Here is a 113061-nt window from a genome sequence, read left to right on the forward strand (position 1 = left end):
CTGCACTTCTGGCTGGCGACCATCGGCACCGTGCTCTACATCGCCTCGATGTGGGTCAACGGCATCACCCAGGGCCTGATGTGGCGCGCGATCAACGACGACGGCACGCTGACCTACTCCTTCGTCGAAGCCTTGCAGGCCAGCCATCCGGGGTTCGTGGTGCGGTTTGCCGGCGGCGTGTTCTTCCTCAGCGGCATGCTGCTGATGGCCTACAACACCTGGCGCACCGTGCGGGTATCCGACGTGGCGATGGCTGAACGTGAAGCGCAGATTGCCTGAGGTTCGAGATGATCGAGATAGCGTTGAATCTGTTCGGGATCGTGGGGTTCTGGCTGGCGATCGAGTATTGCCTGAAGCATCAGACGGCCGAGAGCCTGGAGGATGCGAGTTTGATGCCGTTTGCTGATGACCCGGAGGTGGCACGGCGGGTGGAGTTGGCGACGGGCAAAACTGTGAAGGCAGTGGCGCCGGAAGAGGCGAAGCCGGGGTGGGGGAATTTGGAGGTTTGAATGCTTGGCTTCTGGTGATGATCGACGCATTCGTTGACAAGGTGTTGAAAGACGTTCTTTCCTGAACAAGTGATTAGTCTAGAATCTGCCCACTAAAAACAGGGAAGTCTCAATATGAGCGCAAAACCAGCGACCCGAGTAACGGATCCGACCACATGCCCCTCCCCGGGCACGGAAGCAATCCCATTGTTAGCGGTTCGACCGATGTCTTTTTCGACGGTCTGGCCGCTGCAAGACAGAGCGATCTGTCTGCCTGCGGTGCTGCGATCGTCAGTGCTGTATCACAGACCGTTTTCATAAACGGGCTGAATGCGGCGGTCGTCGGCAGTACGGGCGACCACGGCAGTGTTGTTGTGGGTGGCTCCGGGACAGTCATCATCGGTGACACAGTGGTGAGCGCTCCGATAAGCGCCGTCAAGGCAATGGCGGCGACGGCCATCACTGCCACGTCTGCCCAGGTTTCGCCTGCTGCAACGCAGCCAAGCGCATTGGCATCTTCACCGGCCTCGTTGGTAGTGCCCACCTCTGCAGTGGCGCCGGCGAATCCAATCAAAGCATCGGTAGAAATCCTGGCCGCCTTCGGCAACAGCACTGACACCAAGCGCGTGTTCAATGACCCGGCCCATCCCATCGGGACTCGGCAAGACCCGTTCGAAAAAAACAAGATCTATGAACAGCTTAAATCGCGTGTTGCCAAGGCGCATGGCTACACAGTTCAGAGCACCTCTACCCCGCCCAGCTACCCCGATCAAAGGGAAACCAGTCTGTGTGGCCCTGCAACTTTTTTCTACGCGTTGCTGATGGATCGCCCCGACCTGTACACCAAAGCCATTATCGACTTATGGGAAACGGGAGAAGCCACTATCGGGCAATTGCATATCAAGCCGAGCCACAGTGCTTGTAATCCGAAAAACCTTAGCCGCAAGAACGAAAACGACCGTATCTGGGGCATAGACTGGATATCACTGGCCAGCCTGCGCGACAGTGAAAACCTTTTCATGGACTACGAGTCGCCGGACGATCAGGTCGCGGGCATCACGCTACCAGGCAAAATCGCGGTCTGGTTCAAACAAGCAGGCGCGAGTGTGGTCTTCGACAATGTTCAATTCACGTCCCATCTCAATCAGCAGCAGTTGATTGAATTGTTCGGGCATATCAGCCCTGGACACCACGTCGCAACGCTAATAGGTGCTGGCATGCTGGCCGGTGGCGAAGGATTGATGAAAGTCATTGGATTACCTGGGAGCAAGCGCCTGCGACCGCAGCGGGCACCATCACGCAGACGACAGCGCCGGACGACAAAATTACTGAGTCGAAGTTGTTCACGTGGGGCCGGGTTGGCCATCTGACGGCACCCGATTCAACCGTACAAAGCTTACTCAAGCACCTTTATGGCGGCCTTGTATTCAGCAAAATTCCTTGATTCCCAATAGAAGAGCCCACCATGAAACGTGCATTTTTTTCAATAATCGCGCTCTCGCTGCTGCTTGGCGGCTGTGAGCTGAGCACCTTGGCGAGCTCTGTTGGGCGCGCACCGCTGACGATCCAACCCGACAATCTAGCGAGTGCTACAACCGGCAAGCCATATCGCGTCAGTGTCGAGGTAGAAAGACCGAACGTCGCCGTCGCCGGGTTTTATGTCGATCCTGCGCTACCACTGCCTGAAGGGTTGAAACTGGTTTATGAAGAGGGCCAGAACCATGCCGTTATCGTCGGCACACCGACAAAGCCCGGACGCTATGAAGTCTCGATTTACCTCAACACTTACGGCACCCAGTGCACCGGCCAGGCGGCGCAACGGACCTACACGCTAAGCGTCGAGAGTCATTGAGGCCACACAGCGCCCGGTGCTCGATCAGCCGCGCTCGCGGGGAATCAGGCTCTGCAATTGCACCGCCAGGAAATCCGCATCAAACGCGAAGGTATCCGGGTCTTTCAGGCCATTGGTCTTGCGCCATTGCCAGCTGGTCGACGGCGGCAGGCTGACCAGCGAGATGCTGCCGTAACGCGCGGCGGTCAGGCCCATCACAGCCAGGGAGATCAGGCCACCGGCGCCCATCACGTCCGGTACGAACTCCACCGGTTTGCCGGCAATCACAATCGTCAGCTTCTCGGTCTTGAAGGTCGAAGTCTCGACCGGCACGCTCGGCCCGGACGCGACGTACAGCTCGCGGCTGACTTCCAGCAGGTTCGGGGCCTGGACCGGTTCCAGCCATTGCTGGATATGATCGAACAGTTCACCAATACGCGTCGCCCACACGGCCGATTGCGTTTCAAACAATTGCTTCTTGTGCGCTTCGCTTTCTGCGTAGTGGCGAAGCATCTCGCCCAGTTGCCGTACGTCGTCCATTGCGGTGTTCCTTTGAGTGAAGCGGTGCTGCGGACTTTGAGCATGGCAGAAGCCAGCGGCCGGCGTACGACTAAAAGCGCGAGCGGTATTGGCTGGGGGTCATGGCCAGGTGCTTGCGAAAGGCGCTGCCCATGTGCGACTGATGGGCGAAGCCGGCGTCCAGGGCGATGCTGGCCAGGGGAGAGTCGCTCTGCTCGATCATCCGCCGCGCCGCTTGCAGGCGCACTTCCACCAGATACGCGTGGGGCGTGAGGCCGATGGCCCGGGTGAAGTCGCGCAGAAACCGCAATTCGTTGTGCCCGTAAGTGACGGCCAACTGCTCCAGGCTCAGGGGTTGATGAAACTGTTCGGCGATCTGGTCCATGACTCGGGTCAGGGCCTTGGGTGCGGTCCGGGAATCTGTTTTTGCCCCCGCTTGCCCCACCAGTTGCAGTGCCGTTTGCTCTAGCGCCAGTGCGTCGGGTTGCGGATCGAGCAGCAGGCGGCGCAGCGTCCGGGCCAGTCCCAATGCCTGGCTTTGGCCCGCGAACTGTATGCGGTGATTGATCGATGGCAGATGCTGACGGGCAAACGCTTCGTCCACCCGCAGCAGCAAGTATTCGCCACCACTGGCCGATTCGGAAAACACCTCAACACCCACCGGCGTGTGCGCCAGGACGCCGGGCAAGGTGTCGAAGTCCACTCGACGGTCGGAATCGATGGCATGCACGCCTTGCTGACGCTCCAGGGTTACGCCAAGCGTGTGCCATTGCGCCGGATCCCGCGCGCTGTACGCCGCGCGCGGCAGCAGTTGCAGGCAGAGTTGATCGTCCAGCAGGCGTTGGCTCAGCATGTGAAATTTCCTGATAGATCGAAGCGCGGATCCACGGGAGACTCTCTGACAAAGGGTTGTCATTAAACAGGAGCACAGCATGCGCACCATCGGCCTTATCGGCGGCATGAGCTGGGAGTCCAGCGCCGAATACTATCGCCTGATCAACCAGCAGGTCCGCGACCGCCTCGGACCGTTGCGTTCGGCGCAGTTGTTAATGTACAGCGTCGACTTCGGGCCTGTCGAACAGGCCCAGCATGCCGGGCGCTGGGACGATGCGGCGGCGATCCTGGTGGATGCCGCGCGCAGGCTGGAAGCGGGCGGCGCCGAGTGCGTGGTGCTGTGTACCAACACCATGCACAAGGTGGCCGGGCAGATTCAGGCCGCGATCAGCATTCCGTTCCTGCACATCGCCGACCCGACCGGCCAGGCGGCAGTCGAGGCCGGTGCGCTCAAGGTGGGCTTGCTGGGGACCGCGTTCACCATGGAACAGGACTTCCTCAAGGATCGCCTGAGCGCCATGGGCCTGACGGTGCTGGTGCCGGAAGCCGAGGAACGCCAAGCCGTGCACCGGATCATCTACGACGAGTTGTGCGTCGGGGTGATCAGTGATGCTTCGCGCAAGGTCTATCAGCAAGTCATCAAATCGCTCACCGCCCGGGGCGCCCAGGCGATCATCCTCGGGTGCACGGAAATCGGCCTGCTGATCAAACCCGAGCACAGCGCCCTGCCCCTGCTCGACACCACCGAACTGCATGCCCGGGCGGCAGTGGCGTTTACCTTGGGCGATTGACTCAACCGGCCTTGGGCGTGGAACGCAGGCGCGCCATGCTCAAGGCATCCACCAGCACGCCGTCACGCACGGCGTAGTCGCGGAACAGGCCTTCGTCTTCAAAGCCGAATTTGCGGTAGAGCCCGATGGCGGCTTCGTTGTCGGCGTACACCGAGAGCTCGACCCGGCGCAGGTTCATCCAGTTGTCGGCGATGTCCAATGCCGTCGCCAGCAGCTTCGAGCCGACGCCCTTGCCCTGCCACTCCACCGCGACGCCCATGCCGATACTGCCGGCGTGGTTGCGGCGGATCCGCGAAAACTGCTCCAGGCCGATATTGCCAATGATCACACCCTGATGCAGCGCCACCAGTTGCACCACTCGCTCGTTTTCCGGCATCAGGCGTTTGCGCCAGACTTCGGTGGATTGAAACGGCATTTGCAGCACCTGGCGGGTGATCGCCGGGTCGTTGTAGAGCGCGGTGATGCCGTCGATGTGGGATTCGCTGAAGCGCTGGATCGTGATGATGGCGTCGGTGGTGGGCATGGTGATTCTTCCTTGAATGGCCCCTGACTCTAACCCGCGATCCACCTGAATGGCGAGCCACTCTTGTAGGAGCGAGGCTTGCCCGCGAAGGCGTCGTCCCAGTCGACATCTCTGTTGTCTGACACGCCGCCTTCGCGGGCAAGTCGGGTCGCCGCATCGCTCGCTCCTACAGGGGATCTGCGCGCTCAGGTGTAGACCGGCCAGGTGTCGACGATTTTGCCACCGCGCACCGCCAGCAAATCCCCAAACTGCAACAACACCGATTCCGTCTGCGTCGGGCGCAAGAACACCTGATCTTCCACCGCCAGCCCCACGGCGCTGGAGCCATTGACCATTTCCTGGTTGGAACTGCGGCCGTACACGCCGTTGCTCTGTAACCCCAAGGGCGATTCGAACTCGGCCATCCAGTTGCCGCCGTATATAAAGAACGTCTCGCGCTGATTGGCGTCCCACCACGAGAACAGTTTCGACTTGTCATCCAGCGCCGGAATGTTCACCGCCCCGGTCCTTTTCAACACCGGCGTGGCGATGTACGCCGCCGGCACATGGTCCACCAGCGACGGCAAATCGTAGTGCGTCGGCTTGAGCATCGCCGTGCCCACGGACACTTCAGTGCTCACGCGTTCCTGTTCGTGCATGCGATAACTCGGGCTACCGGCGGTGTTAAGCGTCAGCCCTTCGCGCCACAGACCGGGGTACTGCTGGCGGGTGAAATCGACGCAGCGGTTGTAGATCACCATCACTTTTTCAAACAGTGCCTCGGGTGAACCGAGAATCCCCGGCACACCCATGCCCACGAACGGGTCGTAGCCCATGAAGCCGGCGAATTCCAGGTGCTGCGGGCGTGCGCTGATCAGCGCCAGCATCTGCCCGAGCACGTCCAAATCGCTGACGCCGCCACGGTGCAGGCCAACGTCCAGTTCGATATTGACCCGCAACCGCGTGCCCAACCCTTGCGCCAGCGCCAGGTATTGCTGAAGCCTTTGCGGGGTATCGAGCAGCCACTGCAATTGCTTCGCCGGGTTGAACGGCCCCTTGTGGGTTTCGTAAAACAGCTGCGCCGAACGCACCGGCAGCGGCTTGCCCAGCAGGAGGTCGGCGTCGGGAAACAGCACGGCGTCATGGTTGAGAAACGGCTGGTGAAACGACATCAAACGCTTCGTAGCGGCGCGCCGAGCGATGTAACTCAGCAGCCCCGGTGCCGGCAGGGATTTCTCCACCAGACGCAGGTGTTTGCCGGCGCGCTGGACCGACTTCATTACCACGTCGATGTTGTGATCGAGGCGATCCAGATCGATCAGCATCACCGGACGCATCGGGCCGTGAGCGTTCAGTTCACGGTTCAAGGCGCGGAAATAGTCGCTGTACGGCCCTCCTCGATCCCCCGGCCGTAGCCAGGCGCCTACACCCACCAGCAAGGCGCCCACGCCCAAGGTGCCGAGCAGGAAACTGCGGCGATTGATGGCCATCAGTTCACCCCCAGAATCGACGACAAATGCGCGTTGAGAAACTTGCCGCTGGGGTCCAGCGCCTGGCGAACGTCAATGAATGCCCGCCAGTGCGGGTACAGCGGCTGCAGGTTTTTGGCGTTCAACGTGTGCAACTTGCCCCAGTGCGGCCGGCCGTTGTATTTCCAGAAGATCGGCTCCACGGCGGCGAAGAAATTGTGATGATCCATCTGGTAATGCTGGTGCACCGAGATCGAGCAACTGTCGCGGCCTTCGAACATGCTCAGGGGAATGTCATCGGCTTTCACATAGCGATACTCGATGGGAAACCAGGTGCGCAGGTCTTTGTCCTGAATCAGTTTGAGGATTTCCCGCAGGCAGGCCGGGCCGTGTTCCGCCGGCACTGAATACTCCATCTCGTTGAACCGCACGGTGCGCACGTTGGCGTAGATGTCGAACGAGTCGCCCACCCGGTCGTCGAAACTGGCGAGGTGGCGCAGGTTGTTGAGCAGCGTGCGGCGCAGGTCGGGGAAGTCGCTGGCGTACTTGTCGATTTTTTCGATCAGGGTCACGAACTCGTTGCCGCCCTCCTCATCCGCCGGGATCGGTGGCGTGGCCGGGTCGGTGGTTTCGTTCAGGGCAATCGACAAGGCGTAGTCGGAATGAGTCACCACGAGCATTTCCCAGTGCTGGTTTTCCCGGGTGTTCTTGTCGAGGTCTTCCAGCAGCTCTTCGGTCTTGGCGATCCACTGGCGCTCCCGCAGCCGATACGCCGGGCGATTTTGCAGACGGATTTTGGTGGCCACGCCCAACGCGCCGAGGGAGACCCGGGCGGCGCTGAACACCTCGGGATGGCGGGTGCTGTCGCAGTCCAATACGTCGCCGCTGGCAGTCACCAGTTGCAAGCCGCAGACGTGGGCCGAATAGGACTGAAAGGTTTTGCCGGTGCCATGGGTCGAGGTGGAGATGGCGCCGGCGAGGGTCTGATAGTCGATGTCGGCCATGTTGGGCAGGGCCTGGCCGATGTCCTTGAGCGGTGTGCCCATGCGTGACATCGGCGTGCCGGCGGCGAACTCGGCCTGCAAGGTCTGGGGGTCGTGATCGAGCAGGCCGGTGAAGTAGCTCAGGGACACCAGCGTGCCGTCGGTGGGCACCAGGGCGCTGAAGGAGTGAGCCGAGCCGACCGGGCGGATTTTGCCGGGGGCCTGACGGATGACTTGGGTCAGTTCATCGAGGTTCTTCGGCGCCAGTCGCGCCGCTGGCAGGCAATTCTGGCCGCCGGACCAGTTGCGCCAGGGAATCAGTCGCGGCGCGCGCAACAACTCGGCCAGCGCCGGGCTTGCGCCGAGCGCGGTGAAGGCGCCGATAACGCTCGCCCGTTGCAGTAACTGACGTCGTGTCAGGTCCATCGTCATGGGTGCACCTGCCGTTCTTATTGTGGGATGGACTGGCCGGACATGAAGGCAATCAGTGCGAGGAACTCGTCCTCCGAACACTGCATGCACAGGCCCATCGGCGGCATGCCGTTGTAGCCGTTGATCGCGTGATCGAGCAGCGTGTCAGCGCCTTGCTGCACCCGCGGTTGCCAGGCTTTTTGATCGCCGGTCAGCGGTGCGCCGGCGGCGGGGTTGGCGTGGCAGAGCTTGCAACTGTTGGCGTAGACCTGGGCCAGTGCGGTGTCTGTGGGCATGGCGTTGGCCACTTCGCTGCGGGTGACCGGGGGCTTTGGCTCATCACCGCAACCGCTCAGCAGCGCGGCGAAGACGCAGCCCACCAACGCCAAACAACGGCTAGGCTTTTCAGTGAATCGACGTGCCCGCATGGCGGTCCTCTCTTGTGGCGCCCCGCAGCGGGAGACACCTTTTTATTGTGATCAAGGCGAGGTCAACACTAAGGCACCAGCGCGCCCGGGTTGAGGGCATTGCGGGCCAACTAGGGGGGCATCTGAGGCCATGACCCGTTCCGCCCTTCAAAAGACCGAGCGGCACAAACGCTGAGATGAGTCATGACAAGCAAGGGTCAGGTCTGCTAAAACGATTCATCAGCGCATCACAGAATCCAGACGGGGTAGCGACATGACCACAGCACACATCCTTGGCAATCTGTTTCCCGACAGCAGCGACATCCCGGAAAAATACCGCCTCGACGGCCAGACCGAGCAGCGCGAATACCTGGTCGACGGCGAACTGCGCACCTGGAACGGCCCCCTCGCCCAAGTCCGCAGCCCGGTGTACCTGACCGGCGAGAATGGCGACGAGCAAGTGATCCTCGGCAGCACGCCGTTGCTGGACGCCGAAACCGCCCTGACCGCCCTCGACGCCGCCGTCCGCGCCTACGACCGTGGCCAGGGCCTGTGGCCGACCATGCGCGTGGCCGAGCGCATCCAGCACGTCGAAGCCTTCCTCGGACGCATGCGCCAACAGCGTGAGGCGGTGGTGAAGTTGCTGATGTGGGAAATCGGCAAGAACCTCAAGGACTCGGAAAAAGAGTTCGACCGCACCTGTGATTACATCGTCGACACCATCAACGCCCTCAAGGAACTCGACCGCCGCTCCAGCCGTTTCGAACTGGAGCAGGACACCCTCGGCCAAATCCGCCGCGTACCGCTGGGCGTCGCCTTGTGCATGGGGCCTTACAACTATCCGCTGAACGAAACCTTTACCACGCTGATCCCGGCGCTGATCATGGGCAACACCGTGGTGTTCAAACCGGCCAAGCTCGGCGTGCTGTTGATCCGGCCGTTGCTGGAAGCGTTCCGCGACAGTTTCCCGACTGGCGTGATCAACGTGATCTACGGCAGCGGCCGGGAAACCGTCAGCGCGCTGATGGCCAGCGGCAAGATCGATATCTTTGCGTTTATCGGCACTAACAAAGCGGCCAGTGACCTGAAGAAACTGCACCCGAAACCACACCGCTTGCGCGCGGCATTGGGCCTGGATGCGAAGAACCCCGGCATCGTCCTTCCCGAAGTCGATCTGGACAACGCCGTCAGCGAAGCGCTCACCGGTTCCCTGTCGTTCAATGGCCAGCGCTGCACCGCGCTGAAAATCCTCTTCGTCCACGAAGACGTGGTCGAGTCGTTCATCGAAAAATTCAACGCCAGACTCGCCACCCTCAAACCCGGCATGCCGTGGGACAGCGGCGTGGCCCTGACCCCGCTGCCGGAAGCGAGCAAGGTCGATTACCTGCATTCGCTGGTGGCGGATGCGGTGAGCAAAGGCGCTGCCGTGGTCAACCCCAACGGAGGCCAGGCCCGGGCGTCGTTCTTCTACCCGGCGGTGCTGTTCCCGGTGAACCCGCAGATGCGCGTCTATCAGGAAGAACAGTTCGGCCCCGTGGTGCCGATCGTGCCCTACCGGCATCTGGACACGGTGATCGACTACGTCTTGGAATCGGATTTCGGCCAACAGTTGAGCATCTTCGGTACGAACCCGGTGGCGGTCGGCCGACTGGTCGACACCTTTGCCAATCAGGTCGGGCGCATTAACATCAACGCCCAGTGCCAGCGCGGCCCGGACACCTTCCCGTTCAACGGTCGCAAGAACTCCGCCGAAGGCACTTTGTCGGTCCATGATGCGCTGCGGGTGTTTTCGATCCGCACGCTGGTGGCGACCAAGTTCCAGGACAGCAATAAAGCGCTGATCAGCGAGATCATTCGCGGGCGGGATTCGAGCTTCCTGACCACCGATTACATTTTCTGAGGAGACGCTATCTGAGCGCCTATCGCCTGCCACCGCTGATGCGTCGATTGCTGCGTCCATTGCTGGACCCGTATCGGCGCTATCGCAACGCGCGAGTGATCCACGCGGTGCGGGTGTCGCTAGGCTTGCTGGCGACGATCCTGCTGACCACCGGCATTCACCTGCCCCACGGCGAGTGGGCGTCGGTGACCATGCTGGTGGTGATCGGCGGCTTGCAGCATCACGGCAACATCGGCAAGAAAGCCGCCGAGCGGGCGATCGGCACCTTGATCGGCGCCGGTGTCGGCTTGCTACTGGTGGCGCAACAGGCCTGGCTCGGGATGCCGTGGCTGACGTATTTCGCGATGTCGGTGGTGTGCGGGTTCTTCTCGTATCACGCCATCGGCAAGGGCGGCTACACGGCGCTGCTGTCGGCGATTACCGTGTTTATCGTCGCCGGGCATGGCGATAACCCGGTCACAGACGGGTTGTGGCGCGGCGTGGACATTCTGATCGGCATTGCCCTGGCCCTGGCGTTTTCCTTCGCCCTGCCGCTGTACGCGGTGTTCTCCTGGCGCTACAACCTGGCCGACGCCTTGCGCGATTGCGCGACCCTTTATGGGCGCATCATCAATGGCCAACCGGTCACCGCGGACGAACACCTGAAGATCATGGGTCGCCTGAATACGGTGCTGGTGCAACTGCGCTCGCTGATGCCGTCGGTGTCCAAGGAAGTGCGGATTTCCATGACTGAACTGGATGCCATTCAACGTAATCTGCGGATGTGCGTCAGCACCCTGGAAATCCTTGGCAACACGCGTCCGGATGCCAGTGATCCGGTGGCCATGGCGCATCTTCAAACCGCGTTGAAAGCCGAGCACCGGCAGATCCGCGTGCAGTTGATCGGCATGGCCCGGGCCTTGAAATCCGGGGCCGCCCAGCGGCTGAACCGGCCGGTGGAGCTGCCGGAAATCGGTCTCGACGCGCCGGTCTACAGTCCGCTGGATGGTTATCGTCTGTTGACCCGGCAACTGGCCGCGAACATCAGCGAAATGCGCCAGCGCCTGGCCAAGACTGCGCCGCGCTGGAACCTCTGAGGCTTACGGCGTGGCCGCCCGGCGCAGCTTCAGGCCCCAACCTTGCTGCATACCGGCAGCGGCCAGCAGGATAGCGGCCACACCGAGCCATTGCAGCGGCTCCAGGCGATGGCCGAACGCGAACCAGTCAACGAAAATCGCCGCAATCGGGTAGATGAACGACAGTGCGCCGGTCAGTGCCGTCGGCAGTTTCTGGATGGCGCCGTAGAGCAATACGTACATCAAACCAGTGTGCACGATGCCCAAGGTAACCAGGCTGGCCCAGGCACTCGGCGCTTGGGGCAATGCCGAAAAGTGCGCGAAAGGCGCGAGCAACAGTACGCCGGTGCAGACCTGAATCAAGGCGATCAGGTGCGGCGGCGTGCCGGTCAGGCGCTTGATGATCAACGCAGCCACCGCATAAAGAAACGCCGCCCCCAGCGCCAGGCCGATCCCCATCAAGTAATCATTGCCGCCCGCCCCCTGCTCGCCATGGGCGCTGACAATCGCCAGCATTCCGAGAAAGGAAATGCCCAGCCAGAACAGCTTCTGCAAGGTGATTTTCTCCCCGAGAAACAGCGCGGCCAAGCCGACCAACATGAACGGTTGAACGTTGTACACCGCCGTGCCAATGGCAATTGATGCACGGGAATAGGAGGCGAACAGCAGCACCCAGTTGCCGACAATCGTCATCCCGCTGAGCACGGCCAACAGAAACGTGGTGCGGGTCAGAATACCGGGGCGCAGGAAGCCGAAAGCCACGCAAATCAGCAACAAGGTGCCGGCACCAAATACGCAACGCCAGAACACCACGTCCAGCACCGGCTGGCCCGACACCAGCACGAACCAGCCGATGGTTCCGGAAATAAGCATGGCGGCGGTCATTTCGAATGACCCGCGCCGTAGTGTTTTGTCCATCATCAGACTCCTGTGTTTGAGCGCAAATTATGCCAATCCGTCGAACGTCTCCTCCAGCGCAAAAATCAGGCTAAACTCGATTTCTGCCTTTTTTATCGAGGCCGTTTTGTTTAATTGCCTAATCGAGGTTTCGCCATGACCGACGATATTGATCAAGTGCTGATCAGCGCCTTGATGGAAGACTCACGGCGCTCGCTCAAAGCCTTGGCGCAGATCAGCGGGTTGTCATCGCCCAGCGTGGCCGAGCGCCTGCGCCGACTCGAAGAACGCGGCGTGCTCAAAGGCTACACCGTAGAAATCGACCCCAGATGCTTTGGCTATCAGCTGCAAGCCATCGTGCGAATTCGCCCATTGCCTGGGCAATTGCAGGAAGTCGAGCGGCAGATCCAGGCCATTCCCGAATTCACCGAGTGCGATAAGGTCACCGGCGACGACTGCTTCATTGCACGCCTGCATGTGCGCTCGATGGAACAACTGGACACCTTGCTCGACCGCCTCAACACCCACGCCGAGACCAACACAGCGATAGTGAAAAAAACCCCGGTCAAGCGCCGGTTGCCACCGATGGCGTGAGTGTGGTTTGGGGCTGAATGGGATAGATTGATGGTTTACCGGCGAAGGATTGGCGGCATGAAAACTCAGGCAATATTACTCGCCGCATTGATGCTGGTGGGTTGCGGCACTGTTCAAACGGTGGTGCGCAGTGACGAAGCGGCGGCAAAGAGTCTCAAGGAAAAAAGAAGCTACTGCGGTGCGGTTCCACGGATCTACAGTGGTGTGACCTATGATTTCTGCACCCTGCATGCGCCGCTGGAGGCAGGCGTCGATCCGGAGAAATACAACAACGGAACAATTATTGTGTTGATCGATGCGGTCATTTCCGGCGCACTTGACACCATGCTCCTGCCCTACACCATCTATCGCCAACAAGCCGATGGCAGCATTGTCGTGGCGGAGTAAGGAAGGCCCCTTTCCTGATCGTAATAGGGTTTTCGCTTTCACCACTCTTCATACACCGCTAGAGTGCGCACCCCGTTTGCCGACCGGCAACACTACAAGGAAGTATTTATGCGCCCGTTACTACGGCATCTCTGTCCCAGCGCCGTACCTCGTCTCGTGCGCAACCTGCTGCTGGGAAGCCTGATTATTCAAGCAACAGGCTGCGCGATGTTTTCCAATCATGTGACCCTCAAGACTGAGATGCCCGCCCAGTTTGTCGTGGACGTAACCGCCTCCTATCGTCCGTTGTTCACCAGTGTATGCATCTTGCCCGACGATTACGCCGGGGATCCCAATCCTGACAAAGCGATGTTTTACAGTCAGCTGTCCCCTACACCTTATACGTCTGAATTCGAGGTGGAGCTGGGCAAAAGAGTCGGCGATTGCACACTGGCGCTCAACAGTTTCGACTTCACGATCCGGGATCGGTCACAGGCCGGTCGCAATACGTTTGAAACCTCCACCGTTGGACTTGAAGTCGAAACATTCCTGAAGGAGGACGAGCAGCTCGCGACCAGGCTGGACGAGCAATTGCTTGAAGTACGCTGCCACTGGGAAGACGCGGACACCAAGAGTCGCCCTGAACGAAGACTCGAATGTCACGGCTTGGATGCCAATAAGCACGAGCGAAAGGGCGGGCAGTTGGGCATGTTGAAAATGAGACAGCTGCAGGGTCTGACGTTGCGGCTGAAAGTAAGCGCGGCCGATATGGTTGAAATATCCCGGCCTCTGAAATAAAGCGTACCTGTCCGATAGTGAAAGAGACGTCCATAAAAAACCCGCCGAAGCGGGTTTTTTATTACTCAAGGCTTGCGATCAGTCATCGCGGCTCATGATGCCGAAGAGCTGCAACAGGCTGATGAACAGATTGTAGATCGATACATACAGGCTGATGGTCGCCATGATGTAGTTACGCTCGCCGCCATGAATGATGGCGCTGGTCTGGAACAGAATGCAGACCGAGGAAAACAGCACGAAACCTGCGCTGATCGCCAGTTGCAGACCGCTGATCTGGAAGAAGATGCTTGCCAGCGTCGCGCCCAGCAACACGAAGAACCCGGCGGTGATGAAACCACCGAGGAAGCTCATGTCCTTGCGAGTGATCAGCACATAGGCCGACAGACCACCGAACACCAGCGCAGTCATCGCGAAAGCGGAACTGACCACTTCAGCCCCGCCCTGCATGCCCAGGTAACGATTGAGGATTGGGCCAAGCAGGAAACCCATGAAACCGGTCAACGCAAAAGCCGACACCAGGCCCCAGGCCGAGTCACGAAGCTTGTTGGTAAGGAAGAAAAGGCCATAGAAGCCGATCAGCACCACGAAAATATTCGGGTAGCCGACACGCATCTGCTGTGCAACGAACGCCATCACACCGCTGAATGCGAGGGTGAGAGCGAGCAAGCCGTACGTGTTGCGCAGGACGCGGCTAACCTCTAGCTGCTCAGCCTGCACGCTGTTATTAACTGCGTAATCCTGTTCGCGCATGGCGACACTCCTGTTGGTTTGAAACGTTCAGTCGCAAAGATCATAACAGACGCTCTGTAACAAGCCATGCAGAGAGTTTGACAGCGTGTTTCATTCAGGTATTATGGCGCCCGCAACGCAAACGGAGGTGTGGCCGAGTGGTTTAAGGCAACGGTCTTGAAAACCGTCGACTGTAACAGGTCCATGAGTTCTTATCTAAGGTTCTGTTCAGTTGCATCTTGTAAGCTGCACAATCGGAAACACCGGGGAATTGGCAGAGTGGTTGAATGCACCGGTCTTGAAAACCGGCGAACGTTAATAGCGTTCCCAGGGTTCGAATCCCTGGTTCCCCGCCGCGAATTCAGTAAAATCAAGGGCTTAGGCTAAAACCTAAGCCCTTTTTTTGTCTGCTAAGCCATGGGTAGGCTGCTTTTTCTGCGTGTAATCCCGTGACAAGCACTCTTGATAAATAAGGCGCATCAAATTAGTTGCATTATGTTGCTCATTATTGCGCTATGTTGGGTGCAATCCACTATCTCGGCCTCATGCAGCCGTGAGGTACACCCTAGATTCCGTACTCGGTTTCCGCATTCATGTTCAGCGTCACTCTTCCTATTCCATCAGTCCAAAATCGATTGGGCAGTGTGTTACTAGACGCCCTACGCTCTGCTTTACGCCCCCGCAGCTTTTGCTAGCTCTATTTACTACGAAGCGATTGAACTCATTCACACCGGGTGTGAGCTGACATGCCTATCCATCCCCCCCTTCGAAAACCTTGAACTGCATCTCCTTCCCCGCTTCGGCAGCCAAAACAGGGCAGCCTCATGTACTAGGTATGTACATAGCTACTGGAGATTAATAGGGATCAACCAACCACAGGCAGGGGCTGCTGCGCACAGACCTCGTCATCTTGGATGAGCTGGGCTATCTGCCCTTCAGCCAAAGCGGTGGCGCGCTGCTGTTTCATCTTCTGTCCAAGCTCTACGAGCACACCAGCGTGATCATCACGACCAACCTCAGCTTCTCGGAATGGTCGAGTGTGTTTGGCGACGCCAAAATGACCACAGCGCTGCTGGATCGACTGACGCATCACTGCCACATCGTTGAAACAGGTAATGAGTCCTATCGGCTGCAACACAGCACTCTGGCTGACCAGACAAAGATCAAGACACGTGAGCGAAAGCGCAAGGAAGGTGATGTTGCTGAGGACGATGAGCCATTTTGATCCCCATCGGAAAAATGCCCTGTCACATGCGCACATGTGGTGGGGCTTTCGATCTTTTGAGATCGGACAGGACTGCTACGCTAATCCACAATTGCTGATGACAAATCGGCAATCTGCCCTGGGTCAATTTTCAATCGGCAGGGTGGGTCAGTTTTCAATCAGCGCCGACAACAACGACTCAGAGGCCATTTGGAGTTACGTTTGAGCTTGAGGGCAAAGCCGAAGTGGGCCGGTTGAAGCCCGATGTAACTTGTCCCTGATCAGGAGCCTGGCCACTGTGGTGCGACGATAGCTCAGTGCTACCAACTCGTCTACGAGGGTTACGATCCTACAAGCACCCCATCATGCAGACCTGCCATAAGGCTCTCGATTCGGGACATTAACCCACCAAATCGAACTGAATGATCTAATTTCGGGACATTAGAATGCTTTGCGCAGGCAGTTCTCGGCGGTACGCCATAGGCAGCCCCACGGCACGACGTCATGAAGAGGAACGTCCCAGTAATGGGCCGTAATTCATCATTCGTTTTCTACTGGTTCTTGCTGATTAATGTAAGGGATGCACGGCCTCTGAGGGAACTCTTTCGGGATATTCAGAGGTTGAAGCCATGTCGCCTTGGGGCTTTGCATCGACGACCACTCCGGGATCTTCGGAGCACTGAGTACCCTAGTCTTGGCTGGATCGACAAACACGACACTTAGCTTCCCTTCATCCATTCCTAAACAACGATATGAAGAGTTGAAGTCGGCGAAGTGTGCGATCCGGTAGATAGTAGATTTTCGCTGGCCAGCTGTATCGACCCATCCCCAGACCAATGCTGCAAAAAAACCCTGCGCGACAGCGCTTATTGCAAGAGTTATCACTATCGCGAAACCTTCGTGCGACCCCACAAACTCGTGTCGCCATAGATAAGCGACAATCGCGATGAGGATCGACATCACAATCACAGGCCAGAACAGCATGCTCATAACCTGCAATACGGTGGCCGCGAAGAGCGTCATGGGCAACAATGAAGCATCGATATGAAATAATGAGTTTATGTCATTTACAGCCTGCGCTTTTGCAACATATGCAAAGTATGCAAACAACACAACCCAAGCAATCAGCGAAGCCTTCAGATCTATGAGATTCCGAAAGATAGTTGTTTCCATTGTACCGATAAAAACATACAGCCCCAAAAAGACAAAAATCACCATGAAAAACAGCGCCATATTTGCGTGATTTTCCGCACTTACGAAAGACGCTATCAAGAAGAGGACTGCAACGAACGAAGTATTTAGCAAGGAGGTTCGGACTGCACTCAGCTTTGCTTTTTCCATAGAGGCACTCACGCGCAGACTAGCAAGATCATTATCTACATCAGCAGAACCACACTTACATTCTTTCAGGTCACTCACACCCAAGGCCTCATATCATCACTTTAATAAAATATCGAGCAAACTATTGTAAATCTCGCCACCTGCGAGCAATAAACCACATCGACAAACCACTTAAACATTATGAGCCGAGAGTGCCGGCCAAACAGACCGACACATGCATCAAATAGTTAAAGCGTGTATTCAGTTTCCACCTCTAGAGATCCAATGTATCCAGGAAAAGCATTCTTGCCATGATCCTCTAGATAATCCCGGTGATAATTTTCACTGGCGACATAGACGTCTAGCTTATCATCGACGCAGTCCATGGTTATATGTCCCGCCTTATTCTGGGTGAGAACATTATATCCAGTGTAATAATGAAGATGGCGCGACGGTGCTTCTCCAATTACGATGATTTGGGGGTCGAGTTTCTCTAGCCAAGAATCGGGTATCTTGCCTGACGCTCTCCCGTGATGTGATGCGAAAACCACAGTTGTTTTTGTCAGTTCGATCTCATCAACGATGCTTTCCATGAACTCAGTCTCGAGATCTCCCAACCATAGGAAGCTCGCGCCACCTTTTACAGAATATCTTAATACGCATGATACGTTATTGAAGCTGTCTCCCTCGTCACATTTTCGGAGGGCCTCCTTAAAATTTGCGTTGGAAGTGTCTGGCCATAGGATCTGTAAACCGGAGGAGCTTCGGTCTTCATCACCTTGGTTTAACCACTTTCGCTTAGACCCTTTTTCAAGGTAAAAAGCCTTATCTCCATCTCTCAATACACAGTAGTGAAGAAACGAATCCGTTAGGTCCGGTTTTTGCGCTTTATTTTTTACGCAATAGAAGTTCGCAATAGGAAACTTCTTATCCAGCTTCTCTATACCTTTGAAATGATCTTCATCAGGGTGTGTGCAAATGAAACGTCGCATTCCTTTCGTCTTCGATACATCCTTCAGCTCTGCGATGATTTCATCAGCATTATCTGCAGTTAAATTACAATCAATCATAGTGAAATTGTCTCCACCATGAAGAATATAAAACATATCACCATTACCGACTGACAAACTCTTAATTGTAGGCATCTCGCCCCCCCGCACAAATTTTTAGGATTAACTTGTTAACTTTACGCGCAGCAAAAAACCATGTAAAAACTAGGAATCCGTAGGAGCCTTTACAACTTTTTTTCGCGACCTTGGAGTAGGCATCGATGTTAGGCATTCGAATAAACGTTCAGCGTAAACAAACCCCATACGCTTTACCGCATCTTTGTCAAAATAAAATAGCCAGGCAGTTAGCAAAGAGCTTGATATCAGGATGGTCAGTCCTGCAGCAAGACCTGGATCCGCAAGATGAACCAATTCGAAATGAGGCGGTTGGACGCGGATTACCCCAGCGATCAATCCTCCATACACTAAACCACAAAGACAGGAAAGAATTCCAACTAGCTTCATCGCGACCATATTGCGATGAAAACCATATGCAATGTTCTCCTTCAAAAGCAGCTTTTTGTTATCACGAGTCAATTCTCTTAAGCGCTTAGTCGCACCAATATAAACGTCATCTGCCTTAACAGGATCCAAAGCCTCGTCCTGCTCACTAGGCATCTCAATCCCTAGCTTGGAAGAAATCTCGCGGTGGTACCTTTGTTTACTGATGCTATCCAAGAATTTATCTCGGTGCCGTAAAGCCAAGGTTGTTGGCATTCCACCCCATTGCTTTAGTAGTTTCTCCTCAAGTTTTTTGCCTCGTCCCCGCGCCACACTGGCCAGTGCGTAGATCGCACCACACCCCCCTAGCAGCCCAATAACACTTGTGAGTACAGGATGCTTCGCCCCATAAACACACAATAAAGGTACGAGCAGAGGCAGTGACACTAAAAGCCCTGGAATCACCCTAGCCTTTCGTTCATAAGGATCTTTGACCAACTCAAATATTGCAACCATAATCAATCCATTATTTAGATTCATCAAATTTAGCTACAACGTAACTCTTAACTCACCCAGCTTCTTTTTGTACTACTAACTTCTGCGCCTTGGGATCGACGCCTTGGCTTCTTAGCCCGAGCTTTTGCAGCTGATACTAAAATTGCGATACCGAGCAGTTACTACGGCCCAAGCTTTTTAATGAGCTGAGACAGGGCCGCTTTATCGAACAACAATGTTTATCTGATCGACCGAGACAATAAGCATCACTGCTGGTAAACCTTCGGCACTCATCTTCCGATGTAAAGAGCTGAGCAGCTTTTCGTCTTCCGCACTGGCCCGTGCCGAACAACCAGGCGGATGGGAGTGCCACTCACCCACGTAATCCACCACACGAGCGGTTCGTCGATGAACTACTTCCAGAGCCTCTTCCTGTCCTTGCTTTCCGCGAATGAAATGACTGGGGCTTGTTTCGCTGTCTGGCGGCGCAGGCAGCACGTCGACCAAGATAATTGTTCTAGTTTTGAAATCTGTAACACCCAGAATGGCTCCCCCAGTTTCATTGGGAAGGGCAAGCTCGCGGGTTTCTTTCAATTTCTGAACCAAGCCTTGGTCATATTTAACAGCCCATCCCCCGGTCTGCACTGACGTCACCGCGAATAGTTGAACCTCATGGACAGAGACAGCACCCGATAGATCATCGGATGTCCAGATGCACAGCCGAGCGTCATCTTTAACAACTGATTGGCGTAGCTGACGTGACAAGATCCCCGCGTGCAGGTGAATACACTCATTAGACATCCGCACAGAGATATCCCTACAGCCACCGCCCACCCAGCGGTCGCCGTAGTGATTGGCAAGGTGTGAGGCGCCCCACTCGTTATTTAGAATTGCGCGGTAGTATTGACCTTCCAGCGCATCGACGCGTTGCAGCCTGTGAGCGTCCTCCATGATCATCACGCTGGAGAGACCCGATGGCGTCATGAACAAGCTTACGGTGCGAGGCACGTTATCTCTCAAAGCCAAGCCTCGGGGGGCTTCGAAGGTCGTGGTCACATCCACCACCAACTGGGCAGCACTCAGCGCTTTAGAGATATCTTCCCCTTCACCGACAATGCTTTTGACTATCGCCCCGGGTGGCGATTCGTGTGGATAAATAGCCTTCGCTATATCTTGAACGACGAGAGCCTTTCGGTAACCAACGTAGCTGTCGACGGCAATGTGTCGGGACAGATTGTGGGGTAAGACTTGGTCAGGATCGATGAATGTCCAATGACCCCAGCACTCACGTACCCAGATATCAGCAAGGGTACCGCCGAGAGCACCTACTCCCGCGAGGACACCTTGAAAAGATGCTCCTTGGGGATCGATCGCCGACAAGTCTCGCGCAGCATTAGCATCCATCGAAGGCCGGATCTCCACCGGAAAGACCGGAAAGGACTTCCACGCAGCACCGAATCGACCATCTAGGAGTTGGACACGGAAGTGAACCCCGTTAGCGTTTTTCGGCCCAAGCATATCCATTGCACTAGCGAGCTCAAACAGCGATGCATTGACCATGTACCCCATGACATCTGGGCGCTCGACCTCCCCGTTTCGAATCCGGGGAACCCAAACGAGAATCAGCAGCCCCTCCACCTGCCCTTTCGACAAAGCTATGCCATCTGGGATCGCGTCAAATACCGAGTCGAACAGCTGAGTCGAGAGATTGCTCCCCCAAGACACCAGCTGTTCGTGCAGGGCACCCAGCGTTTCCGGGAACGTGGCCACAGCGTTCGTGTCGACCGCAGGCACACCAATTGCGATCATCCTGACTGACTTCGAACCGCAAGCCTCGTCTGCAGGCACGGCCTTCAAAGTAACAGTTTGGCCCTCGTCGACCCGCTGGATGGACAGCTTTCCAAAGGCAGGCTTGGCATACTCCGCGTGGTTGGCCGGGAGAATGAGTTGATAGGGACTCATATAGAACAGTTGCTCAAGCGGCTGATCCTCCCGGTGTAGACGCAGTTGCGCAGACTCCCTCAGCCACCAGAACATTCGGCTGAGAAACCGCTCCGCAGTCCAGCTTCGTTCCACGGCACTCCACACCATCTCGTACAGGCAAAGCGTGCGCGGCATTCCGGGCGCCCTTGCATGTTGGTGTGAAAGGCTTGGGAAATCTTTGCGCAACGTGAGAACTACGATGGGCACTCGGTGCGTCGGATTGACACTAATCGCCAAACGTTCCCTGCGACGAATGCCGCCTGGATTGCCCTCCGCCACCGTGCCGTCTCCTGCAGTGATGACGACGAACTCGGTACGGCTACCGCCCTGCTGCTCAAAGCGTAACTCCTGAAAGTCGATATCAGGATGTTCTTGGCACGCGTTAACTAGAGCAGCAGTGGCAGGATACAACTCGCCTCTGTCCGACCAGTCGAGATGCTCGCCGAGTTCGAAATAGTCAATCATTGGCGACAGGCGCCCGCACGTGGCGCCGCCGCAGCTGCAGTAGCCGACGCAGCGGATGCAAGGCCGATCCCAGCGCGTATAAGCTTCCCGTTCGACGCCACTTCAAACTCAAGAACAGCCTTGTCCTTCAAATCACCCGTGCAGCCGAACCACCCATCTACTGCGTCAAGAATATCGTCATATTCTCGCTTGGCGCGGATGCATGGTGGGTCACTCGCATCGCCTAGAATTTTTTTGCTGCTGGAGACGATAGTGGCCCCACTACGAGCTTGCCCCAAAGCATTACGAGCGTCCTCACAGACTTTTGCATTCTCTCCCTTCTTCGACCAGCTGTCGTAAGACAACGAGTGCCAAGAACAGTGATGCGGAGCGAGCAAAAGATCGTATTCCAGTGCTTGCGGATCGTCTTTGAAACGATTCCACATCCGCTCCCAAATCAACACCTCAGCATCGCCCCCAACCAGAAACCGCGTCGGTTTTGTGGAAAACACCGATGGAGAAATTTCCATGTTCATGATGACACTGGACTCATTCTTCGACAGTTCTTCCTCGAGTTCTTCATCATCTTCGTGTGGCGCTGGCGCCAGGAGGTGCGCCGAAAAGACTGTCGACCATTGGCCATCGATCCGACTGAATTTTTCGCCCGATTTAACCAGAATGGAAGTCAGATCATCTGTCTTGCCGTTGATGTCCTCCCCCATGATGAGGATTCTATTGCCACTGTCGGCATAGCCATGGTCGCGCCAGTAGCTAACCCGACGACGTGCTTCCTTATTGAAAGCACAGGCATCGTCGCAAAGCGTGTGGTGCTTTGAGCGGCGGCGAAAAATCAAAGGGGACGACCAGAGCTCCCGAATGATGATGCGTTTTTCCCACCGGTCGAGATGGTCGTCCGGATAGTCGTCCGGGTGCCCCAGCCAGAAATGTTTGCGCAATCCACCACAGTGATCTTGGTCAGGGTGGCTTAGCAGGAACGCATCGACAAATGGACGATCATCTTTGTCGTAGATTAGTCGCTGTCGAAGCGCTGTCGCGACGTCCGGCGTTTCGTCCTCGAGATTGTCAGCTGCGGCACGGATGTGAGTGTCAATCAAGATAGTGGTCACTCGAGTGTCTGCGAGACGCACGAGAGTCATATCACCATTGCCTACCTGAAAAAACGTGAACTTTGCTGCCATCGACGCCTCCTAGGCGGGGACGCATGATTGAGTCCGGCCTCTTGAGGGGTTAAGATACGTATAGAAAAACGACCCGTCTACAAATTATGCGAATATTTTTTATACTGATATGAGAATTCAAGGTAAATCAAAGACATGAATCAGACAGCTCGAACTGGACGCTGGGGCCAAGACAGACGGCTTGAGTTCATTGATTTTCGGCTGCTGTGGGAGGGTCGTCTCAATCGCTCCGATCTCACCTCGTTTTTCAGAATTTCTGTCCCCCAGGCATCCCTGGACATGGCCAAGTATCAGGAGATTGCGCCTGATAACATGACTTATGACCGCACTCTGAAAACTTATGTGGCGTCGCCAGACTTCAAGCCAGTTCTGGCTAATATGGACAGCGGTCATTACCTAAATGAGCTACTTTGGCGGGAGCTCGGAACAGTTGCAGCTAGCGATAGTTTCATAGGGTGGGCACCACCAGTCGCAAGCCTTCCATCACCTACCCGCAAAATAGAGCCGGGCATACTGATTAGTCTGATAAGAGCACTTCAAAAAGAACAAGCGCTTGTAGTTGACTATCGTTCAATGACTAATTTTGATGAGCCAACGATTCGCACAATATATCCAACCTCATTTGCACATGATGGATTCAGGTGGCACATACGTGCATTTTGCTTTAAATCTAATACATATAAAGATTATGTACTTGGACGCATCAGCCAAGTTATAGAATCAATAACACCTCCGGCCCTTGTCCCGCCAGACATCGAGTGGGATACGTTTGTAGATGTCGTGATTGGCCCCAACCCCAACTACTCAGCCAAAAAGCGGTTGGCCATTGAACATGACTATCAAATGATCAATGGCGAAACGAAACTTCGAACACGCAAGGCGCAGCTGTACTACCTAAAACGACGACTGAATCTCAATGCAAGCCACGATGAAACGATAGATGACGCGCAGCAGATCATCATGCTTCGAATTGAGGAACCCCTTGCGTCACCGGAGCTGAACATCCATGAGTGATACCGACCGGAGCGTTGAGGACAAAAGCAACAACGAATGGATGATCATCGTTATCATCATCTACCTTCTTGCATTATTGATCTTCGCAACGTACTCAATTGGTGCAATGGCGCTCGAATGGTTACCTGCCCCGTATGCGCCTCTCAGAGTGCCGCTAATGTGCGGTGCCATTGCATATGTAGGGGGTTGCCTTTACTGCTTCCGAGCGATATATCTAAACAAATGCGTTAGGAAGCAGTGGGATCCTGACTGGCATATCTGGTATTTCATTCGTCCTATTACAAGCACTATTTCAGGCGCCGTCAGTTATCTTTTTCTCAAAGCGGGGATGCTGGTTCTGGAGTCAAGCTCCAACGCTGGCGCAAGTGAAATTGGCTTTTTTGCTCTGGCTTTCATTGCAGGCTTCAATGTCGACAAGTTTGTCGCCAAGATAGAGGAAGTCGCCAAAGCTGTTTGGGGGATCGACAAAACCCGGAGTGCAGAGGCTCGCGACAAAAGCACCGAGAAAGGGTCATAGCAGAAACCCGTAAAGTAATAAAATCTCCAGGCTCGGACAGTCCTCCGAGCCTACCCCTGACTAATAAAACTTGCACGTAAAGCCTATCTTTGGTGCCAATAAGTACCCTCCCGTTCAGTGCATAAAAATTGAGAGTTATTCTATAGACTTCTTCAGATGAGGCCGTCTGCTAGGCGCATCGTTATTCGTATCGTTATTATGGGGCGAGGCTGGCGGCAAGCAGCAAACCGTCTCAGCCTGTCCAAGGGCACAAAGGCAGGCCGCGCGACACAATCGATAAGGAAGCGGGTATGTCTGATTATCGTGAAGACCTAAAAAAGCACAAGAAACAGCTCACCCAGCTGGGCATCAAGGGCATGGCGTTATTCAAAGTTCTGGAGGACTACATCCCAGGACTTGAGGGCCTCCAAGGCCTCCTGGAGACCCAACATCAGGAGAAGGTGGATCGATTTTGTAAGGCATTACTGAATGAAACTCCGGACGGAGATCCCGAGTCCAGGCAAGTGCTCGAAAAAGCGGTGGCGTTTGATTTCTTTGACCTGTTCCGAGCGTTCCTGCAAGACAGCGATGGAGAAAAAGCCGAATACTACGCTCGCCTGACAGCCGTCATAGGAGGCCGGTATTTCGACCCCGAACGGCGTAAGCATTTTGTGTCTGCCCTCAAGAGTTTGACGGCCAAGGATCTATCGCTGCTCAGGCAATGCTACCTGGTCAAGCATTTTGACCTCATTGCGCCAGAGCCTCTTACCAGTAACCGCATTCTAACTGCCGCCGAAATCACCAGTCAGCGCGCTCAAGCGATCTTGTATCGCTGTCCTTGAGCCGTCTTCTGAGTTTCCAACTTATCAATGACGAAGGGGTCACTAGGCTGGGCGTTGATTTTACTCAGGCTACCCACCAACGGGATACGCTTGCGCCGGACATTTTGAAAGGCGAGAGGGTTTGGCAAGACGGCCATGTAATGCTAAACACGAGCAAAAGGCCGAGCAGCCCTCGAGAGCCTCTCATCCAGGCGTTGCCCTGCAAAGAGCTGACCTATGGTCAGCAGCAAAGCATTGCTCGCTATTCTTCTAAATTCCACTCTCACCTACAAATGATGCAGCTGCAGCGGCACACTTTATCGCAAGTCAGTATGATTTTATGAGCGAGTAACTGTGTGGCGGGAGCAACGCTGGACGACGCGGCAGCCTCTGGCTAAAAGGTCACCATAGATCGGCAAACTCGAAGGACGGCTCGTGCAGCTCGTCAAAGACAGCGCACTCAGCCAGCTGCAAGCTGATGCGTTTTGGCAGCGTGCGTATGACCTGGTGAACGCTCCGTAATAAAAGCTCTCGACCAGGACACGCTGGAGGCGCTGCGAGAAATGCACGCGGTGCGTACCGATGGGGGTTGGTCGTGCAGGGCCGCCTGAGCGCTGCCAGGCTGCCTGCACGGTCGAGGCGTGAACCGATGCTGACGGCGATAGGGATGTTTTGCGATACGCTAGGTAACGGGGCCAACCGGTTCCAATGCTCCCTCGTCGAATAAAGTCTAAGCAATGCCCACCGAAAACTCACTCCCAAGGCGGTCGAAGGTGCAGCCATGAAACGGAGCCTGATTGGCGGCATCGAGCACATGAATAGAGGCCAATTGCTAGCAACCTGACCTACGTTTAGGATGTGACATGGAAAGTCAAAAGAAAACTCAATTAAGGTTTTGCTCACTATGCCAAGCTCTAAGCCATCGTTCTTTTTTTCCGCAACCCAGAGTGTCGATGATCGCTTAGGAGATGTTTTTAGTTTTATCTGGGCAAGCTATGCCGGCCTGCGTGAATTTTGGTGGCAAGTGCGGGGCTTCAAAAACCAATTTCCAAGCATGCAAATTAAAGATATTGAAAAAAAGTTCCTTTCAGGCCTAACGCTCCCAGGAGGCATCGATATAAAACAGATATGCCTTGATACTGAGTGGTCAGCTCACGAGCAAGAGTTTGCGAAATTAGTTATCTTTGAAACTTGTACTTTGTATGAGGGCTGGGCAGAAAAAGTATGCAAGGATATTTTTACTTCTCAAGCCTATGAGCGACATGCAAAGGCCTTGCAGTTTCCTACAGGCAAAAACAAAGCGGGCAATCTCACTGGATACCAACTTGCGGTTAGCGCGGCAAATGGAACTAAGTCTTCCCTGATGACTTCGGAGTTTTTACCATCACTCAAGAACTCCAAGCTGAACTGCTGGGCGGACATAGAATCATATCTGACGGCATATAGGTTTTTTAAGGAGTGTCGAAATTCATATATTCATTCTGACGGTTCGGTAACCCAAGAGGTGATTGACTGGCATGCAAAACTCGCTGTCGCTCAAGCAGCAGCGGTATCGCCGTTCAGAAATAATTTTTCACTCCACGCGCAAGTTTTAGACGGAAAAATTGAATTAGATCTCAAAGATTGCGTGCTATTCGCAACGATCGCACGCAAGATAATTTGTACATTTGATGCTGCACTTTGCGTTGCAGGAAATAGTGAGCTGATACTAGAACAGCGGCTCCGCCGCTTGATTAAGACAACACCTAAGTGGGCAAACCTGCCAGTTGATCCTAAAAGGCGTCAACAACGAATTCATAGAATGCTGGCTGCATCGAGAATCCCTGAGCCTGTAAACTTTTCTAATGTAATGGCATGGATGCAAGCAAAACGCATAATATAAGGCACACCTAACCGCTATAGGCAATTCTATAAAAACTTAACGTTCAAGGATAGAAGACATGAGCAACATGTATGAAATTGCTTACGCCGCAGCGAGCAATCGCCTTTGCTTATTCACCGGAACAGGCTTCTCTAAAGCAATATCTGATGGTGAAGCTCCTGGCTGGCAAAATCTCCTGGAAGACTTGTGTGATCTGTTGCCCGCAAATAACAACCCAAAGTCCACGCTATTTCCAGATCGGGAAAATTCTCCACTGAGTTTGGAAGAAGCAGCACAAGTAGTTTCGCTAAAACTTACGCAAATAAGCCGTGATATAAATCTTGAAATAGCAAAAATCATCGAGCCATTGGATGTTGACGGAGACGTTGAAGAGATTAAAAAATTTTTTGAAGAGAATCCTTTCAGAGTCATTACCACAAACTACGATAAATTAGCTGAGCTATTGGCAGGAGAGGCAAGGGTTCAAAGTATTACCCCAGGACTCCCAATACCTAGATCATCTGCAGAAGTCAAAGTCTACCATGTACACGGATCCGTAGATTCACCACAGAACATGGTTGTAACCTCCGATGACTATTTTAAGTTCATGAATGGTGATTCTTATTTCTCTAGAAAGCTAAGCACTATCCTTCATGAAAACACTGTCGTAATTCTTGGCTATTCATTAGCTGACACCAATCTAAAACGCATCATAAGCGACTATAAAAGTTTCTCAAAAAACCACGTTATTGGTTCAAACCTATTTTTCGTATCTAGGAGCGCCGTCGACCAAAACATAAAGGATTTTTACTTCCACTGTTTTGGCATTAGAGTTATCGCCGGGATCGAAATTGAGCATTTTTTTGGAAAACTCAACCGAAGCATACCAACCGTCAAAAGTATAGTTATGCGCTCGTACAGATCAATTGATAAAGTTATACATGAGGGACATTCATTTAAAGACTCTTTCGTCAAATTAGAAGACTCCTTCTTCCGCTTTATATCATCGCTATCTGCTAAAGGATTGAGCCTCGATAATGAACGTGTAGTAGAGGTTATTGGTGAAATATTAAAACAAAAAAAAGAAATGACTTCGGAAAGCGGAGCATGGGAACAGTATGAACACCTTGCAAGTTGGCTGATATACCTTGGTTCGTTTTTTGAGATCCGAGAAACGTCCATTAAGGCGATATATCTAAAATCTGTTAAACGTTCCATGGAAACCATGAGCAAAGATAAATACTTTGGCTACTCATGGAAAGCTTACGAGCTTTGGCAAGCAGGATGGTCGTCAATCAATGCGAGCAACAGAGCTTTGATCAAGACGTATGTAGAAGAACAAAGGCTGGATGCAGATGCGCAGAGCGTTGTTAATTCTGTAAGCTGATCGCCACGCTCTGGCGAGGCCAACTACTAAGTATCAACCCTTGGGCATCGACGTCACCCCTGCTCATAGGAAACCCTCGGGTTATACCCGGGGTATAGTCGAAGTCCATATCACCCATCGCCCCAACAAAAAAGGGCCTTCGAAGAGCCCTTTTGTACTCAAACCAAACTCACTTGGTCAGCCAGGATTCCACGGTGTCAGAACCGTATTCGGCTTTCCATTCCTTCAGCGTTTTGTGGTTACCGCCTTTGGTCTCGACGACTTCACCCGAATGAGGATTTTTATAGATCTTCACTTGGCGTGGCTTACGAGTGCCGGCTTTGGACTCGGTTGCTGGTGCGCGACGACCTGCGTGTGGGTCAAGCAAGTTGATCACGTTCTGCAAGCTGTAACCGTACTGAGCAAGCAGCTCACGCAGCTTGGTTTCGAATTCAATTTCCTTCTTGAGGCCAGCGTCACCTTTCAGTGCTTCGAGCGCTTGGAGCTGTTCTGCTAGGTGTTTTTCGAGCTGGCGGAATTCAGCGAGTTTCGACATAGGGGTCTCCGATAGATTAATTTCGATGTATTGAGGCCAAAATAAAATGAAAGTGTCTTGGGGAAAACGACACGAATCGAATTTCTATTACTTTACCGTAAAGCTTGAAAAACTATTGAACACATTTGCATAAATGTCAGCATCTGCGAGCGAAAAAAGCAGCATTTCAACTTCATGGATGTGGTTAGAGTCCCCCCAGAGATCCTGACTCACTTTGCTGACCAACGACAGATAGGCAGCGTAGGTGTCGCGCTCAGGAATAAAATGATATTTTCGGATCGTCTTTGGGTCGCTGGCACCATGCGCTTGAGGTTGCGAATGCCCCAACCTTTCGCTTAAAAGCAGCGTAGAAATATCCAACATTTTCAGACGTGAATTACGTCCTTCAGGCATAGGAAAAATAGGGTGCTTGGCGCCACCTAGATAATTGATGGCGTTCAGGGAGTAGGCAACTCTCGCATCATAAATGCACGCCCAACTAGGGCAAACGATGGACGCCCATTTCGACCAGCTACTGATCATTTGAAAGGGGGGTCTATAGACTCCAGGAGGTGCCTGAGTGCCTTTCAATTCGCCGAAGAGACTAAGAGTCTCATCTATTTTTGAAAAACGGGTAATCCCTCCCCAAACCTTGATGAAGTAGGTCGCAACCCGACCATGCTCGATATGGCAGTCGCTTTCGCTTACCCGGTGACGCAAACCAGATTTTAGTTCCAGCGTTTTGTCGTATGAAGTGATGCCTTCAAAGCTCAACCCAAATTCCCGCGCTGCACGCTCGTGGTCAAAGCTCCAGTCGTACAGGTTCGGCAGCTCGTCTTTCCAAGGGCGCAGATACTCAGCTACAAGCTTATCCATTTGATACCTCATGTCAGGATGCATGCGCAACGATAACGCCTGCCTGTCATATCGTGGCAGACTGTCGACCATCCATTTGAAGCTCTAACTTTTTGGTAGTGCTGTCGATCTATTGCGTTACTAATTACGCAACAATCTCATTTATAAACGAATGAGTAAGAACCGACAATAGGCACCTGAGTTACGGCAGGTGCTTTCTCCCCGCGCCTCTAGCGATTCCTAGGTGCGCTAGCGTAAATCCTCTTTGATACCGGTGAAACGATTTGACCAGCCTTATTGAAATTTCGAACAAAAACGGTGAATTTGACTTCACTTCAAACATGATCGAGATAAAAAAATACAAAGCCTTTGCACGGCCCCTTCTCGAACGAGCGATTTCTGGTGCTGTGGAGGAAGTCGAGTTACCAGAATCGAAAACCTTGCGCTCCATGAAATCGCTAGTTACTCATGAAATTGTGCATTTTTTAGATTTGACGACAACTCTATGGGGCATTGAATACCTGACTCGCAAAAACTTGTTAGCGAATGCCATTACTTCCGGAAACGAAATTGACACCGCAAGGGACGTATTTTTAATCAACGTCTGCGAACTTCACGCACACAAACAACTCATTGAGTCGAGCGGTACCAGGCTTCTTAAAACTACGATCATGAACCACTCCGTCAGCATTGACGATAGATTCGGGCCAATCATATTTATCTACTATTATGAGGGCAGTAAAAAAATCCAGACAGTGCCACTGAGCATGCTGGCCGTGCTAGAGGCTAATGCATATTCCTGCGAAGTGTTGTCACGAATTTATGATGCCGAGCAACTAAATGACCCAGTAGCCAAAGCTGTAGCTCAATCGGAAGCAGAGGATGATCTAAAACATATCCTCGACGATCCGACTCAATCTGAATATACAGTTTTGATTACACTAGCGAAATTACATTATCCAGAGCTAAACACCAAAGAGCTGATGCTGTTTATGTCAGCAATTGTCAGATTCTCGCTAGATTTGAACTCTTTTGAAATGTCGGAAATGGCAAACTACATACAGCGATCAATCGATAATAAATATCCCGGCACTGCAATTTCGGATGACATGAGAAGAGGCGCATCCAGAGCTTTAATCGCGTTCAAAACAATTTTGCTAATGCATAATTGGCAAAAAACCCTAAGCAGCCAAGCGAAAACGAACCACGATCAATTAATCAAACAAGATGCCCGAAGTGCCATACAATCATACTGGGAATCTCTGGGCATGACTTTCTATTCGACAATTACAGAAATGGAGTTTGATCACGGCATCAAGCGTATCGTCTCGCTTTGCGAACTGGAAGAAGAAATCCTGCTCTATGGCCACTCTAAAGCTAACCGAATCGCGCTGAACGGCAAAAATGTTGCCTTTGTAGGTGTGGACAAAATTAATCTCATGGATTTCTTTCTTGATGATGGAAGCATCGTCTGCCCACCGAACCGAATAGAAATCGATATTGAAGAGTATCTATCAGAGTATGCCTCAACATCTATCACGATTGATCAACTCTGCCATGAAGAAAAGGCATCTAAATTTTTCAGGCTGCCGGATGCCCCAATTATCTACTTATGACCAGCCGAATTGATGCCTTCAAACTCAAATTTTCGCACTCAGTGCATCCGGAGCTTTGGTCTCACTCTGTGCGACAGTAGCCCGGTGTTTGGAACGATCACAGCCCGGACATCAATAGGTCTTCACCTAACTCCGACACTAAGGCCAACGAGATCAGATTGGAGTGCGCATTCCTTTGAGGCGGTTAGCCATTATTGCCCATACCTAGCCTGGAAGGCACCCGTCGGTGGCAGCAGGCCAAGATCTCTTTCAATATTTATATGAGAGGCATAACGGATGGACAGGCTGTAGAATTGTTCAAGGATTTTTAATAAATGGGGATTTTATGAAATACGTTTTTACTGCTGAACAAAATGCATCGGAAGATCAAACCTTTTTTGATGATACTGACACTGCGTATTTGAGCGCCTTGAATTGTGCGCGTGGGTCTATCGAGTCTATTTTTTATGATTACCCGGTCATGGTCGTTTGCACCCCTCCAAACATTGAAGTATCAAGTGATGATCTGGTAATGCCTTTCACTCTGTCGGAATGCAAGGCTTTAATCATTCAGTCTTTTCAAGATGCCAATGGTGATTTTTACCCCGAGTTCAAAGGTGTTGAGGGAAAAATTGTTTAGTCAGAAACCGTATCAAATTCGTTTCGATACAGCCTGTAGAGAGCATCAAATTTCTCCCAATTCGTTGCACCACTTGACTCATAAAGCTTCAGGGTGGTGCCTTCCATTGCCTTGGGTTTGGTCAATACCTCATTGGCAAGCTTCCAATATCCTTTCAGCTTTTGGTCATCCGACTTCTTGGGTATAGGGTAACGGCCAGCCCAAACGACTGAAGTTTCGTAAAATCGCAGTAGTCTCTTGTCATTCACATTGCGTTTGAGACCTACCAGATCTGCAAGTGTTGAGGCCGATGCCGAATTGACCCACGTGCCGACGCAAGACTGCCCCGCCTCCAAATCGACACAAACACTGCCCAGGCAATGTTTTCGAGGAATCAGACTGGGTCAGCGACATCTTGGCCACTGGGTCAATTCGGCGTCAGCGCCAAAAAGCTGAACAGAGATTGCCGTCATGATCGCTGCGCCCAATGCAAAAATCGTCATGAGGAGCCAGTAAACCCGTCGATCGATCGACAGACTTTCATCGTACAACCCGTCATTTTTTCTGAGTGAAACCGAACCTCTCGGTAGCACCCACATGTAAAGCGGTGCCACAGTCAGCACTAACAACGCTCCATAGGCCAAACACGTTGAGCGCCAACCAATGTAATCGATGACTAACGCAACCGCCGGCCAGGAAAGCGTCTTGAAGAAGACGTAACCACCGAACTTCAGCGCCTGCGTGACCTTCGCCGCCCAGCGTGCGGGCGAGGATGGCGAGGTCTTTCCCAGAAGCAGTCATCACTTTTTCGCCAGGCAAAAAAAAGCCCGCACTGGGCGCGATTCAATGATTAAGCTGTGTGCTCCACGCATGGAGGCATTTATGAAGTACACAACGATTCTTTTGATTGCGGCGTTACTCGGTGGTTGCTCCTCATACAGTGAGCGCGGTACCGGCGAAGGCGCAAGGGAGTTCAACAACAAGGGCTACACCGTCCGCTGCGATGCGACCCCGGCCAACCAGCAAGGCTGCTATACCCCCGCGCCGTCGTGGTCTTGGTGGCCGTCCAACCACATAAAATTGAAATTAGGGGCGAACTGAATAAGTTCCTTGTCTGGGCTTCTTGGTGAAGGGGATGCTGGAGATCGGGCAGGTTTCTCCAGGCAAAAAAATACCCACTCAATGGCGGGCGTGGGGTTTGATCATTCAGTTTTTGACTCTAGAGCGACAATCCGCTCGTCAAGAAGGACATTCCTCGCTGAAAGCTCTTAGATGGCGCCGACCAAAGGCGCCACTCTATCAATAGTTTGCGCCTGTACTAACCGTATACGGGCTGGATTGCTTAGCGACGCAGCACCCGCCATTGCTCGTTCCGCAGTTATCAAAGCGTTGTTGGGTAACAGCTGAACTTGCGCAATTCAAGCCTGGAAAGATGAACATACATTCATCCAGCCAAAGCCGTAGGTGTCTACCCTCAAGGTTCCGACATAGTGAATACAGGAGTAACCCACCATGTTCTCGCACGAAAGCATCCCGCTTATTTCGCTCTTCATCATCATGCTGCTTTGCGTGCTTGGAGCCGTTCTTCACCCCATACACGCATTCTGTAGCTGGGTTAAAAGGCGCAGGAGTAAACCCATTCTCGATCGCACGGAGCAAGTGAGGAGGTTTTATTCTCGCTGAGTGACGTCCAATGAGGCCCGGCACAGTCCGGGCTTTTTGTTGCCTGTACGAATCCGGGATGAGCCTGAATGGTAAGCGTCTGGCCAAGTCACCTTCAAAACTCCAGCATTAAGGGCGATGGTGTCCGCGTATTTTTAAGCGGACGCGATCGCCCTTAATCGCCAGGATTTTCATGCGCCAACGAAGCTCTTATCCCAAACCGTTCAAAGCCCAGGTCGTTCAGGAATGCCTTCAGCCCGGCGCCACCGTTTCAAGCGTCGCCATCGCTCACGGCATCAACGCCAACGTCATTCGTAAATGGCTGCCGCTTTACCGGCACAGCTCAGTGCCCGCGTTGCCTGCGTTTGTCCCGTTGAAGGCTCCTCCTAAGCGGCCGTCAGAGGCATTGGCGATCATCGAGATACCCGTTGGCGAACAAGCCATCGCCGTGAAGTGGCCAGTGTCCGATCCTGATGGGTGCGCTCGATTTATCCGAGAGCTTGCCAAGTGATCCGCATTGACGCCATCTGGCTCGCCACCGAACCCATGGATATGCGTGCCGGCACCGAAACTGCGCTGGCCAGAGTGATCGCAGTATTCGGTGCGGCGAAGCCGCACTGCGCTTATCTGTTTGCCAATCGCCGGGCCAATCGTATGAAAGTTCTCGTGCATGACGGGATCGGCGTTTGGCTGGCGGCACGGCGGTTGAACCAAGGAAAATTCCACTGGCCAGGCATACGACAAGGCAGCGAGTTGGAACTGGATAGTGAGCAACTTCAGGCCTTGGTACTTGGTTTGCCTTGGCAGCGCGTTGGCGCTGGCTGTGCAATCACGATCCTTTAAAAAGCTGTAATTAAACCCAGAACACGCTGTCGCACGCGGTCGGCTTTGGTAAAATCCACGGCATGACTTCTATGCCAAACCTCGACCACATGACCCCCGACCAACTGCGTGCACTCGCTGCGCAGTTGATGTCGAAGGTCGACACGATGGGCAGAAAGAACCACCGCGATCAAACCATCATCGAACAGTTGACCCACGAGATCGCGATCCTCAAGCGGCACCGGTTTGCCAAGCGCAGCGAGCAGATCAGTCCTGAGCAAGGCAGCTTGCTCGACGATCTTCTTAACACCGATCTTGAGGCTATCGACGCCGAGCTGACGGCACTGCTTCCGACTCCTGCTCCAGAAGTAGCGCGCCAAAAGCCAAAGCGCGCGCCGCTGCCGTCGCAGTTTCCACGTACCGTCATTCATCACGAACCAGAAAACACTCAGTGCACTTGCGGTTGCCAACTTCAGCGCATCGGCGAGGACGTCAGCGAGAAACTGGATTACACGCCAGGCGTGTTCACCGTCGAACAGCATGTGCGTGGGAAATGGGCCTGCCGTCAGTGCGAAACACTGATCCAGGCACCAGTACCGGCCCAAGTGATCGACAAAGGCATCCCAACCGCAGGTCTGCTGGCCCATGTGATGGTGGCGAAGTTCGCTGACCACTTGCCGTTGTATCGGCAGGAGAAAATCTTCGGACGTGCCGGTTTAGCGATCCCGCGCTCCACACTGGCTCAATGGGTTGGACAGACCGGTGTGCAGCTTCAGGCGCTGGTTGATGCCTTGCGAGAAGCCGTTTTGGCCCAACGAGTCGTCCATGCCGACGAGACGCCGGTGCAGATGCTTGCGCCCGGACAGAAGAAAACTCACCGTTCTTATGTATGGGCTTACTGCACCACGCCGTTTTCGGTGCTCAAGGCCGTGGTCTATGACTTCAGCCCGAGCCGGGCAGGTGAGCATGCACGTAACTTCCTCGGCTCATGGAACGGCAAGCTGGTGTGCGACGACTTTGCTGGCTACAAAGCTGGCTTCGAGAAAGGCATGATCGAAATCGGCTGCATGGCCCACGCCCGCCGCAAGTTTTTCGATCTGCACGTGGCGAATAAAAGTCAGCTGGCCGAACAGGCGCTGCACTCGATTGGTGGCCTGTACGAAGTTGAACGCCAAGCGCGGGACATGAGCGATGAGGATCGCCGCCGAATACGGCAAGAAAAAGCAGCGCCGTTGGCAAAAACACTGCACGACTGGATGTTGACCCAGCGCGATCTTGTGCCCAACGGATCAGCGACGGCCAAAGCCTTGGATTACAGCCTTAAACGCTGGATCGCGCTGACGCGCTACCTGGATGATGGCGCTGTCCCCATAGACAACAATCCAGTCGAAAACCAGATCAGACCGTGGGCGCTTGGCCGTTCGAATTGGTTGTTTGCCGGATCGCTTCGCAGCGGCAAACGGGCGGCGGCGATCATGAGCTTGATCCAGTCGGCGCGCATGAATGGGCACGATCCGTATGCCTATCTCAAAGATGTGCTGACGCGGTTGCCGACGCAACGGGCGAGTGAGATCGACCAACTGCTGCCGCATCAGTGGGTATCTGTCTGACTTACGCAACGTGAGTTGGGCAGACGCTTACGACGATTTCCAGCGTAGCCATCCATCACGGCATCAACGCCAACGTGATCCGCAAGTGGCTACCGATTTACCGGGATCAATCACCCGCAACTCTGCCGGCCTTCATCCCCGTACAAGCTGCACCCAAGCGCGCAACAGAAGAGAGGGTGATCATCTCACTGGCTCTGGGCGATAAATCCGTCACCGTAAAATGGCCAGCCTCAGATCCGGACGGCTGCGCGTGTTTTATTCGTGGCCTGGCCCAATGATTCGTATCGACTCCATCTGGCTCGCCACCCAGCCCATGGACATGCGGGCCGGCACTGACACTGCACTGGCCCGGGTGGTTGCCGTGTTCGGTGCGGCTAAGCCGCACTGCGCTTACCTCTTTGCCAACCGCCGGGCAAACCGCATGAAGGTGCTGGTGCATGACGGCGTTGGTATTTGGCTAGCGGCGCGACGCTTGAATCAGGGCAAGTTTCATTGGCCGGGCATCCATCGTGGCGCGGAGGTCGAACTCGACCCCGAACAACTTCAGGCGCTGGTACTTGGATTGCCTTGGCGGCGAGTAGGTGCAGGCGGCGCAATTACATTGCTCTAATACCTGGCTTTTAGCTGTGACCGGAGGACTGCTTTGGTAAAATCCACGGCATGACTTCCTTGCCCGATCTCGACCAAATGCCCCCTGAACAACTGCGCGCGCTGGCTGCGCAGTTGATGTCCAAGGTCGACACCATGGGCAGAAAGATCCATCGTGATGAGACGATCATAGAGCAGCTCACTCACGAAATCGCCATTCTCAAGCGGCACAAGTTCGCTAAGCGCAGTGAGCAGATCAGCCCGGCGCAAGGCAGCTTTCTCGATGACCTGCTCAATACCGACCTCGAAGCCATTGAGGCCGAGTTAAAAGCACTTCATCCCGCATCCGCGCAGGCAGAGCCACGCCAGCAACCCAAGCGTGCGCCGTTGCCACCGCAGTTCCCACGCACTGTGATCCATCACGAGCCGGACAACACTCAGTGCGCGTGCGGCTGCCAGCTTCAGCGCATCGGTGAAGACGTCAGCGAGAAACTGGACTACACGCCGGGCGTGTTCACGGTTGAGCAGCACGTTCGTGGGAAATGGGCCTGTCGGCAGTGCGAAACACTGATCCAGGCCCCGGTGCCGCCGCAGGTGATCGACAAGGGCATCCCCACTGCCGGGCTACTGGCGCATGTGATGGTGGCGAAGTTCGCCGACCACCTGCCGCTGTATCGACAGGAAAAGATCTTCGGCCGTGCCGGCCTGGCTATCCCGCGCTCGACACTGGCGCAGTGGGTGGGCCAAACCGGCGTACAGCTTCAGCCGCTGGTCGATGCGCTGCGCGAAACAGTGCTGGCACAGCGAGTAGTCCACGCCGATGAAACGCCGGTACAAATGCTGGCGCCAGGTGAGAAGAAAACCCACCGCGCTTACGTCTGGGCCTACAGCAGCACGCCATTCTCGGCACTCAAGGCAGTGGTCTACGATTTCAGCCCCAGCCGTGCTGGCGAACATGCGCGTAACTTCCTGGGCACGTGGAACGGCAAGCTGGTCTGCGATGACTTCGCCGGCTATAAGGCCAGCTTCGAGTTGGGCATCACCGAAATCGGCTGCATGGCCCATGCGCGACGCAAGTTCTTCGACCTGCACGTAGCGAATAACAGCCAATTGGCAGAGCAGGCGTTGCACTCAATCGGCGGGCTGTACGAAGTCGAACGACACGCCAAGGAAATGAGCGATGAAGATCGCTGGCGACTGCGCCAGGAAACAGCGATGCCCATTGCTGAAAAACTGCATGAGTGGATGCTGGCCCAACGCGAACTTGTGCCCGAGGGCTCGGCCACGGCCAAGGCCCTGGATTACAGCCTCAAACGCTGGGTAGCGCTGACCCGCTATCTGGAGGACGGTGCTGTGCCCATCGACAACAACCAGATCGAAAACTTGATCCGGCCATGGGCGCTTGGGCGGTCGAACTGGTTGTTTGCTGGATCACTGCGCAGCGGCAAACGGGCGGCGGCGATCATGAGCTTGATCCAGTCTGCGCGGGTCAATGGTCATGATCCGTATGCATATCTGAAAGACGTTCTCACGCGCCTGCCGACGCAGCGGGCGAGTGAAATCGATCAATTGCTTCCACATAAATGGTCGCCGATTTAATTACGCGAGGCGTGATAGCCGGACATATAAAAGGGAATGCCGATGCCAAATGGATTACAAGGTGGGAGCCCGCAGCAATGAGCTTTGACATTATTATTTTGAAGCCTACTGACCTCAGTGAAAACGATCTGTCCAACGTCGAGGACGTGCTAGATATTGGATGCCCTGAGGCCGTAATCACATTTCTGGAGTTGGTGTTCCCTGGATGTGCCCAAGGTGCATTTTCGGATGGTGAACGCTACTCGCTCGAGTCTGCTCAGAATGGAGACCCAGTGACCACCATACACCTTACTCTCAGATACGGGCGAGCCTGGTCTGAGGCAACCAATGCTGAGTTCCTGACTCTGCTCTTGAGGCTCTGCCAATTGCTCCAGTCAGTAGCTTTTGCGGTCTCCGATAACTCAAGGATCACACCTCCCTGCTAAAGACGGCCCATCTTGCTCGCCATAGAGCGGCTCACCTAGCGAATTGGTGCGTGTACTTGATCACATGGGCAGGAAAAAACTCTTCATAAAAATCAGTGGGAATGCCGAGGATACTTATCTCGATGCAATCGGGCAGAAGCTCTTCAGCGTAATCCAGAATGGCGACTCCCATAGATGGAATAACCAAGCCTGCTTCGGTTTTAACTGAAAGGGCCAAACCGGACTGGTCGAAGTGATTTGTGCGGCACTCGTTTTGAATAGCAGGATACCCAGTGGTTGGCTCGAACTGGCCGAAAGCAACGCCCATGGGAGGATCTCCACTCTCCAGCGACGAGTAGCCAACCAAAATCAATCCGCTATAAATCGAAAATCGCGCCATCTGATCGCCTATTGCTTGCCGTGGCATTGGATATATATGGTGTTTATCACTTGATTAGCTTGGATGCGAGAGCGCCGTGGAGGTTCGGAAGATGACTTGGCCGGACGCTTACCCTGAATGTGCTCGCCTGCAACCTGAAAAGGGTCATGAAAATCATAGGCACCACGGGCTCCTTCATCCCTTGTTTTGTGCCATGCCCCCCCGTTCCCTTTCCTGAATGTTCAGGACTAAAGTTCGCGCACTTTACCCACAAAAGACCTGACGACAGCAGAACCGACTATCCTTTCGGACAGTGAACGCTGCACTCTTGGCAAAAAGGGACGCCATGCCAGTCTATGATCGCGCCATCGGCTCCAGACCCGCCATCCTATGGGGAGATCGAACCTGTCTGATCAAGCCCTGGCGAATGCGGATGGCCTCAATTGCGGTTTTCTGTCTTTTCACGGCAACTCCCGGGTATGGTCAGAACCTGCCAACCGCAGCGGGTGCCGAAAAAGCCACGGTTACGGTGATTCAAGCGCAGGAAATCGTTTCCAGGGCCACCCTCGGAGCCGTTCGCTGGAGCGGCCCTGAATCCGGCCCGCAAGCACAGCGGGGCAAGAGCATCGCCTTTGTCGCAGAAGATTTGCGTAACGGAGGCATTGTCGGTGTCGCCCAGGGCGCTCGGGAGGCAGCCAAAGCGATGGGCTGGACGCTGAAGATCTTCGATGGTGCCGGATCATCGACCGGGCGCGCAAAGGCCTTTGCCGATGCCCTGGCAGCGAAACCCGACGGCCTCATCCTGTGCGGCTCCGATGCCCTGGAGAACAATGCGGCGCTGAACCTCTTCGCCAACAGGGATGTGCCGGTGGTTGCCTGGCACGCCGGAGCACGCCCCGGGCCGATTGACGGCACGCCGGTGGCCATGAACGTCACGACCGACCCGCTCGAAGTGGCGCGACTCACGGCAATGGCAGCAGTGGCGCAGTCAAACGGACACGCCGGCGTGGTGATCCTGACCGACTCCAAGTACAGCATCGCCATGGCGAAAGCCAAGGCCATGGAAGACGTCATTCGGGCCTGTCGCGAATGTACATTGCTGGAAGTGCGCGATGTCGCGATCTCCGAAAGTGGCGAGAAGATGCCGGCGATCACCAAGGAACTGCTTCAGCGCTATGGAAAGCGCTGGACCCACACACTGGCCATCAACGATATCTATTTCGACTACTCGATTGCCTCATTGACCAACGCCGCAATACCCAGTGACGGCATCAGTCTGTTGTCTGCTGGCGATGGCAGCGCTTCGGCTTTCTTGCGTATACAGGCAAAAACCTACCAGACCGTCACCGTGGCCGAGCCGCTCAACCTGCATGGCTGGCAGGTGATGGATGAATTGAACCGGCTGTTTGCAGGTCAGCCGGTGAGTGGCTTCGTAGCGCCGATTCACCTGGTCAACGCCGACAATATTGCCTTCGACGGCGGGAAGAAATTCCAGTACGACCCTGACAATGGCTATCGGGACATTTACCGCCACCAATGGAATCCCTGAGATTGGACGTTACTTCCCGACTCGGACGCTGGCTATTGCCGCAATCGCTGCGCGCGCAGTTCACATTGGCGTTTCTGACGCTGGCGCTGTTGATCCTGGCGGGTGGTGCAACGGCGGTCTACGCGTTGCGCACGTCAAACAGCGCCACCCGCCAGCTGACAGATGAACGACTGGTCCGTATGCAAGATGGGCAAGACATGCTGCAGCGTACCCTGCTGATCGAACGCCAGACCGATCAGCTTTTGACAACCCGCTCTCCCGACGCCCTGCGTTCAAGCTATGCGGCGACCGTCGAACAGCTTGAAGCCCTTGATCAACTGGTGCAGCAACTGACTGCCGCGAACAGTGGCGTGGCGATACTGGACATGTACCAGTCGAGCCAGATGTTCCGCAATACCGCCAACATCGTTGCGCAGCTACGCGAAAGCCTGCTGCAATCGGAGGTCACCTTCGAGCAAACCCTGACGGATCTCACCACCCGGTTAACCGCGACCCAGACCCGGGCCAGCCTGGAACTGGCGGTGTTACTTTTCGATCTGCCCCAGGCTGTTGACAGTGATGCCGTGCAGCGGCTTCAGGTCCGCTATGAACTCCTGCCCCGAACGGCGGGCAAGTTACCCGACGCTGGTGTGGAGACGCCCGATCTCTTCGCCCTGCGCCTGCGGCTCATCAATCAGCAAAAGGTGATACAGCGCTTCAATGAGGAACTGAAGAATGAGGCCGGGGTGCTGGTCGCGGTAGCCCGTGCGCAATCCAGTGCCTACACCGAAGACTATCGCGAAGCCGTGCAGCGCCTGGTTGAGGCCTCAAATCGCAGCCAGCAATGGGTGCTGATCATGTTGGGCGCCAGCCTGGTGTTCGCCTGGTTCGTGACCCGGGTTTTCATGGGGCGTCATGTGCTCGTGCGCCTGAATGAAATAAGCCGGCAGTTGCGTCAGGAGCACACGGACAAAACGCATTTGATGATGGCCGAACACGGGAAAGACGAGATCGGCAACATGGCTCGCGCGGTGAATCAATTCCTTAAAGACCGACTTCAACTGGAAAAAAGAACGGTCCAATTGAGTATCGCTACGGAGCGGCTCGCCGTGCAAAACGGCCGATTAGAGCAAGAAGCCATCATCCGCACCGGACAGGGTCATGTCCTGGAGCTGATCGCCAGGAGTACCGAGCTTGCAGTAGTCCTCGACAGCCTGGCTCACTTGGTCGAATCCCAACTGGAGGGGATGATGGTGTCCATCCTGGTGCTGGATGAGGATGGCACGCACCTGCTGCACGGGGCGGCCCCCAGTTTGCCGAAAGCCTATAACCAGCTCATTGACGGGATAGCGATCGGTCCGAACGTCGGTTCCTGCGGCACCGCGGTGTATCGACGAGAACCGGTCATCGTCACGGATATAGCGCTGGACCCGCTGTGGGAGGCGTACCGTTCAATCGTTGCACCCTATGGATTTCGCTCCTGCTGGTCGACGCCGATTCTGTCCCATGAGCGAAAGGTATTGGGTACGTTTGCTTTGTATTCCAACACCGTACGCAGCCCTCGCGCGACCGAGACGCGACTGATCGATCTGGCGACACCCCTTGCTGGCATTGCGATAGAACGCCAACTGACCGAAAAACGCATTCGCTATATGGGCGACCATGACGCACTGACCGGGCTGCCGAATCGCACACTGCTCGAAGACCGCCTCAAGCAGGCAATACTTTACGCTCAGCGCTACAACCGCCTGGTGACGGTGGTGTTTCTCGATCTGGATAAATTCAAACTGGTGAATGACAGCCTCGGGCACAGTGCTGGAGATGAGCTGCTCAAAACCGTCGCCCGGCGCATGCTGGAGTGTGTACGTCGCACCGACACCGTCGTGCGACTGGGTGGCGACGAGTTTGTGATCATCCTGTTCGACCAGCCTTCAGACGTGGACGGCGTTACTCCAGCCCTGCACAAAATCCAGGAAGCCATCCTGCGGCCGATTCAGCTCAGCGGACATACACTGCACGTCACCTGCAGCATGGGGCTGGCCACCTACCCTGCCGACGGCAGCGATACCGACACGTTACTCAGCAACGCGGACGCCGCCATGTACCGGGCCAAGGAGCTGGGTCGCAACAGTTACCAGTTCTATACGAGCGAGATGAATAACAAGGTTCAGGGCAAGCTCGCCATGCAAGACGGGCTTCGAAACGCACTCAACCATGACGAGTTCCTGCTGCTGTACCAGCCCCAGGTGGATTTGCACTCAGGACAGATTATCGGCGTAGAGGCACTGATCCGCTGGCAGCATCCCGAGCTTGGCATGGTGCCGCCAATCAAATTCATTCCGCAGGCCGAAGAGACCGGATTGATTGTGCCCATCGGCGACTGGGTGATTCATACCGCGTGCAGACAAAACAAGGACTGGCAGGAAGCGGGCTATCCGCCGATCACCATGTCGGTGAATATTTCAGCACGCCAGTTCATCGAAAGGGACCTGATCGACCGGGTGAGGCATGCTTTGCAAGAAACCGGACTGGACCCGATGTACCTTGAGCTGGAACTGACCGAAAGTCTGATCATGCAAGACCTTCAGCAAGCCATCAGCAAAATGAAAGAACTGCAATCAATGGGGATCAGTCTCTCGATCGACGACTTCGGCACCGGCTACTCCAGCCTCGCCGCATTGAAAAGCTTCCCGATCGCAAGACTCAAGATCGACCAGTCTTTCGTGCGCGATCTACCCGACAACGAGAACGACAAAGCCATCGCCACCGCCGTGATTTCGTTGGGGCACAAACTGAACCTCAAGGTCATTGCCGAAGGTGTCGAAACCGAAGCGCAGCAAACCTTCCTGCGTGAAAACGGCTGCGATGAAATTCAGGGTCACGTTTTCAGCAGAGCGGTCAGCGCAGAGGAAATCAGTCTGTTACTGCTTACCCCCCGGTTACCACAACCGGGGCGTATTGCGAGCCCTGGCTCGGTCAGGCGAAAACGCGATGTAAAACGCCCAGGCAGTCCAATGCCCGGACATTAATCAACGTCGGCCAGGGATGCGTGCTGAAATCGAAGTGCACACCGAGGCGTTAGGCGTGGTCGCTGATGCGCTGCGTTATCGACAGTGCAAGTTGCAACGGACTGCAAGTCGGATAAATTCATGCCTTCGCAGAGGACTCTGCTGTCACACTCTCGGACAGGTCATGGCCGGCTATTGTCTTGAACGATGTGCTCGCGTGAGGTCCTGAGAGCCAAGCGATGCCCAGCAGAGGGGTTACTGAATGCCGAAGAAACAGCCGGAAAATATAACAGCGACGACCGCTGCGGACATTGAACGCTCTATCCAGGCCCTGAACAAAATGGCTGAACGCCTTTGGGGGGATGGCCGGGAATCCGAGGCAAAAGCGCTCCTTGATGCGCTGGATGCTCTGAACAGAGCGCTGGATCGAATCAGAATTGGCGAGAGTCGCAGAGTTGCGACACTCCACTAAGAAATGCATGAATTAGCCTGCCACCGTGTCGCAGGCTGGATAAATCGACGGAGCGAAGGCTTACATCCATGGGGTTTCTTGAGTTTTTATCCGACGTTCTCACCCTTTTCGGCAATATTCCGTCTTATGAAAAACCTCGTAGGGCCTTCACACGAGGATTTGTCGCGTTTTGTGTGCTGGTGGCCGTGCTTGAGCTGATGATTCTGAACCATATCTATAGCGGGCTATAGACACAAATGGGTCGCTACATCTGGCCTGACTTAATGGTCCAGCTGTTAGTTCATGTGCTCCCACAGCCCACCCATCGCTCATAACTTTGCAAGACTCAAGAATTTCACAAAGATCAGCTCTGGATCGTCCGGATCAAGATTCTCTACTCGGCCACTGTCTTGATAGCCGAGTTGTCTGAGTCATTGCTGCATCGAAACGTTGAATGTGCTCCTGGCGGCCCTTCTCTGTTTTGGCGAGAGGGTCGATATCCATCAGAAACTCAACGTCACTCGAGACGGCCTGTCTGATTTGCCAACTCATTATTTGCCCTCGGCTTCGTGTCATCCGAGTGTACTTTTGCCGCTACGGTCAGGGCTAAAGCGATGTTGCACGCTTGAGCCGCGAAGCCCCTGCGGGCTCGCGGTGTATTCGTCTGACCTCAGGTCTCAGGAAGCATTCTGCTGATAGCTGCAACCCACGTAGAGATCAATGTCCTTGTCCTCCGTGGAGACCACTCGCAAGGTTGCGCCATTGTCGAGGCTGCGCTGGAAGTCAACATAACCGTCGGTATCCAGCACCTTTTGCAGTTTCAGGGTGCTGGCAAGCTTCTCTGCGTCGGCCTTAGGGCTGCTGCTTTTGGCTTGGAGAAAGAAGCTGGCGCGGTCGGTCATCACGGCGGTGGTGGACGACACACCGTGCACCGTCAACGCCGGCGTGACCTGCCAGGCGCCGCCGCCCCACGGGCTGTGTGGGACATCCTTGGGCAACGACAATTGTCCAGCGTCCACCAGACCGTTGAAGTCGGCTACCTGCTGCGCACTGGCCTTGCACTCCGCCAAAGCCTTGAACAGATCGCTTTGGTTCGGGCCAGCGGCCGAGACAGAAAAAGTGGACAGGCACCCAGCCAGGGCGAGAAGACCAAGAGAGATTTTCATGACGACATCCTTGTTCAGTGGAACCAACAGGTGATGAACACCCGAGGTGAATGGCAGCAGTTATTGAGGAGTGAGCGTCCTGCCCGGCTGCACACGGGTCGGCGCTGCAGGTCAGAAGCTTGCCATCGCTGAATTCAATATGCCATCAGGATTTCCCTGAGGGGGGCTGACTTGGAAACGCCAATCCAGACGTAGCCCGCTCTGCACCGGGCCTTGCAGGCCGGCGTCAATTGCTGCAGGATCCGCGCTCGAATTTTCCACGGATGGAATCGCACATGATCGCAGACCTGCGTCCCCCGCAGCCGCTAGAGACCTCCCAGGCCTCGACTCCTCAAAAATCCACCGCTTCGACGAACGCGCTCAGCCACTGATGACCGCGCGCACCTCTGTGCCCTCCCCGCGTCCACCCTGCTCACCAAAGGTTATGAATACCCGATGAAGTCCTTGATCAAACCCCTGTTGGTCGCCGTCCTGATAGCTGCCCTGTGCCATCTGCTGGGGCGATTTGTCGTGCCCTACACGCTCATGTTCCTGATCCCCGAGGGCTGGGGCGGCAGTTGGGCTTTCTGGGCCAACTCATGGGTCTCGGGCTTCATTGCCGGACTGGTGGTGGTGCGCTTACTGCCTGCACAGCGCTACTACGTGGTGCCGATGCTGATCTCGGTATTTGCCGTGATTGCCATCGGTGGCTATGTGCTCAATCGTTGCAACGCCGGGCAACTGGCGGCGATCAATCAGCTGTCGGAGCAAAGCTGGAGTAGCCTGAGCTACATCGGCAAGCCCGATGCTGCGACGCCGCCCCAGGAACCCCTGCCACCCGTTGACCTGACCGACGCGCCGGGCGTCACCCAGGAAGGTCAAAGCTACGGCTACAGCTGTGTGCGTCCCGGCGAAACCGTGGATTACTTCCTGGCGCTGCAAATGTCCTACGGTGCCCACCTTCTGGGGCTGATGCTGGCCTTGCTGCTGACCCACCGCTACCGTAGAACGCCGGCATCTCGCCAGGGCTGAGGTAGAACAGGCCATCCTCAGCGGCTGCCAAGAAAGACGGGGATGGCATTGTTCAACGAGACCCCCACCAGAAAGACAGCCAGCCCGACGTCGATCTGGCGCGTGTATTCGAATTGAATGATGAAAAACGGCTGACAATAATTAAGTTCGGACCCGGACTGATGACCGCCATGATGTAAATCAGTGCAGCTGTAACCATGAATACTCCAAATTGCAAACAAGCAGCCGCGCAGCGGCAGTCCTTTCGTGACAGCAATAATGAAAAGCGATGATGTTACCCACCCGGATTATTGACGGATGAACGTTATCGAAGCCCTCACCGCATAGCGCTAGTCAGGCCAGGGCAACTGCACGCTATATCTCAGGCCGCGAGGTGAAAGTATCGGGTTCATAGGTGTCGTTAGTGGTAGAAGGCATGCTGTTTGTAATCGGGAGCGTTGCTGTTGTGCATTGACAACCTAGCAGTAAAACCGACCGGTATCGCAGACCATTAAAGAACAGGCTTATAACTTTTATTAGATCCAATCATTAAGCAGCACATGGGATTAATACTCGCGCAGCCAAGAAAGTGAGCTGTCGAAATATGCAATCCAAGGCGCTTATGTTAGCTTTGCCGCGCTTTACCTCATCGACTCACAAATTGATGCCCATCGGGCACACCAAGGAATCCTTGCGCATGGCTGCGTCCAACAAATGGCTGATGTCATCGGCTGCGTATTACCTCGACTTCTTCACCGTTCCGCTGTTTGTCGTCCTTGCCCTGTGCATCGCTCCCTTTCATCTCGGTCAGGCACTCGCCGGTCTGCTGGCCTGGTCGTTGGTTGAGTATCTGGTGCACCGTTTCCTGTTTCATTCGCTGTATCGCCGGGAGCACTGGACCCATCATCTCGATGTGCTGGCTTTCATCGGCATTTCCAGCTGGAAGACCAGTTCAGCCTATGCCGGTCTTTTGGTACTCGCTTGGTTGACTGGCCTGACGTCGGTTTTCATCGGTGTGATCGTCGGCTACTTCTTCTACATTTCGCTGCACTACGTGATGCACCGTCCGGAACACTGGGCCTACCGTTTTGTTTCCGGGTTGGCGACCAATCATGACCTGCATCACCGCAAGGGCATCGAGAAGAATTTCGGCGTGTCCTCGCCGCTCTGGGATCACGTGTTCGGCACCTATGTCCGGGCCCAGGCGCTCAACACGGTCGAGGAGAACACCTGAAACAAGTCACGGCGGGCAAGCCTCCCCCCCCACCTGACCACCACTCGTCAGCTCCTCAGCACCTTTGCGATTCCCATTCTTCCAATATTGTGTCAATCACTTTTACGGAAGACTGGGACCATGAAAAACACATTTGCAGTGCTCACCCTCGCCGGCCTGTTATCCACCTGCTCGCTTTATGGCCTGGCTGCCGAGAAGACGACCGAAGGCTCTGCCCTTCCGCCGGGTACCGCGCAGCCGCAAGGTAATGAAACGAACAGCGTCGGGACGGGCACGGACGGTGGCAAGTCGGCCACGGGCATTGATGGCACGACGGGCTCCATGTCCAATGGCGCCGACGCAGGCACCACCGATAACGGCCCTACTCCTGCTGGAGGTTCAAAAGGGGGTGGTGAGGGTAAAGGGGGTAGCGGTTCTTGAAGCTGAACCCGGTCTAGTGCCCGATGCAGTCATCAGGCCTGACACCAAACCTGTGGCGAGAGAGCGTGCTCCTTCGCCACACGTTAATCATCGCTCACTCATCTCTTGACTAACTGGCATCGGCCGGATCGGCGCCGTCACGATTGTTGATAAACGTATTCCAATGTACATAGGCATCGTGCTGGCGCTTGACGGCCTCCTCCCACGCCGGTCCTGATACCGAGCGGGATGAAACCAGCTGCATCATTTGCGCGGTGGCTGCATCGAGATCCATCAGCAGTGCGTGGGACTTGATTCTGAAATCGTCGACTGACGTCATTGCATTCACCTTCATTGACCCGGCCAAAAAAAAGAAGCAACGGCTTCAGGATCATTGAGCCGGCATTCGGCGAATGATTCACGCCAGCCGATCACCGGTATCTCGTGCCAATGAAAAGCCCAGCGCGATGGCTGGGCTCTGGTTATTTGCGGTGTTCGAGCATTTTGTCGGCGAGTGCCTTGGCCCGTTCAACCAGCAGGTTCTGCCGGTCTTCGTGGGTGGTCTCTCCCACAAACGGTGCTGTCAGATGGCTCTCTGCAATCAACGCAGCGCAGAAGTACCGATCCCAGGCGCTTTGCTCCGACGTTTGCTTGCTCACTTGGTCGACGTCCATGTGCGGCTCCTCTTTAAGAAGTGCATGGGCAATTTACGCCCCCATTTCACACGCTAGCCGGGGATATTAAGGAAGGCGTTCCAGCGTTCGTACGCGTCGTGGTGTCTTTTCGTGGCCGCGTCCCATTCCGGCCCTGAAACGCGTTTTGATGTCACCAACGTCATCATCCCCATCGTAGCGGCATCCAGCTCGATCAAGAGCGCGTGTGATTGGGTTCTGAAATCTTCGAACGATGTCATTAAGTTGCCTCAGCGCGGAGTTCACCACCATCGAGGAACAATTGCCCCTCGATCAATGGAGTCCGGGCATGGCCGATAATTCAAGCTGGCTGACGGTCGGTGTGCTTCCAGCAGGCCCCAGGGTTCACCATTCGTCGCCTATAAAAACTGGCGCGTAATGCCCGAGTCTGTCTGGCGTGAGGATTGCAAAGGCCCGTCTAGCAGCCCCAGAACGACGTAATTCTGACGCGGCAGCAATCACAATCAGCTTGGTCAGTCACCCCGGAGATGTAACGTGTCAACTCTCAATGAAATCGCAGCGAACCACGCGAGAATGGCTATGGCAAAGGCAGAAGAGTCGACCGGACTGAGTGAGCGACATCTCCAGATAGTGGGGCATTTCGAAGTCTCCTGCGTCAAGGTACTGCCAAACGTGCCGGCGCACCTGCTCACCGCCGCGCAAGACAATCAGCTCGGCCAGGCCTGCGTCTGACCCACCCCACTTGCCGCCCGCTGGATGACTCGACATTCAGCATGCGGCAAGCCTCGCCTCAAACAGTGCTTGCACGACCCACTCCAAATTTCGCGCCCTTGCGCAGCGCGTGACGGAGTTTCAACGCCGGTCGTTCGACAAAGTAGTACGACACGCCGCTCAGCAAAAACGAGAGCAACAGCATCGTCGTGACCGTGAAGGTAAACGGCCAGAATCCCCGCAGGAAATAGATCACCGCAAAGTGGTTCAGAAACACGCCATAGCTGATATTGCCCAGCAACTCATCGATGCGGTGGTATTTCAGCCGGCTCAGCAGGAAGACGGCCGGCACGCCCAGGGCAATGCCGGCGGTCACCTCGGCGTTGAAGGGCCGTCGAGGAATCATCCCCACGGCAATGGCCACGAACATCAGCCCGGCAAAGATCGCGGTGGCGGCAATCACCATCGCGGCCCTGGCCCGCATCCGGTACATGTAGCTGCCGCACAGAAAGATAAACAGCACGCCCGGCAGCAGTCGGTAACCGTAGACGTCAGTGTTGATGTAGCCCAGGGAAGCGACCATGAACACCGCCACCGACAGCACAAATGCCAGGCCCCGCAGCTTGTACACGATCAGGAATGGAATCAGCAGGTAGAAACACATTTCGAGCCCCAGCGACCAGGCGGCCGGCAGGACCTCGGGAATGGTGAAGCCGAACATGTAGAGATCCAGCGGAACGATCGTCAGGCTCAGGGCGATGTTCTTGACCGTCAGCGCCGCCGCTTGCGGCGTACCGGGCAACAGGCAGTAAATCACCACGCAGGAGGCGGTGAAGTAGAGCAGAAACTGCGGGTAGAGCCTCAACAGCCGATCCACGTAAAACAATGGAAATTGCTCCGGGGCGTTGTAGTTCCTTTCGATCAGGGACGTCATCACAAAGCCGCTGATGAGCAAAAAGGAAATCACCGCAACCACGCCGGGATTGAGCCCCGCAAACGTCACGCCCATATGTGAAATCGCCACCAGCACCGCCAGCAGCAGTCGAAAAGCCCCCACGCGCATCTTCCTTAAACGTCTAATTATTTTGCGCGCTAAGTTACGTGGCTTTTGGCTAGCAGGACAGTGCTTTCAGATTGTAGCCAGGAATCAGCCGGATCGATGCTGGCAACAACCCGTTTCCTCAACTAGTGTTTCTACCTCATCGAACAGCGCCCACCTCACGGCGGGTGCCTAATCAAGGAGAGATAGATGACCCCCGTTCGTATAACCGAGCAAACCTATCGCGCCTGGTCCAGCCCAATTCTGCTTGAACTCAAGGAGCGTGAGCATCAACTGGATCCGACGGCACGCCAGGCGCTTCAGAATGTTCTGCTGGAAAGAAGGCTTGTGAACCTCGGCAACCCCGATGGCCCGGATCGGCGCAACGCGGATCCGGCGAAAGGCGACAAACTCTGGTAACGGGGGGAGCGATGGATTGCCGCGATTGCCGGATGTGGCCTATCACCTGTTGTGTAGAAGCAAGGCTTGCCCGCGATGGCGTCCGAAAGATCGCCATCGCGGGCAAGCCATGCTCCTACAAGTTCAACAACACTTCGGCCCAGCCTTACTCCCGTAACGCGCTTCCTGACGCTCCCGGAAGAACATCTCGTAATCCATCACCGGTTTGTCCGGGTGCTTGGTTTGCATATGCTCGACGTAGTTGTCGTAGTCGGGCATGCCGACCATCAGGCGCGCGGCCTGACCGAGGTATTTACCGAGGCGACTCAGGTCATTGAACATTGGGCACAGCCTGGAACGGCGATTCTTTATCCGTACGCTCTTTTGTACCCCAGGCGGCGATGCCGACCTTGAGCGCATAGAACAGGATGCTGAACACCACGAACAGGAACAGCCCGGTCAACGTAGCGTTGGTGTACGCGTTCCAGATCACGTGCTGCATCTGGTCGATGCTCTTGGCCGGGGCAAGAATCTGGCCGTTGGCCAACGCGTCGCTGTATTTCTTGGCCAGGGACAGGAAGCCGATCGCCGGGTTCGCGTCGAACAGCTTGATGAAGCCCGCCGTCGTGGTGCAGATCAGCAACCACACAGCTGGCAGCATGGTCACCCAGATGTAGCGTTGGCGTTTCATTTTGATCAGCACGACGGTGGCGAGCATCAGCGCGATACCGGCGAGCATCTGGTTGGAGATGCCGAACAGCGGCCACAAGGTATTGATCCCGCCCAACGGATCGATCACCCCTTGATAGAGCAAGTAACCCCACATCGCCACGCAACCGGCGGTGGCGATCAGGTTGGCGGTCCAGGATTCCGTGCGTTTGAGCGCCGGGACGAAAGAGCCGAGCAAGTCCTGCAGCATGAAGCGTCCGGCTCGGGTGCCGGCGTCGACGGCGGTCAGGATGAACAGCGCTTCGAACAGGATCGCGAAGTGGTACCAGAACGCCATGGTGTTTTCACCTGGCAGGACACTGTGCAAGATCTGCGCAATGCCGACCGCCAACGTCGGTGCACCGCCGGCGCGAGCCAGCACGGTGGTTTCACCGATGTCATGGGCCACCGCTTGCAGGGCTTCCGGAGTAATCGCAAACCCCCAGCTGCTGACGGTTTGTGCCACTTGAATCACGTCACCACCGACCACGGCGGCCGGGCTGTTCATGGCGAAGTAGACGCCTGGCTCGATCACCGAAGCGGCAACCATCGCCATGATCGCGACGAAGGATTCCATCAGCATGCCGCCATAACCGATGTAACGGGCATGGCCTTCACTGGCGAGCAGTTTCGGCGTGGTGCCGGAAGCGATCAGCGCGTGGAAACCCGAAACCGCGCCACAGGCAATGGTAATGAAGAGGAACGGGAACAAGCCGCCCTTCCACACCGGCCCGGTGCCGTCGATGAACTGGGTCAGCGCCGGCATTTTCAGCTCGGGCATGGTGATCAGGATGCCGACCGCCAACGCCAGGATGGTGCCGATTTTCAGGAAGGTGGAGAGGTAATCGCGCGGCGCCAGGATCAGCCACACCGGCAATACCGCCGCGACAAAACCGTAGCCGATCAGCATCCAGGTGATTTGCACACCGGTAAAGCTGAAGACCTTTGCCCAGGCCGGATCAGCCGCAATCTGCCCGCCGACGAAGATCGAACCGAGCAGCAACGCCACGCCGATCACCGAGATTTCGCCAATGCGGCCCGGGCGGATGTAGCGCATGTACACGCCCATGAACATCGCGATCGGAATGGTCGCCATCACGGTGAACATGCCCCACGGGCTATCGGCCAGGGCTTTGACCACGATCAGCGCCAGCACCGCGAGGATGATGATCATGATCAGGAAGCAGCCGAACAGCGCGATGGTGCCCGGGATGCGGCCCATTTCTTCACGGACCATGTCGCCCAGGGAGCGGCCATTACGGCGGGTGGACATGAACAGGACCATGAAGTCCTGCACCGCGCCGGCGAACACGACGCCGGCAATCAGCCACAGCGTACCGGGCAGGTAGCCCATCTGCGCCGCCAGCACCGGACCGACCAGAGGCCCCGCGCCAGCAATGGCCGCGAAGTGGTGACCGAAGAGGATGTGTTTGTTGGTCGGCACATAGTCCAGACCATCATTGTTGAGTACGGCGGGAGTGGCTCGGTTGGGATCGAGTTGCATCACCCTGTTGGCGATGAACAGGCTGTAATAGCGGTAGGCAACGAGGTAGATGGCGATGGCGGCGACGACGATCCAGAGGGCGTTGATCGCTTCGCCGCGGCGCAGGGCCACGACACTCAGCGCAATCGCTCCAATGACAGCCACGACAAACCAGGCGAGGTGTTTAACCAGACGGGTCATTGCGTGTCTCCTGCCGGCAGTCCGATAGGCCGCGGCGATAATTTTTATAATGGTGCCCGTTATGCGAGCCCGCCTAATATCCGCGCATGTCGCCGGCAGCGGAATCCGCAGTACTACGTAAGGCCCGTCTACGTAGTACTACGCAGACCGCTTTCATCCATTAGTCCGACGGCACTTTGCGCTGGCGAAGTGCAGGTCTTTTTGGCCTATCATGCCCCCACCACGACACCCGCCAACGGCCCTGCCGCACCGTCGCCCGGTCTGGACAGGAGTAGAACATGCAGCTCAAACACAAAATCGTTGCCCTGGGCATCCTGCCGCTAATCCTGGCGATTGCAGTGATTTGCGCCCTGGTGATGTTCCAGAACCGACAACTGGGCGAGCAGCAGGCGCAGTTGATTGAAGACAGCATTCTCGCCAGCAAACGCGCGGAGCTGAAAAACTACGTGGAAATGGCCAAGAGCCTGATCGAGCCGTTGTATGACGATGGCCACGGCGACGCCGTGGCCCAGCAGCGGGTGCTCGAAGAACTGCGAAAACTCAGCTTTGGCGTCGACGGCTATTTCTTCGTCTACGACCGCCAGGGCCGCAGCCTGATGCATGCACGGCAATCCGAACTGGTGGGCAAATACCTGTGGGACATGACCGACCCTCATGGCTTGCCGGTGATTCAGGCTTTGCTGAAAAGCGCCGAATCCGGCGCCGGGTTCCAACGCTATGCCTGGAAAAAACCTTCCACCGGCGCGATCACCGACAAGCTCGCCTACGTGGTGATGCTGGATCGCTGGGGCTGGATGCTCGGCACCGGCATCTACCTCGAAGACGTTGAACAGGCCACGCAACAAGCCCGGGATGAAGTCGCCCATGGCATCCACGGCACCATGCTCGCGATTGCGGCGGTGGCGCTGATTGCCGTGCTGCTGGTGTTTATCAGCGGCATGACCCTGAACGTCAGCGAACATCGCCTGGCGGACAAAAAACTTCAGCGCCTGAACCAGCGCATTGTCAGCTTGCAGGAAGAGGAGCGCTCACGGGTCTCCCGGGAATTGCATGACGGCATCAGTCAGTTGCTGGTGTCGATCAAGTTTCAGTTCGAACTGGCCAGCCATTTGATCGAGGCCGGGCGCGACAATGGCCTGAACATTTTGCGCGAAGCCACCGAGCGCCTCGGCAGTGCCATCGGCGAGGTACGGAGCATTTCCCATGACTTGCGTTCCTCGCTGCTCGACACCCTGGGCCTGCCCGCCGCCATCGGCCAGTTGGCTGCCGAGTTCCAGCAGCGCAGTGGTTTGCAGGTCAATTATCAAAGCAACCTGACCGACTGCGATCTGGTGGACGGGGCGGCGGTGGCGGTGTTCCGTATCGCCCAGGAAGGGTTGACCAATATTGAACGTCACGCCCAGGCCAGCACGGTGTCGATCACCTTGCAGGGTTCGCCGCTGGCATTGCGCCTGATCGTCGTCGATGATGGCATCGGCTTTAACGTCAATCGGGTCGACCGCCTGAACGCCGGTATCGGCTTGCGCAATATCCGTGAACGAGTCGAGCATTTCGGTGGCCGACTCGAACTGCATTCAACGCCGGGTCGCAGCGAGCTGAATGTGCTGCTGCCCTTGAGCGAGACAGCCCACACAATAAGAGAAATGACTTGATGAGCCTGCCCGTCCCGATCCGTGTCGCCCTGGTCGACGATCATTCCCTGGTGCGCGACGGCATTCGCGCCTTGCTGGCGGTGGTGGATTTTCTTGCCATCGTCGGCGAGGCGGACAGCGGTGCGAGCGCGATTGAAATGGTCGCCCGGACCCAGCCCGATTTGCTGCTGGTGGACATTGGCCTCAAGGACATGAACGGCCTGGAACTGACCCGCGTGCTGCGGCGTGACCACCCGGCGATCAAAATCCTGATCCTCAGCATGTACGACAACAACGAGTACGTCAGCGAGTCAGTACGCTCGGGCGCCAGCGGCTACGTGCTGAAGAACTCCCCCTCCCGTGAAATCATCGCGGCCATCGAGGCGATTGCCAGTGGCGGGACGTTCTACAGCGCCGAAATCGCCCGCAAGCTAGCGGCTGACCGGCCGACCGACAACGAGCTCACCCCGCGTGAGAGCGAGGTGCTGTGCAAAATGGTGCTGGGACTGAACAACAAGGAAATGGCGCGCGAACTGGACATCAGCGTGCGCACGGTGGAAACCCATCGGCTGAGCATTCGCCGCAAGTTGAATATTGATAAGCCAGCGGCGTTGCTCAACTACGCGATTGAACGTGGGTTGATCTCACGCTGATCTCGGGAAATCTTGCGAGAAACCTGTGGCAAGCCCCCTCGCCACAGGGAACGGCGACCCCATTCAGAGCTTGGCAATCGACACTTCAGTCGACTTCACGAACGCAATCACTTCACTGCCAATCTTCAATTCCAGATCGCGCACGGAACGGGTAGTGATCACCGATGTGACGATGCCGGACGCGGTTTGCACGTCGATTTCCGAAACCACTTCGCCTTCCAGGATTTCCTTGATAACGCCTTTGAACTGGTTACGAACGTTGATCGCTTTGATGGTCATGTTGAGGCTTCCTGTCTGATGTGAGGCAAAACCGCACTGAGGTGCAGGCCTTCAAAATGCACCGGCGCAAGCGATAACAAAAGGAATAAATAACGATTTATATATTCCTTAAATGCATACACAAACACCTTAAGCTAAGACCTAAACATTATTTAAAGAATAATTCTTAGAACTCTATGCTCATGACAGATAGCCACCTTCTCCTTCGCTTACTGTCGAGTTCGCCATGTCAAAACCCATCAAAAACGCGGTCGTTACCAGCCTGGTTGTCGCACTGGCCCTGTCCTTCACACTGACGGCGCAGGCCCGGGAGACCGTACGTATCGGCTACCAGAAGTCATCGACCCTCATCACCCTGCTGAAAACCCAAGGCACCCTGGAAAAGACCCTCGCGCAGAACAACATCGACGTCACCTGGCATAAGTTCTCCAGTGGCCTGCCGCTGCTGGAGGCGTTAAATGTCGGCAACGTCGATATCAGCGCCGATGTGGCCGATACCGTGCCGATCTTCGCCCAGGCCGCGCAAGCCAAACTGACCTACTTTGCCGAAGAAGCGCCCTCGCCTTCGGCCCAGGCGATTGTCGTGCGCAAGGATTCGCCGTTGCAGCAACTGGCGGATCTGAAAGGCAAGAAAGTCGCGGTGACCAAAGCCGCCGGTTCGCACTACCTGCTGATTGCCGCGCTGAACAAGGCCGGCTTGAAGTTTTCCGACATTGAGCCGGCCTACCTGTCACCGGCCGATGGCCGCGCCGCCTTCGAGAACAACAAGGTCGACGCCTGGGTCACCTGGGAACCCTTCCTCAGCGGCGTGCAACGCCAACTGCCGACCCGCACCCTGGCGGACGGCACCGGCCTGGCCAGTTACAAGCGCTACTACCTGACCAGCGACACCTACGCCAAAGAGCATCCGCAAGTCCTGAAACTGGTTTACGAGCAACTGCACAAGGCCGGCGCCTGGGTAAAGCACAACCCGCGTGACGCCGCACAAGTACTCGGCCCGTTGTGGGGCAACCTGGATGTGGAAACCGTCGAGACGGCCAATGCTCATCGCAGTTACCAGGTGCAACCGGTGAAAGCCGATCAGTTGGGCGAACAGCAAAAAATCGCCGATGCGTTTTTTGCCGAGGGTTTGTTGCCCAAAGCGGTGGATGCCAAAGACGTCGAGATCTGGAAACCCTAGTGCCGGCTGCCTTTCTTTCAGCCAGCCACCAAAGAACCAAAACGAATTACAAAATACAAAATCAGTATTTATCGTTATAAAAAATTCCGAGTATTGTCAGCTCATCCCGTCATTCATTACACAGTGAAGTGCCCCATGAATCCGACTGATAACGTCATCGACTTCGCCAGCTACTGCAAACGCAAACAGGCTCAGCAACGGGCACGGGCCATGTGGGAAATGTACGCACGCAATGCCGGCTTGCAGGCCTACCAATGGGTGCAAGCGGCCAAGTCTTCCGAGACGCGTCACGCGTGAACGTGCAGCAACCCTCGCGCTTTCTGGCGAGCGCCGACGAACCTGGGCTGGATTTGAATAACCTGGAATCTCTGGAGGAAGACCCGATCTGCGAGCGTGTCGCGCAGAACCTGCAACGCCTGCGTGGCAAGCGGCATCTGTCCCTCGATGCCCTCGCCCGTCAGTGCGGTGTGAGCCGGGCGATGCTGGCGCAGATCGAATCCGGGCGTAGCGTGCCGTCGATCAAAGTGCTGTGCAAAATCGCCAAGGGTTTGAAGGTCTCGGTGGCCGCGTTTCTTGAGCATCGGGCCTTCGAAGGCGTGGCGGTGCTGTCGGCAAGCCAGAGCAAACGCCTGGTCAGTGCCAGCGGTGCGTTTGTCAGCCGTGCACTGTTTCCATTCGACGTGGCGCGCCAATCGGAGTTTTACGAACTGCGCCTGAGCCCATTGGGCGAGGACATTTCCGAGGGTCATGGTCCCGGCGTGCAGGAGAACCTGGTGGTGTCGCAAGGGGTGCTGGAAATCAGCGTCAATGACGAGCGTTATCTGTTGTCGACCGGCGATTCGATCCTGTTCTATGCCGACCAGCCGCACCGCTATCGCAACCCCGCCGACAGCGAGGCGGTGGCGTATCTGGTGGTCACTTACCCCGAACGCCTGGACTGACAAATACCGAACCTGGTCTGACAAACACCGAATCTGGTTTGACAAACACCGAACCTGTAGGAGCCAGGCTTGCCGGCGAAGGGGCCCTCAAGTACGCCTTCGCCGGCAAGCCTGGCTCCTACGAAAGGCAAAGGCAAAGGCAAAGGCAAAGGCAAAGGCAAAGGCAAAGGCAAAGGCAAAGGCAAAGGCACAGCAAAAGCACATGAAAAAGCCCGGCCAATTCGCATTAGCCGGGCTTTTTCAATGGCAATGGATCAGCAGGTGCAGCACATCAACGGCATGCCGTTGCAGCTCATCATCATTGGCATGCTGCAGTCGTTCATCATTTTCATCATCAGGTTGCAGCAGTTTTTCATCATGTCCATGTTCATACCGGCCATCGGCATGATTTTGCACATCATGCTGTCGTCCATCATCGTGCATTCCATCACGCACTTCATCGATGGCATCGGCATGCCCATCATCGGCATTGGCATCATCATGTTCATCATCGGCATGGCCATGGCCGACTGGGACATGCACATCATGCTCATGTTGCCGCAATCCATCATCATCGGCATGCCGCAGTTCATCATCATCTGCATCATTTCAGCGCTGTTCTTGAACATCGCCATGTCCATGCCAGCGGCCGGCATCATCTTGCACATCATGCCGTCGTCCATCATGTCGCAGGTCATGGTCGCCATCATCATCGGCATGCCCATCATCGGCATCATTGGCATATTGGCGTTCATCGGCATTTGCATCTGCATGGCGTTCATCATGGTGGTGTTCCCTGAAGGTTCGATAGGTGGACGAAGCTGATGGGGAGGATTCTAAGGATTGACCAACACGCAGCAAGATGGCGATCAAACAGCCGGAATGCATGCTCAAGCGACTTTAAACAGGTGGATGGAACGGAATTATCTGCTGCTGCGAACCTTCAGCTTTCATTGCAGATGCGATGCAGACTGGAGCGCGTTTCTGTCGGTTATCGATATGCGATGCGAGACTATATAAATAACCGAAAGAAATAATCGATCTAACGCTGGCGCAGATTCTTACTGACTGGAAAACACCTGCGCATCGGTGAACTTCTCCACGTCGACGCGATGGGGAAAGATCTTCTTCTCCACGAATAAATCATCAACCTGCTGCAACGCCTGAACGTCACGCACCTCGATCGGCAATAGCGACTCATCAGCCCAGCTGCGCAGCCGCTGCGAGACGTCCAGCGACACATCGTTGGCCTTGGCGAACACCCGCGCGTATTCATCGGGATTCTGCCGCGCCAAATCGGCGACGCTGTGAATCGGTGAGTCGTGTGGGACGAGAATCGCGATCCCCCGGGATTGGCTGCGCCGCACCGCGACAATGCGCAACGGCGTGCCACCGGTTGCTGCAGCGAGCACCGGCGTATCCCCCGTCGGCCCCAAATCCACAGCCCCGGCGCGCAAGGCTTCGAACAGCGGCGCGGCGCCCTGAAAGTTGGCCCACTGCACCTTGTACGCAATGCCCTCCAGCGCATTGGCGGCCTCGACCACCGTGCGCAGGCCCTTGGCTTGATCACCGAGGATCAGCGTGACACTGGACAGATCCGCCTGGGCTTTTGACTCGATGGCATCACCGCAGCCGCTGAGCAACAGCGCAGCACCTGAAAGCAACACCATCGCCGATTGCCATAGACGTCGATCACGCATGGGCAAACCGCCGGATCGCAGACTGACGCTCAACCACCGCCGCCGTTTCCACTTCGACACCCAACAGGCTCAGCAGCCGTGCGCGAATCGCCTGGAAACCGTCCTGCCCGGTGTCGCGGCTGCGGGGCAAGTCGATGGTCAGTTGCTCGGCAATCTTGCCGTTGGCCAGCACGATCACCCGGTCGGCGAGCAGGATCGCTTCGTCCACGTAGTGGGTCACCAGCAGCACCGCCGGCGTGTGTTTGCGCCACAACTCGATGATCAGCCGATGCATCTTGATTCGGGTCAGGGCATCGAGGGCGGCGAAGGGTTCGTCGAGCAGCAACAGCTTGGGTTCGCGCACCAGGCCACGGGCCAGAGCTACCCGCTGGGCTTCGCCGCCGGAGAGGGTCGCCGGGTAGGCTTCCAGCCGATGGGCCAGTCCGACTTCGGTCAGGGCTTGCACGGCGCGGGCCTTGGCGTCGGGGATGTGCAGGCCGAGGACCACGTTTTTCCAGGCGCGTTTCCACGGCATCAGGCGCGGCTCCTGAAACACCGCCGCCCGGGCCTTGGGTACGCGCAACTGGCCGCTGTCGATGCTGTCGAGCCCGGCCAGGCTACGCAACAACGTGGTCTTGCCGGAACCGCTGGCCCCGAGCAGCGCGACGAATTCGCCGGGTGCGATGTCCAGGTCCAGGCCATCGATGACCCGTTGCTGACCGAACTGGCGCACCACGTTTCGCAGTTGCACCGGTGCTTCTGATTGCAGGTTTTTTGCCGTGAGCGTCGACATGTCAATTCCTCACAAAAGATGGGCGCCAGGCCAGGGCGAAACGCTCCAGCGTGCGGATCAGTCCGTCGATCAACAAACCGAGGACGCTGTAAATCAACAGGCAGATCACGATCACGTCAGTGCGCATAAAGTCCCGGGCATCACTGGCCAGAAAGCCGATGCCGGCGGTGGTGTTGATCTGCTCGACGAACACCAGGGCCAGCCAGGAAATGCCCAGGGAATAGCGCAAGCCGACGAAGAATGAAGGCAAGGAGCCCGGCAGGATCACGTGCCAGATCAGCTCGCGACGATTCAGGCCCAGGGTGTTGGCGGCCTCGATCAGCTTGGGGTCGATGTTGCGGATACCAGAGAACAGATTGAGGTACACCGGGAAGGTGGTGCCGGTGACGATCAGCGCGATCTTGGTGAACTCGCCGATGCCGAACCAGAGGATGAACAGCGGCACCAGCGCCAGGGAAGGAATGGTGCGCAGCATCTGCATCGGTGAGTCGAGGATCACCTCGCCGCGCTTCGACAGCCCGGTGATCAGCGCCGCTACGACACCGATACTGACGCCGATGCTCAAGCCCAGCAGCGCGCGCTGCAGGGAAACCAACAGATGTTTGCCCAACTCGCCAGAGATGATCATCGCCCAGAGCGTGCCGCCAATCTGCGACGGTGCGGCGATGATGCGTTGCGGGATCAAGCCAAATTGTGAGGCCAGTTCCCACAACAACAGCAAGGCGATCGGGCTGAGCAGGCGCAGCAAAACTTCGGGGGTTCGCCAGTTGCGCAGCCAGTTGGGGAGCAGCCTTGAAGCCTCGGGGCGATCAACCGCCTTACTGACTGAAAACGAGCTGCTGGCGCTCTGTGTATCGAAGGTCTTTTCGGTCATCAGGCTTCCTTCCTCATCAAGAACATGGCTTCGGATTTATGCTATTCGTATAAGAAACGCCAGTGAAAGGCTTTTTAGGAATAACATAATATGATTAAAAATCAGATAGAAGATCATCCAGATAAATTATTTGCATAATTAAAGGGCTCAGGCCGCAGCCTCTGCGGCGCCTGCCTATTCCCCCGCTATAAAATGCGCATTACTGATATCTACAATTTCATATGATTCATTAAATTAATAATTAACTTAGAACAAATCGGCATTTCACAGCCCTGCCCTGCTGCGCCTACTTTCGACACCACGGACCGACCCCCTGCCCGGTGGAGGCTTGAATCACGCCTATCCAAAGACAAGGAACTCAGCATGAGCATCGAATTTATCGGCTACATCGGCGGCCATCATTCTTCGGAAATCCACCCGCGCAGCGGCCCGGTGTTGCAACCCGACTATGTAGAAACCGTCGCCCGCGCCCATGACGAGGCCGGGTTCGACCGCGCCCTGGTGGCGTTCCACTCCAACAGTCCAGACAGCACGCTGATTGCTTCCCACGCCGCCAGCGTGACGAAAAACCTGAAGTTCCTGATTGCCCATCGCCCGGGTTTCGCCGCACCGACGCTCGCCGCGCGGCAATTCACCACCCTGGATGTATTCAATGGCGGGCGCACCGCCGTGCACATCATCACCGGCGGCGATGACCGCGAACTGCGCGCCGATGGCAGCTACATCGACAAGGACGAGCGCTATGCCCGCACCGATGAATACCTCGACGTGCTGCGCCAGGAATGGACCCGCGAAAAGCCCTTCGACTATCAGGGCAAGTACTATCAGGTCGAGGGTGCGCACTCGTCGGTGAAGTCACCGCAGCAGCCGCACATCCCGATGTATTTTGGCGGCTCATCGGCGGCGGCCATTGAGGTGGCGGGCAAGCATGCGGACGTCTACGCGCTGTGGGGTGAAACCTATGAACAGGTGCGCGAAGTGGTGAACCAGGTGCGCGCCGAGGCCGCCAAGCATGGGCGCAGCATTCGCTTCAGCTTGTCGTTGCGCCCGATTCTGGCGGAGACCGAAGCGCAAGCCTGGGAGCGTGCCGAACGGATTCTGCAACAGGCCACGGCGCTGGCGGAACAAAATGGCTTTGTGCGGCGCGAACCACCGAATGAAGGTTCACGACGTCTGCTGGCGGCGGCGGCCCAAGGCACGCGGCTGGATAAGCGACTGTGGACCGGCATCGCCGGGCTGCTGGGTGCACAGGGCAATTCGACCTCGCTGGTGGGCACGCCGGAACAGGTGGCGGAAGCGTTGCTCGACTACTACGACCTGGGTATTACCACGTTCCTGATTCGTGGTTTTGATCCGCTGAATGACGCCATCGATTACGGCAAGCGCCTGATCCCGCTGACCCGGCAACTGGTGGCCGAGCGGGAGCGGCAGGCGGCGGAAAAAGTCGCCTGATGCCGGCGCACACGACAAAGGGGCTTACCTTACGGCAAGCCCCTGTTTTTTTTGTCGTGACACTCAACCTGTGGCGAGGGGGACCTTTGCTGACGCAATCCCAGGACCCCGCCGCAATGATGGACGCCTACACGGCCGCCTTCCGCGCGGCACTGGAAAACGACAATCGCATGTGCCTGTGCGGGATCCTCGCCGCCGAGCATCACGATCTTCCGGCCGAAGTGCGGGTCGGGGTGGACGGGTTCACCGACGCCAATGTGCGGTGGCTGGGCAAGGTGCTGGCGCTGAAACAACCCGAGGCTCAACCAGAGTCGCTGCAACGCCAGGCGCTATCGGTGTTTGCCGCCATTCAAGGGGCGCAACTGGTGTCCCGTGGGCGCAACGACATCACGATCCATGACCAAATGATCGAGTCCTACCGAGCGGCGGGCTTGATCCCCTGAGGGCGGAATCTGCTACTGTCTTGGCACTTTTTATCAATGACGATCTACGCCCATGACCCAGCCAACGCCTGATCCTCAAGCCGTCTGCGCCCCGATCACCAAAAGCGCGATTTTCATTGTCGCCACCGTGGCGCCCGGCAGCGATGCCGCAGAAAAAGTCCGCGGCTGGTGCGGTGACATCGCCGCCCTCACCCGCTCCGTCGGCAAGCGTGTGCCGACCGGTTACCTGTCCTGCGTCTGCGGTTTTGGCTCCAGTGCCTGGGACACGCTGTTCGGCGGCCCGCGCCCGGCGTCACTGCACGCCTTCCGCGAATTCGGCGATGAAGGTCGCCGAGCGCCGGCAACACCGGGGGACATTCTGCTGCACATTCGTGCGGACCAGATGGACCTGTGTTTCGAACTGGCCACACAGTTGCTCTCGGCCCTGGGCGATGCGGTAGCGGTAGTCGATGAGGTCCAGGGTTTCCGTTATTTCGACATGCGCAGCATCATCGGTTTTGTCGACGGCACGGAGAATCCGGATGATCGGCACATGGCCAGGTTCACGCTCATTGGTGATGAAGACCCGGCGTTTGCCGGCGGCAGCTACGTGCTGGTCCAGAAGTATCTGCACAAGATGGACGCGTGGAACGGGCTGTCCGTCGAGGCTCAGGAACGCGTTATCGGCCGTACGAAACTGTCCGATATCGAACTGGGTGACGCGGTGAAACCGACCAATTCCCACAGTTCTTTGACCACCATCACCAAAGACGGCGAGGAGGTAAAAATCCTCCGCGACAACATGCCGTTCGGGCGGCCAGGCGCGGGCGAGTTTGGCACCTACTTCATCGGCTATGCCCGCTCGCCGGAACCGATTGAACTGATGTTGGAGAACATGTTTGTCGGCCGGCCGGCGGGCAACTATGACCGCTTGCTGGATTTCAGCACGGCGGTCACGGGTGGGTTGTTCTTTGTGCCTTCGGCGGATTTGCTTGAAGAATTGGCGGATCGCGCGCCTTAAGCAAGGCCTTAAAAAGGGGACACCCATTAGCCTTGACTGGAGACCGGCTAATGGGTGTCCCCTTTTTTCATTCTTTGTACGCCGTATCCGTGCGCTCCAACTGCCGGATCAACGCATTCCAATGCCGCGCCACACCCGGCCCGTCGCCACTTTTGAACACTTCGGCCTGTTTCTCGACCTTGGCCACCACCTCGGCCGGCGGGAAGATCAGCTCGGCATTGCCGCCGGCCTGAGCGGCGATCTGGATATTGCACGCCCGCTCCAGGCCATGCAGTTGCTGGAATGCGTGCTCAACGCTGACGCCGGCGGTCAGCAGACCGTGGTTACGCAGGATCAGTACACTCTTGTCCCCGAGGTCCGCCACCAACCGTTCCCGCTCGTCCAGGTCCAGGGCGACGCCTTCGTAACCGTGGTAAGCCACGCGCCCGGAGAAACCAATGGAATGCTGGGAGATCGGCAGCAACCCGTCACGCTGGGCCGACACCGCGATGCCGTCGCGAGTATGGGTATGCAGCACCGCTTGCAGATCCGGCCGCGCGCCGTGGATGGCGCTATGGATGACGTAGCCTGCGTAGTTGATGCCCAGGCCTGTCGGGTCGTCGACGATTGTGCCGTCGAGGTCGACCTTGACCAGGTTGGAGGCGCTGATTTCATCAAACAACAGGCCGAAGGCATTGATCAGGAAATGCTCATCGGGCCCCGGCACCCGGGCGGAAAAGTGCGTGTAGATGTGGTCGGTCCACTTGAACAGCGCTGCCAACCGATAGGCCGCCGCCAGCTTGACCCGCACTTCCCATTCTTCGGGGGTGACGCGCTGGCGAACATTTTTCGAGACGCTGGATAACGGGCTGACGCTGCTCATGGCAAAACTTCCTGGATGGCCTTAAGAATTGCAGCCAGCCTAGGGGAAGCGAAAAAATAATAAAAAGCACATTTTAATCTAAGCTAATTATCATTTTTTTTTATGTCTTGAGACGTTCCTCATGCCGCACTCTTGATCTTCTGCAGCGACCCGGCGACCAGTTTGCCAAAGGCATCCACCGGCCCTTGCAGGTTGCCGAGAAAGTGCGGGTAGATCAGCCACAGGTCCATCACCGGTTTGAAGTCCTTGAGCGGCACCACCGCCAACTGCTCGAAATGCGCGCTGCGCTCCAACAACGGGCGCGGCACCAGTCCGAGGCCCAAACCATCGGCGACCAGCCCCAGTTGCAACTCGGTGCCGAAGGTTTCCAGATTGACCCGCAGCGCCAGTCCTTGATCCGACAAGGTGCGTTGCAACCCGGCGCGGAAACCACAACCGTCGGGATTGAGAATCCAGCCACTCTGGTAGACGTCGGCGAGTTTGCACGGGCGCTTGGGCACTTGTGCCTTGGCACAGACCACCACCAATTCCATTTTGCCGATGGACTGGCCGACGATGTTGTCCGGGAAAATCTTCCCCGCCGGGAATAGTGCGGCGGCCGCATCCAGTTCACCGCGCTCGATCTTGCCCACCAATTGACTGCCCCAACCCGTTGCCACCTGGGCGCGCAACTCGGGGTATTCAACGCGCAGATGCTTGAGGGCATCGAGCAACACCACATCGCCGATGGTTTGCGGCACGCCCAGGCGCAGCAGGCCGGTGGGCGGCGCGTCGGTCGCCACCAGCTCGCGCAACGCGTCCATTTCCCGAAGGATCAAACGGCACTGTTCATACACCCGGGTTCCGATCAAAGTAGGCTTGAGCGGTTTGGTATTGCGGTCGAACAATTCCACGCCCAGGGCTTGCTCAAAGTTCTGCACGCGCCGGGTAATGGCGGGTTGGGTCAGCTGCAACGACTCGGCTGCGTGACTGATGGACTGGCAACGAATCACTTCGACGAAGGCATCGATATCATCAATTTTCATTTGGCCCGCACATAGAGAACAGTCAATAAGATGTCTGAAAAGCATAGTTCTATTGCTGAAATCTGGATAGCCCGAAGCTTCAGGCGTCCAGATCGATAACGATTAACGCTATTCAATCGAGTTATAAATTCCCTTCAGCTATAAGCTAATCATTTAAAAATTGCATATTAAGCAAAATCATTATGCTTAGATAACCCACATCAACCTTCGAAACCAACGATGGAATCGCCATGACCCAGGCCCGACACCCGGAGAGACTCAGAGCATTCATAGGCGCCCTGGCGGAATTGATCGACAGCAACCCGCGCGAGGGAGACCTGCTGCATCGCGGCGGCAAGCTGCTCGGGCAGTTGGTCAGCCATGACGACTGGCTGCCGGAAGACTTCGCCCGCCCCGACCCGGAGCGTTATCAGCAATTCCTGCTGCATGCCGATTCGCGACAGCGCTTCAGCGTGGTCAGTTTTGTCTGGGGGCCGGGGCAACGCACGCCGATCCACGATCACCGGGTCTGGGGCCTGATCGGCATGTTGCGCGGTGCGGAATATTCCCAGGGGTTCGCCCGCCACACCGATGGCACGCTGGTGCCCGAGGGCAACCGGATTCAACTGCAACCCGGCCAGGTCGAGGCCGTGTCGCCGAAGATTGGCGACATCCATCAAGTCAGCAACGCGTTTGACGACCAAGTGTCCATCAGCATTCATGTCTACGGCGCCAACATCGGTGCCGTGCGCCGCGCGGTGTATCAGCCCGACGGCAGCGAGAAACTGTTTATCTCCGGTTATTCCAACGCCTTTCTCCCCAACATCTGGGATCTGTCCAAAGAGAGCCAAGCCCTATGAGTATCGAACTGACCCGTTCCTTCGCTGATATTCGAAAGGCCCTGCTGAACAAGGAAGAACTGGCCCTGGTGGATGTGCGTGAAGAAGCGCCATTCGCTGAGGCGCATCCTTTGTTCGCGGCCAACATCCCCTTGTCGAAACTGGAACTGGAGGTGTATTCGCGGATTCCACGGCTCGATACCCCCCTGACCGTCTACGACAACGGCGAAGGCCTGGCACAGATTGCTGCGCAGCGCTTGCAGGGCCTGGGCTATGTGAATGTGGCCCTGTTGGAAGGTGGCCTGGACGGTTGGCGCCGCGCCGGTGGCGAGTTGTTTATCGACGTCAATGTGCCGAGCAAGGCCTTTGGCGAACTGGTGGAAAGCCAGCGCCACACGCCATCCCTGGCGGCGGAAGAAGTCCAGGCGTTGCTCGACAGCGAGGCCGACGTGGTGGTGCTCGATGCCCGGCGTTTCGATGAATACCAGACCATGAGCATTCCCACCGGGATCAGCGTTCCGGGCGCCGAGCTGGTCTTGCGCGCCCGGGAACTGGCGCCGGACCCGACGACGCGGATCATCGTCAACTGCGCCGGGCGCACCCGCAGCATCATCGGCACGCAGTCGCTGATCAACTCCGGCATTCCGAACCCGGTTGCCGCCTTGCGCAACGGCACCATCGGCTGGACCCTCGCCGGTCAGAAACTGCAACATGGCCAGTCGCGCCGATTTGCGCCGACCAGCGAAGAGCATCGGCACATCGCGGCCAAGGATGCCCGTCGGGTCGCCGATAAGGCACTGGTAGGCCGCGCCACCCTGGCTGATCTTCAGCGCTGGCAGCAGGAATCGACGCGCAGCACTTATCTGTTCGATGTGCGTACGCCGGAAGAATTTGAACAAGGTCACCTGCCCACCGCCCGCTCGACCCCCGGCGGCCAACTGGTGCAGGAAACCGATCACTTCGCCAGTGTGCGCGGTGCACGTTTGGTGCTGGTGGATGACGACGGCGTGCGCGCCAATATGTCGGCGTCCTGGCTCTCGCAACTCGGTTGGGAGGTGCATGTGCTGGATGACGTGCAGCCTGCGCATTTCAGCGAAACGGGGACTTGGCAGGCGCCGGTGCCTGCGTCGCAGCAAGCCGAGGAAATCAGCCCCGAAACCCTGGCCGAATGGCTGGCTCATGGCGACAGTGTGGTGCTGGATTTCACCAGCAGCGCCAACTACGTCAAACGCCACATCCCCGGTGCCTGGTGGACGCTGCGCGGGCAATTAAGCGAAGCGCTGAACAACGTACCGACCGCGCAACGCTATGTGCTGGCCTGCGGCAGCAGCCAATTGGCGCGGCTGGCGGTCGCCGAAGTCGAGGCCTTGACCGGCAAACCGGTGTTCCTGCTCAAGGGCGGCACGGCCAGTTGGGTCGCCGCGCAACTGCCGCTGGAGGATGGCGAAACACACCTCGCGTCGCCGCGCATCGACCGCTATCGCCGCCCCTATGAAGGCACCGACAGCCCGCGTGAAGCCATGCAGGCGTATCTGGATTGGGAATATGGTTTGGTCGCGCAACTGGCCCGCGATGCTACCCATGGCTTCTTCGTGATCTGAATAATCCGCGCTCCTGGCCTTGCAGGCATAGGGGCAAACCCACCGACATCCGACCCCTCTCCGGGTGGAGGCTGCATCCACCTGGAGAGGATTTACCCATGCCCGCCGCCTTGCGCACCGACGCCTATTACGCCGCAGCAGCCCTGAGCCTGCTCGCCATCAGCCTCCACGCCCACGCCGAAAACACTGAGCCGGATAAAACACTCAGCACCGTGGTCGTCACCGGCAACCGTGGCAATCAACCGCGCACCATCACCGACAGCCCCTCGCCCATCGATGTGATCAGCGCCGAGCAATTGCAGGCCAGTGGCAAGGTCGGGCTCAAGGAATTGCTCTCGCGCCTGCTGCCTTCCTTCAACCTGCCGGCGATCAACGGCGGCGGGACGTCCTGGTCGGTGCGCGGCGTGACCATGCGCGGGCTGTCCGGGGATCAGGTGCTGGTGCTGGTCAACGGCAAGCGCTCGAACTGCCGATTCAGGATGACCTGACGTTCTATTCCTTTTCCACCGCCAGCTACATGGAAACCACCAAGGTCACCGGCAACTATCGACCCAACGACATCACCTCCCTGGCTGGCGACCCGGACACGCCCTACCCCGACGGCGTACACGCCCAGCGCCGCAACCGCACCATCGACTTCCAGTTCGCCGGTGGTTTCAAGGGCGAGGTCGGTGGCTACAAATACGGGCAGTTTTCGCCGTTCGGCTTTGGCGGGGCGTATTACTACACGCGGTTGGCGTACAACTTCTGATCCCCGCATGATCGTTCCCACGCGGAGCATGGGAACGACCATGCACACCACCAACCTGTAGGAGCGAGGCTTGCCCGCGAAGAACGATGACACGGCATACCTGAAAAATCGCGTCGTCTGCTTCGCGGGCAAGCCTCGCTCCTACAGGTTATCGATCGTTCCCACGCTCTGCGTGGGAATGCCTCAACGGACGCTCCGCGTTCGGCTCTGAATGGAACGCGGAGCGTCCCGGGCTGCATTCCCACGCGGAGCATGGGAACGATCATGCACACCACCGACCTGTAGGAGCGAGGCTTGCCCGCGAACAACGATGACACGGCATACCTGAAAAATCGCGCCGTCTGCTTCGCGGGCAAGCCTCGTTCCTACAGGTTATCGCTCGTTCCCACGCTCTGCGTGGGAATGCCTCAACGGACGCTCCGCGTTCGGCTCTGAATGGGACGCGGAGCGTCCCGGGCTGCATTCGCACGCGGAGCGTGGGAACGATCATGCACACCACCGACCTGTAGGAGCGAGGCTTGCCCGCGAACAACGATGACGCGGCATACCTGAAAAATCGCGTCGTCTGCTTCGCGGGCAAGCCTCGCTCCTACAGGTTATTGATCGTTCCTACGCTCTGCGTGGGAATGCCTCAACGGACGCTCCGCGTTCGGCTCTGAATGGGACGCGGAGCGTCCCGGGCTGCATTCGCACGCGGAGCGTGGGAACGATCAGCGCACGACTTAAATGCATTTATTTCATATTGAACATCGTGATAATCAGCTTACTTAATAATTAGCATATAACCATAAAGACTTTCCCAACGGCTTTTTATAGAGATAACGTCAACCCCAGACCGACCCCTTCTCCAGGCGGAGGCCACACGAACCCGCCTGGAGCTTGTCATGTCACTCAAACCGCTGTTGTTGAGCCTCTTCTGCACCCTGGGCTTCACCGCCATCAGCCATGCCGCCGACCTGCAACCCTTGCTGGTAGCCAATCAAAAATCCTCGATCAAGGTGCTGCTGGACGTCTCCGGCGAATTGAAGGATGTGCCCTACGACATCCAGTTCTCCGAATTCCCCGCCGCCGCGCCGCTGGGCGAAGCGCTGAATGCTGGGGCGGTGGACATCGGCGCCCTCGGTGATGCGCCTTATGTGTTCGCCCTCGGCGCCGGTGCACCGCTCAAAGTGGTCAGCATCATCCACGCCGAAGGTCGCTACACCACGGCCATTCTCGCGCTCAAGGATTCGCCGCTGAACAACGCCAGCGACCTCAAGGGCAAGCGCATCGTCACCACTCGCGGCTCCATCGGCCACTTCCTGGCGATCAAGGCCCTGCGCAGCGTCGGCCTGAGCACCCACGACGTGCAGTTCATCTACCTGATGCCCAGCGAATCGAGAATCCTGCTGGACAACGGCAGCGCCGACGCCTGGTCGACCTGGGACCCTTACACCACGATTTCCACCACCCAAAGCCAGGTCAAGGTCCTGGCCAGCGGCGACACCCTGCTGACCAACCATTTGTATCTGGCCGCCACCAGCCAGGCGATCGCAGGCAAGCGCCAGCAACTGGACGATTTCGTCGCCCGGGTCGACCGCGCCTACCGCTGGACCAACGCCCACCCCGAGGAATACGCCGCCGCCCAGGCCAAGGTCACCGGCCTGTCGCTGGCCGTGCATGTCGCGGTGAATAAAGGCACGCACATGCAACCGGTGACGATTGACGACACGGTGATCAGCGGCCTGCAAACCACCGCCGACATCTATCAGGAAGAAGGCATTCTCACTAAACACATCGACGTCTCCCAAGGCTTCGACAAGCGCTTCAACGCCCAGCGTGCCCCGATCAGCCAGGCATCGCGCTAATTCAGGAGTAAGAACCATGAGCAAACAACGTCAACTGAAACTCGGTGCGATGGTCCATGGCGTCGGCCACGGCTGGGGCGAATGGCGCCACCCGCAGGCCCAGCCCAACGCCAGCGTGAATTTCGACTTCTACAAGCAGCAGACGCAACTGGCCGAAGGGGCGAAGTTTGACTTCGTGTTTATCGCCGACAGCCTGCACATCCACGAAAAGTCCAGCCCGCATTACCTCAATCGCTTCGAGCCGCTGACCATCCTTTCGGCGCTGGCGGCGACCACGAAACATATCGGCCTCGTGGCGACCGTCACCGTCAGCTACACCGAACCGTTCCAGGTCGCGCGTCAATTTGCATCCCTGGACCACATCAGCGGCGGTCGCGCCGGTTGGAACGTGGTGACCTCCTGGCTCAGCGGCACCGCCGATAACTTCGGCAAGGCCGAACACCCGCCCCACGCCGTGCGCTACCGCATCGCCAAGGAACACGTAGAAGTGGTCAAGGGTTTGTGGGATTCCTGGGAAGACGACGCCTTCGCCTACAACAAGCAAAGCGGTGAATTTTTCACCCCCGGCAAACTGCATGCGCTGGAGCACAAGGGTGAGTTTTTCTCAGTCAAAGGGCCGCTGAATATCGCTCGTTCACAGCAAGGCCAACCGGTGATTTTCCAGGCTGGCACCTCGGAGGCCGGGCGCAATTTCGCGGCCGAGAACTCCGATGCGATTTTCGTCAGCCCCGAAACCTTCGATGAAGCCAAAGCCTACTACCAAGACCTGAAACAACGGGCCAGCGGCTTCGGCCGGGATGCGCAGAAGCTGTCGATCCTGCCGGGCATCCGCCCCATCGTGGGCCGCGACGAAGCGGAAGTGGAAAGTCGTTATCAGCAAGCGGTGGAACTGGTCAGCATCGAAGACGCGATCGTCGCCCTCGGCCGGCCATTCAATGACCATGACTTCAGCCAGTACCCGCTGGATGCGCCGTTCCCCGAATTGGGTGATTTGGGCGCCAACAGCCAGAAAGGCGGGTCCGACCGGATCAAGCAACTGGCCAAGGACGAAGGCCTGACCTTGCGTCAGGTGGCCCTGCGTTTCTCCCGGCCACGCCGGGATTTCGTCGGCACGCCCGAGCAGGTTGCCGACGCCCTGCAAACCTGGTTCGAGGCCGGTGCCGCCGACGGTTTCATCATCAATTCCTTGCTGCCCGATGGCTTGCAGTACTTCACCGAATGGGTGGTGCCGCTGTTGCAACAACGGGGCCTGTTTCGCGAGGAGTACAGCGGTAACACCCTGCGCGACAACCTGGGTCTGGACGTCCCTGCCAACCGTCACGCCGCCCTTCAAACCGAAGAGAAAAGCGAGGCCGTGGCATGAGCGAATCCCTCAATCAATTGCTCGCGGATCTGCACGCCGAACGCCTGGCGACCTGGGAGCCGGCGGCCCTGCAAGTCAATATCGATCAGCGTCAACGCCTGGTCGATGAGGCTCGGACCGAGGACTTCGTCAAGGTCGGCGACACCCTTGAGCCTTTCACGCTGTTGAAGGTTGAAGGCGGCGAACTGAGCCGCGACGAATTACTCGCCAACGGTCCGGCGGTGCTGATTTTCTTCCGCTTCGCCGGTTGCCCGGCCTGCAACATCGCCCTGCCCTGGTACCAGCGGCGGCTCTATCCGCAACTGCACGCGCTAGGGGTTCCGTTGGTGGCGGTCAGCCCGCAGGTGCCGGAACGCCTGGTCGAAATCAAGACCCGGCACAGCCTGGAACTGCAAGTGGCCAGCGACCCGGACAACCAGCTCGGCCGGCGCCTGGGCATTCTCTACAGCTTCGATGAAGCCTCGCGCAAAGCCTCGCTGGCCAAGGGCGCCGGCATCGGTGAAATCACTGGCACCGGCACCTGGGAATTACCGCAACCGACTGTGGTGGTGATCACACAGGACGGCACCGTGGCCTTCGCCGAAGTCAGCCCGGACTGGCTGGTACGCACCGAAGCCGACCCGGTGTTGCGCGCCGTTGAACAACTGCTCGGGCAACTCCCCGCGCGAATCGCTATCTGACCAGAGCCTGACCATGACGAAAAACATTCAACAGGGACAGTTCAATCGTCGCGGCTTCCTGACGGCCAGTTCGATTGCCGTAGGTGCGTTGGGGCTGTCCTCCCTGGGCCTGGGCGCCCGCGCCTTCGCGCAAAACACCTCGCTGTCGGACCTGACGCTGGGCGTCGCCACCTACCGTGGCCAGGAGTCGTACTTCACCGAAGACGCCGGTACCGCCAACCGCCCGTATAAGGTCGATTACGCGGAGTTCGCCGGCGGCAACCTGATCGTCGAAGCGCTGGCCTCGGGCAGTCTGGACATCGGTTCCATGAGCGAGATCCCGCCGATCTTCTCGATCCAGAGCCATCGCCAGCCGAAGCTGATCGCGGTGATTCAAGGCGATGTGAACAACCAGGTGTTCCTGATCCCCAAGGACTCGACCCTCGAATCCGTCGGGCAATTGAAGGGCAAACGGGTCGGCTATGTGCGTTCCACCACCTCGCACTACTTTCTGATCAAGGCCTTGAAGGAACAGGGCCTGACCATGAAGGACATCACCGCTGTGGCCCTCACACCGCAGGACGGCTTCAGCGCTTTCCAGAGCGGCCAGCTCGATGCCTGGGTGATTTATGGCGTGTTTATCCAGTTGGCGAAGTTTCGCAGCGGCGCCCGGGTCCTGAAGACGGCCCAGGGCTATTTGTCCGGCAACTATTTGATGGCGGCACGCCCCGCCGCCCTGGAAGACCCGCTGCGCAAACAGGCGATTCAGGATTACTTGCAGCGCACCGCGCGCACCCTGGAATGGATCAACAACAACCCCGAGCCTTGGGCCGCCAAATCGGCGCAGTTGCTGGGCGTTGATAAAGCCGTGTTCCTCGACATGTACAACAGCCGCAGCCAGTCGTGGAAAGTCCTCGAAGTCGACGACCAGGCGATTGCCTCACAGCAGGAAGTGGCGGATCTGTTCTTTGATGCGGGGGTGTTGAGTGAGCGGCTGGATGTGGGGCCGTTGTGGGACAGGCAGTTCAGGTTGTTGCCGTTGTGAATTTCATGGCCGAACACCCAACCCCTGTGGCGAGGGAGCTTGCTTGTGGCGAGGGAGCTTGCTCCCGATGGGTCGCGAAGCGGCCCCCGCTTATCCCTGAAAAGCAGGGGACTGCTGCGCAGTCCGGCGGGAGCAAGCTCCCTCGCCACAGGCAAGCCCCCTCACCACATTTGACCTCATTGAAGCAGCTACCGGCTCTCACCTTTTGATCGAGTGAACCCACCATGAGTCTTTCCTCTCAACACGCTTCACCCCTGCGCTCCATCGAAGCAGCCAATGTCGAAGCGCTGCTGGAAACCCTCGGCGCACAACTGGCCGCCACGGCCCACGTCTATGACGAAAGCGGTGCGTTCCCTCAGGACAATTTCAACGTGCTGCACGAGCACGGCCTGGTCGCGCTCACCGTGCCCAAAGCCCTTGGCGGTGGCGGCGCGAACCTGAGCCAGGCGCGCAAGGCGATCAGCGCGATTGCCAAGGGCGAACCCTCGACGGCGTTGATCCTGGTGATGCAATACCTCCAGCACGCACGTCTGCAAGACAGTAAATCCTGGCCCGAGGCCCTGCGTCTGCAAGTGGCCCGGGACGCGGTCGAGCGCGGCGCATTGATCAACGCCCTGCGGGTCGAGCCCGACCTCGGCACTCCGGCCCGTGGCGGTTTGCCGGCCACCGTTGCCCGACGCACTGCCGCCGGTTGGCGCATCAGCGGGCGCAAGATCTATTCCACCGGCAGCCATGGCCTGACCTGGTTCAGCGTCTGGGCGCGCAGCACCGATGAAGATCCGCTGGTCGGTGCCTGGCTGGTGCACAAGGACACGCCGGGCATCAGCATCATTGAGGACTGGGATCACCTGGGCATGCGCGCCACGTGCAGCCATGAAGTGGTGTTCGACAATGTGCTGGTGCCGCTGGATCACGCGGTCAGCGTCAGCCCTTGGAGCGCACCGCAACCCGAGCTGGATGGCGATGGGTTCCTGTGGATGTCGGTGTTGTTGTCATCGGTCTACGACGGCGTTGCCCAAGCGGCCCGCGACTGGTTGGTCGGTTGGCTGGAACAACGCAAGCCGTCCAACCTCGGCGCGGCACTGTCGACCCTGCCGAGGTTTCAGGAAACGGTCGGCCACATCGACACGCTGTTGTTCGCCAACCGCAGCCTGCTGGATGCCGCCGCCGAAGGGCGCACGCCATCGAGCAACGCCGCGCAACTGAAATACCTGGTGACCGGCAACGCCATCCGCGCCGTCGAGCTGGCCATTGAAGCCTCCGGCAACCCCGGCCTGTCACGCCACAATCCGCTGCAGCGGCACTACCGAGATGTGCTCTGCAGTCGCGTCCATACACCGCAAAACGACGCCGTGCTGCAAGGCGTCGGCAAAGCCGTTTTCGCCCAGCGCCAACCGAAGGAACGCCCATGAGCCAGCTCGTGATTGCCAGTCAACTGGATGAAGACTTCAACGATGTGATCCGCCAGCGCCTCGCGCACACCCACCCCGGCGCTGAGGTCCTGGACGTGCCAATTGGCGTGCCCAGCGACCTGCCCGCCGAAGTCAGTATTTTGCTGGCGCGTCCGATCAATGTGCGCGGCTACCTGGCGCCGGACACGCCGCCACCGGGCTGGCCTTATGGCTTGAAGTGGATTCAAGTGGTGTCGTCCGGTATCGACTTCTACCCCACATGGCTGTTCGACGGCCCTCCGGTGAGCACGTCCCGAGGCAGCGCCGCCGAGAACATCGCCGAGTTTGCCTTGGCCGCGATCTTCGCCGCCGCCAAGCATCTGCCGGATATCTGGGTGCATGACTCACACTGGAATTTCACCGCGCTGACACCGCTCAAGGGCACGACGTTGGGGATTCTCGGCTTCGGTGCGATTGGCCGCAGCCTGGCGGCGAAGGCCCACGCCCTGGACATACATGTCATGGCGCTACGACAGAGCCAGGCGCCCTTCGAGGTTGAAGGCGTCGAGGCCGCGCGGGATATCCACGAGTTGTTTACCCGGTCCGATCATTTGGTGCTGGCCGCACCGTTGACCGCTGCGACCCGACACATCGTCAATAGCGCGGTGCTGGCCAGCGCCAAACCCGGTCTGCACCTGATCAACATTGCCCGGGGTGGTTTGCTCGATCACGGGGCGTTGCTGGAAGCGCTGGACAGCGGCGCGATTGGCCTGGCTTCGCTGGACGTGACCGAGCCCGAGCCGCTACCTGACGGGCATCCACTCTACGCCCATCCAAGGGTGCGTCTGTCGCCGCATACCTCGGCGATTTCCAGTAACAGCCGGCATGAGATTGCCGACAGTTTCCTGGCCAATCTTGAGCGTTTCCTGAATGGCTTGGCGCCGGAGAACCTGGCGAACGTACAGCGCGGGTATTGATCTAGGCTGTCTTGAACCCATTCAAGAACAGCCGGAGGTTGTCATGCAGCTCGAAGGTTCCTGCCATTGCGGCGCGGTGTCGTTCAGTCTGACCAGCGCCCACCCCTACCCTTATCAGCGCTGCTACTGCTCGATCTGCCGCAAGACCCAGGGCGGGGGCGGTTACGCCATCAACCTCAGTGGCGATGCGGACAGCCTGAAGGTCAACGGGCGCAAGCACATCGCGATCTACCATGCGCGGCTCAAGGAGGAAGGCGACAAACGCGCCCACCGCAGCACCGCCGAACGGCATTTCTGTTCGGTGTGCGGCTCGGGGTTATGGCTGTTCAGTCCTGAATGGCCGGAGCTGATTCACCCGTTTGCCTCGGTTATCGACACGCCGTTGCCGGTGCCGCCGCAGAACACGCATTTGATGCTGGGTTCGAAAGCGTCGTGGGTGGAGGTCGAGCTGAAGCCTAAGGATCAGGAGTTCGAGGTCTATCCCGAAGAGTCCATCGCTGATTGGCATAAACGCCTCGGTTTGGAAAAGTGAACAGATCTGCAGTGGTGAGGAAACTCAATTGTGGCGAGAGGGCTTGTCGGAATGCCGCATCACCCCGTTCGGTTGCGCAGCAGTCGTAATTCCTGCTCGCGTGGTGTGACAGGAGGAATGCCGGGGCCGCTTCGCGACCCAACGGGGGCAAGCCCCCTCGCCACAACGAACGCCTTGCCACCGGTTATTCGCCGCACCACAGAACCCCTTCACAGTCTTTGACAGTTTCCCGACAAAGCTCTCAAAGATCGCTGGCCACCCGCCGCCTAGCATGGGCGCATCCAAATTCCCTCGGGTGCTCCCATGTTTCGTTCCATGTGTTTATCGCTGACTTCGCTGTGCCTGCTCGTGTACATCGGCGCGAGTGATGTGCGCAAGGACCGCAAGACCGTTGCCGATTGATGAGCGCTGGCGTTTGACCACGGTGCTGGCGGTGCAGTATCTGGCGAGCGAGGCGGCGGACAGCCCGATTGTCGAGCGACGGTTGCAGACGTCGTTGGCTGGGCAGGTGGTTTATGCCTTCTAAGATTGTTCCCACGCTCTGCGTGGGAATGCAGCCCGGGACGCTCTGCGTCCCATGGGAACGCGGAGCGTCCCTTGAAGCATTTCCCACGCTCTGCGTGGGAACGATCATCCGTAGGAGCGAGGCTTGCCCGCGAAGGCGTCCTCAAGAACGACACTAATCCAAATGCGCCCACGTCATGCGAAACGACGCCCCACCCCACGGCGAATCCACCACTTCCACCTGCCCACCGTGGGACTGCGAAACCCGCCGCACCAACGCCAGGCCCAAGCCAAAACCGCCGGTACGCCGATCCCGACTGGCGTCCAGCCGCGAGAACGGTTCGAAGATCTTTTCCCGCCCGTCCAGCGGCACGCCCGGCCCGTCATCGTTGACCTGCACTTCGTAGCGATCATCGTTGCGCACCAGCGACACCTCGACGCGCCTGTCGGCATAACGAATGGCATTGCGCAGCAGGTTGATCACCGCCCGGGCCATGAAGCGCGGCTCGATCCGCACCTCATCAATCTGGCACTCGACAATCAGCAACTGCACCCCCGCCGCTTCCGCCTCCAGCGCCACACTGCCGACCACGCTGTCGAGCCAACTGCTGGCCTGGATATTCTCGCGGTTGATCACCGTGGCGCCACGCTCAAGGCTGGCGTAAGTCAGCAGTTCAGAGACCATTTCTTCCAGTTCGCCCAGGTCGGCGTACATGTCGGCGATCAGCTCGCGGTTCTGGGTCGGATCGGGTTGTTGCTTGAGCTGATCGAGTTCGAACGACAACCGCGCAATCGGTGTACGCAGTTCATGGGACACCGCGTTGGTCAGCTCGCGCTGATTGGCGATCAGGCCTTCAATGCGCGCCGCCATCAGGTTGAAGTGTTCGGCCAGGTCGCGGATGTTCGAGCGCTTGGACAGCTGGATCCGCGACGACAGATCGTTATCGCCAAAGCGCTCGGCGGCCAGGCGCAGTTTCTCCAGATCCCGCCAGTGCGGCCGCACCCAGAAAAACAGCACGATACCGATCAAAACCGCCAGCATCAGGTAGGCCGCCGCGATATAGAACGGCATCAGGCTGGGTTCCGCCGGGAGCTTGATGCTCAGCAGTTGCGAGCCGCCATCAATGGTGGAAATGAACTGCGTGTATTTCTCCCGAATCACCAGCATGCCGTTGGCCAACAGGGCTTTTTCCTGGTCATCGAGGGCCAGTTGATCAGCCTCGACCAGCGTCAGCCCCAAGCCATAATGCGGACGCAAGGCCTCCAATTGCTGCTCGCGCCCCGGCCCTTCCAGGCCGCGCAACTGCTCCACCAGCGTATACGCCTGACCGCGCACGGCTTCGCGATTGTAGGCCTGCATCTGGTTGTCGAGCAGTGCGTTGAAGGTGTGTTCGACCGTCTGCAACGCCAGCACCAGCCCCACGGCCAGCATCAGGTACAAACCCAGAAATAACCGCAGCATCTAAAGCTCCCACGCGAACGGATTGAACAGGTAACCCTTGCCCCAGACGGTCTTGATGCACACCGGCTCCCGGGGATTGTCCTTGAGTTTGGCCCGCAGTTTGCTGATGTAGACGTCGACGCTGCGGTTGAGGCCGTCGAAGGCGATGCCGCGCATGCGGTTGAGGATGTCGTCGCGGGACAGGATCTTGCCGGCGGCGCTGGCCAGCAGCCACAGCAGCTCGAATTCCATGGTGGTCAGCTCGATGCCCTCGCCCGCCAGGCGCACTTCGCGGCAGCTGCGGTCGATGCTCAAGTGGCCGAATTCCAGGGCGCTGCACACGCTGGTGTCCGGCGTCTGCCGACGTTGCAAGGCGCGCAAACGGGCGAGCAGCACCGGGGGCTTGATCGGTTTGATCACGTAGTCGTCGGCGCCGGACTCCAGGCCGAGGATATGATCGAGGTCGTCTTCCTTGGCGGTGAGGATCACGATCGGCGTGTCGGACACGCTGCGAATCTCGCGGCACACGTGCAGGCCGCTCTGACCCGGCAACATCAGGTCGAGCACGACGATTTTCGGTTTGAATTCCAGAAATGCGGCCAACGCCAGGTCGCCGCGGTGCACCGCCCGGACCTCGAAGCCATGTTGGGACAGGAAATGCGCAATCAGCCCGGCGAGCTTTTCGTCGTCTTCCACCAGCAAAACTTTGCCAAAACCCAGGTTATCCATAACGACCGCGTGCCAACCCTTGTTTGAAGTGGGCGGCATTATGGCGGCAATCAGTGACGAGACGGAGATAGCAGGCAGCAAAAACCGGCCATGGGGGCCGATGTTTCATACTCTTAAGAGTTTTTAACAATATCGAATCAAAACATCACGACCGGCGGATGACGTCGCTTTTGTAGGAGCGAGGCTTGCCCGCGAAGGCGGTGTGTCATTCGACATTGATGTTGGATGATACGACGCCTTCGCGGGCAAGCCTCGCTCCTACAAGGGGATATGCGGCGGTTGATTGGGTTATGCGGCCGTCGGGATACCGCTGTGGAAACGGAATTCCACGTCCGGCGATTCGATCAGCTCTTGCTCGGCAGCGCGAACCCGGTCGATGACCTGAGCGATGTCCTTGGCGTCGCCGTACTGATAAGCCAGTTTCAGGTAACCCTGAAAATGCCGCGCCTCGCTTTTGAGCAAGCCAAAGTAGAACTTGCCCAGTTCTTCATCCAGATGTGGCACCAGCGCCTCGAAACGCTCGCAACTGCGGGCTTCGATGAAGGCGCCGACCACCAGGGTATCCACCAGTTTCACCGGCTCGTGGCTGCGCACCACTTTGCGCAGGCCCGAGGCATAGCGCCCGGCGGAGAGCTGGCGCAGCTCGATCTTGCGCTTTTTCATCAGGCGCATGACTTGTTCGTGGTGCACCAGCTCTTCCCGGGCCAGGCGCGACATCAGGTTGATCAGATCCACGTGGGAGTGGTACTTGGCGATCAGGCTCAACGCCGTGCTGGCGGCCTTGAATTCGCAGTTCTTGTGGTCGATCAGCAAGGTTTCCTGATCGGCCAGCGCGGCCTGGACCCAGCCGTCAGGGGTGCGGCAGCCGAGGAACTCGTGAATTTCGGGAAGGATCATGGGGCTCACGGATAAAAGGTTCAAAACGAAGTGCGCCGATTATACGGGCTTGTCGGCAGACCACCAGTCGCCGCCATTGATATGCATCAAGTCCCGTATTCCCGAGCAGCAACTATAGTTGTCCAACGCAGTGTTCTTTACTTCCTGGAGATCCCGACCATGCAAGCCATCCGCAGCATCCTGGTGGTCATCGAACCCGAACACTCGGAAAGCCTGGCGCTCAAGCGCGCAAAGTTGATCGCGGGCGTAACCCAGGCGCATTTGCACCTACTGGTGTGTGATCGAAAGCATGACCACAGCGGCATGCTCGGCGTGCTCAAGGCTGCGCTGGTGGAGGACGGCTACAGCGTGACCACCGAGCAGGCCTGGAACGAGAGCCTGCATGAAACCATCGTTGACGTGCAGCAAGCCGAAGGCTGTGGGCTGGTGGTCAAGCAGCATTACCCCGACAGCCCACTGAAAAAGGCCCTGCTGACCCCGGCGGACTGGAAATTGCTGCGCTACTGCCCGACGCCGGTGCTGCTGGTGAAAACTTCGAAACCCTGGGCCGGCGGGGTGATTCTGGCGGCCATCGACGTCGGCAACACCGACGGCGAACATCGCACGTTGCACGCCTGCATCGTCGATCACGGCTACGACATCGCCAGCCTGGCCAAGGCGCAGTTGCACGTGATCAGTGCGCATCCGTCACCGATGCTGTCGTCGGCGGACCCGGTGTTTCAGTTGCGCGAGACCATCGAGGCCAAGTATCGCGAGCAGTGCAAGGCATTCCAGGCCGAATTCGATATTGACGACGAGCACCTGCATATCGAGGAAGGCCCGGCGGATGTGCTGATTCCGCATATGGTGCACAAGCTGAACGCGGCAGTGATCGTGATTGGCACCGTAGCGCGGTCCGGGCTGTCCGGGGCGTTGATCGGCAATACGGCGGAAGTGGTGCTGGATGCGGTGGAGAGCGATGTGCTGGTGCTCAAGCCGGATGAGATCATGGATCATCTGGAAGAGGTTGTGACGCGGCATTGAGGGGTGTGGTGTCAGTAATGACGCCTTCGCGGGCAAGCCTCGCTCCTACAGGGATCGTGTTGATCACAAATGTTGTGTACGACACATACCCTGTAGGAGCGAGGCTTGCCCGCGAAGCTTTTAAGCTTTAGTTGCCAAAGGCATCCTTGAGAAACCCCGGCGCGATATAGCGCTGGTAATGCGCCTCCGACAGCAGGAAAAACTCCCGATCAATGGCATCGCGCAATTGCGGCAGGTTCCAGTCGCGAAACTCCGGCATCAACACCATCCCGTAGGCTTCCAGATTGTTGATCACCCGCGCCCCGCGAGCGATCAACTGGTAGGCCCAGCAATATTCCGACTGGTGCGGTACAAAGCGGATTTTGCGCTGTTCAAGCTGCAACCGCAGGCGCTGCGGGTCGAAAATCTCCAGCTTGCTGGCCATCACCTGGGACAGCAGTTGCTCAAGACGCAGCCATACCGCGCGTTTTTCTTCCTCGTTGTAACCGTTCCAGTTGATCACTTCGTGGTGGAAACGCTTGCAGCCACGGCACACCAGGTCACCGTAAACGGTGGAACAGAGGCCGACGCAGGGAGTCTTGATGGTTTGATTGGGCATAGGTAGGCAAAACACGGGAAAGCAGAACAGGTCGGCATGTTAGCCCTTTGTCTAACATTGATCACCCCTCAAAGTTAAAGGGCTAACTTACGTTTATATTTTTTTTGCCGTAGAATCAGCCAGCCTTTTAAGGCGCCAATGTCCGTTTGAAGCTGTTTTCAAAGCGTCACGAGCACAGTCGTTCCTTCAGAGCGGAGTTGGCGAAGGGTTTTTCCAGCGGGGAAAAGCTCTACGCCAACCCTCATCAGCTCCCCGTTCTGCAGGCGTAAAACTTTGAAAGCAGCTTCTGTAAGGAATGGTCGGTAATTCTGGCTAAGTGGCCCACAACGCCACGCAGCGCATGAGTACGGCCATTTCGGGATGAGCGTCCCGGACACCCATTTGGGACCACTGATGAGGGTAATAACTGTGCTTGAAGCCTACCGCAAACATATCGAAGAGCGTGCAGCACTGGGTATCGTTCCCCAGCCGCTTAACGCCGAACAAACTGCAGGCCTGGTCGAGCTGCTGAAGAATCCCCCGGCTGGCGAAGAAGCTTTCCTCGTTGACCTGATCACCAATCGCATTCCACCTGGCGTGGACGAAGCAGCCTATGTAAAGGCTGGTTTCCTGTCTGCCCTGGCCAAAGGCGAAGCAACCTCCCCCCTGATCGACAAGAAGCGCGCGGTTGAACTGCTCGGCACCATGCAGGGCGGCTACAACATAGTGACCCTGGTTGACCTGCTCGACAGCGCCGAACTGGCCCCGGTCGCTGCCGCTCAACTCAAGCACACCCTGCTGATGTTCGATGCGTTCCACGATGTCGCGGAAAAAGCCAAGAACGGCAACGAACACGCCAAAGGCGTGCTCCAATCCTGGGCTGACGGCGAGTGGTTCAAGAACCGCCCTGTCCTGGCCGACAAGATTAGCCTGCGCGTGTTCAAGGTCACCGGCGAAACCAACACCGACGACCTGTCCCCTGCCCCGGACGCCTGGTCCCGCCCGGACATCCCGCTGCACGCCCTGGCCATGCTGAAAATGGCCCGTGAAGGCATCGTGCCTGACGCCCAAGGCGTGACTGGCCCGATGAAGCAGATCGAAGAAATGCGCGGTCAAGGCTTCCCTATCGCTTACGTCGGTGACGTGGTCGGTACCGGTTCGTCGCGTAAATCGGCAACCAACTCGGTCCTGTGGTTCTTCGGCGACGACGTGCCTAACGTGCCGAACAAGCGCGCTGGCGGTTTCTGCTTCGGCAGCAAAATCGCTCCAATCTTCTACAACACCATGGAAGATGCCGGCGCACTGCCAATCGAGTTCGACGTGACCAACATGAACATGGGCGACGTGATCGACCTGTACCCGCATGCTGGCAAAGTCTGCAAACACGGCACTGACGAAGTCCTGACCACCTTCGAAATGAAGACTCCGGTACTGTTGGACGAAGTGCGTGCCGGCGGTCGTATTCCGCTGATCATCGGCCGTGGCCTGACTGACAAGGCGCGCGCCGAACTGGGCCTGGGTCCTACCGATCTGTTCAAACTGCCTGAAGCACCTGTCGACACCGGCAAGGGCTACACCCTGGCACAGAAAATGGTCGGCAAGGCGTGCGGTTTGCCAGAAGGCAAAGGCGTTCGTCCTGGCACCTACTGTGAACCGAAGATGACCACCGTCGGTTCCCAGGACACCACCGGTCCTATGACCCGTGATGAACTGAAAGACCTGGCGTGCCTGGGCTTCTCGACCGATCTGGTGATGCAGTCCTTCTGCCACACCGCGGCTTACCCTAAGCCGATCGACGTGACCACCCACCACACCCTGCCAGACTTCATCATGACCCGCGGCGGTGTTTCCCTGCGTCCGGGCGACGGCATCATCCACTCGTGGTTGAACCGTATGCTGCTGCCGGACACCGTCGGTACCGGTGGTGACTCCCACACCCGTTTCCCGATGGGCATTTCGTTCCCGGCCGGTTCCGGTCTGGTGGCGTTTGCTGCTGCTACCGGCGTTATGCCGCTGGACATGCCGGAATCGATCCTGGTTCGTTTCAAAGGCAAGATGCAACCGGGCGTTACCCTGCGTGACCTGGTTCATGCCATTCCTTACTTCGCGATCCAGGCTGGCCTGCTGACCGTCGAGAAGAAAGGCAAGAAGAACGCGTTCTCCGGCCGCATCCTGGAAATCGAAGGCCTGGACAACCTGAGCATCGAACAAGCTTTCGAGCTGTCCGACGCCTCGGCTGAACGTTCGGCTGCCGGTTGCACCATCAAGCTGTCGAAAGACTCCATCACCGAGTACCTGAACTCCAACATCACCCTGCTGCGCTGGATGATCGGCGAAGGCTACGGCGATGCACGTACGCTGGAACGTCGCGCTCAAGCGATGGAAGCCTGGGTTGCCAACCCTGAGCTGATGGTGGCCGATGCTGACGCCGAATACGCTGAAATCATCGAAATCGACCTGGCTGACATCAAAGAGCCTGTGCTCTGCGCGCCAAACGATCCGGACGACGCCCGTCTGCTGTCCAGCGTTGCTGGCGAGAAGATCGACGAAGTGTTCATCGGTTCATGCATGACCAACATCGGTCACTTCCGCGCTGCCGGTAAGCTGCTGGATCAGGTCAAGGGTCAGCTGCCAACCCGTCTGTGGCTGTCGCCGCCGACCAAAATGGACGCTCACCAACTGACCGAAGAAGGCTACTACGGCATCTACGGCAAGGCCGGCGCACGCATGGAAATGCCGGGTTGCTCGCTGTGCATGGGTAACCAGGCACGTGTAGAGCCGAACTCGACTGTTGTGTCGACGTCGACCCGTAACTTCCCGAACCGTCTGGGTGACGGCGCGAACGTTTACCTGGCTTCGGCTGAGTTGGCGTCTGTTGCTTCCATCCTGGGTCGCCTGCCGACCGTCGAGGAGTACATGGAATACGCTGGCAAGATCGACAGCATGGCGGCTGATGTTTACCGCTACCTGTCCTTCGACCAGATCGCCGAGTTCCGTGAAGCTGCTGCGAACGCCAACATTCCGGTCGTTCAAGCCTAACGCTGCAACGCAATAGAAAACGCCGCCCATCGCGAGATGAGCGGCGTTTTTTTATGCCTCTATGGCGAGGGAGCTTGCGGCTCGGGCGGATTCAGGGCTTGCTGCACCGCGCCGTCGACACTCAACCCGCTGAGAATCACCTGCTCCAGTTCCTGCGCCGGCAACGTCGAGAGCACCGCTTTGGCCTCGTGCTTGAGCCGCGCCAGAATCAGCAATTTATCCTCGGCCCGCACCTGCAAAAAGAACCCTTCCAGCACTTCGATGCTGGTGCCGTCCAGATCCGGGGATTCTTCCAGACTGAGAATAATCGTATGCACCGGCGGCTCCGCATGGCGGGCCAGTCGCAGCGCGCCACCCAGGATGCGTTCCACATTGGCGAAAAACAGTGCCTCGCTGGGCCGTACGATCAGCACCCCGGAGATTTGCCGGGCGTCCGGATGACGTTGCACATCGACGTAATCGTGACCATCGCCCATCTGCCCCAGCACTTGAATATCCGCCGAGGACATCTGCTTGAGCATCAGCACCACGCTGATCACCACCGCCACCAGCAAGCCGTCCAGCACGCCCAACACCAGCACCGCCGCCACCGCGCAAATCACCAGCACCCGATCCCGGCGCCAGATGAAATAGCGGCCTAGGGGTTGCAGGCTCAAGCCGCGCGCCAGGGCATGGATGACGATGGCCGCCAGCACCGGCTCGGGCGTCAGGGCGATGTAGGGCAACATCGTCAGGACGATCAGCAACACCACCAGCGCCGCGACGACGCCGGACAGCCGTGAGCCGGCACCGGCCGCCTCGTTGGCCGAGGTCGCGGAGTAACCGGCGCCCGCCGGCATGCCATGGAACAGGCCCGACAACAGGTTCGCTGCGCCGAGGGCCAACAGGTCGCGGTTCGACGACACCCGGTCGCCATGCTTCAAGGCGAAGGAACTGATCGAGCCGTAGGATTCGGCATACAGAATCATCACCATGGCGAACGCCAACTCGCCCAGGCGCAACCAGTCAGCAAACGGCAACACCGGTAGTCGGGGCACTTCGAGGCTCAGGTCGATGACGCCGATCAGGTCCACGCCATAGGCCGGCAAGTTCAGCCAGTGACTGGCCGCGATACCGAGCGCCACCACCAGCAAACCGCCCGGCACCCGACGGAATCGCGCGCACACCGCCAACACCAGCAGCGCCACGGCCGCCACCAGCAAACCGACCCGATTCCATTGCGGCCACTGTTCCAGCAGTTGCGGGACGAAACGGATCAGGTTGCCATTGCTCAAGTGCACGTCAACGATGCTCGCGACCTGCTTGAGAATGATCGTCACCGCCAGCCCGAACGCGAACCCGCGCAGCACCGGTTTGGCAATGAACGAGGTCACGCTGCCGAGTTTCAACAGACCGGCCAACAGGAAGAATCCGCCCGTCACCAGCACCAGGCCGATCGCCAGCGACAGGCGCAGGGCCGAATCGCCATTGGCCAGGGTGGCAGTGGCGGCGGCGAGCACGGCGGCAGAGGATGAGGTCGCAGACACAATGGCAAAGCGGCTGGTGCCCAACAACGCGTAGCACAGCAAACCGGCAAACAACGCAATCACCCCGGCCTGGGGCGGCACCGCGGCGATGCTGGAATAAGCCACGGCCTCAGGCAGCAGCAAACCGGCAATAGACAGCCCGGCCAACAGGTCCTGCCAACGGTTGGGGGTATCGGCACGGGGTTGCACCGAGGCGCCTTGAGCACGAGCCATGCAGCGTCTCCAGAGAAAGATCAACAGGCCGTCCAAGACGCGTCCTTGAGGGCTCTAGGGTAGTCGTTTATCCGCTGGGATGCGTGCGCTGGGTCAGGTGCGTTGCAAGGATTGGGCGTGATCGTTCCCACGCTCTGCGTGGGAATGCAGCCCGGGACGCTCCGCGTCCCTTTTTACAGCTGGAACGCGGAGCGTCCCTTGAGGCATTCCCACGCAGAGCGTGGGAACGATCATGTGTTATCAGACGGTCAGCGAATAGATCAACGCCGAAATCGCCACCAGGCCCACCGCGGTCACGAAGACGTTGGATGCCTGGCCGCGATATCGCGCCATGGCCGGTACTTTGCGGATCGCGTACATCGGCATCAGGAACAGGATGGCCGCGATGACCGGGCCACCGAGGGTTTCGATCATGCCGAGGATGCTCGGGTTCCAGGTCGCGACGATCCAGCACACCACCAGCATAAAGGCAGCGGTGATGCGGTCCAGGTTTTTAGGCGACGGGTGTGCGCCAGATTTGGCAATCAGGCCTTTGAAGCCTTCGCTGGCGCCGATGTAGTGGCCCAGGAACGACTTGGAAATGGCCACAAAGGCAATCAACGGCGCCGCGAAGGCGATGGTCGGGTTGCTGAAGTGGTTGGCCAGGTACGACAGGATCGACAGGTTCTGATCCTTGGCTTCAGCCAGTTGCGCCGGGGACAGGGTCAGCACGCAGCTGAAGACGAAGAACAGCACCATGACCACCATCAACAGGTGGGCACGGGACAGGATCTGCGAGCTGCGCTCTTCGGCGTGATCGCCGTAGCGACGCTTCTGGTCCACCGCGAACGCCGAGATGATCGGTGAGTGGTTGAACGAGAACACCATCACCGGGATCGCCAGCCACAGGGTGCGCAACAGCGCCGACGGCTCCGGCAGCGTGGACGCGGTGCTGAGAATGCCGCCGTTCCAGTGCGGAATCAGGAACACCGCGAGGAACAGCAGCGCCACGATAAACGGATAAACCATCAGGCTCATGGCCTTGACGATCATTTGCTCGCCACAGCGCACCACACCCAACAGGCCGAGGATCAGCACGAGCGACAGCAACCACCGGCGTGGCGGCTCAATGTGCATTTGATGCTCAAGGAAACTGCCCACGGTGTTGGTCAGCGCCACGCTGTAAATCAACAGGATCGGGAAGATCGCCAGGAAGTACAGCAAGGTGATCAGCGCACCGGCACTGATACCAAAGTGCTCTTCCACCACTTCGGTGATGTCCGCGCCTTTGCGGCCGGACAACACGAAACGGGTCAGGCCACGGTGGGCGTAGAACGTCATGGGGAACGCCAGCACCGCCAGGACCATCAACGGCCAGAAGCCGCCCAGACCCGCGTTGATCGGCAAAAACAACGTACCCGCCCCGATCGCCGTGCCAAACAGGCCGAGCATCCAGGTGGTGTCATGGCGATTCCAGCTTTCGAGGGTCGCTGGTGTCGCCGCTACATAGCGTTCGTCGACGCTATTGGCCTGATCATTCATCCGGTGGGATCTCCGCATTCCGGTCAGTTGCTACCCGGTCAGGACGAGTCGGAAAAATCCGACAGGCAGCGCCCTGGCCGAAACAGGGGCGCGATTGTCCGGGATTAATGAGCAGAAGCAAAGACTTAGCTGAGGAGCGGTTGTGCGGATCAGATGCGCCGAAGGACCTGCACCCGGCCCCGTGTCAGGCACACAGGCAAATTTCAGTTTTTTAAAGTTCAACTGTCATGTATTTTTAATCGACCTTCAGTCCGTCCGGAGTCATCCCATGCCACTGGTTCGTGTCGACATCAAAAAGCATCAGGATCCCACTTTCGCCAAACGCGTCGGCCAGCTGATTTACGCCGCCATGCGCGGCACCATCAATGTGCCGGAACACGATAATTTCCAGATTCTGGCCGAGCACGATGAGCAGCATTTCATCTTCGACACCGAATACCTGGGTATCCAGCGTACCGACAGCCTGGTGGTGATCCAGATCACCCTGAATGAAGGCCGCACCCTTGAGCAGAAAAAACGCCTCTTCAAAACCATCGCCGAAAGCTTGAATACCGAACTGGCGATACGCCTGGAAGATGTTTTCATTAATCTGGTGGAAGTGAAGAAAGAGAACTGGTCGTTCGGCAACGGGATTGCCCAATACGCCGTTTGATGCCTCCCCGCCCCCTCTACCTGTGAGCCGCTGATGCCTCGAGTCTCCCGCAAACAAGCCGTCCTCAACCGCGAAATCATCGTCGAGGCCGCCACACGGCTGTTTCGCGAGCGCGGCCTGCATGGCATCAGTGTCGTCGATGTGATGGGCGCCGCCGGCCTGACCCATGGCGGGTTCTATGGGCACTTCGAGTCCAAGGAAGCCCTGGCGCAAGAGGCCTGCAGCCGGGCATTCAGCCATTCGCTGGAACGCTGGAAGCAGAAAATCGACGACAGCGGCGACCAACTCTCCGCTCGCGCCAGCATCATCACGCCTTACCTGTCGGCGGCCAATCGTGACAATCCTGGGGAAAGCTGCCCGGTCACGGCGTTCGCCGGCGACATGTGCCACGAAGCCATTGAAAGCGGTTTACACCAGACCTACACCCAGGGCCTCGAAGCATTGTTGCAAATGCTCACCCCACTGATGGGCGCGGATCAGCCCGAAGCCAATCGGCAACGAGCGTTGGTGGACTACTCGCTGATGGTCGGCGCCCTGACCCTGGCCCGCGCCACCCGCGGCGATGCCCTGTCTGATGAAATCCTCGATGCCGCGCGGGCGTTCCTGACGGTGGACGACACCACTCAGAAACCGGTAACGCCGACCCTGTAGGAGCAAAGCTTGCTCGCGATGGCGTCCTTATAATCGCCATCGCGAGCAAGCTTTGCTCCTACAGGGCCATGCCCGGCGTCGGATTCGGGGCGCCCGCTCTCACGGCACATCAACCCATAGCCTATGATCTTTGGTGATTGCCAAACCGCTCTGGAATCAGCAATCTGAAACGACTTTCGAGCCCCCGACATTTCGGTGCCCACAGGAGCCCAGCATGACTGCAACCGTTCTGGTATTGGTTGAAACCATCAATGACTACCTGCCGATTCTTGAACATCAGGGCTTTCACCTGATCCTGGCGCCGACGCCTGCCGAGCGCAGCCAGGCCATCGCCACCCACGGTTCACGCATCGATGCCGTGCTGACCCGCGGCCCGCTGGGCTTGTACAGCGAAGAAATCGCCGCCCTGCCCGCCCTGAAAATCATCTGTGTGATCGGCGCCGGTTACGAACACGTCGACCTGCAAGCCGCCAGCGACCGTGGCATCACAGTCACCAATGGCGCCGGGGTCAATGCCTCTTCGGTAGCCGACCACGCCATGGCCCTGTTGCTGTCGCTGGTACGCGACATTCCCCGGGCCGATGCCGCTGTGCGCCGTGGCGAATGGCCAAAAATCATGCGCCCGTCCCTGGCCGGCAAGCGCCTGGGTATTCTCGGGTTGGGGGCGGTCGGTATGGCCATCGCCAAACGCGCGGGCAATGGTTTCGACATGAGCGTGAGTTACCACAACCGTCAGCATCGCAGTGACGTGCCGTACAGCTACTGCTCGACGCCGACGGAATTGGCCCGGGCGTCGGATTTCCTGATCGTCGCCACCCCGGGCGGGGTGGGCACCCAGCACTTGATCAATCGTCAAGTGCTGGACGCGCTGGGGCCTAACGGTTTTCTGGTGAACATTGCCCGGGCTAGCGTTGTGGTCACGGCAGACCTGATCAGCGCACTGGAGCAACGCCGGATCGGTGGCGCCGCACTCGATGTGTTCGACCACGAACCCAAGGTGCCGGACGCCCTGAAAACCCTGGCCAATGTGATCCTGACCCCCCATGTCGCCGGGCTGTCCCCGGAGGCAACCCAAGGCACCGTGGAGCTGGTTGGCAAGAATCTGCTGGCGTTCTTTGCCGGCCATCCGGTGCTGACACCGATTGAGTTGCCGATTCCGATCCTCGCCCGGAGTGCCCCCTAAAGCACACCCAACAGCGTCCACAACCGCCGGGATCAGCTCACCCAAAAAACTCCTTCCTGGAAGCGCAGCACCTCCTGCGCCATCGCCCGCGCCGCCGCTTTTCACACATCAGGAACGCTGATTATCCAGCAACACGCTAACCTATAAGACCGTGCCACGCTTGTGGCACGCCCGTCTCACCATTAGATTAGCCAATGATGTCTGGCCTCCAAAATAAGCAGAAGGGATAAGCATGGCGCTTACTGATCAGTCCACCCGTATCCGCTCCGGCGAAGAACTTGATGCCAGCCTGATTGATCCGTACCTCAAGGCCCATATTCCGGGCTTGAGCGGTTTGCCTGCGATCAGTCAGTTTCCCGGTGGCGCGTCGAACCTGACGTACCTGCTGGAATACCCCGAACAGGAATTTGTCCTGCGCCGCCCGCCATTCGGCCACAAGGCCAAGTCCGCCCACGACATGGGCCGCGAGTTCCGCATTCTCAACCAGCTCAAGGACGGCTTCCCGTACTGCCCCAAGGCCTACGTACACTGCACCGACGAATCGGTGATCGGCGCCGAGTTCTACGTGATGGAGCGGGTCAACGGCATCATCCTGCGCTCGGAACTGCCGCCGGAACTGGGTCTGGACTCAGCCCAGACCGAAGCGTTGTGCAAAAGCTTTATCGACAAGTTCGTCGAGCTGCACCGGGTCGACTACAAGGCCTGCGGCCTGGCCGATCTCGGTAAACCCGAAGGCTACGTCGCCCGGCAGATCAAAGGCTGGAGCGAGCGCTACGAGAAGGCGCTGACCCCAGACGCGCCGCAGTGGGACGTGGTCAAGGCCTGGCTCAACGACAAGATGCCGGCCGACCACCCGACGTCGAGCATCGTTCATAACGACTACCGCTTCGACAACGTGATCCTCGACCCGCACAACCCGATGGACATCATCGGTGTGCTCGACTGGGAGCTGACCACCCTTGGCGATCCGCTGATGGATTTGGGCAACACCCTCGCCTACTGGATCGAAGCCAGCGACCCGGCGCCGGTGCAGCTGATGCGCCGCCAGCCGAGCCACGCGCCGGGCATGCTGACCCGCCGCGAATTCGTCGATTACTACGCCGAACGCTCAGGCATCCAGATCGACAATTTCGACTTCTACTACACCTACGGCCTGTTCCGCCTGGCCGGCATCGTGCAGCAGATCTACTACCGCTTCTTCCATGGTCAGACCCAGGACAAACGCTTCGCGCAGTTCATTCACATGAACAAACTGCTGGAGCAGATGAGCTTGCAGGTCATCCAGAAATCCAGCCTCTGATCCGGCTCCATAACAAGGAAACAGCATGTCCAAGACTCAGTTGTTCGACCTCGACGGCAAGATCGCTTTCGTCTCCGGCGCCAGCCGTGGCATCGGTGAAGCCATCGCCAAACTGCTGGCCCAGCAAGGCGCCCACGTGATCGTTTCGAGCCGCAAACTCGACGGTTGCCAACACGTGGCCGACGCGATCATCGCCGCCGGCGGCAAAGCTACCGCCATCGCTTGCCACATCGGTGAAATGGAACAGATCACCCAAGTCTTCGCCGCCATCCGCGAACAATTCGGGCGCCTGGACATCCTGGTCAACAACGCCGCGACCAACCCGCAGTTCTGCAACGTGCTGGACACCGACCTCGGCGCCTTCCAGAAAACCGTCGACGTGAACATCCGCGGCTACTTCTTCATGTCCGTGGAGGCCGGCAAGCTGATGCGCGACAACGGCGGCGGCAGCATCATCAACGTAGCGTCGATCAACGGCATCTCGCCGGGGATCTTCCAGGGCATCTACTCGGTGACCAAGGCGGCGGTGATCAACATGACCAAGGTTTTCGCCAAGGAATGCGCGCAGTTCGGCATCCGTTGCAACGCGTTGCTACCGGGCCTGACCGACACCAAGTTCGCCTCGGCGCTGGTGAAGAACGATGCGATTCTGAAGACGGCGTTGCAGCAGATTCCGCTCAAGCGTGTGGCGGATCCGAGTGAGATGGCGGGGGCGGTGTTGTACCTGGCGAGTGATGCTTCCAGCTATACGACTGGGGTTTCGTTGAATGTGGATGGGGGTTTTCTGTCCTGATTCGATGCGCCGGATACACGAAGGCAGCCTCAGGGCTGCCTTTTTTATTGCACGCCGTCACCCACTGATCGTTCCCACGCTCTGCGTGGGAATGCCTCAAGGGACGCTCCGCGTTCCAGCTCTCGATTGGGACGCGGAGCGTCCCGGGCTGCATTCCCACGCGGAGCGTGGGAACGATCAGCGATCAGCCTGAAGAAATATAAATTCTACTATTTGCAAATAACGAATATTTATTCCATAAATAGCCCTCCTGAAAACAAAAATCCAAAAGGACCCCGGCTATGCGCGAACTCGGTATCGGACTCATCGGCACAGGCTTCATGGGCCGTGCCCACGCCTTAGCGTTTCGCAACGTCAGCGCGGTCTTCGAGCTGCCCTTTAAGCTCAAACTCGCCTCCCTGGCCGATGCCGACCCGCTGCGTGCCCGGCAATGCGCGGACGCCTGGGGTTTCGGCAGTGCCCACAGCGACTGGCAACAGCTGATCGATGACCCGAAGGTCAACCTGATCGCCATCACTACCCCCAATCACTTGCACTACCCCATGGCCATGGCCGCCCTCGCCGCCGGTAAACCGGTGTATTGCGAAAAGCCCCTGGCCGTGAGCCTCGAACAAGCCAACGCCATGCGCCTGGCGGCCAAAGCCGCGGGTGTGGTGACGCGGGTGGGTTACAACTATCAGCACAATCCGATGATCGGCCTGGCGCGGGAGCTGATTCAGAATGGCGAGTTGGGCGACCTCATCAGTTTCCAGGGTGAATTCAGCGAAGACTTCATGGCCGACCCCGCCTCACCGTGGTCCTGGCGTTGCGATGCCGGGCATGCCGGCGGCGCCTTGGCGGACCTGGGCAGTCACCTGCTGTCGATGGCCCGTTTTCTGGTGGGCGATGTCGAAGCGGTGTGCGCCGACACCCAGACCGTGCACCGGCAACGCCCCGCCACCGTCGGCAGCCAGGAGCAACGTTCCATCGCGGTGGACGATCAGGTCCATGCGCTGCTGCGCTTCGCCAATGGCGCCCGGGGCACGTTCAGCAGCAGCTGGCTCAAGCACGGCTACAAGAATCACCTGAGCTTCGAGATCAGCGGCACCCAAGGCACCCTCGCCTTCGATCAGGAACGCTTGAATGAATTGCGTCTGTTCCGCGCCGGGCAGGACGGCTTCCAGCGCGTGCTGGCGGGGCCGAACTTGCCAGGTTATGCGGCGTTCAGCCCGGCAGCCGGGCATCAGCTGGGTTACAACGAACTCAAGACGCTGGAGGTGCATGACCTGGTGATGGCGTTGGCCGGGCTCAGCCAGGGCGGGACGGATTTCGAGCAGGCGTGGGAAGTGGAACGGTTGGCGGCGGCGATTCGTTTGGCGGCGCAGGAGGCGCGTTGGGTCAGGGTTGAAGAGGTGTAAGTCAGGCAAGCCGATGGCAGAAATTTACGCTGTACCTGTGGCGAGGGGGCTTGCCCCCGTTGGACTGCGCAGCAGTCCCCTTCCTTGCTTGCGAAGAGCGGGGGCCGCTTCGCGACCCAACGGGGGCAAGCCCCCTCGCCACAAGTTCTTGTGCTTACCGTACGTTTTCGGGTGGCTACTGAGTGACGCAACGGGTGGTCGTGGTGGTTCGAGTCACCTGCGCGTCCATCCGCGCATCGCCCATCACATCGGTTTTATCCAGGGTTTCACAGGTGCGTTCCGGCGGTGGTGGCGCGATGACGGGGGGCGGAGGTGGAGGACTGGCGCAACCACTGGCGATCACCGCGCCAAAGGCGAGCGACAGTGGCATGAAAACGCGTTTCCCAAGACTATTCATAGGCTGACCTGCGGTGGCTGATCGACGTGTTTCCGCGACACGCAAACATCACCGCGCAGCCGCGGGCCGGTCACAGAAAATGAGTACCACGCATTTCTTATAGCCTAGCTGCTTGCCAATGCCAGTAAACATCCTTGAATTGGCTGATCACAGATGGGGCCGCCCACGGTTTATGAGGTCTCAGGCCGATGCAGGCCATTGCTCTCAAGCTCATACCGCAGCTCCTCGATCAACGCCAAGACAGCCTCAGGCGTCCTGAGATTTGCCACACTCAAACCACTGACCACCAGGTCCACCTGCCCCGACACCGGGTGATAGAGCTTCACGGTCAAGGAGTTGTCCCCCGTGAGCGTGCACTCACAGGCCAGCGGCGAAAAACTGCGCTCCAGTTGAGCACGCAATTGAGTTAAATAAATCATGCCGATTTACCCAACCAACACTGCAGAAACGAACACGCTGTTGAACTGTTTATGATCCATGTGACTGTTCCTTAAGCTTTTTCGAAGGGACGCGATCGGGGTTCGAAGACCTCTGTCGCACCCTTGCAGACTAAGAACTGGCGCACCCGCCCAGAACATTCATTTGCACCGCTGCGGCTAGTGCATTTGCACCTTATCGCTGCGCCTTCGGCCGCCATTCGGTGGAGAACAACCCACGCTCGCGTGCCCAGACAATCGCCTCGCTGCGACTGTGCACATCCAGCTTGGAATACACCGTGGAAACGTGATTGCGCACGGTGTTCGGCGCCAGTTTCAGGCGCGCGGCGATTTCCTTGTCGGCCAGGCCTTCACAGATCAACCCGAGGACATCACGCTCCCGGGCCGTCAGGTCGGTGAACGACACACTAGGCAACTTCGGCGAATTGACGTTTTTCACATTGGCGAGCTTTTCGATCAGGGTGCGACTGAACCAGGAGGCGTCTTTCATCACTTCTTCAATCGCCGACACCAGCTCCAGTTCCGTGCGTTTGCGCTCGGTAATGTCCATGAACACCAACAGGTAGCAAGGGCTGTCCTGGATATTCACGGTGTCGGCCGAGACGGCACACTCGATCAGCTCGGCGCCTTTCTTGCGCACCCGGACGTCGATGCGATCCAGGCTGCCAGCCTTCTCCAGGGCCGCAAACAAACGCGTGCGCGCGCCCTTGTCATCGATGAAGTCGATCTCGGTCACGGTCTTGCCGAGCACTTCTTCGCTGGGGTAAGCAAGGGTATCGAGGAAGGCTTCGTTGACGTCGATCACCAGCTGATCCTCGGCGCTGCACACCAGCGTCGGCACCGGCGTCAGGCGAAAGGCCTTGGCGAAGCGCTCCTCGCTCTGGCGCAGGGCGAGTTCGACCTTGTGCCGCGCCTCCATGTCGACGAAGGAAAACAGCATGCAGTCTTCTTCGTTGAGCTCCAGGGGTTGCCCGGCAACGACCACCTGTTTACTGCCGCCGTCGGGCAGCTTCAACTCGGCCTGCATTTGCGGAATCGTCGCGTGCTGGCGCAGACGTTCGATTGCCAGGTCTTTCTTTTCCGCGCCTTGCAGAATATCCAGCTCATAGGTGGACACGCCGATCACTTGATCACGGGTGTAGCCGGTCATTTCCAGGAAGCCCTGGTTGACCTTGATGTAACGCAAATCACTGAGACGGCAAATCACCGCCGGAGCCGGGTTGGCGTTGAACGTCTTCTCGAAACGCTGCTCGGCGCTGGCCCATTCGGTGACGTCGTTCATGATCAGCACCAGGGATTCGGTCTTACCTGCGCCGTCAGCCAGTTCCATGCTGCGAACGCTGTGAACCCGCATTCGCTCTTCGTCGTCGGTCGGCATCACTTCCACCAACACATCACTGAAAATCTCGCCCCGGGCGATCCGGTTGATCGGGTAATTGTCTGCGGGCACCAGGTGATTGTTGCGATAGCGCAAGGCGAAGCGCTCGGCATACTCCTTGGCATTCGCCCCCAACTCATTGATCCGTTTGACCCCGTGCATGGCCAGCGCGGCGTCATTGGCCCAGAGAATGGTCTGGTCAAGCTCCAGCAAAATCACCCCGTCGGACAAACCGGCAATGATCTGCTGCAACTGACGACGATTGGTTTCGGTGGTCAGGACGTCCTGGCTCATTGGATCTCCACAAAGTGCGGCGGCGCTCTTTAGCCCCCATGTGAAGATTACGACCGCAGTGGAATAGGAACGTGCGAATACAGACACTGTGGCGAGGGGGGCTTGCCCCCGTTGGGGCGCGAAGCGGCCCTCAGAAAGAAGGGACTGCTGCGCAGTCCAACGGGGGCAAGCCCCCTCGCCACAGGGGCTTGCCTCAACTCAGGGTTTAACGCTGTCCTCGACGATCAACTCACGCAACGTATCGAGAAACAACTTGAGCACCGGCGAGGCATCGTCGGCACGGTAGGTAACGTATAACGGCACTTCCGGCAACGCCGGGGTCAGGCGGCGGAAGACCAGGCCGGCCGGGGCCATCTGTTCGATGGAGGCCGGCAGCAACGCCACGCCGAACCCGGCCCGCACCAGGCTGAGCAGGGTCTGCACCTCGATCACTTGCTGACGGATCTGCGGGGTAAATCCGGCCTTGATGCAGCACTGATAAAGGAAATCGGCAAACCGCGATTGCTTGAGCTCCAGCGCCACAAACGGTTGCTGCGCCAGGTCCGCAGGCGCCAGGCTTTCGCGTTGCGCCAACAGGTGGTCCGCCGGCATCACCACGCGGATCGGCTCGTAAATCAGCAGTTCATTACGCAACTGCGGATCATCAGAGCCGACTCGAAACACGCAGGCGTCGATGCGTTTAGCCTTCAACGCCTTGACCTGCGCCGCCGGGGTCATCTCGTGCAAGCGCCAATTGACCTGCGGATAGCGCTCGCGAAACAGGTGCAAGGCCCGGGGCAGAACGCCGACCATCACCGAGCTGATCATGCCTATTTCCAGTTCGCCCAATTGCCCACGCCCGGTCTGGCGCGTCAGGTCCAGCGCACGGTTCAGTTGCTCGAAGACCAGTGGCGCCTGCTCCTTGAGCATTTGCCCGGCCGCCGTCAGTTCGACTCGATGATGGGTGCGCTCGAACAATGGCGTGCCGAGTTCCTCTTCCAGCAAGCGAATCTGCTGGCTCAGTGGCGGCTGGCAGATGTGCAAGCGCTCGGCGGCCCGGCCGAAATGCAGTTCTTCAGCCAGGGCCATGAAATAACGCAGCAAGCGCAGGTCCATGGCGGCTATCCGAGAGTCAGCGGCGTCGAGCGCTGGCGCACGCCGGTCAGGCTGAACAGCGCATTGGCGATGGCCGGGGCCACCGATGGGCTGCCCAACTCACCGACACCGCCGGGTTTGCTCGGTTCGCCGTCGAGCACGAGGATGTCCGTTACCGGCATGTCCGACATCCGCGTCACGCGATAGTCATGGAAATTGCTCTGCACCACCCTGCCCTGTTTGATGTCCAGCCGATCGAACAACGCATGGCCGAAGCCCCACATCAGGCCACCGTAGATTTGCTCCTCGACCCCACCCGGCGACACCGCCAAGCCGCAATCGACCACGCAGGTAAGCTTGTCGACTTTGGTCGCGCCGTCCTTTTTCGACACCTGGGCGATCACGGCGATGAAGCTGGTGTAACCCTGATTCGTCGCGATCCCCAGCGCGGTGCCTTCGGGCAATGGCTGGCCCCAGCCGGCGCGTTCGGCGGCGCTTTTGAGCACCGCGACATGCCGGGGCCGGTCTTTCATGTTGGCCAGGCGAAACGCCAATGGATCTTGCCCGCCGGCATGGGCCAGTTCATCCATGAAGCTTTCCACGGCGAACACATTGGGAATGAAGCTGACCGAGCGATACCAGCCACTGGGCACGTCGCTTTCATGCTTGATCCAGGCCAGGTCGAGGTGTGGCGGACGATAAGCAAAGTCCCATGCGGTGATGGCCTCGGTGGTGCTGTAGTCCATTTTGTCCGGGCGCTCGAAATAGCCCGGCTCCCATTGTTCTGGCGAGGCCGGCGACACGGCGTTGAGTTGCAGCGCGGTCAATCGGCCCTGAGCGTCCAATGCGCCTTTGACCCGATGCAAGGTCGCCGGGTGCATGAACAAGGCACGCATTTCATCTTCGCGGCTGTTCATCAACTTGACCGGGACCTTCGCTTGTTGCGCCAGATAGGCGACTTCGAACAGCCAGTATTTGGATTCCCGGGCACCGAAGCTGCCGCCGGACACCAGCTCGTTGATCGTGACCTTGTCCTTGGCGATCTTGCACACGGTTTCGGCCGCCTCCAGCGCCGACGACGGCACCTGAACCCCGCCCCAGTAAGTGATGGCGTTGTCCTTGACCTGGGCGGTGATGCAGATCGGTTCCAGCGGGTTTTGCACCTTGTAGGGCATACGGTAATCGGCTTCGAGCAGCTTCGCCGCGTTCGGCCATTGAGTACTGACATCGCCCGCAGCCATTGCAGTGACCCGCTGTGCCGCTTTGTCATCCAGTGCGGCTGCCTGCGCTTTCACCAGTTCATCGCTGTCGAACCCGGCCAGTGGCGAGTCGCTCCACTTCACCTCAAGCACGGCACGGCCCTGATGCGCCGCCCAATAGGTCTCGGCCAACACCGCGACCCCTTCCAGATTGCCGCCGAGCACATCCGGGCGCCCGGGAATCGCGATCACTTTGCGCACACCTGGCACTTGCAACGCGGCGGCGGAATCCACCGACAGCACCTTCGAACCGACCACTGGCGCACGTTGAATCACCGCCACCAGCATCTGCGGCAATACCACATCGATGCTGTACTTGAAACGCCCGCAGACCTTGGCCGCGGCATCGCGTTTGTGCCGCAGTTTGCCGATGTACTTGAACTGCGCCGGGTCTTTCAGCGTCACCGTGGCCGGTGCGGGCAACTGGGCGGCAACCGTCACCAGTTCACCGTACCCTAGGCTGCGTTGGCTTTTGCTGTGCAGCACCCGGCCCTCTTCCGTGGTGCAGCTGTCGGGGCTGACGTTCCACTGTTTGGCCGCTGCCGCGATCAACAGCGCCCGCGCCGTGGCACCGGCCATGCGCAAGCGATCGTATTCCAGGGAAACGCTGGTGCTGCCGCCCGTGGAAAACACTTTCCAGACCGGATGAATGTAAGCCTCGAAGAACGGATTCTCCGGGGTGATCACCTGCACGGTCATCGGGTTGACGTCCAGTTCCTCGGCCACGCATGCGGCCAGCGCAGTCTGAGTGCCGGTGCCGGAATCGTGCTTGTGCACCACCAGTTTCACCGTTCCATCGGGCAGCACGCGGACCCAGGCGTTCGGTTCGAAGTCACCCGTCGTTGCGGCGATGCCCGAAGGCAGATGAAATGCAATCGCCAGCCCCGCCGTCACGGTCGCCGATTGTTTGAGAAAGGCCCGGCGCGACAGAGTGATCATCACGCCTCCTTCGGTGCGGACGCCGCGCGCTTGATGGCTTTGTTGATCCGCCCGTAGGTGCCGCAGCGGCACAGGTTGCCGGACATGGCGTTGCGGATCGACTCATCGTTGACCGCCGCCCCGGTGTTGAGCAACGCGGCGGCGGACATGATCTGCCCGGATTGACAGTAACCGCATTGCGGCACATCTTCGGCAACCCAGGCCAGTTGCAGCGGATGCTGTTCGGTCGGCGACAAGCCTTCGATGGTGGTAATGCGGTGCCCCGCCACAGCAGCGACCGGCAACTGGCAGGAACGCACCGCGACGCCGTCCAGGTGCACGGTGCACGCACCGCACAGGCCCATGCCACAGCCGAATTTGGTGCCGGTGAGTTTCAAGTGGTCACGTAACACCCATAACAAGGGCATGGAGGGCGACGCCTCTACCAGCTCGTGTCGTTCGCCGTTTACCGTGAATTCGATCATTGTCAGGCTCCAAGAGAGCGGCCTGTCTTCATGCAGGCCTGGTGATCGATTATTGGAAGCCTGCGCAACAGCGGGCCAGCGACGATTTCTGCCATCCTGTGTAAGTAGGACTAACAGCATGTACAAGCGATACCCGTCGGTGCAGTCCATGAGCGCGTTTATCCAGGCCGCCCGCAGCGGCAGCTTCTCCAGCGCTGCGCGCAAACTCGATCTGACCCACAGCGCCATCAGCCAGCAGATCCGTTCGCTGGAAGATTTCATCGGCCAGCCGCTGTTCGTCCGTGAAGGCGGCGGCAGCAACCTGACTGACGCCGGGCAGTTGTTTGCCAGCGTGTTGTCCGACGGTCTGGCGCAGATTGACCGGGCATTGTCCTCGGTGAAAAACCGCAGCGTGGCGCAGCGGCTGACGATTGACGTGGACAGCGAACTGGCCCAGAGCTGGCTCAATCCGCGCTTGCCGCAGCTGCTGGATTTATTGCCGGAGCATGAGGTGGTGTTGCTGTCGATGCCGCGCTCGGATCGCAGCGCATTTGAGCGCGTGGATTTGGCGTTACGCTATGGGTATGGCGATTGGGACGACTGCGAGATGTCGCAGATTTGTGGCGACAGCGTTCGGGCCGTGGCATCGCCTGCATTACTGGAACGGCATGGCTTGCAGGTGCCGATGACTCCAGCGCAGGTGCTGCAATTGCCGTTGCTGGGGTATACGCGCCGGTCGTGGATTCCATGGCTGGATGCGGCGGGCATGACCCCGGTTGAGCCTTCGGCACGGGTAGTTTTTGATAATGCGGCGAACCTGATCGCCGCCGCCGAAGCCGGCGTCGGCGCAGGGCTGGTGCGTGGATTGCTGGCGGCGGATGCCTTGCGTTCGGGGCGTCTGGTAGAGCTGAACGAGGCGCAAATTCCAGCGCATTACAACCTCTACGCCGTGTGGCCGCCGGGACAGGCTGAGCGGGTGGCGCCGGTGGTTGAGGTGATCAAAAACCTGGCCCGACGCACCTTCGAGCGCTGATCGCTGATCGTTCCCACGCTGCGCGTGGGAATGCATCAAGGGACGCTCCGCGTTCCAATGGGACGCGGAGCGTCCCGGGCGGCATTCCCACGCAGAGCGTGGGAACGATCAGTCGATCGGTTTGCCGCCCGATATCGAACAGGTATCAACACCCCGCCCAATTAATATTGTACGAACCGAACACCCCCTCCCAATACTTCCTCCCAGGCAACCAGCGTCCCGAACCGGATGCGACCAGGCGAGGGAATGCGCGTTCATGCGCATAGAAATGGCCGATAACCCGGGACGTGGTTGCTGTGAGCCCAAAGGCTCCCTTCCCCGCTATCAGGAGATCGACTTCAATGATCATCGATATCAGTTGCTATCCCACCGACCTGGTGGACCTCGCCTGGAGGCATGACGGTGACCCGTTCACCGGCGAGCGTCTGCTGGAGATGATGGATGGCCCCTACATGGTCAATGGCAAACCTCGCCGCATCGACAAAGCCTTCATCCAACCGCCCCAGGGCAACACCATTTACACCTGGACCGACGGCGACCTGAGCGGTCGCGAATCCATCGACGCCTACATGGCCTACACCCTGAAAATGGTCCAGACCTACCCGGACCGATTCATCGGCTGCTTCGTCTACAACCCGCGTTGCGGTGTTCAGAACGGCGTCGAAGCCATCGAGCGCTACGTCACCGAACACGGCTTCAAAATGGTCCAGATGCAGGCCAACATGCACGCCTACCGTCCTGACCGCGCACTGGACTGGGTCCGTCCATGCTTCGAGAAATGCGCCGAGCTGGGTATCCCGGTCAAGCTGCACACCGGCGACGGTCCGTACAGCATCCCGTCGGAATGGGTGCCGATGATCAAGGAATTCCCCAACGTCGATTTCATCATGGCCCACTTCGGCGTGCAGACCGGCGGCGTCTACGTGTTCGAACCGATGCAATGGGCGATGGAACTGCCCAACGTCTACTGCGAATCGGGCTGGTGCCTGCAATCGCGGATCGTCGAGTTCGCCAAGGTCCTGCCGACCCACAAAATTCTCTTTGGCACCGACACCCCGCCGAACGAACCGGGCATGTGGTTGCGCCTGCTCGAAGTGCTCTGCCATGAGCCGCCACAGGGCCTGAACCTCGACGAGGACACCCTCGAAGACTATCTGGGCAACAACACCGCGCGAATGATCGGCCTGGAGCCCACCCCGCCGCCGCGCACCGTCAGCGAAGCAGAGGCGCAACTCAAGCGCCCAGTCACCACCCAACTGGCCAGGAGCTGAACCGATGATTATCGACACCCATCTGCACCCCACCAACCTGGTCGACGAGGCCTGGCGCCACACCGGCGAACCGTTCACGGGCGAGCGCATGCTCAAGCTGATGGACGGCCCGTACATGATCAACGGCAAACCCCGGCGCATCGACATGGGCTTCATCCAGCCGCCACCGGGCAACACCGGGTATCGCGACGGCAACCGTCGCGGCCGCGAAGGCGTGCGTGACTACATGTCGTACATCGCCGAGCTGTGCATGAAGTACCCCGACCGTTTCATCGGTAACTTCAACTTCAACCCGCGCTGGGGACCGGAAAACGGTGCCGCTGAGCTGGAATTCCACATCAAGGAATACGGCTTCAAGATGCTCAAGCTGCACGCCAACATGCACGGCTACCGCCCGGACCGCGCACTCGATTGGCTGCGCCCGGCGATGAAGGTCTGCGCCAAGTACAACATCGTGGTGCTGATCCATACCGGTGACGGCCCGTACACCATCCCGACGATGTTCTACCCGATCATCCGCGAGTTCCCGATGGTCAATTTCATCATCGGTCACTTCGGTATCCAGACCGGTGGCAATTACTCGTTCGAAGCGTTCTGGATGGCCATGGACACGCCGAACGTGTACTGCGAATCCGGCTGGTGCTTCCAGTCGCGGATCGTCGAATTCGCCAAGGAATTGCCGCGTAACAAGATCGTGTTCGGCACTGACTCGCCCCCTAACGAACCGGGGATGTGGTTGCGCGAACTGGAGGTCTTGTGCTCACCGGCGCCGCAGGGTCTGGGCATCGATGAGGATCACCTTGAGGACTACCTGGGCAACAACATCGCCCGGTTGTGCGGCATCGAACCGACGCCGCCACCCAAGGACCTGATCGAGGCGGACATTCGTCTGACCACGACGTACCTCTAGGCTTTTTAAACAAGAGCACAGCGACCTTTCAGGCGTTCAGATGAACCGGCGTTCGATCGACCGGCAGGCCAACGGCTTGTCGATCGAACGTCGCCGATCCCCTGCGCGCCTGCTTTTTTACGAGGTGAAACCATGCCCCTCTCGACGCTCGGCGATACCCAGGACTTCCACGCTTTCATCGACGCCTATCGCCGGCAGTACCCGGACGATGTGCTGACCGTTCAACAACAGCTTTCCGCCGACCAGGACGTCACCGCCCTGGTCGATGCCCTCGCCACACAAGGCCGCGACCCGTTGCTGATCTGCGAAAAGGTCGGCCAGCTCGGCGTGCCGGTGGCGACCAACCTGTTCGCCTCCCGGACCCGCATTGCACGAATCTTCGGCGTGACGCCGGCGCAGTTGCACGAAACTTTTCAGGCCCGAGCCAACCAGCCGATCCCGCCGCGCTACGTGGAAACCGGCCCGGTGCTGGACCAAATCTTCGAAGGCGAAGCGGTAGACCTGGCGCTGCTGCCGATGCTCAAGCACTTCGACAGTGATCGCGGGCCGTACATCACCAACGCGATCATCATTGCCGAAGACCCGGTCACCGGCATCGCCAACATGAGCTACCACCGCTCGATGCGCCATGCCCGCCAGACCCTCGCCACCAGCCTGCATTCACGGGGGCACCTGTGGCGCATGCTGCAAACCGCTCGCGAACGTGGCGAAGAATTACGCGTGGCCATGGTGGTCGGCGCCCACCCCTTGTTCATGCTCGCCGCCGCTGCACGCTTGCCCTACGGCAGCGATGAACGTGCGGTGGCCGGTGGCTTGTTCGGTTCGGCGCTGGAACTGGTCAAGACCCCGCGCTACGGCATCGGTGTGCCGGCCTACGCCGAGTTTGTGCTCGAAGGCGCCATCGACCCGGCGGCCTATGCCGAGGAAGGGCCGTTCGGCGAATTCAGCGGCTATTCCTCGGATCGCTCGACCAACAACGTATTGCGCGTCGACACCCTGATGCGCCGCAAGGACGCCTGGTTGGTGGACGTGGTCGGCGGGCGATATGCCGAACACCTGACCCTGGCGCGGCTGCCTCGTGAAGCGGAGATGAGCGAAAAGCTCAAGGCGCGTTTTCCTTCTGTCACCTCCGTCCACTACCCGAATTCCGGCACGCACTTTCATTGCTACGTGGCGCTGGATCAAAGTCGTGACGGCGAGGCGCGGCAGATCATGCTCGCCCTGCTCGGCTGGGACCCGTACCTGAAAACCGTGATCGCGGTGGACAGCGACATCGACATCACCGATGACAGCCAAGTGCTCTGGGCTTTGGCCACGCACTTTCAGCCGCATCAGGACATTTTCGTCATCGACGGCTTGCCCGGCAGTCCGCTTGATCCGTCGTCCTCGGTCAATGGCACCACTTCGCGCATGGGCCTCGACGCCACGCGCGGCTCAGGCTTCGACGGGATCAAGGCGCAATTGGATCAGGACGTGATCGAGCGAGCGCGCACCTTGCTCAAGAGCTACCAGTCATGAACCGTCAGCGGATGGTCGTCGGCATCAGCGGTGCGTCCGGGTTTATCTACGGCGTGCGCCTGCTGGAATTGCTCGCCGGACTGAACATCGAAACCCACTTGATCATCAGCCGTGCCGCGCTGCTGACCATGGCCCATGAAACCGACTACAAACTGGCCGACGTCACCGCCCTGGCCAGCCATTACCACCGGGCCGACGATGTGGCCGCCGGGATTGCCAGCGGTTCGTTTCGTTGTTTGGGCATGGTGGTCGCGCCGTGCTCCATGCGTACCCTGGCGGAGATTGCCACCGGCACGTCTTCGGGGCTGATCGGGCGTGCCGCTGACGTCACGCTCAAAGAACGCCGCACGCTGGTGTTGATGGCCCGGGAAACCCCGCTGACCCTCGCGCACCTGCGCAACATGACGGCCGTCACCGAGATGGGCGGGATCATCGCCCCGCCGGTGCCAGCCTTCTACGCCCGCCCGCACAACCTTTCGCAAATGGTCGATCACAGCCTCGGCCGTGTCCTCGACCTGTTCGGCCTCGATGCCGGTACCGCGCTGCGCTGGGGTGAACCCGGCCCAGTGGGCGCCGGCCAATCAGCAACACAGAAGGAGCTCGCATGAACAGCCCATTCAATGCCCCAACCCCGAACCGCAAAATCCCGGTGACCATCCTCACCGGCTTCCTCGGCGCCGGCAAAACCACCCTGCTGAACTACATCCTCAAGGAAAACCACGGACGCAAAATCGCCGTGATCGAAAACGAATTCGGCGAAGTCGGCATCGATGGCGACCTGGTGCTCAGCTCCGAAACCGAAGAAATCTACGAGATGGTCAACGGCTGCGTGTGCTGCACCGCCGAAGTCCGCGAAGACCTGGTGCGCATCGTCCGTGAACTGGTAGCGCGCCCGGTGCGCCTCGATCACATCCTGATCGAAACCAGTGGCCTGGCCGATCCGTACCCGGTGGCCCAGAGCTTTTTCATCAACGACCCGATTGCCGACGAAGTGGAACTTGATGCCATCGTGACCATGGTCGACGCCAAGCACATCGCCCAACATCTGGAGGATTTGCAGCTCGATGGCGTGGACAACCAGGCGGTGGATCAGATCGTGTGTGCCGACCGGATCGTGATCAACAAGGTCGATCTGGTCAGCGCCGCAGACGTGGAAGCGCTGCGGGGCAAGATTCGCGGGTTGAACGCCACGGCGGAGCTGGTGACGTCCAGTTATGCCGAGATCGACCTGACCAGAATCCTCGGGATCGGCGCGTTTGAATCGACTCAGAAGCTGATGGAAATCGGTTCGGAACACGACCATCACGCCGAAGAACACCATCACGACGAACCGGACCATGAGCACGACCCAAGCGTGTCTTCCGTCGGGATCGCCGTGGACGGCGCGGTGAACCTGGGCGCCTTTCATCGCTGGATCACCCAGCTACGCAACGAGCAGGCCGACACCCTTTACCGCATGAAAGGCGTGCTGTCGGTGGCGAATCAGGACCAGCGCTATGTACTGCAAGGCGTGCACAGCCTGGTGGAGTTCCGCGCTTCGACGGCGTGGGGCACGGAACCGCGCTCCAGCAAAATCGTGTTCATCGGCCGCGACCTGGACCGCGCGGCGCTGAACCAGGGCTTCGCCGCCTGCCTGGCAGGCTGAACACGGCATCGGAGCCGGTGGATGGCGGTTCCGGGCACACAGAACGAAAGGCTGATGCCGAACGCAAAACCCTGTGTGAGCGCGCTTTTGTGGCGTGGGGCAAGCCCCCTCGCCACAGAGTCAGCTCTCACAAGGAACGGCGGTGGTCGACTGATCACCCCCCGGCATCAGAACGAATACCCCTCTCTACAGCACAAAAACAGCAAGAGGTGTTTCCCCATGTCGTCAGCCACCACCGTCTCCACCGTGCACCCGGTCGATCAGATTCTGCCGGTCCGGCAAATGCTCACCCTCGGCCTGCAACACATGGCCGTCTCGTACATCGGCGCCATCGCCGTGCCGTTGATTGTCGCCAGCGCGTTGAAAATGTCCCAGGCCGATACCGTCGTGCTGATCAGCACCACGCTGTTCTGCTCCGGCATCGCCACCCTGTTGCAAACCGTCGGTTTCTGGAAATTCGGCGTGCGTTTGCCGATTCTCCAGGGCGTGGCGTTCAGCAGCGTCGGCCCGGTGATCGCCATTGGCACCAACCCACAGGTGGGGTTCGCCGGGGTCTGCGGGGCGGTGATCGGCGCGGGGATCTTTACCATGCTCGCCGCGCCGTTCGTGGGTCGATTGCGCCGGTTCTTCCCGCCAGTGGTGACCGGTTGCATCGTCACCGTGATCGGTTTGCAGCTGTTTCCGATTGCTTATGAGTGGGTCGGCGGCGGGCGCAACGCCAGCAATTTCGGCGCGCCGGCCTACCTCGCTGTCGCCGCCGTGGTGCTCGCGACCATCCTGTTGGTCAACCGTTACGGCAGCCCGATGATGCGCAACATGGCGGTACTCGTCGGCATGTTGGTCGGCGCCGGGCTGGCCTACGGGTTGGGCATGGGCAGTTTCCACAGCGTGGAGGAATCGCCGTGGCTCACCGTGCCCTACCCGTTCTACTTCGGCTTGCCGACGTTCAGCCTGATCCCGATTGCCACGATGATCGTGGTGATGATCGTGCAGATGGTCGAGTCCATGGGCCTGTTCGTGGCCATCGGCGACATCGTCGACAAACCGGTGGAAGAGAAACAAGTGATCAACGGCCTGCGCGCCAATGGCCTGGCCAGCACCATCGCCGGGATGTTCGCGGCGTTTCCGTTCATTGCCTTCATGGAAAACGTCGGGCTGGTGATTCTGACCGGCGTGCGCAGCCGCTGGGTGGTGGCGATCAGCGGCTTGCTGATGTGCTCGGTGGCGCTGGTGCCGAAGGCCGGGGCGATCATCGCGTCCATGCCCACCGCCGCATTGGGTGGCGCCGGGATCGCGATGTTCGGCGTGGTGGCGGCGGCCGGGATTCAGACCCTGGCCAAAGTCGATTACGAGCGCAATCGCTACAACGTGCTGATCGTCGGCTTCACCATCGCTGCCGCCCTGGTGCCGGTGCTCGCGCCGACCCTGTTTAAGCAAATGCCCGAGTGGTGCCAGCCGTTCCTGCACAGCAGCGTGGTGATCGCCTGCCTGGTGTCGGTGCTGCTCAACGCTGCGCTTAATGGCGTCAGCGTGCCCGATGCCCCCGCCAGTAACTCTGCCTCCCACATCCTCTGACCGGAGCCGACCATGACTCAACTGCAAAACATCCTGATCAAACACCCCGTGGCGGTGATGACCGGCCTGCGCGGCCCGCGTGCCCGGGCCGGCAATGTCGACATTCGCATCGTCAACGGCCGCATCGCCGAAATGGCCGTCGGACTGGAGGCGCAACCCGGCGAACGGGTAATCGATGCACGTAATTCGGTGGTCTATCCAGGCTGGATCAACACCCACCATCACCTGTTCCAGAACCTGCTCAAAGCCGTGCCCGAAGGTTTGAACCAGGACCTGCAAGGCTGGCTCGCCAGCGTGCCTTACCCGCGTCTCAACCGTTTTACCCCGCAACTGACCCGGATCGCCGCACGGCTGGGGATGGCGGAATTGCTGCTGTCCGGCGTCACCACCTGCGCTGATCACCACTACCTGTATCACGCCCATGGCAGCACCGAGAGCGGTGACCAGTTGTTCGACACCGCCGATGAATTCGGCCTGCGCTTCGTGCTGTGCCGGGGCGGCGCGCTGGAGTCGGCCAGCGCCCATCCGGGGTTCTCGAAAACCGCGCTGCAACCGGAATCGCTGGAGCAAATGGTTGGTGATATCGAGCGGCTCAAGTCTCGCTATCACCAGGACACACCCGATGCCATGCGCCGGGTCGTCGTCGCCCCGACCACCCCGACCTTCTCCCTGCCACCGACCTTGCTTCGGGAGTTGGCGCACACCGCACGCGGGCTCAATTTGCGCTTGCACACGCACCTGTCGGAGACGCAGAACTACGTGAACTTCTGCCGCGAGAAATACAACTGCCTGCCGGTGGAATTCGTCGCCGAACACGAATGGCTCGGCCCCGACGTCTGGTTCGCCCACGCCGTGCACCTGCAACCCGGGGAAATCCGCATGCTCGCGCAAACCGGCACCGGCATTTCCCATTGCCCGGTGAGCAATGCGCGCTTGGGCAGCGGTGTCGCGCCCGTGCCACAAATGGTCGAGGCCGGGGTGCCGATTTCGCTGGGGGTCGATGGTGTGGCGTCCAATGAATCCGGGAGCATGGTCGGCGAAGCGCACACCGCTTGGCTGATCCATCGCGCCGAACAAGGGGCCTCGGCGACCACCGCTGAAGAGGTGATCCACTGGGGCACGGCGGGTGGCGCGCAGGTGTTGGGGCTGGGCGCGGTCGGGACGTTGGAGATTGGCCAAGCTGCGGACTTGGTGATCTATGGCCTGGACCATCCACGGTTCTTTGGCTTCCACGACATTGCCGTGGCGCCGGTGGTCGCGGGGGAACCGATTGTCGTGCGTTACAGCCTCGTCGGCGGGCGCGTGGTGGTCGACGACGGCGTGATCCCGGGGCTGGATGTGGAGCGGATGCGCGCGCAAGCGTGGGATGGGGTGAGGCAGTTGATGGGCCAGGATGACGACTGAGCCGGACCAAAACGATCGCTCCCACGCTCCGCACTGAACCCCACCGCAATCATCGCTCCCACGCTCTGCACTGAATCCCACCGCAACGATCGTTCCCACGCTCTGCGTGGGAATGCAGCCCGGGACGCTCCGCGTCCCATCAAACGCCGAACGCAGAGCGTCCGTTGAGGCATTCCCACGCAAGAGCGTGGGAACGATCCGCAATGTAGGAGCTGGCGAAGGCTGCGAACTTTTGACGATGGCCGCCATGCATCTGGCCTTTCATAAGTTTTTTCGATACCCGCCCTACTCTGTTCTAAAGTTGATGGACACACCCACCCCACTTCAAGCAGTGTCCGGCCCTGGCTTTGTATGGAAACCCAGGCAGGTACAGGAGACAGCCGATGATTCTGGTCGCCCGCCCGTTGATCAGTGCCCCCGCGAAAAAAGGCACGGTACAGCTGTGGGTCGGGGTGTTCGGGCTCGACAATCCGGCGTCGCCGACGTTCTTCCTCGGCCCGACACCGACCACGCAGGCCCCGGCCGCACCCGCCGCCGACGAAAAACTTTATCCGATCGACGATGGTGTCAAGAACGCGGCTGAAAAACCGCTGAACCACCAGGGCGTGTTCACCTTCGCGCGCCTCGGCGCCGGGATTAATCACTGTTTCCGGCTAGTCGCCAACGGCGTGGAATATAACCTGGCGTTCGTCTCCCAACCCGATGCGGTGCCCGCCGACGGCGCCCCGCTCAACATTCTGCTGAGCTCCTGCTACTACCAGCCCAATGGCGATGACAAAGCCCTGGAAAACGCCGTCGCGCACCTGCCTTCTGGCTTCAAGCCACACTTGAGTCTGATGCTGGGCGATCAAGTGTATCTGGACGTGCCGGTGATCCCTTCGTGGCGTTTCAGCCTGGACGGCGTGCAGAAGCTGATCGGCCAGAAGTACTACAAGAACTGGTGCTCCGACTCGCTCGGCACCGGCGGCTTGCAATCGGTGCTCAGAACGGCGCCGACGGCCTGCATCCCGGATGACCATGAGTTCTGGAACAACTACCCGCTCGATCAGTTTCAGCTGCCGCCGCTGGCCTTTGTCGACAAGCAGGATTGGTCCAACACCGCCATGGATTTGTACGCCGGTTTCCAGTTGGGCGGGCCGGCCAGGACGCCCCAGGACATCCCCGGTTTCCAGCGTATCGAGGTCGATCCGCTGATCATCCTGATGCTCGACACCCGCACCCGACGCGATGAGGATTTCAAGCGCCTGATGCCCGACGATGCGGCGATGGCCCTGCAAAAATGGGCTGACGACCTGATTCAGGCCAAGCAGAACAACTCACCCAAAGTCGGTGTGTTGTCCGCCGGCCAACCCTTGTTTACCAAGCCGCCGGGGGACTTCAGCAAAAAGTACGTCGATGCCGACCTTGCCAACTATCAGCAGTTCGAATTGATCGAGGTGCAACTTGAGCGCCTGGCCAGCCAGGGCATTCCGGTGGTGTTCCTGACCGGCGATGTGCATTGGAGCCGCGTGTGCGCTGCCCGCCACGGCTCGCAACCGACGCCGATGTTGTACGAAGTCATCTGCTCGCCATCGACCATGATCCCGCGCTCGTCCCTGGCGGACATTGCAATGGACAAACTGCGCGGCAAGGATTGGCCCGGCTACCCCGCTGCGCCGGAGGAAAAGGACAGCCCGCACAAGTTCGGCAGCCGCAACAGCTTCATCGTGTCCCGCACCACCGAGGACAACTACTTCCAATGCAACGGCAATCAGATTGCCGTGCTGCAGTTGACCCGATCCGGGTTTGGCCTGGACATGAAAGTGACCTTTTTCGGGGTCAGTAACGACAACCGGCTCAAGCAACCCAAGTCCACCGCCAATTACCTCTTACGCTTTTATTGAATCGATCCGACAGGAGATCTGCCATGGCGCACGCGCGCAACTCTTCGGCAAAGGGTAAAAACCCGGATTTCGTACCACTCAAACGCACCAAGCAGGAAGGCAATGACGCCTGGGTTTTGCGAGCGATCCAGAAGCTCGACCTGGACCCGAAAGCCTGGTCGTTCATTGCGCTGTTCGGCGCCATCGATATCCTCGCGTTCCGGTTGCGAGTCGCCCAGTCGCACTTGCGCAACGACTTGCTGCCCTCGTATTGGTCCGAGGCCGCGTTCATCAACCTGGCACCGAGGTCGGCGGCCAAGACCACGGCGATCCATGTGCCACTGTTCCAGCCGGAACAGGCCGAGTTCGCCACCAAGCGCAACGGCGTGGTGGAACAACCCCTGAGCCACTTTGCCGATGCCGCCCATTGGGAAAACGTCTGCGTGATCGCGCTACCGGTGCCGCAGCAGACCATTCGCGAATCCATCGAGCGCTTCAAGCATTCGCGCTCGCCGGTCGACAGCCTGGAACATATCCTGCGCTGGCTCGCCTACGCCTGGGGTGCCGATCGCACGCCCAACCCGATCCATGAAGGCATCGGCATGCCCGGGGCGAGCATGTTGGAGGCGGTCTACAACACCGCGCAGTTCGACGTCACGCCGGGCCTGGAATCCCGGGCGGCATGCCCGGAATACCTGTGGATCATGGCCAAGTATTGGTATCCGTATTACCAGCAATTAGGTACCCAGCAGACACCGCGCGGGTTCTTCCATATCCAGCACAGCTACGACATCAAGGAAACCCGCTAAGGGATCGATGATTCACGCCGCGTTGGGGCGTGAACATTCGACGGGTTTTCAACTCAGGCCGCCAATTCACCGTCGGCAATTGCCTTCGATGCCGCCAACATCGCCCGCAACAACACCGCACACCCGGCCGCCAGGTCATCCGGCGCGGCGTTTTCGATTTCGTTGTGGCTGATGCCGCCTTCGCAGGGTACGAAGATCATTCCGGCCGGGCCGAGTTCGGCGAGGAAGATCGCGTCGTGCCCTGCCCCGCTGACGATGTCCATGTGCGACAAACCCAGCCCCTGTGCCGCGCCGCGGACCGCTTCGACGCAGCCCTTGTCGAAGTACAGCGGCGGGAAGTCGGCGGTCGGTGTCAGCTCGAACGTGAGGCCGTGTTCCTCACAGGTGGTTTCGATGACTTGGCGCACTTCGGCGATCATCGAATCCAGGCGCGCCGGTTCCAGATGGCGGAAGTCGAGGGTCATGCGCACTTCACCGGGGATGACGTTGCGCGAGCCAGGGTAGGCTTGCAGGCAGCCGACGGTGCCGCAGGCGTGGGGTTGATGGCCGAGGGCAGCGCGGTTGACGGCGCCGACGATCACAGCGGCGCCGACCAGGGCGTCCTTGCGCAGGTGCATGGGGGTCGGGCCGGCGTGGGCTTCGACGCCGCGCAGTTTGAGGTCGAACCATTTCTGGCCGAGGGCGCCC

At 58.2% G+C, this 113061-nt stretch carries 109 protein-coding genes, 1 tRNA gene and 4 pseudogenes (2 of these 114 running past the window's edge); 71 read left to right on the forward strand and 43 right to left on the reverse strand.

The window, feature by feature from the left end:
* The 4 genes and pseudogenes from ccoN to ACY4LX_RS19840 all read left to right on the forward strand — a co-directional run.
* Positions 1-279 carry the end of a cytochrome-c oxidase, cbb3-type subunit I gene (gene ccoN / locus ACY4LX_RS19825; RefSeq protein ID WP_149661491.1) on the forward strand. Its footprint begins 1149 nt before the window's first position, so 279 of the gene's 1428 nt are visible here — the last part of the coding sequence; its start codon lies off the left edge, out of view; its stop codon occupies positions 277-279.
* Positions 280-287: 8 nt separating this feature from the next.
* On the forward strand, positions 288-509 hold the full coding sequence (locus ACY4LX_RS19830) for a cbb3-type cytochrome c oxidase subunit 3 (RefSeq protein WP_149661492.1): 222 nt from the start codon (positions 288-290) through the stop codon (positions 507-509).
* 114 nt (positions 510-623) lie between these two features.
* A pseudogene (locus tag ACY4LX_RS19835) lies at positions 624-934 on the forward strand (PAAR domain-containing protein); the annotation flags it as partial.
* 1019 nt (positions 935-1953) lie between these two features.
* Positions 1954-2340, forward strand: coding sequence for a putative Ig domain-containing protein (locus ACY4LX_RS19840; RefSeq protein WP_463257540.1), 387 nt, complete (start codon positions 1954-1956; stop codon positions 2338-2340).
* Between the two features lie 24 nt (positions 2341-2364).
* Here ACY4LX_RS19840 and ACY4LX_RS19845 read toward each other — a convergent pair whose 3' ends face one another.
* Entirely contained in the window at positions 2365-2859 is a 495-nt protein-coding gene (locus ACY4LX_RS19845; protein ID WP_463257541.1) for a hypothetical protein, read from the reverse strand.
* 70 nt (positions 2860-2929) lie between these two features.
* Positions 2930-3691, reverse strand: a complete 762-nt coding sequence (locus tag ACY4LX_RS19850) for a helix-turn-helix domain-containing protein (protein ID WP_463257542.1) — start codon at positions 3689-3691, stop codon at positions 2930-2932.
* Between the two features lie 79 nt (positions 3692-3770).
* Between ACY4LX_RS19850 and ACY4LX_RS19855 the strand changes: the two genes are divergently transcribed.
* On the forward strand, positions 3771-4463 hold the full coding sequence (locus tag ACY4LX_RS19855; RefSeq protein ID WP_463257543.1) for an aspartate/glutamate racemase family protein: 693 nt from the start codon (positions 3771-3773) through the stop codon (positions 4461-4463).
* Between the two features lies 1 nt (position 4464).
* Here ACY4LX_RS19855 and ACY4LX_RS19860 read toward each other — a convergent pair whose 3' ends face one another.
* The 4 genes from ACY4LX_RS19860 to ACY4LX_RS19875 form a co-directional block, all read right to left on the reverse strand.
* Complete coding sequence (locus tag ACY4LX_RS19860) at positions 4465-4986, reverse strand: GNAT family N-acetyltransferase (RefSeq protein ID WP_463257544.1); 522 nt, start codon at positions 4984-4986, stop codon at positions 4465-4467.
* 185 nt (positions 4987-5171) lie between these two features.
* The gene (locus ACY4LX_RS19865) at positions 5172-6455 is read right to left on the reverse strand and encodes a DSD1 family PLP-dependent enzyme (protein ID WP_463257545.1); all 1284 of its coding nucleotides are present in this window, start codon (positions 6453-6455) and stop codon (positions 5172-5174) included.
* Positions 6455-7849, reverse strand: a complete 1395-nt coding sequence (locus ACY4LX_RS19870; protein ID WP_463257546.1) for a D-arabinono-1,4-lactone oxidase — start codon at positions 7847-7849, stop codon at positions 6455-6457. Before ACY4LX_RS19870 ends, ACY4LX_RS19865 begins: the two co-directional genes overlap by 1 nt.
* 17 nt (positions 7850-7866) lie before the next feature.
* Positions 7867-8256 (reverse strand): c-type cytochrome, encoded by a 390-nt coding sequence (locus ACY4LX_RS19875; RefSeq protein ID WP_463257547.1) that lies wholly within the window; start codon positions 8254-8256, stop codon positions 7867-7869.
* A 253-nt stretch (positions 8257-8509) separates the two neighbouring features.
* Between ACY4LX_RS19875 and ACY4LX_RS19880 the strand changes: the two genes are divergently transcribed.
* Together ACY4LX_RS19880 and ACY4LX_RS19885 are read left to right on the forward strand one after the other, a co-directional pair.
* Positions 8510-10135 (forward strand): NADP-dependent glyceraldehyde-3-phosphate dehydrogenase, encoded by a 1626-nt coding sequence (locus tag ACY4LX_RS19880; RefSeq protein ID WP_149661501.1) that lies wholly within the window; start codon positions 8510-8512, stop codon positions 10133-10135.
* A gap of 38 nt (positions 10136-10173) precedes the next feature.
* Positions 10174-11211, forward strand: coding sequence for an FUSC family protein (locus ACY4LX_RS19885; protein WP_463257548.1), 1038 nt, complete (start codon positions 10174-10176; stop codon positions 11209-11211).
* 3 nt (positions 11212-11214) lie between these two features.
* Here the strand turns inward: ACY4LX_RS19885 and ACY4LX_RS19890 are convergent, their stop codons facing one another.
* The gene (locus ACY4LX_RS19890) at positions 11215-12108 is read right to left on the reverse strand and encodes a DMT family transporter (protein ID WP_463257549.1); all 894 of its coding nucleotides are present in this window, start codon (positions 12106-12108) and stop codon (positions 11215-11217) included.
* A 135-nt stretch (positions 12109-12243) separates the two neighbouring features.
* Between ACY4LX_RS19890 and ACY4LX_RS19895 the strand changes: the two genes are divergently transcribed.
* The 3 genes from ACY4LX_RS19895 (at position 12244) to ACY4LX_RS19905 (ending at position 13845) form a co-directional block, all read left to right on the forward strand.
* Positions 12244-12681 (forward strand): Lrp/AsnC family transcriptional regulator, encoded by a 438-nt coding sequence (locus ACY4LX_RS19895; protein ID WP_133839030.1) that lies wholly within the window; start codon positions 12244-12246, stop codon positions 12679-12681.
* A gap of 57 nt (positions 12682-12738) precedes the next feature.
* Positions 12739-13068: a YceK/YidQ family lipoprotein gene (locus tag ACY4LX_RS19900; protein WP_149661504.1), complete on the forward strand. Its 330-nt coding sequence runs from the start codon at positions 12739-12741 to the stop codon at positions 13066-13068.
* A 108-nt stretch (positions 13069-13176) separates the two neighbouring features.
* Positions 13177-13845: a hypothetical protein gene (locus tag ACY4LX_RS19905; protein ID WP_463257550.1), complete on the forward strand. Its 669-nt coding sequence runs from the start codon at positions 13177-13179 to the stop codon at positions 13843-13845.
* Between the two features lie 78 nt (positions 13846-13923).
* Here the strand turns inward: ACY4LX_RS19905 and ACY4LX_RS19910 are convergent, their stop codons facing one another.
* Positions 13924-14595 (reverse strand): Bax inhibitor-1/YccA family protein, encoded by a 672-nt coding sequence (locus tag ACY4LX_RS19910; RefSeq protein WP_149661506.1) that lies wholly within the window; start codon positions 14593-14595, stop codon positions 13924-13926.
* A 244-nt stretch (positions 14596-14839) separates the two neighbouring features.
* On the opposite strand from ACY4LX_RS19910, the gene ACY4LX_RS19915 reads away from it, so the two are divergent.
* Together ACY4LX_RS19915 and ACY4LX_RS19920 are read left to right on the forward strand one after the other, a co-directional pair.
* Positions 14840-14927 (forward strand) — tRNA-Ser (locus tag ACY4LX_RS19915).
* A 527-nt stretch (positions 14928-15454) separates the two neighbouring features.
* Positions 15455-15799: pseudogene (locus tag ACY4LX_RS19920) on the forward strand (ATP-binding protein); the annotation flags it as partial.
* 519 nt (positions 15800-16318) lie between these two features.
* Here ACY4LX_RS19920 and ACY4LX_RS19925 read toward each other — a convergent pair.
* The 5 genes from ACY4LX_RS19925 to ACY4LX_RS19945 all read right to left on the reverse strand — a co-directional run bounded on the left by ACY4LX_RS19925 (position 16319) and on the right by ACY4LX_RS19945 (position 22709).
* Complete coding sequence (locus ACY4LX_RS19925; RefSeq protein ID WP_463257551.1) at positions 16319-17197, reverse strand: MFS transporter; 879 nt, start codon at positions 17195-17197, stop codon at positions 16319-16321.
* A 149-nt stretch (positions 17198-17346) separates the two neighbouring features.
* The gene (locus ACY4LX_RS19930) at positions 17347-18243 is read right to left on the reverse strand and encodes a ComEC/Rec2 family competence protein (protein WP_463257552.1); all 897 of its coding nucleotides are present in this window, start codon (positions 18241-18243) and stop codon (positions 17347-17349) included.
* Positions 18244-18312: 69 nt separating this feature from the next.
* Positions 18313-19104, reverse strand: a complete 792-nt coding sequence (locus ACY4LX_RS19935; protein WP_463257553.1) for a hypothetical protein — start codon at positions 19102-19104, stop codon at positions 18313-18315.
* Positions 19105-19305: 201 nt separating this feature from the next.
* Positions 19306-21531, reverse strand: a complete 2226-nt coding sequence (locus ACY4LX_RS19940; protein WP_463257554.1) for a Mov34/MPN/PAD-1 family protein — start codon at positions 21529-21531, stop codon at positions 19306-19308.
* On the reverse strand, positions 21528-22709 hold the full coding sequence (locus ACY4LX_RS19945) for a ComEC/Rec2 family competence protein (RefSeq protein ID WP_463257555.1): 1182 nt from the start codon (positions 22707-22709) through the stop codon (positions 21528-21530). The genes ACY4LX_RS19940 and ACY4LX_RS19945 overlap by 4 nt, the downstream gene beginning before the upstream one ends.
* Before the next feature lie 135 nt (positions 22710-22844).
* Here ACY4LX_RS19945 and ACY4LX_RS19950 point away from each other — a divergent pair, with 135 nt between their 5' ends.
* The 5 genes from ACY4LX_RS19950 to ACY4LX_RS19970 all read left to right on the forward strand — a co-directional run bounded on the left by ACY4LX_RS19950 (position 22845) and on the right by ACY4LX_RS19970 (position 28288).
* On the forward strand, positions 22845-23723 hold the full coding sequence (locus ACY4LX_RS19950) for a WYL domain-containing protein (RefSeq protein WP_463257556.1): 879 nt from the start codon (positions 22845-22847) through the stop codon (positions 23721-23723).
* A complete protein-coding gene (locus ACY4LX_RS19955; protein WP_463257557.1) occupies positions 23716-24240 on the forward strand; it encodes a hypothetical protein in 525 nt (174 codons plus the stop codon). Before ACY4LX_RS19950 ends, ACY4LX_RS19955 begins: the two co-directional genes overlap by 8 nt.
* Before the next feature lie 290 nt (positions 24241-24530).
* Positions 24531-25061 (forward strand): hypothetical protein, encoded by a 531-nt coding sequence (locus ACY4LX_RS19960; protein WP_463257558.1) that lies wholly within the window; start codon positions 24531-24533, stop codon positions 25059-25061.
* 883 nt (positions 25062-25944) lie between these two features.
* Positions 25945-26922: a hypothetical protein gene (locus ACY4LX_RS19965; protein ID WP_463257559.1), complete on the forward strand. Its 978-nt coding sequence runs from the start codon at positions 25945-25947 to the stop codon at positions 26920-26922.
* A 58-nt stretch (positions 26923-26980) separates the two neighbouring features.
* On the forward strand, positions 26981-28288 hold the full coding sequence (locus tag ACY4LX_RS19970; RefSeq protein ID WP_463257560.1) for an SIR2 family NAD-dependent protein deacylase: 1308 nt from the start codon (positions 26981-26983) through the stop codon (positions 28286-28288).
* 169 nt (positions 28289-28457) lie between these two features.
* Here the strand turns inward: ACY4LX_RS19970 and ACY4LX_RS19975 are convergent, their stop codons facing one another.
* Together ACY4LX_RS19975 and ACY4LX_RS19980 are read right to left on the reverse strand one after the other, a co-directional pair.
* Positions 28458-28823: a histone-like nucleoid-structuring protein, MvaT/MvaU family gene (locus ACY4LX_RS19975; protein WP_463257561.1), complete on the reverse strand. Its 366-nt coding sequence runs from the start codon at positions 28821-28823 to the stop codon at positions 28458-28460.
* 87 nt (positions 28824-28910) lie between these two features.
* Positions 28911-29678, reverse strand: coding sequence for a hypothetical protein (locus ACY4LX_RS19980; protein WP_463257562.1), 768 nt, complete (start codon positions 29676-29678; stop codon positions 28911-28913).
* A 263-nt stretch (positions 29679-29941) separates the two neighbouring features.
* Between ACY4LX_RS19980 and ACY4LX_RS19985 the strand changes: the two genes are divergently transcribed.
* Both ACY4LX_RS19985 and ACY4LX_RS19990 read left to right on the forward strand, forming a co-directional pair.
* The gene (locus tag ACY4LX_RS19985; protein WP_463257563.1) at positions 29942-31273 is read left to right on the forward strand and encodes a hypothetical protein; all 1332 of its coding nucleotides are present in this window, start codon (positions 29942-29944) and stop codon (positions 31271-31273) included.
* Positions 31274-31499: 226 nt separating this feature from the next.
* Positions 31500-31892 carry a hypothetical protein gene (locus ACY4LX_RS19990; protein ID WP_463257564.1) on the forward strand — a complete coding sequence of 131 codons (393 nt, stop codon included), beginning with the start codon at positions 31500-31502 and terminating at the stop codon, positions 31890-31892.
* A 428-nt stretch (positions 31893-32320) separates the two neighbouring features.
* On the opposite strand, the pseudogene ACY4LX_RS19995 reads toward ACY4LX_RS19990, so the two are convergent.
* Positions 32321-32584, reverse strand: a pseudogene (locus ACY4LX_RS19995) (MFS transporter); the annotation flags it as partial.
* 169 nt (positions 32585-32753) lie between these two features.
* On the opposite strand from ACY4LX_RS19995, the gene ACY4LX_RS20000 reads away from it, so the two are divergent.
* The 6 genes from ACY4LX_RS20000 to tnpC (ACY4LX_RS20025) all read left to right on the forward strand — a co-directional run bounded on the left by ACY4LX_RS20000 (position 32754) and on the right by tnpC (ACY4LX_RS20025) (position 38152).
* Positions 32754-32972, forward strand: coding sequence for a hypothetical protein (locus tag ACY4LX_RS20000; RefSeq protein WP_149662272.1), 219 nt, complete (start codon positions 32754-32756; stop codon positions 32970-32972).
* Positions 32973-33726: 754 nt separating this feature from the next.
* Positions 33727-34044: an IS66-like element accessory protein TnpA gene (gene tnpA, locus ACY4LX_RS20005; RefSeq protein ID WP_159889782.1), complete on the forward strand. Its 318-nt coding sequence runs from the start codon at positions 33727-33729 to the stop codon at positions 34042-34044.
* Positions 34041-34376, forward strand: a complete 336-nt coding sequence (gene tnpB / locus ACY4LX_RS20010) for an IS66 family insertion sequence element accessory protein TnpB (protein ID WP_463257565.1) — start codon at positions 34041-34043, stop codon at positions 34374-34376. Before tnpA ends, tnpB (ACY4LX_RS20010) begins: the two co-directional genes overlap by 4 nt.
* Positions 34377-34438: 62 nt before the next feature.
* The gene (tnpC, locus tag ACY4LX_RS20015; RefSeq protein WP_159889786.1) at positions 34439-35965 is read left to right on the forward strand and encodes an IS66 family transposase; all 1527 of its coding nucleotides are present in this window, start codon (positions 34439-34441) and stop codon (positions 35963-35965) included.
* 274 nt (positions 35966-36239) lie between these two features.
* The gene (gene tnpB / locus ACY4LX_RS20020) at positions 36240-36575 is read left to right on the forward strand and encodes an IS66 family insertion sequence element accessory protein TnpB (protein WP_463257566.1); all 336 of its coding nucleotides are present in this window, start codon (positions 36240-36242) and stop codon (positions 36573-36575) included.
* 50 nt (positions 36576-36625) lie between these two features.
* Complete coding sequence (gene tnpC, locus ACY4LX_RS20025; RefSeq protein WP_017850076.1) at positions 36626-38152, forward strand: IS66 family transposase; 1527 nt, start codon at positions 36626-36628, stop codon at positions 38150-38152.
* A gap of 456 nt (positions 38153-38608) precedes the next feature.
* Here tnpC (ACY4LX_RS20025) and ACY4LX_RS20030 read toward each other — a convergent pair whose 3' ends face one another.
* The gene (locus ACY4LX_RS20030; protein WP_463257567.1) at positions 38609-38884 is read right to left on the reverse strand and encodes a hypothetical protein; all 276 of its coding nucleotides are present in this window, start codon (positions 38882-38884) and stop codon (positions 38609-38611) included.
* A 580-nt stretch (positions 38885-39464) separates the two neighbouring features.
* Between ACY4LX_RS20030 and ACY4LX_RS20035 the strand changes: the two genes are divergently transcribed.
* The 3 genes from ACY4LX_RS20035 to ACY4LX_RS20045 all read left to right on the forward strand — a co-directional run bounded on the left by ACY4LX_RS20035 (position 39465) and on the right by ACY4LX_RS20045 (position 43943).
* Positions 39465-40484, forward strand: a complete 1020-nt coding sequence (locus ACY4LX_RS20035) for a substrate-binding domain-containing protein (RefSeq protein ID WP_463260622.1) — start codon at positions 39465-39467, stop codon at positions 40482-40484.
* Positions 40472-43492: an EAL domain-containing protein gene (locus ACY4LX_RS20040; RefSeq protein WP_463257568.1), complete on the forward strand. Its 3021-nt coding sequence runs from the start codon at positions 40472-40474 to the stop codon at positions 43490-43492. Before ACY4LX_RS20035 ends, ACY4LX_RS20040 begins: the two co-directional genes overlap by 13 nt.
* A 241-nt stretch (positions 43493-43733) precedes the next feature.
* Complete coding sequence (locus ACY4LX_RS20045) at positions 43734-43943, forward strand: hypothetical protein (RefSeq protein ID WP_463257569.1); 210 nt, start codon at positions 43734-43736, stop codon at positions 43941-43943.
* Positions 43944-44599: 656 nt separating this feature from the next.
* Here the strand turns inward: ACY4LX_RS20045 and ACY4LX_RS20050 are convergent.
* Complete coding sequence (locus ACY4LX_RS20050) at positions 44600-45088, reverse strand: hypothetical protein (protein ID WP_149662269.1); 489 nt, start codon at positions 45086-45088, stop codon at positions 44600-44602.
* Positions 45089-45523: 435 nt separating this feature from the next.
* Here ACY4LX_RS20050 and ACY4LX_RS20055 point away from each other — a divergent pair, with 435 nt between their 5' ends.
* The 3 genes from ACY4LX_RS20055 (at position 45524) to ACY4LX_RS20065 (ending at position 47732) form a co-directional block, all read left to right on the forward strand.
* Positions 45524-46099, forward strand: coding sequence for a hypothetical protein (locus ACY4LX_RS20055; RefSeq protein WP_149662268.1), 576 nt, complete (start codon positions 45524-45526; stop codon positions 46097-46099).
* 676 nt (positions 46100-46775) lie between these two features.
* On the forward strand, positions 46776-47312 hold the full coding sequence (locus tag ACY4LX_RS20060) for a sterol desaturase family protein (RefSeq protein ID WP_463257570.1): 537 nt from the start codon (positions 46776-46778) through the stop codon (positions 47310-47312).
* 120 nt (positions 47313-47432) lie between these two features.
* Positions 47433-47732, forward strand: coding sequence for a hypothetical protein (locus ACY4LX_RS20065; protein ID WP_149662151.1), 300 nt, complete (start codon positions 47433-47435; stop codon positions 47730-47732).
* Between the two features lie 109 nt (positions 47733-47841).
* Here the strand turns inward: ACY4LX_RS20065 and ACY4LX_RS20070 are convergent, their stop codons facing one another.
* Both ACY4LX_RS20070 and ACY4LX_RS20075 read right to left on the reverse strand, forming a co-directional pair.
* Positions 47842-48051: a hypothetical protein gene (locus tag ACY4LX_RS20070; RefSeq protein ID WP_463257571.1), complete on the reverse strand. Its 210-nt coding sequence runs from the start codon at positions 48049-48051 to the stop codon at positions 47842-47844.
* Between the two features lie 142 nt (positions 48052-48193).
* Complete coding sequence (locus ACY4LX_RS20075; RefSeq protein ID WP_463257572.1) at positions 48194-48385, reverse strand: hypothetical protein; 192 nt, start codon at positions 48383-48385, stop codon at positions 48194-48196.
* 513 nt (positions 48386-48898) lie between these two features.
* On the opposite strand from ACY4LX_RS20075, the gene ACY4LX_RS20080 reads away from it, so the two are divergent.
* The gene (locus ACY4LX_RS20080; protein ID WP_463257573.1) at positions 48899-49096 is read left to right on the forward strand and encodes a hypothetical protein; all 198 of its coding nucleotides are present in this window, start codon (positions 48899-48901) and stop codon (positions 49094-49096) included.
* A gap of 58 nt (positions 49097-49154) precedes the next feature.
* Here ACY4LX_RS20080 and ACY4LX_RS20085 read toward each other — a convergent pair whose 3' ends face one another.
* Positions 49155-50132 (reverse strand): acyltransferase family protein, encoded by a 978-nt coding sequence (locus ACY4LX_RS20085; protein WP_149662146.1) that lies wholly within the window; start codon positions 50130-50132, stop codon positions 49155-49157.
* 192 nt (positions 50133-50324) lie between these two features.
* Here ACY4LX_RS20085 and ACY4LX_RS20090 point away from each other — a divergent pair, with 192 nt between their 5' ends.
* Positions 50325-50534, forward strand: a complete 210-nt coding sequence (locus ACY4LX_RS20090) for a hypothetical protein (RefSeq protein ID WP_463257574.1) — start codon at positions 50325-50327, stop codon at positions 50532-50534.
* Between the two features lie 123 nt (positions 50535-50657).
* On the opposite strand, the gene ACY4LX_RS20095 is transcribed toward ACY4LX_RS20090, so the two are convergent.
* Positions 50658-50855 (reverse strand): YbdD/YjiX family protein, encoded by a 198-nt coding sequence (locus tag ACY4LX_RS20095; RefSeq protein ID WP_054050768.1) that lies wholly within the window; start codon positions 50853-50855, stop codon positions 50658-50660.
* Positions 50845-52905, reverse strand: a complete 2061-nt coding sequence (locus tag ACY4LX_RS20100; protein ID WP_149662144.1) for a carbon starvation CstA family protein — start codon at positions 52903-52905, stop codon at positions 50845-50847. Before ACY4LX_RS20100 ends, ACY4LX_RS20095 begins: the two co-directional genes overlap by 11 nt.
* Before the next feature lie 278 nt (positions 52906-53183).
* Here ACY4LX_RS20100 and ACY4LX_RS20105 point away from each other — a divergent pair, with 278 nt between their 5' ends.
* On the forward strand, positions 53184-54557 hold the full coding sequence (locus ACY4LX_RS20105; RefSeq protein WP_463257575.1) for a cache domain-containing protein: 1374 nt from the start codon (positions 53184-53186) through the stop codon (positions 54555-54557).
* Positions 54557-55189 carry a response regulator gene (locus ACY4LX_RS20110; RefSeq protein WP_149662142.1) on the forward strand — a complete coding sequence of 211 codons (633 nt, stop codon included), beginning with the start codon at positions 54557-54559 and terminating at the stop codon, positions 55187-55189. Before ACY4LX_RS20105 ends, ACY4LX_RS20110 begins: the two co-directional genes overlap by 1 nt.
* A gap of 63 nt (positions 55190-55252) precedes the next feature.
* Here ACY4LX_RS20110 and ACY4LX_RS20115 read toward each other — a convergent pair whose 3' ends face one another.
* Positions 55253-55468 carry a TOBE domain-containing protein gene (locus ACY4LX_RS20115; protein ID WP_034150404.1) on the reverse strand — a complete coding sequence of 72 codons (216 nt, stop codon included), beginning with the start codon at positions 55466-55468 and terminating at the stop codon, positions 55253-55255.
* Positions 55469-55694: 226 nt separating this feature from the next.
* Here ACY4LX_RS20115 and ACY4LX_RS20120 point away from each other — a divergent pair, with 226 nt between their 5' ends.
* From ACY4LX_RS20120 to ACY4LX_RS20130, 3 genes are all read left to right on the forward strand, one after another.
* Positions 55695-56648 carry an aliphatic sulfonate ABC transporter substrate-binding protein gene (locus ACY4LX_RS20120; protein WP_463257576.1) on the forward strand — a complete coding sequence of 318 codons (954 nt, stop codon included), beginning with the start codon at positions 55695-55697 and terminating at the stop codon, positions 56646-56648.
* A gap of 135 nt (positions 56649-56783) precedes the next feature.
* Positions 56784-56945, forward strand: a complete 162-nt coding sequence (locus ACY4LX_RS20125; RefSeq protein WP_463257577.1) for a hypothetical protein — start codon at positions 56784-56786, stop codon at positions 56943-56945.
* Positions 56942-57589 (forward strand): helix-turn-helix domain-containing protein, encoded by a 648-nt coding sequence (locus ACY4LX_RS20130; RefSeq protein WP_463257578.1) that lies wholly within the window; start codon positions 56942-56944, stop codon positions 57587-57589. The genes ACY4LX_RS20125 and ACY4LX_RS20130 overlap by 4 nt, the downstream gene beginning before the upstream one ends.
* Before the next feature lie 254 nt (positions 57590-57843).
* On the opposite strand, the gene ACY4LX_RS20135 is transcribed toward ACY4LX_RS20130, so the two are convergent.
* The 4 genes from ACY4LX_RS20135 to ACY4LX_RS20150 form a co-directional block, all read right to left on the reverse strand.
* Positions 57844-58353: a hypothetical protein gene (locus ACY4LX_RS20135; RefSeq protein ID WP_463257579.1), complete on the reverse strand. Its 510-nt coding sequence runs from the start codon at positions 58351-58353 to the stop codon at positions 57844-57846.
* A gap of 276 nt (positions 58354-58629) precedes the next feature.
* Positions 58630-59268 carry a type 2 periplasmic-binding domain-containing protein gene (locus tag ACY4LX_RS20140; protein ID WP_463257580.1) on the reverse strand — a complete coding sequence of 213 codons (639 nt, stop codon included), beginning with the start codon at positions 59266-59268 and terminating at the stop codon, positions 58630-58632.
* Positions 59261-60040, reverse strand: a complete 780-nt coding sequence (locus ACY4LX_RS20145) for an ABC transporter ATP-binding protein (RefSeq protein ID WP_463257581.1) — start codon at positions 60038-60040, stop codon at positions 59261-59263. Before ACY4LX_RS20145 ends, ACY4LX_RS20140 begins: the two co-directional genes overlap by 8 nt.
* 1 nt (position 60041) lies before the next feature.
* Positions 60042-60914 (reverse strand): ABC transporter permease, encoded by an 873-nt coding sequence (locus ACY4LX_RS20150; RefSeq protein WP_149662137.1) that lies wholly within the window; start codon positions 60912-60914, stop codon positions 60042-60044.
* A 363-nt stretch (positions 60915-61277) separates the two neighbouring features.
* On the opposite strand from ACY4LX_RS20150, the gene ACY4LX_RS20155 reads away from it, so the two are divergent.
* The 3 genes from ACY4LX_RS20155 (at position 61278) to ACY4LX_RS20165 (ending at position 63809) form a co-directional block, all read left to right on the forward strand.
* Complete coding sequence (locus tag ACY4LX_RS20155; protein WP_463257582.1) at positions 61278-62366, forward strand: LLM class flavin-dependent oxidoreductase; 1089 nt, start codon at positions 61278-61280, stop codon at positions 62364-62366.
* A gap of 116 nt (positions 62367-62482) precedes the next feature.
* Positions 62483-62809 (forward strand): hypothetical protein, encoded by a 327-nt coding sequence (locus ACY4LX_RS20160; RefSeq protein WP_463257583.1) that lies wholly within the window; start codon positions 62483-62485, stop codon positions 62807-62809.
* Between the two features lie 52 nt (positions 62810-62861).
* Positions 62862-63809: a Dyp-type peroxidase gene (locus tag ACY4LX_RS20165; protein ID WP_463257584.1), complete on the forward strand. Its 948-nt coding sequence runs from the start codon at positions 62862-62864 to the stop codon at positions 63807-63809.
* Between the two features lie 67 nt (positions 63810-63876).
* Here the strand turns inward: ACY4LX_RS20165 and ACY4LX_RS20170 are convergent, their stop codons facing one another.
* On the reverse strand, positions 63877-64671 hold the full coding sequence (locus tag ACY4LX_RS20170) for a class II aldolase/adducin family protein (protein ID WP_463257585.1): 795 nt from the start codon (positions 64669-64671) through the stop codon (positions 63877-63879).
* Between the two features lie 119 nt (positions 64672-64790).
* Positions 64791-65696, reverse strand: a complete 906-nt coding sequence (locus tag ACY4LX_RS20175; RefSeq protein ID WP_149662132.1) for a LysR family transcriptional regulator — start codon at positions 65694-65696, stop codon at positions 64791-64793.
* Positions 65697-65926: 230 nt separating this feature from the next.
* On the opposite strand from ACY4LX_RS20175, the gene ACY4LX_RS20180 reads away from it, so the two are divergent.
* The 12 genes and pseudogenes from ACY4LX_RS20180 to ACY4LX_RS20235 form a co-directional block, all read left to right on the forward strand.
* Positions 65927-66535, forward strand: coding sequence for a cysteine dioxygenase family protein (locus ACY4LX_RS20180; protein WP_123508742.1), 609 nt, complete (start codon positions 65927-65929; stop codon positions 66533-66535).
* Positions 66532-68115, forward strand: a complete 1584-nt coding sequence (locus ACY4LX_RS20185) for a rhodanese-related sulfurtransferase (protein WP_463257586.1) — start codon at positions 66532-66534, stop codon at positions 68113-68115. The genes ACY4LX_RS20180 and ACY4LX_RS20185 overlap by 4 nt, the downstream gene beginning before the upstream one ends.
* A gap of 98 nt (positions 68116-68213) precedes the next feature.
* Positions 68214-68603 (forward strand): TonB-dependent receptor plug domain-containing protein, encoded by a 390-nt coding sequence (locus ACY4LX_RS20190; protein WP_463257587.1) that lies wholly within the window; start codon positions 68214-68216, stop codon positions 68601-68603.
* A gap of 29 nt (positions 68604-68632) precedes the next feature.
* Positions 68633-68866, forward strand: a complete 234-nt coding sequence (locus ACY4LX_RS20195) for a hypothetical protein (protein ID WP_463257588.1) — start codon at positions 68633-68635, stop codon at positions 68864-68866.
* Between the two features lie 884 nt (positions 68867-69750).
* Positions 69751-70713, forward strand: a complete 963-nt coding sequence (locus ACY4LX_RS20200; RefSeq protein ID WP_463257589.1) for an ABC transporter substrate-binding protein — start codon at positions 69751-69753, stop codon at positions 70711-70713.
* 16 nt (positions 70714-70729) lie between these two features.
* A complete protein-coding gene (locus ACY4LX_RS20205; protein ID WP_463257590.1) occupies positions 70730-72076 on the forward strand; it encodes an LLM class flavin-dependent oxidoreductase in 1347 nt (448 codons plus the stop codon).
* Complete coding sequence (locus ACY4LX_RS20210; protein ID WP_463257591.1) at positions 72073-72756, forward strand: peroxiredoxin-like family protein; 684 nt, start codon at positions 72073-72075, stop codon at positions 72754-72756. Before ACY4LX_RS20205 ends, ACY4LX_RS20210 begins: the two co-directional genes overlap by 4 nt.
* A gap of 13 nt (positions 72757-72769) precedes the next feature.
* Positions 72770-73780, forward strand: a complete 1011-nt coding sequence (locus ACY4LX_RS20215) for an ABC transporter substrate-binding protein (protein WP_463257592.1) — start codon at positions 72770-72772, stop codon at positions 73778-73780.
* A 224-nt stretch (positions 73781-74004) separates the two neighbouring features.
* Positions 74005-75192, forward strand: coding sequence for an acyl-CoA dehydrogenase family protein (locus ACY4LX_RS20220; protein ID WP_463257593.1), 1188 nt, complete (start codon positions 74005-74007; stop codon positions 75190-75192).
* Complete coding sequence (locus ACY4LX_RS20225; RefSeq protein ID WP_463257594.1) at positions 75189-76148, forward strand: D-isomer specific 2-hydroxyacid dehydrogenase family protein; 960 nt, start codon at positions 75189-75191, stop codon at positions 76146-76148. Before ACY4LX_RS20220 ends, ACY4LX_RS20225 begins: the two co-directional genes overlap by 4 nt.
* A gap of 43 nt (positions 76149-76191) precedes the next feature.
* Positions 76192-76680 (forward strand): GFA family protein, encoded by a 489-nt coding sequence (locus ACY4LX_RS20230; RefSeq protein ID WP_463257595.1) that lies wholly within the window; start codon positions 76192-76194, stop codon positions 76678-76680.
* A gap of 391 nt (positions 76681-77071) precedes the next feature.
* Positions 77072-77206 (forward strand): annotated as a pseudogene (locus tag ACY4LX_RS20235) (MipA/OmpV family protein); the annotation flags it as partial.
* Positions 77207-77359: 153 nt separating this feature from the next.
* Here ACY4LX_RS20235 and ACY4LX_RS20240 read toward each other — a convergent pair.
* The 3 genes from ACY4LX_RS20240 to ACY4LX_RS20250 form a co-directional block, all read right to left on the reverse strand.
* On the reverse strand, positions 77360-78646 hold the full coding sequence (locus ACY4LX_RS20240; protein ID WP_463257596.1) for an ATP-binding protein: 1287 nt from the start codon (positions 78644-78646) through the stop codon (positions 77360-77362).
* Positions 78647-79354 (reverse strand): winged helix-turn-helix domain-containing protein, encoded by a 708-nt coding sequence (locus tag ACY4LX_RS20245; RefSeq protein ID WP_463257597.1) that lies wholly within the window; start codon positions 79352-79354, stop codon positions 78647-78649.
* Between the two features lie 288 nt (positions 79355-79642).
* Positions 79643-80251, reverse strand: a complete 609-nt coding sequence (locus ACY4LX_RS20250) for a MiaE family protein (protein ID WP_054047466.1) — start codon at positions 80249-80251, stop codon at positions 79643-79645.
* A 159-nt stretch (positions 80252-80410) separates the two neighbouring features.
* Here ACY4LX_RS20250 and ACY4LX_RS20255 point away from each other — a divergent pair, with 159 nt between their 5' ends.
* The gene (locus tag ACY4LX_RS20255) at positions 80411-81274 is read left to right on the forward strand and encodes a universal stress protein (protein WP_149662120.1); all 864 of its coding nucleotides are present in this window, start codon (positions 80411-80413) and stop codon (positions 81272-81274) included.
* Between the two features lie 127 nt (positions 81275-81401).
* On the opposite strand, the gene ACY4LX_RS20260 is transcribed toward ACY4LX_RS20255, so the two are convergent.
* Complete coding sequence (locus tag ACY4LX_RS20260) at positions 81402-81872, reverse strand: DUF1289 domain-containing protein (protein WP_149662119.1); 471 nt, start codon at positions 81870-81872, stop codon at positions 81402-81404.
* A gap of 408 nt (positions 81873-82280) precedes the next feature.
* On the opposite strand from ACY4LX_RS20260, the gene acnB reads away from it, so the two are divergent.
* The gene (acnB, locus tag ACY4LX_RS20265; RefSeq protein ID WP_149662153.1) at positions 82281-84890 is read left to right on the forward strand and encodes a bifunctional aconitate hydratase 2/2-methylisocitrate dehydratase; all 2610 of its coding nucleotides are present in this window, start codon (positions 82281-82283) and stop codon (positions 84888-84890) included.
* A gap of 59 nt (positions 84891-84949) precedes the next feature.
* Here the strand turns inward: acnB and ACY4LX_RS20270 are convergent, their stop codons facing one another.
* Positions 84950-86629 carry a SulP family inorganic anion transporter gene (locus ACY4LX_RS20270; RefSeq protein ID WP_463257598.1) on the reverse strand — a complete coding sequence of 560 codons (1680 nt, stop codon included), beginning with the start codon at positions 86627-86629 and terminating at the stop codon, positions 84950-84952.
* Positions 86630-86869: 240 nt separating this feature from the next.
* A complete protein-coding gene (locus ACY4LX_RS20275) occupies positions 86870-88150 on the reverse strand; it encodes a serine/threonine transporter (protein ID WP_463257599.1) in 1281 nt (426 codons plus the stop codon).
* A gap of 268 nt (positions 88151-88418) precedes the next feature.
* Here ACY4LX_RS20275 and ACY4LX_RS20280 point away from each other — a divergent pair, with 268 nt between their 5' ends.
* The 6 genes from ACY4LX_RS20280 (at position 88419) to ACY4LX_RS20305 (ending at position 94126) form a co-directional block, all read left to right on the forward strand.
* On the forward strand, positions 88419-88802 hold the full coding sequence (locus ACY4LX_RS20280; RefSeq protein ID WP_149662116.1) for a tautomerase family protein: 384 nt from the start codon (positions 88419-88421) through the stop codon (positions 88800-88802).
* Between the two features lie 33 nt (positions 88803-88835).
* Positions 88836-89453 (forward strand): TetR/AcrR family transcriptional regulator, encoded by a 618-nt coding sequence (locus tag ACY4LX_RS20285; RefSeq protein ID WP_463257600.1) that lies wholly within the window; start codon positions 88836-88838, stop codon positions 89451-89453.
* A gap of 214 nt (positions 89454-89667) precedes the next feature.
* On the forward strand, positions 89668-90636 hold the full coding sequence (locus ACY4LX_RS20290; RefSeq protein WP_149661429.1) for a 2-hydroxyacid dehydrogenase: 969 nt from the start codon (positions 89668-89670) through the stop codon (positions 90634-90636).
* 232 nt (positions 90637-90868) lie between these two features.
* Positions 90869-91936, forward strand: a complete 1068-nt coding sequence (locus tag ACY4LX_RS20295) for a phosphotransferase family protein (RefSeq protein ID WP_133838940.1) — start codon at positions 90869-90871, stop codon at positions 91934-91936.
* Between the two features lie 25 nt (positions 91937-91961).
* On the forward strand, positions 91962-92729 hold the full coding sequence (locus tag ACY4LX_RS20300; protein ID WP_133838939.1) for an SDR family oxidoreductase: 768 nt from the start codon (positions 91962-91964) through the stop codon (positions 92727-92729).
* A 281-nt stretch (positions 92730-93010) separates the two neighbouring features.
* Positions 93011-94126, forward strand: coding sequence for a Gfo/Idh/MocA family protein (locus ACY4LX_RS20305; protein WP_463257601.1), 1116 nt, complete (start codon positions 93011-93013; stop codon positions 94124-94126).
* Between the two features lie 175 nt (positions 94127-94301).
* Here ACY4LX_RS20305 and ACY4LX_RS20310 read toward each other — a convergent pair whose 3' ends face one another.
* The 6 genes from ACY4LX_RS20310 to ACY4LX_RS20335 form a co-directional block, all read right to left on the reverse strand.
* Positions 94302-94496 (reverse strand): hypothetical protein, encoded by a 195-nt coding sequence (locus ACY4LX_RS20310; RefSeq protein ID WP_149661426.1) that lies wholly within the window; start codon positions 94494-94496, stop codon positions 94302-94304.
* A gap of 197 nt (positions 94497-94693) precedes the next feature.
* Complete coding sequence (locus ACY4LX_RS20315) at positions 94694-94942, reverse strand: DUF1652 domain-containing protein (RefSeq protein WP_149661425.1); 249 nt, start codon at positions 94940-94942, stop codon at positions 94694-94696.
* Positions 94943-95135: 193 nt separating this feature from the next.
* The gene (locus tag ACY4LX_RS20320) at positions 95136-96632 is read right to left on the reverse strand and encodes a helix-turn-helix transcriptional regulator (protein WP_463257602.1); all 1497 of its coding nucleotides are present in this window, start codon (positions 96630-96632) and stop codon (positions 95136-95138) included.
* 198 nt (positions 96633-96830) lie between these two features.
* Positions 96831-97727, reverse strand: a complete 897-nt coding sequence (locus ACY4LX_RS20325; RefSeq protein ID WP_463257603.1) for a LysR substrate-binding domain-containing protein — start codon at positions 97725-97727, stop codon at positions 96831-96833.
* Positions 97728-97732: 5 nt separating this feature from the next.
* The gene (locus ACY4LX_RS20330; RefSeq protein ID WP_463257604.1) at positions 97733-99904 is read right to left on the reverse strand and encodes a xanthine dehydrogenase family protein molybdopterin-binding subunit; all 2172 of its coding nucleotides are present in this window, start codon (positions 99902-99904) and stop codon (positions 97733-97735) included.
* Positions 99904-100368: a (2Fe-2S)-binding protein gene (locus tag ACY4LX_RS20335; protein WP_463257605.1), complete on the reverse strand. Its 465-nt coding sequence runs from the start codon at positions 100366-100368 to the stop codon at positions 99904-99906. The genes ACY4LX_RS20330 and ACY4LX_RS20335 overlap by 1 nt, the downstream gene beginning before the upstream one ends.
* A gap of 118 nt (positions 100369-100486) precedes the next feature.
* Between ACY4LX_RS20335 and ACY4LX_RS20340 the strand changes: the two genes are divergently transcribed.
* From ACY4LX_RS20340 to ACY4LX_RS20385, 10 genes are all read left to right on the forward strand, one after another.
* The gene (locus tag ACY4LX_RS20340; protein ID WP_463257606.1) at positions 100487-101380 is read left to right on the forward strand and encodes a LysR substrate-binding domain-containing protein; all 894 of its coding nucleotides are present in this window, start codon (positions 100487-100489) and stop codon (positions 101378-101380) included.
* A gap of 341 nt (positions 101381-101721) precedes the next feature.
* The gene (locus tag ACY4LX_RS20345) at positions 101722-102651 is read left to right on the forward strand and encodes an amidohydrolase family protein (protein ID WP_463257607.1); all 930 of its coding nucleotides are present in this window, start codon (positions 101722-101724) and stop codon (positions 102649-102651) included.
* Positions 102652-102655: 4 nt separating this feature from the next.
* Complete coding sequence (locus ACY4LX_RS20350) at positions 102656-103561, forward strand: amidohydrolase family protein (RefSeq protein WP_134418495.1); 906 nt, start codon at positions 102656-102658, stop codon at positions 103559-103561.
* A 132-nt stretch (positions 103562-103693) separates the two neighbouring features.
* Entirely contained in the window at positions 103694-105079 is a 1386-nt protein-coding gene (locus tag ACY4LX_RS20355) for a UbiD family decarboxylase (protein WP_463257608.1), read from the forward strand.
* The gene (locus ACY4LX_RS20360) at positions 105076-105687 is read left to right on the forward strand and encodes a UbiX family flavin prenyltransferase (protein WP_463257609.1); all 612 of its coding nucleotides are present in this window, start codon (positions 105076-105078) and stop codon (positions 105685-105687) included. Before ACY4LX_RS20355 ends, ACY4LX_RS20360 begins: the two co-directional genes overlap by 4 nt.
* On the forward strand, positions 105684-106724 hold the full coding sequence (locus tag ACY4LX_RS20365; protein WP_463257610.1) for a CobW family GTP-binding protein: 1041 nt from the start codon (positions 105684-105686) through the stop codon (positions 106722-106724). The genes ACY4LX_RS20360 and ACY4LX_RS20365 overlap by 4 nt, the downstream gene beginning before the upstream one ends.
* 219 nt (positions 106725-106943) lie before the next feature.
* Positions 106944-108299, forward strand: coding sequence for a nucleobase:cation symporter-2 family protein (locus ACY4LX_RS20370; protein ID WP_149661415.1), 1356 nt, complete (start codon positions 106944-106946; stop codon positions 108297-108299).
* A 12-nt stretch (positions 108300-108311) separates the two neighbouring features.
* Complete coding sequence (locus ACY4LX_RS20375; protein WP_463257611.1) at positions 108312-109703, forward strand: amidohydrolase family protein; 1392 nt, start codon at positions 108312-108314, stop codon at positions 109701-109703.
* A 383-nt stretch (positions 109704-110086) separates the two neighbouring features.
* Positions 110087-111586 (forward strand): metallophosphoesterase family protein, encoded by a 1500-nt coding sequence (locus tag ACY4LX_RS20380; protein ID WP_463257612.1) that lies wholly within the window; start codon positions 110087-110089, stop codon positions 111584-111586.
* Between the two features lie 23 nt (positions 111587-111609).
* Entirely contained in the window at positions 111610-112374 is a 765-nt protein-coding gene (locus ACY4LX_RS20385; protein WP_463257613.1) for a hypothetical protein, read from the forward strand.
* Between the two features lie 53 nt (positions 112375-112427).
* Here ACY4LX_RS20385 and ACY4LX_RS20390 read toward each other — a convergent pair whose 3' ends face one another.
* Positions 112428-113061, reverse strand: partial view of a Zn-dependent hydrolase gene (locus ACY4LX_RS20390; protein WP_149661411.1) — the end only. The gene runs 650 nt beyond the window's last position; only the last 634 of its 1284 coding nucleotides appear in the window; its start codon lies beyond the right edge, outside the window; the stop codon is at positions 112428-112430.

The organism is Pseudomonas sp. Emmai (genome assembly GCF_055179735.1).

Coding starts and splice junctions, on each gene's coding strand:
- ACY4LX_RS19830 (WP_149661492.1), top strand. CDS start 288: ATGATCGAGATAGCGTTGAATCTGTTCGGGATCGTGGGGTTCTGGCTG.
- ACY4LX_RS19840 (WP_463257540.1), top strand. CDS start 1,954: ATGAAACGTGCATTTTTTTCAATAATCGCGCTCTCGCTGCTGCTTGGC.
- ACY4LX_RS19845 (WP_463257541.1), bottom strand. CDS start 2,859: ATGGACGACGTACGGCAACTGGGCGAGATGCTTCGCCACTACGCAGAA.
- ACY4LX_RS19850 (WP_463257542.1), bottom strand. CDS start 3,691: ATGCTGAGCCAACGCCTGCTGGACGATCAACTCTGCCTGCAACTGCTG.
- ACY4LX_RS19855 (WP_463257543.1), top strand. CDS start 3,771: ATGCGCACCATCGGCCTTATCGGCGGCATGAGCTGGGAGTCCAGCGCC.
- ACY4LX_RS19860 (WP_463257544.1), bottom strand. CDS start 4,986: ATGCCCACCACCGACGCCATCATCACGATCCAGCGCTTCAGCGAATCC.
- ACY4LX_RS19865 (WP_463257545.1), bottom strand. CDS start 6,455: ATGGCCATCAATCGCCGCAGTTTCCTGCTCGGCACCTTGGGCGTGGGC.
- ACY4LX_RS19870 (WP_463257546.1), bottom strand. CDS start 7,849: ATGACGATGGACCTGACACGACGTCAGTTACTGCAACGGGCGAGCGTT.
- ACY4LX_RS19875 (WP_463257547.1), bottom strand. CDS start 8,256: ATGCGGGCACGTCGATTCACTGAAAAGCCTAGCCGTTGTTTGGCGTTG.
- ACY4LX_RS19880 (WP_149661501.1), top strand. CDS start 8,510: ATGACCACAGCACACATCCTTGGCAATCTGTTTCCCGACAGCAGCGAC.
- ACY4LX_RS19885 (WP_463257548.1), top strand. CDS start 10,174: ATGCGTCGATTGCTGCGTCCATTGCTGGACCCGTATCGGCGCTATCGC.
- ACY4LX_RS19890 (WP_463257549.1), bottom strand. CDS start 12,108: ATGGACAAAACACTACGGCGCGGGTCATTCGAAATGACCGCCGCCATG.
- ACY4LX_RS19895 (WP_133839030.1), top strand. CDS start 12,244: ATGACCGACGATATTGATCAAGTGCTGATCAGCGCCTTGATGGAAGAC.
- ACY4LX_RS19900 (WP_149661504.1), top strand. CDS start 12,739: ATGAAAACTCAGGCAATATTACTCGCCGCATTGATGCTGGTGGGTTGC.
- ACY4LX_RS19905 (WP_463257550.1), top strand. CDS start 13,177: ATGCGCCCGTTACTACGGCATCTCTGTCCCAGCGCCGTACCTCGTCTC.
- ACY4LX_RS19910 (WP_149661506.1), bottom strand. CDS start 14,595: ATGCGCGAACAGGATTACGCAGTTAATAACAGCGTGCAGGCTGAGCAG.
- ACY4LX_RS19930 (WP_463257552.1), bottom strand. CDS start 18,243: ATGCCTACAATTAAGAGTTTGTCAGTCGGTAATGGTGATATGTTTTAT.
- ACY4LX_RS19935 (WP_463257553.1), bottom strand. CDS start 19,104: ATGGTTGCAATATTTGAGTTGGTCAAAGATCCTTATGAACGAAAGGCT.
- ACY4LX_RS19940 (WP_463257554.1), bottom strand. CDS start 21,531: ATGATTGACTATTTCGAACTCGGCGAGCATCTCGACTGGTCGGACAGA.
- ACY4LX_RS19945 (WP_463257555.1), bottom strand. CDS start 22,709: ATGGCAGCAAAGTTCACGTTTTTTCAGGTAGGCAATGGTGATATGACT.
- ACY4LX_RS19950 (WP_463257556.1), top strand. CDS start 22,845: ATGAATCAGACAGCTCGAACTGGACGCTGGGGCCAAGACAGACGGCTT.
- ACY4LX_RS19955 (WP_463257557.1), top strand. CDS start 23,716: ATGAGTGATACCGACCGGAGCGTTGAGGACAAAAGCAACAACGAATGG.
- ACY4LX_RS19960 (WP_463257558.1), top strand. CDS start 24,531: ATGTCTGATTATCGTGAAGACCTAAAAAAGCACAAGAAACAGCTCACC.
- ACY4LX_RS19965 (WP_463257559.1), top strand. CDS start 25,945: ATGCCAAGCTCTAAGCCATCGTTCTTTTTTTCCGCAACCCAGAGTGTC.
- ACY4LX_RS19970 (WP_463257560.1), top strand. CDS start 26,981: ATGAGCAACATGTATGAAATTGCTTACGCCGCAGCGAGCAATCGCCTT.
- ACY4LX_RS19975 (WP_463257561.1), bottom strand. CDS start 28,823: ATGTCGAAACTCGCTGAATTCCGCCAGCTCGAAAAACACCTAGCAGAA.
- ACY4LX_RS19980 (WP_463257562.1), bottom strand. CDS start 29,678: ATGGATAAGCTTGTAGCTGAGTATCTGCGCCCTTGGAAAGACGAGCTG.
- ACY4LX_RS20000 (WP_149662272.1), top strand. CDS start 32,754: ATGAAGTACACAACGATTCTTTTGATTGCGGCGTTACTCGGTGGTTGC.
- tnpA (WP_159889782.1), top strand. CDS start 33,727: ATGCGCCAACGAAGCTCTTATCCCAAACCGTTCAAAGCCCAGGTCGTT.
- tnpC (WP_159889786.1), top strand. CDS start 34,439: ATGACTTCTATGCCAAACCTCGACCACATGACCCCCGACCAACTGCGT.
- tnpB (WP_463257566.1), top strand. CDS start 36,240: ATGATTCGTATCGACTCCATCTGGCTCGCCACCCAGCCCATGGACATG.
- tnpC (WP_017850076.1), top strand. CDS start 36,626: ATGACTTCCTTGCCCGATCTCGACCAAATGCCCCCTGAACAACTGCGC.
- ACY4LX_RS20030 (WP_463257567.1), bottom strand. CDS start 38,884: ATGGGCGTTGCTTTCGGCCAGTTCGAGCCAACCACTGGGTATCCTGCT.
- ACY4LX_RS20040 (WP_463257568.1), top strand. CDS start 40,472: ATGGAATCCCTGAGATTGGACGTTACTTCCCGACTCGGACGCTGGCTA.
- ACY4LX_RS20045 (WP_463257569.1), top strand. CDS start 43,734: ATGCCGAAGAAACAGCCGGAAAATATAACAGCGACGACCGCTGCGGAC.
- ACY4LX_RS20050 (WP_149662269.1), bottom strand. CDS start 45,088: ATGAAAATCTCTCTTGGTCTTCTCGCCCTGGCTGGGTGCCTGTCCACT.
- ACY4LX_RS20055 (WP_149662268.1), top strand. CDS start 45,524: ATGAAGTCCTTGATCAAACCCCTGTTGGTCGCCGTCCTGATAGCTGCC.
- ACY4LX_RS20060 (WP_463257570.1), top strand. CDS start 46,776: ATGGCTGCGTCCAACAAATGGCTGATGTCATCGGCTGCGTATTACCTC.
- ACY4LX_RS20065 (WP_149662151.1), top strand. CDS start 47,433: ATGAAAAACACATTTGCAGTGCTCACCCTCGCCGGCCTGTTATCCACC.
- ACY4LX_RS20070 (WP_463257571.1), bottom strand. CDS start 48,051: ATGACGTCAGTCGACGATTTCAGAATCAAGTCCCACGCACTGCTGATG.
- ACY4LX_RS20075 (WP_463257572.1), bottom strand. CDS start 48,385: ATGGACGTCGACCAAGTGAGCAAGCAAACGTCGGAGCAAAGCGCCTGG.
- ACY4LX_RS20090 (WP_463257574.1), top strand. CDS start 50,325: ATGACCCCCGTTCGTATAACCGAGCAAACCTATCGCGCCTGGTCCAGC.
- ACY4LX_RS20095 (WP_054050768.1), bottom strand. CDS start 50,855: ATGTTCAATGACCTGAGTCGCCTCGGTAAATACCTCGGTCAGGCCGCG.
- ACY4LX_RS20100 (WP_149662144.1), bottom strand. CDS start 52,905: ATGACCCGTCTGGTTAAACACCTCGCCTGGTTTGTCGTGGCTGTCATT.
- ACY4LX_RS20105 (WP_463257575.1), top strand. CDS start 53,184: ATGCAGCTCAAACACAAAATCGTTGCCCTGGGCATCCTGCCGCTAATC.
- ACY4LX_RS20110 (WP_149662142.1), top strand. CDS start 54,557: ATGAGCCTGCCCGTCCCGATCCGTGTCGCCCTGGTCGACGATCATTCC.
- ACY4LX_RS20115 (WP_034150404.1), bottom strand. CDS start 55,468: ATGACCATCAAAGCGATCAACGTTCGTAACCAGTTCAAAGGCGTTATC.
- ACY4LX_RS20120 (WP_463257576.1), top strand. CDS start 55,695: ATGTCAAAACCCATCAAAAACGCGGTCGTTACCAGCCTGGTTGTCGCA.
- ACY4LX_RS20125 (WP_463257577.1), top strand. CDS start 56,784: ATGAATCCGACTGATAACGTCATCGACTTCGCCAGCTACTGCAAACGC.
- ACY4LX_RS20135 (WP_463257579.1), bottom strand. CDS start 58,353: ATGATGAACGCCATGCAGATGCAAATGCCGATGAACGCCAATATGCCA.
- ACY4LX_RS20140 (WP_463257580.1), bottom strand. CDS start 59,268: ATGCGTGATCGACGTCTATGGCAATCGGCGATGGTGTTGCTTTCAGGT.
- ACY4LX_RS20145 (WP_463257581.1), bottom strand. CDS start 60,040: ATGTCGACGCTCACGGCAAAAAACCTGCAATCAGAAGCACCGGTGCAA.
- ACY4LX_RS20150 (WP_149662137.1), bottom strand. CDS start 60,914: ATGACCGAAAAGACCTTCGATACACAGAGCGCCAGCAGCTCGTTTTCA.
- ACY4LX_RS20155 (WP_463257582.1), top strand. CDS start 61,278: ATGAGCATCGAATTTATCGGCTACATCGGCGGCCATCATTCTTCGGAA.
- ACY4LX_RS20160 (WP_463257583.1), top strand. CDS start 62,483: ATGATGGACGCCTACACGGCCGCCTTCCGCGCGGCACTGGAAAACGAC.
- ACY4LX_RS20165 (WP_463257584.1), top strand. CDS start 62,862: ATGACCCAGCCAACGCCTGATCCTCAAGCCGTCTGCGCCCCGATCACC.
- ACY4LX_RS20170 (WP_463257585.1), bottom strand. CDS start 64,671: ATGAGCAGCGTCAGCCCGTTATCCAGCGTCTCGAAAAATGTTCGCCAG.
- ACY4LX_RS20175 (WP_149662132.1), bottom strand. CDS start 65,696: ATGAAAATTGATGATATCGATGCCTTCGTCGAAGTGATTCGTTGCCAG.
- ACY4LX_RS20180 (WP_123508742.1), top strand. CDS start 65,927: ATGACCCAGGCCCGACACCCGGAGAGACTCAGAGCATTCATAGGCGCC.
- ACY4LX_RS20185 (WP_463257586.1), top strand. CDS start 66,532: ATGAGTATCGAACTGACCCGTTCCTTCGCTGATATTCGAAAGGCCCTG.
- ACY4LX_RS20190 (WP_463257587.1), top strand. CDS start 68,214: ATGCCCGCCGCCTTGCGCACCGACGCCTATTACGCCGCAGCAGCCCTG.
- ACY4LX_RS20195 (WP_463257588.1), top strand. CDS start 68,633: ATGGAAACCACCAAGGTCACCGGCAACTATCGACCCAACGACATCACC.
- ACY4LX_RS20200 (WP_463257589.1), top strand. CDS start 69,751: ATGTCACTCAAACCGCTGTTGTTGAGCCTCTTCTGCACCCTGGGCTTC.
- ACY4LX_RS20205 (WP_463257590.1), top strand. CDS start 70,730: ATGAGCAAACAACGTCAACTGAAACTCGGTGCGATGGTCCATGGCGTC.
- ACY4LX_RS20210 (WP_463257591.1), top strand. CDS start 72,073: ATGAGCGAATCCCTCAATCAATTGCTCGCGGATCTGCACGCCGAACGC.
- ACY4LX_RS20215 (WP_463257592.1), top strand. CDS start 72,770: ATGACGAAAAACATTCAACAGGGACAGTTCAATCGTCGCGGCTTCCTG.
- ACY4LX_RS20220 (WP_463257593.1), top strand. CDS start 74,005: ATGAGTCTTTCCTCTCAACACGCTTCACCCCTGCGCTCCATCGAAGCA.
- ACY4LX_RS20225 (WP_463257594.1), top strand. CDS start 75,189: ATGAGCCAGCTCGTGATTGCCAGTCAACTGGATGAAGACTTCAACGAT.
- ACY4LX_RS20230 (WP_463257595.1), top strand. CDS start 76,192: ATGCAGCTCGAAGGTTCCTGCCATTGCGGCGCGGTGTCGTTCAGTCTG.
- ACY4LX_RS20240 (WP_463257596.1), bottom strand. CDS start 78,646: ATGCTGCGGTTATTTCTGGGTTTGTACCTGATGCTGGCCGTGGGGCTG.
- ACY4LX_RS20245 (WP_463257597.1), bottom strand. CDS start 79,354: ATGGATAACCTGGGTTTTGGCAAAGTTTTGCTGGTGGAAGACGACGAA.
- ACY4LX_RS20250 (WP_054047466.1), bottom strand. CDS start 80,251: ATGATCCTTCCCGAAATTCACGAGTTCCTCGGCTGCCGCACCCCTGAC.
- ACY4LX_RS20255 (WP_149662120.1), top strand. CDS start 80,411: ATGCAAGCCATCCGCAGCATCCTGGTGGTCATCGAACCCGAACACTCG.
- ACY4LX_RS20260 (WP_149662119.1), bottom strand. CDS start 81,872: ATGCCCAATCAAACCATCAAGACTCCCTGCGTCGGCCTCTGTTCCACC.
- ACY4LX_RS20270 (WP_463257598.1), bottom strand. CDS start 86,629: ATGGCTCGTGCTCAAGGCGCCTCGGTGCAACCCCGTGCCGATACCCCC.
- ACY4LX_RS20275 (WP_463257599.1), bottom strand. CDS start 88,150: ATGAATGATCAGGCCAATAGCGTCGACGAACGCTATGTAGCGGCGACA.
- ACY4LX_RS20280 (WP_149662116.1), top strand. CDS start 88,419: ATGCCACTGGTTCGTGTCGACATCAAAAAGCATCAGGATCCCACTTTC.
- ACY4LX_RS20285 (WP_463257600.1), top strand. CDS start 88,836: ATGCCTCGAGTCTCCCGCAAACAAGCCGTCCTCAACCGCGAAATCATC.
- ACY4LX_RS20290 (WP_149661429.1), top strand. CDS start 89,668: ATGACTGCAACCGTTCTGGTATTGGTTGAAACCATCAATGACTACCTG.
- ACY4LX_RS20295 (WP_133838940.1), top strand. CDS start 90,869: ATGGCGCTTACTGATCAGTCCACCCGTATCCGCTCCGGCGAAGAACTT.
- ACY4LX_RS20300 (WP_133838939.1), top strand. CDS start 91,962: ATGTCCAAGACTCAGTTGTTCGACCTCGACGGCAAGATCGCTTTCGTC.
- ACY4LX_RS20305 (WP_463257601.1), top strand. CDS start 93,011: ATGCGCGAACTCGGTATCGGACTCATCGGCACAGGCTTCATGGGCCGT.
- ACY4LX_RS20310 (WP_149661426.1), bottom strand. CDS start 94,496: ATGCCACTGTCGCTCGCCTTTGGCGCGGTGATCGCCAGTGGTTGCGCC.
- ACY4LX_RS20315 (WP_149661425.1), bottom strand. CDS start 94,942: ATGATTTATTTAACTCAATTGCGTGCTCAACTGGAGCGCAGTTTTTCG.
- ACY4LX_RS20320 (WP_463257602.1), bottom strand. CDS start 96,632: ATGAGCCAGGACGTCCTGACCACCGAAACCAATCGTCGTCAGTTGCAG.
- ACY4LX_RS20325 (WP_463257603.1), bottom strand. CDS start 97,727: ATGGACCTGCGCTTGCTGCGTTATTTCATGGCCCTGGCTGAAGAACTG.
- ACY4LX_RS20330 (WP_463257604.1), bottom strand. CDS start 99,904: ATGATCACTCTGTCGCGCCGGGCCTTTCTCAAACAATCGGCGACCGTG.
- ACY4LX_RS20335 (WP_463257605.1), bottom strand. CDS start 100,368: ATGATCGAATTCACGGTAAACGGCGAACGACACGAGCTGGTAGAGGCG.
- ACY4LX_RS20340 (WP_463257606.1), top strand. CDS start 100,487: ATGTACAAGCGATACCCGTCGGTGCAGTCCATGAGCGCGTTTATCCAG.
- ACY4LX_RS20345 (WP_463257607.1), top strand. CDS start 101,722: ATGATCATCGATATCAGTTGCTATCCCACCGACCTGGTGGACCTCGCC.
- ACY4LX_RS20350 (WP_134418495.1), top strand. CDS start 102,656: ATGATTATCGACACCCATCTGCACCCCACCAACCTGGTCGACGAGGCC.
- ACY4LX_RS20355 (WP_463257608.1), top strand. CDS start 103,694: ATGCCCCTCTCGACGCTCGGCGATACCCAGGACTTCCACGCTTTCATC.
- ACY4LX_RS20360 (WP_463257609.1), top strand. CDS start 105,076: ATGAACCGTCAGCGGATGGTCGTCGGCATCAGCGGTGCGTCCGGGTTT.
- ACY4LX_RS20365 (WP_463257610.1), top strand. CDS start 105,684: ATGAACAGCCCATTCAATGCCCCAACCCCGAACCGCAAAATCCCGGTG.
- ACY4LX_RS20370 (WP_149661415.1), top strand. CDS start 106,944: ATGTCGTCAGCCACCACCGTCTCCACCGTGCACCCGGTCGATCAGATT.
- ACY4LX_RS20375 (WP_463257611.1), top strand. CDS start 108,312: ATGACTCAACTGCAAAACATCCTGATCAAACACCCCGTGGCGGTGATG.
- ACY4LX_RS20380 (WP_463257612.1), top strand. CDS start 110,087: ATGATTCTGGTCGCCCGCCCGTTGATCAGTGCCCCCGCGAAAAAAGGC.
- ACY4LX_RS20385 (WP_463257613.1), top strand. CDS start 111,610: ATGGCGCACGCGCGCAACTCTTCGGCAAAGGGTAAAAACCCGGATTTC.